Annotated in this window: 96 protein-coding genes and 1 pseudogene (2 of these 97 cut by a window edge); 55 read left to right on the top strand and 42 right to left on the bottom strand. The window is 66.7% G+C overall.

Going from position 1 to position 114,474, the window contains the following annotated elements:
* Both PYV55_RS11570 and PYV55_RS11565 read right to left on the bottom strand, forming a co-directional pair.
* A protein-coding gene (locus PYV55_RS11570) for a homoserine kinase (protein ID WP_275851291.1) crosses the window boundary here: on the bottom strand, positions 1-877 show its 5' portion. 74 nt of this gene lie to the left of the window's left edge; the window shows 877 of its 951 coding nt (coding positions 1-877); the start codon lies at positions 875-877; its stop codon lies beyond the left edge, outside the window.
* 101 nt (positions 878-978) lie between these two features.
* Positions 979-1,386: a hypothetical protein gene (locus PYV55_RS11565; protein WP_275851290.1), complete on the bottom strand. Its 408-nt coding sequence runs from the start codon at positions 1,384-1,386 to the stop codon at positions 979-981.
* Positions 1,387-1,499: 113 nt separating this feature from the next.
* Between PYV55_RS11565 and polA the strand changes: the two genes are divergently transcribed.
* The 13 genes from polA (at position 1,500) to PYV55_RS11500 (ending at position 14,026) form a co-directional block, all read left to right on the top strand.
* Complete coding sequence (polA, locus tag PYV55_RS11560; RefSeq protein ID WP_275851288.1) at positions 1,500-4,307, top strand: DNA polymerase I; 2,808 nt, start codon at positions 1,500-1,502, stop codon at positions 4,305-4,307.
* A gap of 144 nt (positions 4,308-4,451) precedes the next feature.
* The gene (locus PYV55_RS11555; protein WP_275851286.1) at positions 4,452-4,676 is read left to right on the top strand and encodes a hypothetical protein; all 225 of its coding nucleotides are present in this window, start codon (positions 4,452-4,454) and stop codon (positions 4,674-4,676) included.
* Positions 4,677-4,745: 69 nt separating this feature from the next.
* Entirely contained in the window at positions 4,746-5,015 is a 270-nt protein-coding gene (locus PYV55_RS11550) for a BrnT family toxin (protein WP_114484266.1), read from the top strand.
* Complete coding sequence (locus PYV55_RS11545; protein WP_114484267.1) at positions 4,999-5,298, top strand: BrnA antitoxin family protein; 300 nt, start codon at positions 4,999-5,001, stop codon at positions 5,296-5,298. Before PYV55_RS11550 ends, PYV55_RS11545 begins: the two co-directional genes overlap by 17 nt.
* Positions 5,299-5,816: 518 nt before the next feature.
* Positions 5,817-6,308, top strand: coding sequence for a MaoC family dehydratase (locus PYV55_RS11540; RefSeq protein ID WP_275851282.1), 492 nt, complete (start codon positions 5,817-5,819; stop codon positions 6,306-6,308).
* A gap of 49 nt (positions 6,309-6,357) precedes the next feature.
* Positions 6,358-7,509: an acyl-CoA dehydrogenase family protein gene (locus PYV55_RS11535; protein ID WP_275851280.1), complete on the top strand. Its 1,152-nt coding sequence runs from the start codon at positions 6,358-6,360 to the stop codon at positions 7,507-7,509.
* A 92-nt stretch (positions 7,510-7,601) separates the two neighbouring features.
* Positions 7,602-9,011, top strand: a complete 1,410-nt coding sequence (locus PYV55_RS11530; RefSeq protein WP_275851278.1) for an MmgE/PrpD family protein — start codon at positions 7,602-7,604, stop codon at positions 9,009-9,011.
* A gap of 32 nt (positions 9,012-9,043) precedes the next feature.
* Positions 9,044-10,198 carry an acyl-CoA dehydrogenase family protein gene (locus tag PYV55_RS11525; protein ID WP_275851276.1) on the top strand — a complete coding sequence of 385 codons (1,155 nt, stop codon included), beginning with the start codon at positions 9,044-9,046 and terminating at the stop codon, positions 10,196-10,198.
* Positions 10,195-11,385, top strand: coding sequence for a CaiB/BaiF CoA transferase family protein (locus tag PYV55_RS11520; RefSeq protein WP_275851274.1), 1,191 nt, complete (start codon positions 10,195-10,197; stop codon positions 11,383-11,385). The genes PYV55_RS11525 and PYV55_RS11520 overlap by 4 nt, the downstream gene beginning before the upstream one ends.
* Positions 11,386-11,539: 154 nt before the next feature.
* Entirely contained in the window at positions 11,540-12,343 is an 804-nt protein-coding gene (locus tag PYV55_RS11515) for a GntR family transcriptional regulator (RefSeq protein WP_275851272.1), read from the top strand.
* Positions 12,344-12,496: 153 nt separating this feature from the next.
* Positions 12,497-13,339: a ZIP family metal transporter gene (locus tag PYV55_RS11510; protein WP_275851270.1), complete on the top strand. Its 843-nt coding sequence runs from the start codon at positions 12,497-12,499 to the stop codon at positions 13,337-13,339.
* 80 nt (positions 13,340-13,419) lie between these two features.
* On the top strand, positions 13,420-13,755 hold the full coding sequence (locus PYV55_RS11505) for a type II toxin-antitoxin system RelE/ParE family toxin (RefSeq protein ID WP_114482938.1): 336 nt from the start codon (positions 13,420-13,422) through the stop codon (positions 13,753-13,755).
* On the top strand, positions 13,736-14,026 hold the full coding sequence (locus PYV55_RS11500) for a helix-turn-helix domain-containing protein (RefSeq protein ID WP_114482939.1): 291 nt from the start codon (positions 13,736-13,738) through the stop codon (positions 14,024-14,026). Before PYV55_RS11505 ends, PYV55_RS11500 begins: the two co-directional genes overlap by 20 nt.
* Before the next feature lie 27 nt (positions 14,027-14,053).
* Here the strand turns inward: PYV55_RS11500 and PYV55_RS11495 are convergent, their stop codons facing one another.
* Positions 14,054-14,821, bottom strand: a complete 768-nt coding sequence (locus tag PYV55_RS11495) for a LytR/AlgR family response regulator transcription factor (protein WP_275851266.1) — start codon at positions 14,819-14,821, stop codon at positions 14,054-14,056.
* Positions 14,802-15,977, bottom strand: coding sequence for a sensor histidine kinase (locus PYV55_RS11490; protein WP_275851264.1), 1,176 nt, complete (start codon positions 15,975-15,977; stop codon positions 14,802-14,804). Before PYV55_RS11490 ends, PYV55_RS11495 begins: the two co-directional genes overlap by 20 nt.
* A gap of 166 nt (positions 15,978-16,143) precedes the next feature.
* Between PYV55_RS11490 and argH the strand changes: the two genes are divergently transcribed.
* The 5 genes from argH (at position 16,144) to PYV55_RS11465 (ending at position 30,169) form a co-directional block, all read left to right on the top strand.
* Positions 16,144-17,637, top strand: a complete 1,494-nt coding sequence (gene argH / locus PYV55_RS11485; RefSeq protein ID WP_275851263.1) for an argininosuccinate lyase — start codon at positions 16,144-16,146, stop codon at positions 17,635-17,637.
* Positions 17,638-17,646: 9 nt separating this feature from the next.
* Positions 17,647-23,931 (top strand): alpha-2-macroglobulin family protein, encoded by a 6,285-nt coding sequence (locus PYV55_RS11480; protein WP_275851260.1) that lies wholly within the window; start codon positions 17,647-17,649, stop codon positions 23,929-23,931.
* A gap of 10 nt (positions 23,932-23,941) precedes the next feature.
* Positions 23,942-26,356, top strand: coding sequence for a penicillin-binding protein 1C (gene pbpC / locus PYV55_RS11475; protein WP_275851258.1), 2,415 nt, complete (start codon positions 23,942-23,944; stop codon positions 26,354-26,356).
* 186 nt (positions 26,357-26,542) lie between these two features.
* The gene (locus PYV55_RS11470) at positions 26,543-28,846 is read left to right on the top strand and encodes a bifunctional diguanylate cyclase/phosphodiesterase (protein WP_275851256.1); all 2,304 of its coding nucleotides are present in this window, start codon (positions 26,543-26,545) and stop codon (positions 28,844-28,846) included.
* Positions 28,847-29,002: 156 nt separating this feature from the next.
* A complete protein-coding gene (locus tag PYV55_RS11465; protein WP_275851255.1) occupies positions 29,003-30,169 on the top strand; it encodes an alpha-hydroxy acid oxidase in 1,167 nt (388 codons plus the stop codon).
* 6 nt (positions 30,170-30,175) lie between these two features.
* Here the strand turns inward: PYV55_RS11465 and PYV55_RS11460 are convergent, their stop codons facing one another.
* The gene (locus PYV55_RS11460; RefSeq protein ID WP_407066798.1) at positions 30,176-31,540 is read right to left on the bottom strand and encodes a glycerophosphodiester phosphodiesterase family protein; all 1,365 of its coding nucleotides are present in this window, start codon (positions 31,538-31,540) and stop codon (positions 30,176-30,178) included.
* 214 nt (positions 31,541-31,754) lie between these two features.
* On the opposite strand from PYV55_RS11460, the gene dinB reads away from it, so the two are divergent.
* The 6 genes and pseudogenes from dinB to PYV55_RS11430 all read left to right on the top strand — a co-directional run bounded on the left by dinB (position 31,755) and on the right by PYV55_RS11430 (position 37,125).
* On the top strand, positions 31,755-32,897 hold the full coding sequence (gene dinB / locus PYV55_RS11455) for a DNA polymerase IV (RefSeq protein ID WP_472924679.1): 1,143 nt from the start codon (positions 31,755-31,757) through the stop codon (positions 32,895-32,897).
* A gap of 83 nt (positions 32,898-32,980) precedes the next feature.
* Positions 32,981-34,549, top strand: coding sequence for a methyl-accepting chemotaxis protein (locus PYV55_RS11450; protein ID WP_275851248.1), 1,569 nt, complete (start codon positions 32,981-32,983; stop codon positions 34,547-34,549).
* 68 nt (positions 34,550-34,617) lie between these two features.
* Entirely contained in the window at positions 34,618-34,890 is a 273-nt protein-coding gene (locus PYV55_RS11445; RefSeq protein WP_275851246.1) for a BrnT family toxin, read from the top strand.
* Positions 34,850-35,095, top strand: a pseudogene (locus tag PYV55_RS11440) (BrnA antitoxin family protein); the annotation flags it as partial. The gene PYV55_RS11445 and the pseudogene PYV55_RS11440, both read left to right, overlap by 41 nt.
* A gap of 213 nt (positions 35,096-35,308) precedes the next feature.
* A complete protein-coding gene (locus tag PYV55_RS11435; protein WP_407066797.1) occupies positions 35,309-35,452 on the top strand; it encodes a hypothetical protein in 144 nt (47 codons plus the stop codon).
* A gap of 113 nt (positions 35,453-35,565) precedes the next feature.
* Positions 35,566-37,125 (top strand): methyl-accepting chemotaxis protein, encoded by a 1,560-nt coding sequence (locus PYV55_RS11430; RefSeq protein WP_275851244.1) that lies wholly within the window; start codon positions 35,566-35,568, stop codon positions 37,123-37,125.
* Between the two features lie 174 nt (positions 37,126-37,299).
* Here the strand turns inward: PYV55_RS11430 and queF are convergent, their stop codons facing one another.
* The 4 genes from queF to PYV55_RS11410 all read right to left on the bottom strand — a co-directional run bounded on the left by queF (position 37,300) and on the right by PYV55_RS11410 (position 43,486).
* A complete protein-coding gene (gene queF / locus PYV55_RS11425) occupies positions 37,300-38,184 on the bottom strand; it encodes an NADPH-dependent 7-cyano-7-deazaguanine reductase QueF (protein WP_275851242.1) in 885 nt (294 codons plus the stop codon).
* 59 nt (positions 38,185-38,243) lie between these two features.
* Positions 38,244-39,101 (bottom strand): 2OG-Fe(II) oxygenase, encoded by an 858-nt coding sequence (locus PYV55_RS11420; RefSeq protein WP_275851241.1) that lies wholly within the window; start codon positions 39,099-39,101, stop codon positions 38,244-38,246.
* Entirely contained in the window at positions 39,098-39,931 is an 834-nt protein-coding gene (gene yaaA / locus PYV55_RS11415) for a peroxide stress protein YaaA (RefSeq protein ID WP_275851239.1), read from the bottom strand. The genes PYV55_RS11420 and yaaA overlap by 4 nt, the downstream gene beginning before the upstream one ends.
* 402 nt (positions 39,932-40,333) lie before the next feature.
* A complete protein-coding gene (locus PYV55_RS11410) occupies positions 40,334-43,486 on the bottom strand; it encodes an Rne/Rng family ribonuclease (RefSeq protein WP_275851237.1) in 3,153 nt (1,050 codons plus the stop codon).
* A gap of 593 nt (positions 43,487-44,079) precedes the next feature.
* Between PYV55_RS11410 and PYV55_RS11405 the strand changes: the two genes are divergently transcribed.
* The 6 genes from PYV55_RS11405 (at position 44,080) to PYV55_RS11380 (ending at position 47,881) form a co-directional block, all read left to right on the top strand.
* Entirely contained in the window at positions 44,080-45,210 is a 1,131-nt protein-coding gene (locus PYV55_RS11405; RefSeq protein ID WP_275851235.1) for a pseudouridine synthase, read from the top strand.
* A 5-nt stretch (positions 45,211-45,215) separates the two neighbouring features.
* Positions 45,216-45,938 (top strand): HAD-IA family hydrolase, encoded by a 723-nt coding sequence (locus PYV55_RS11400; protein WP_275851232.1) that lies wholly within the window; start codon positions 45,216-45,218, stop codon positions 45,936-45,938.
* A 9-nt stretch (positions 45,939-45,947) separates the two neighbouring features.
* The gene (locus PYV55_RS11395; protein ID WP_275851229.1) at positions 45,948-46,331 is read left to right on the top strand and encodes a Rieske (2Fe-2S) protein; all 384 of its coding nucleotides are present in this window, start codon (positions 45,948-45,950) and stop codon (positions 46,329-46,331) included.
* Between the two features lies 1 nt (position 46,332).
* Entirely contained in the window at positions 46,333-47,412 is a 1,080-nt protein-coding gene (locus PYV55_RS11390; RefSeq protein ID WP_275851227.1) for a S49 family peptidase, read from the top strand.
* Positions 47,413-47,473: 61 nt separating this feature from the next.
* Positions 47,474-47,662 carry a type II toxin-antitoxin system HicA family toxin gene (locus tag PYV55_RS11385; RefSeq protein ID WP_275851226.1) on the top strand — a complete coding sequence of 63 codons (189 nt, stop codon included), beginning with the start codon at positions 47,474-47,476 and terminating at the stop codon, positions 47,660-47,662.
* Positions 47,663-47,665: 3 nt separating this feature from the next.
* Complete coding sequence (locus tag PYV55_RS11380) at positions 47,666-47,881, top strand: type II toxin-antitoxin system HicB family antitoxin (RefSeq protein WP_144734723.1); 216 nt, start codon at positions 47,666-47,668, stop codon at positions 47,879-47,881.
* Positions 47,882-47,914: 33 nt separating this feature from the next.
* Here the strand turns inward: PYV55_RS11380 and PYV55_RS11375 are convergent, their stop codons facing one another.
* The 3 genes from PYV55_RS11375 to fabI all read right to left on the bottom strand — a co-directional run bounded on the left by PYV55_RS11375 (position 47,915) and on the right by fabI (position 50,495).
* Positions 47,915-48,922, bottom strand: coding sequence for a D-2-hydroxyacid dehydrogenase family protein (locus tag PYV55_RS11375; RefSeq protein ID WP_275851223.1), 1,008 nt, complete (start codon positions 48,920-48,922; stop codon positions 47,915-47,917).
* An 83-nt stretch (positions 48,923-49,005) separates the two neighbouring features.
* Entirely contained in the window at positions 49,006-49,599 is a 594-nt protein-coding gene (locus PYV55_RS11370; protein WP_275851221.1) for an IMPACT family protein, read from the bottom strand.
* Positions 49,600-49,703: 104 nt separating this feature from the next.
* Entirely contained in the window at positions 49,704-50,495 is a 792-nt protein-coding gene (gene fabI / locus PYV55_RS11365; RefSeq protein WP_275851219.1) for an enoyl-ACP reductase FabI, read from the bottom strand.
* A gap of 48 nt (positions 50,496-50,543) precedes the next feature.
* Between fabI and PYV55_RS11360 the strand changes: the two genes are divergently transcribed.
* From PYV55_RS11360 to PYV55_RS11345, 4 genes are all read left to right on the top strand, one after another.
* The gene (locus PYV55_RS11360) at positions 50,544-52,340 is read left to right on the top strand and encodes an extracellular solute-binding protein (RefSeq protein WP_275851217.1); all 1,797 of its coding nucleotides are present in this window, start codon (positions 50,544-50,546) and stop codon (positions 52,338-52,340) included.
* Between the two features lie 306 nt (positions 52,341-52,646).
* Positions 52,647-53,831, top strand: a complete 1,185-nt coding sequence (locus PYV55_RS11355; protein ID WP_275851214.1) for an ATP-binding protein — start codon at positions 52,647-52,649, stop codon at positions 53,829-53,831.
* A 69-nt stretch (positions 53,832-53,900) separates the two neighbouring features.
* Complete coding sequence (locus PYV55_RS11350) at positions 53,901-54,629, top strand: glutamine amidotransferase (protein ID WP_275851212.1); 729 nt, start codon at positions 53,901-53,903, stop codon at positions 54,627-54,629.
* A gap of 56 nt (positions 54,630-54,685) precedes the next feature.
* A complete protein-coding gene (locus tag PYV55_RS11345) occupies positions 54,686-56,494 on the top strand; it encodes a ClcB-like voltage-gated chloride channel protein (protein WP_275851210.1) in 1,809 nt (602 codons plus the stop codon).
* Between the two features lie 39 nt (positions 56,495-56,533).
* Here PYV55_RS11345 and PYV55_RS11340 read toward each other — a convergent pair whose 3' ends face one another.
* Complete coding sequence (locus PYV55_RS11340; protein WP_275851208.1) at positions 56,534-57,289, bottom strand: glycosyltransferase family 2 protein; 756 nt, start codon at positions 57,287-57,289, stop codon at positions 56,534-56,536.
* Positions 57,290-57,360: 71 nt separating this feature from the next.
* Here PYV55_RS11340 and PYV55_RS11335 point away from each other — a divergent pair, with 71 nt between their 5' ends.
* Together PYV55_RS11335 and PYV55_RS11330 are read left to right on the top strand one after the other, a co-directional pair.
* Positions 57,361-61,155 carry a methyltransferase domain-containing protein gene (locus tag PYV55_RS11335; protein ID WP_275851206.1) on the top strand — a complete coding sequence of 1,265 codons (3,795 nt, stop codon included), beginning with the start codon at positions 57,361-57,363 and terminating at the stop codon, positions 61,153-61,155.
* A 37-nt stretch (positions 61,156-61,192) separates the two neighbouring features.
* On the top strand, positions 61,193-62,278 hold the full coding sequence (locus PYV55_RS11330) for an acyltransferase family protein (RefSeq protein ID WP_275851204.1): 1,086 nt from the start codon (positions 61,193-61,195) through the stop codon (positions 62,276-62,278).
* Positions 62,279-62,282: 4 nt separating this feature from the next.
* Here the strand turns inward: PYV55_RS11330 and PYV55_RS11325 are convergent, their stop codons facing one another.
* The 18 genes from PYV55_RS11325 to gspE form a co-directional block, all read right to left on the bottom strand.
* On the bottom strand, positions 62,283-63,146 hold the full coding sequence (locus PYV55_RS11325; RefSeq protein ID WP_275851202.1) for an SAM-dependent methyltransferase: 864 nt from the start codon (positions 63,144-63,146) through the stop codon (positions 62,283-62,285).
* Positions 63,147-63,168: 22 nt separating this feature from the next.
* Complete coding sequence (locus tag PYV55_RS11320) at positions 63,169-64,056, bottom strand: class I SAM-dependent methyltransferase (RefSeq protein WP_275851200.1); 888 nt, start codon at positions 64,054-64,056, stop codon at positions 63,169-63,171.
* A gap of 7 nt (positions 64,057-64,063) precedes the next feature.
* The gene (locus PYV55_RS11315) at positions 64,064-65,338 is read right to left on the bottom strand and encodes an ABC transporter ATP-binding protein (RefSeq protein WP_275851198.1); all 1,275 of its coding nucleotides are present in this window, start codon (positions 65,336-65,338) and stop codon (positions 64,064-64,066) included.
* The gene (locus PYV55_RS11310) at positions 65,335-66,189 is read right to left on the bottom strand and encodes an ABC transporter permease (protein ID WP_407066796.1); all 855 of its coding nucleotides are present in this window, start codon (positions 66,187-66,189) and stop codon (positions 65,335-65,337) included. The genes PYV55_RS11315 and PYV55_RS11310 overlap by 4 nt, the downstream gene beginning before the upstream one ends.
* An 8-nt stretch (positions 66,190-66,197) precedes the next feature.
* Complete coding sequence (locus PYV55_RS11305) at positions 66,198-66,995, bottom strand: peptidylprolyl isomerase (RefSeq protein WP_275851196.1); 798 nt, start codon at positions 66,993-66,995, stop codon at positions 66,198-66,200.
* 275 nt (positions 66,996-67,270) lie between these two features.
* Positions 67,271-68,878 carry a cell surface protein gene (locus PYV55_RS11300; protein WP_275851194.1) on the bottom strand — a complete coding sequence of 536 codons (1,608 nt, stop codon included), beginning with the start codon at positions 68,876-68,878 and terminating at the stop codon, positions 67,271-67,273.
* 156 nt (positions 68,879-69,034) lie between these two features.
* Entirely contained in the window at positions 69,035-69,502 is a 468-nt protein-coding gene (locus tag PYV55_RS11295) for a hypothetical protein (protein WP_275851191.1), read from the bottom strand.
* Positions 69,503-69,610: 108 nt separating this feature from the next.
* The gene (gspD, locus tag PYV55_RS11290; RefSeq protein ID WP_275851189.1) at positions 69,611-72,157 is read right to left on the bottom strand and encodes a type II secretion system secretin GspD; all 2,547 of its coding nucleotides are present in this window, start codon (positions 72,155-72,157) and stop codon (positions 69,611-69,613) included.
* A 25-nt stretch (positions 72,158-72,182) separates the two neighbouring features.
* Positions 72,183-72,881 carry a hypothetical protein gene (locus PYV55_RS11285; RefSeq protein WP_275851187.1) on the bottom strand — a complete coding sequence of 233 codons (699 nt, stop codon included), beginning with the start codon at positions 72,879-72,881 and terminating at the stop codon, positions 72,183-72,185.
* Entirely contained in the window at positions 72,878-73,432 is a 555-nt protein-coding gene (gene gspM, locus PYV55_RS11280) for a type II secretion system protein GspM (RefSeq protein WP_275851185.1), read from the bottom strand. The genes PYV55_RS11285 and gspM overlap by 4 nt, the downstream gene beginning before the upstream one ends.
* A complete protein-coding gene (locus tag PYV55_RS11275) occupies positions 73,429-74,760 on the bottom strand; it encodes a PilN domain-containing protein (protein ID WP_275851183.1) in 1,332 nt (443 codons plus the stop codon). The genes gspM and PYV55_RS11275 overlap by 4 nt, the downstream gene beginning before the upstream one ends.
* Positions 74,761-74,763: 3 nt before the next feature.
* Positions 74,764-75,645: a general secretion pathway protein GspK gene (locus PYV55_RS11270; RefSeq protein ID WP_275851181.1), complete on the bottom strand. Its 882-nt coding sequence runs from the start codon at positions 75,643-75,645 to the stop codon at positions 74,764-74,766.
* 1 nt (position 75,646) lies between these two features.
* A complete protein-coding gene (locus PYV55_RS11265) occupies positions 75,647-76,333 on the bottom strand; it encodes a prepilin-type N-terminal cleavage/methylation domain-containing protein (RefSeq protein ID WP_275851179.1) in 687 nt (228 codons plus the stop codon).
* Positions 76,330-76,737: a type II secretion system protein gene (locus PYV55_RS11260; RefSeq protein ID WP_275851177.1), complete on the bottom strand. Its 408-nt coding sequence runs from the start codon at positions 76,735-76,737 to the stop codon at positions 76,330-76,332. Before PYV55_RS11260 ends, PYV55_RS11265 begins: the two co-directional genes overlap by 4 nt.
* Entirely contained in the window at positions 76,734-77,183 is a 450-nt protein-coding gene (locus PYV55_RS11255) for a type II secretion system protein (RefSeq protein WP_275851175.1), read from the bottom strand. Before PYV55_RS11255 ends, PYV55_RS11260 begins: the two co-directional genes overlap by 4 nt.
* 12 nt (positions 77,184-77,195) lie before the next feature.
* Positions 77,196-77,642: a type II secretion system major pseudopilin GspG gene (gspG, locus tag PYV55_RS11250; protein WP_275851173.1), complete on the bottom strand. Its 447-nt coding sequence runs from the start codon at positions 77,640-77,642 to the stop codon at positions 77,196-77,198.
* 28 nt (positions 77,643-77,670) lie between these two features.
* Positions 77,671-78,924 carry a type II secretion system F family protein gene (locus tag PYV55_RS11245; RefSeq protein WP_275851171.1) on the bottom strand — a complete coding sequence of 418 codons (1,254 nt, stop codon included), beginning with the start codon at positions 78,922-78,924 and terminating at the stop codon, positions 77,671-77,673.
* Positions 78,917-80,650: a type II secretion system ATPase GspE gene (gene gspE / locus PYV55_RS11240; RefSeq protein ID WP_275851169.1), complete on the bottom strand. Its 1,734-nt coding sequence runs from the start codon at positions 80,648-80,650 to the stop codon at positions 78,917-78,919. The genes PYV55_RS11245 and gspE overlap by 8 nt, the downstream gene beginning before the upstream one ends.
* 368 nt (positions 80,651-81,018) lie before the next feature.
* Between gspE and PYV55_RS11235 the strand changes: the two genes are divergently transcribed.
* The 6 genes from PYV55_RS11235 (at position 81,019) to PYV55_RS11210 (ending at position 84,501) form a co-directional block, all read left to right on the top strand.
* Positions 81,019-81,756, top strand: a complete 738-nt coding sequence (locus tag PYV55_RS11235; RefSeq protein WP_275851556.1) for a sulfite exporter TauE/SafE family protein — start codon at positions 81,019-81,021, stop codon at positions 81,754-81,756.
* A gap of 95 nt (positions 81,757-81,851) precedes the next feature.
* Positions 81,852-82,751: a hypothetical protein gene (locus tag PYV55_RS11230; protein ID WP_275851167.1), complete on the top strand. Its 900-nt coding sequence runs from the start codon at positions 81,852-81,854 to the stop codon at positions 82,749-82,751.
* 4 nt (positions 82,752-82,755) lie between these two features.
* Positions 82,756-83,370, top strand: a complete 615-nt coding sequence (locus PYV55_RS11225; protein ID WP_275851166.1) for a hypothetical protein — start codon at positions 82,756-82,758, stop codon at positions 83,368-83,370.
* Positions 83,367-83,741, top strand: a complete 375-nt coding sequence (locus PYV55_RS11220) for a hypothetical protein (RefSeq protein ID WP_275851163.1) — start codon at positions 83,367-83,369, stop codon at positions 83,739-83,741. The genes PYV55_RS11225 and PYV55_RS11220 overlap by 4 nt, the downstream gene beginning before the upstream one ends.
* Before the next feature lie 279 nt (positions 83,742-84,020).
* Positions 84,021-84,182, top strand: a complete 162-nt coding sequence (locus PYV55_RS11215) for a type II toxin-antitoxin system RelE/ParE family toxin (RefSeq protein WP_275851161.1) — start codon at positions 84,021-84,023, stop codon at positions 84,180-84,182.
* A 1-nt stretch (position 84,183) separates the two neighbouring features.
* Positions 84,184-84,501: a helix-turn-helix transcriptional regulator gene (locus tag PYV55_RS11210; RefSeq protein WP_275851159.1), complete on the top strand. Its 318-nt coding sequence runs from the start codon at positions 84,184-84,186 to the stop codon at positions 84,499-84,501.
* Between the two features lie 188 nt (positions 84,502-84,689).
* Here the strand turns inward: PYV55_RS11210 and PYV55_RS11205 are convergent, their stop codons facing one another.
* The 3 genes from PYV55_RS11205 to PYV55_RS11195 form a co-directional block, all read right to left on the bottom strand.
* Complete coding sequence (locus tag PYV55_RS11205; RefSeq protein ID WP_275851157.1) at positions 84,690-85,202, bottom strand: pyridoxamine 5'-phosphate oxidase family protein; 513 nt, start codon at positions 85,200-85,202, stop codon at positions 84,690-84,692.
* A gap of 3 nt (positions 85,203-85,205) precedes the next feature.
* Positions 85,206-86,321, bottom strand: coding sequence for a TrpB-like pyridoxal phosphate-dependent enzyme (locus PYV55_RS11200; RefSeq protein ID WP_275851155.1), 1,116 nt, complete (start codon positions 86,319-86,321; stop codon positions 85,206-85,208).
* Between the two features lie 126 nt (positions 86,322-86,447).
* Entirely contained in the window at positions 86,448-86,732 is a 285-nt protein-coding gene (locus tag PYV55_RS11195; RefSeq protein WP_275851152.1) for a PALP domain-containing protein, read from the bottom strand.
* A gap of 144 nt (positions 86,733-86,876) precedes the next feature.
* On the opposite strand from PYV55_RS11195, the gene PYV55_RS11190 reads away from it, so the two are divergent.
* From PYV55_RS11190 to PYV55_RS11140, 11 genes are all read left to right on the top strand, one after another.
* Positions 86,877-87,941 carry a glycosyltransferase family 4 protein gene (locus PYV55_RS11190; RefSeq protein WP_275851150.1) on the top strand — a complete coding sequence of 355 codons (1,065 nt, stop codon included), beginning with the start codon at positions 86,877-86,879 and terminating at the stop codon, positions 87,939-87,941.
* 172 nt (positions 87,942-88,113) lie between these two features.
* Positions 88,114-88,467, top strand: coding sequence for an ArsR/SmtB family transcription factor (locus PYV55_RS11185; RefSeq protein WP_275851149.1), 354 nt, complete (start codon positions 88,114-88,116; stop codon positions 88,465-88,467).
* A gap of 198 nt (positions 88,468-88,665) precedes the next feature.
* Positions 88,666-89,184 carry an arsenate reductase ArsC gene (locus tag PYV55_RS11180; protein ID WP_275851146.1) on the top strand — a complete coding sequence of 173 codons (519 nt, stop codon included), beginning with the start codon at positions 88,666-88,668 and terminating at the stop codon, positions 89,182-89,184.
* Positions 89,181-90,260 (top strand): ACR3 family arsenite efflux transporter, encoded by a 1,080-nt coding sequence (arsB, locus tag PYV55_RS11175; protein WP_275851143.1) that lies wholly within the window; start codon positions 89,181-89,183, stop codon positions 90,258-90,260. The genes PYV55_RS11180 and arsB overlap by 4 nt, the downstream gene beginning before the upstream one ends.
* A gap of 140 nt (positions 90,261-90,400) precedes the next feature.
* Positions 90,401-91,228, top strand: a complete 828-nt coding sequence (locus PYV55_RS11170) for a c-type cytochrome (RefSeq protein WP_275851141.1) — start codon at positions 90,401-90,403, stop codon at positions 91,226-91,228.
* Positions 91,225-92,643 carry a cytochrome c gene (locus PYV55_RS11165; protein ID WP_275851139.1) on the top strand — a complete coding sequence of 473 codons (1,419 nt, stop codon included), beginning with the start codon at positions 91,225-91,227 and terminating at the stop codon, positions 92,641-92,643. The genes PYV55_RS11170 and PYV55_RS11165 overlap by 4 nt, the downstream gene beginning before the upstream one ends.
* A 100-nt stretch (positions 92,644-92,743) precedes the next feature.
* Positions 92,744-93,118, top strand: a complete 375-nt coding sequence (locus PYV55_RS11160; protein WP_275851137.1) for a thioredoxin family protein — start codon at positions 92,744-92,746, stop codon at positions 93,116-93,118.
* 72 nt (positions 93,119-93,190) lie between these two features.
* Positions 93,191-97,090 (top strand): DEAD/DEAH box helicase, encoded by a 3,900-nt coding sequence (locus tag PYV55_RS11155; RefSeq protein ID WP_275851134.1) that lies wholly within the window; start codon positions 93,191-93,193, stop codon positions 97,088-97,090.
* 388 nt (positions 97,091-97,478) lie between these two features.
* Positions 97,479-101,822 (top strand): Eco57I restriction-modification methylase domain-containing protein, encoded by a 4,344-nt coding sequence (locus tag PYV55_RS11150; RefSeq protein WP_275851133.1) that lies wholly within the window; start codon positions 97,479-97,481, stop codon positions 101,820-101,822.
* Between the two features lie 181 nt (positions 101,823-102,003).
* Entirely contained in the window at positions 102,004-103,761 is a 1,758-nt protein-coding gene (locus PYV55_RS11145; RefSeq protein ID WP_275851131.1) for a putative bifunctional diguanylate cyclase/phosphodiesterase, read from the top strand.
* A gap of 59 nt (positions 103,762-103,820) precedes the next feature.
* Positions 103,821-104,441, top strand: coding sequence for a hypothetical protein (locus tag PYV55_RS11140; RefSeq protein ID WP_275851129.1), 621 nt, complete (start codon positions 103,821-103,823; stop codon positions 104,439-104,441).
* Positions 104,442-104,709: 268 nt separating this feature from the next.
* On the opposite strand, the gene PYV55_RS11135 is transcribed toward PYV55_RS11140, so the two are convergent.
* A complete protein-coding gene (locus tag PYV55_RS11135) occupies positions 104,710-105,879 on the bottom strand; it encodes a DUF4382 domain-containing protein (RefSeq protein ID WP_407066795.1) in 1,170 nt (389 codons plus the stop codon).
* 332 nt (positions 105,880-106,211) lie between these two features.
* On the opposite strand from PYV55_RS11135, the gene PYV55_RS11130 reads away from it, so the two are divergent.
* The gene (locus tag PYV55_RS11130; protein ID WP_275851125.1) at positions 106,212-107,426 is read left to right on the top strand and encodes a hypothetical protein; all 1,215 of its coding nucleotides are present in this window, start codon (positions 106,212-106,214) and stop codon (positions 107,424-107,426) included.
* A gap of 192 nt (positions 107,427-107,618) precedes the next feature.
* Here PYV55_RS11130 and PYV55_RS11125 read toward each other — a convergent pair whose 3' ends face one another.
* From PYV55_RS11125 to PYV55_RS11100, 6 genes are all read right to left on the bottom strand, one after another.
* A complete protein-coding gene (locus PYV55_RS11125; protein WP_275851123.1) occupies positions 107,619-109,262 on the bottom strand; it encodes an ABC transporter ATP-binding protein in 1,644 nt (547 codons plus the stop codon).
* Positions 109,259-110,368, bottom strand: coding sequence for an ABC transporter permease (locus PYV55_RS11120; protein WP_275851121.1), 1,110 nt, complete (start codon positions 110,366-110,368; stop codon positions 109,259-109,261). Before PYV55_RS11120 ends, PYV55_RS11125 begins: the two co-directional genes overlap by 4 nt.
* Positions 110,361-110,585 carry a hypothetical protein gene (locus tag PYV55_RS11115; RefSeq protein WP_275851119.1) on the bottom strand — a complete coding sequence of 75 codons (225 nt, stop codon included), beginning with the start codon at positions 110,583-110,585 and terminating at the stop codon, positions 110,361-110,363. Before PYV55_RS11115 ends, PYV55_RS11120 begins: the two co-directional genes overlap by 8 nt.
* 77 nt (positions 110,586-110,662) lie before the next feature.
* Positions 110,663-111,700 (bottom strand): microcin C ABC transporter permease YejB, encoded by a 1,038-nt coding sequence (locus tag PYV55_RS11110; RefSeq protein WP_275851117.1) that lies wholly within the window; start codon positions 111,698-111,700, stop codon positions 110,663-110,665.
* Positions 111,701-111,710: 10 nt separating this feature from the next.
* On the bottom strand, positions 111,711-112,943 hold the full coding sequence (locus PYV55_RS11105; RefSeq protein ID WP_275851115.1) for a multifunctional CCA addition/repair protein: 1,233 nt from the start codon (positions 112,941-112,943) through the stop codon (positions 111,711-111,713).
* Positions 112,944-113,018: 75 nt separating this feature from the next.
* A complete protein-coding gene (locus tag PYV55_RS11100; RefSeq protein ID WP_275851113.1) occupies positions 113,019-113,702 on the bottom strand; it encodes a glutathione S-transferase family protein in 684 nt (227 codons plus the stop codon).
* A 354-nt stretch (positions 113,703-114,056) separates the two neighbouring features.
* Here PYV55_RS11100 and PYV55_RS11095 point away from each other — a divergent pair, with 354 nt between their 5' ends.
* Positions 114,057-114,257: an MGMT family protein gene (locus PYV55_RS11095; protein ID WP_275851110.1), complete on the top strand. Its 201-nt coding sequence runs from the start codon at positions 114,057-114,059 to the stop codon at positions 114,255-114,257.
* 28 nt (positions 114,258-114,285) lie between these two features.
* Here PYV55_RS11095 and PYV55_RS11090 read toward each other — a convergent pair whose 3' ends face one another.
* Positions 114,286-114,474: the final stretch of a bifunctional diguanylate cyclase/phosphodiesterase gene (locus PYV55_RS11090; protein ID WP_275851107.1), read on the bottom strand. 2,409 nt of this gene lie beyond the right edge of the window; only the last 189 of its 2,598 coding nucleotides appear in the window; its start codon lies beyond the right edge, outside the window — the gene reads right to left on this strand; its stop codon occupies positions 114,286-114,288.

The raw sequence follows: 114,474 nt of genomic DNA, 5'->3' as shown, positions 1-114,474 counted from the left end.
GCGCCGCCTCGCGCGGCAGGTGAAAGTCCCACAGGCGCGAGAGCCAAAAGCGCAGCGCACCTGCGCGCAGCAGCGCGGGCAGCAAGGCGCGTTCGGCGGGGGTGAGTGCGCGCTCGGCCTCGTAGGCGCCAAGCAGCGCCTGCGCACGCGCCGCGTGGTGCGCGCCCGTGGCCCAGTCGATGCACCAGTCGTTCAGGCACACGGCCAGGTCGAACAGCCAGGTATCGACGCCCGCAAAGTAAAAGTCGAAGCAGCCGGTGAGCGTCTCGCCCTCGAACAGCACGTTGTCGCGGAACAGGTCGGCGTGCACGGGCCCGCGCGGCAGCGCGGCGTAGTCGGCCGAGGCGGCGACGGCGTTTTGGTAGGCGAGCTCGGAGCGCAGTAGCTCGGCCTGCTGTGGCCCGAGGTAGGGCAGCACCACGGGCACGGTCTCGTTCCACCACGCGAGGCCGCGCAGATTGGGCTGCTGGCGATCAAAGCTGCGCCCCACGAGGTGCAGGCGCGCAAGCGTCTGGCCCATGGCCGCGCAGTGCTGCGGGCCGGGCGCGAGCTGGCTCTTGCCGGGCAGCCTGTTGACGAGGGCCGCGGGTTTGCCGCACACGCTGTGCACGATGTTGCCTTGCGCGTCGGCGCGCGGATCGGGCACGGGCAGGCCGCCTTGTGCGAGGTGCTGCATCAGGTACAGGTAAAACGGCAACTGCTCGGCGCGCAGGCGCTCGAACAGCGTGAGCACGAATTCACCCTCGCTGCACGTGACGAAGTAGTTGGTGTTTTCAATGCCGCCGGCGATGCCTTGCAGCGCCAGCAATTCGCCGAGCTGCAGGCGCTGCAGCAGCGCGCGCGCCTCCTCGGGCGGGACTTCGGTGAAAACGGCCATCGGTGGGAGAAAAACGGTAAAGCGACGGGGCAGGGGGAACGGCGGAACGGCAGGACGGGCGCGGAGGGCGTCACCCCGCCTGCGATTTCAGGCGCAAGGCCTCAGAACTTTTTGATGTTCCACACGGGCGGCGCGGTGTTGCCCTGCGGATCGTGGTCGGTGCCGGCCTGGCCGCGTGTGACGTCGGACGGCTTGACCTCGTACTCGGGCGCGTTGCCCGCTTTCGGCTGCACGGTGATGCGCTTGGTCTGCCCGCCCACGCGCAGTTCCTCGATGCGGCTGCCCTCGTCTTCGACCTTGATGTGCTCTATGCGCTGGTTGGCGCGGCCGGCGGCGCGCTGCTCGGCTTTGCTCGGCTGACCATCCGCTTTGGCCGGCGCAGGCGTGGATGCAGCCTGGGCGGCCGGGGGTGAGGCGGGTGCAGGCGCCGGCTTGGCCTCCTGGGCGAAGACGCTGGTGCCCAGACCCAGCAAGGCGAAAAAGCAGGCGAGGAGGTGTGTGGCGCGCATGATGCGCAAGATTGTAGAGTGTGCCATCGCGCCCGGGCGAATTTTGCTGCCGGCACGCGGGCGCAGCCCTGGCCAAAGGCGCACCGGGCACAATCGCCGCAATGAGTGACACCATGAACACGAGCCACAAAAAAACCCTGGTGCTGGTCGATGGCTCCAGCTATCTGTACCGCGCCTACCACGCCATGCCCGACCTGCGCGCCGTGCCCGGTGATCCGCACAGCGCCGCGACGGGTGCGATACGCGGCATGATCAACATGCTGCAGGCCCTGCGCAAGGAAGTGCCCGCCGATTACGCCGCCTGCGTGTTCGACACCAGCGGCCCGACATTCCGCGAAGCGCTCTATGCCGACTACAAGGCGCACCGCCCGCCCATGCCCGACGACTTGCGCGCGCAGATCGAGCCCATCCACGAGGTCGCGCGCCTGCTGGGCTGGAAGGTGTTCGCCATCCCCGGCGTCGAGGCCGACGACGTGATCGGCACGCTGGCGCGCGCTGCCGCGCGGCAGGGCGTGGAGGTCATCATCTCGAGCGGCGACAAAGACCTCGCGCAGCTCGTCGATGGGCACGTGAGCATCATCGACACCATGAGCGGCAAAAAGCGCGACGTGGCCGGTGTGGTGGCCGAATTCGGCGTGCCGCCGACGCTGATGCTGGATTTTCAGGCGCTGGTGGGCGACGCGGTGGACAACGTGCCCGGTGTGCCCAAGGTCGGCCCCAAGACCGCCGCCAAGTGGCTGCAGCAATACGGCTCGCTCGACGCGCTGATGGCGCACGCGCACGAGATCAAGGGCGTGGTGGGCGACAACCTGCGCGCTAGCCTCGCATGGCTGCCGCAGGCGCTCGAACTGCTGCGCATCAAGACCGATTGCGACCTGAGCGCTTGCATCCCCGGTTTTCCTGCTCTGGATGCGATAGCTATCAGCGCACCAGATACCGAGGCTTTGCGCGAGTTTTATGAAAAATACGGCTTCAAGACGCTCGCGCGTGCACTGGCGCCGGTGGCCCATTCTGCAGCGGCGGGTCAGGGGGCGGATGCGGCAGCGCTGGCACAAGGCGACCCGCCCGTGGCCGAGGGCGTGGCTCTTTCTGGCGCTTCTTCTGCGCCCGCGGTGCCCGCGCGGCATTACGAAGTCGTCCTCACCTGGCCCGACTTCGAGCGCTGGCTGGCCGCGGTGCAGTCGGCCGAACTCGTGGCGCTGGACACCGAAACCACCTCGCTCGACGAGATGCGCGCGCAGATCGTGGGCCTCTCCTTGGCGGTGCGCGGCGGCGAGGCCGCGTATATCCCGCTGCGCCACGACGGGCCCGACGCGCCCGCGCAGCTGCCGCTGGACGAAGTGCTCGCGCGTCTCAAGCCCTGGCTCGAAGACGCGGCGCGGCCCAAGCTCGGCCAGCACGTCAAGTACGACCGGCACGTGTTCGCCAACCACGGTGTGCAGGTGCACGGCTACGCGCACGACACCATGCTGCAAAGCTACGTGCTCGAGGTACACAAGCCGCACAACCTGCGCAGCCTGGCCGAGCGCCACCTCGGGCGCGCGGGCATCAACTACGAAGACCTGTGCGGCAAGGGCGCGCACCAGATTCCGTTCGCGCAGGTCGCGGTCGAGCGCGCCGCCGAATACGCCTGCGAGGACGCCGATGAGTGCCTGGGCGTGCATGAGGCCCTGTGGCCGCTGCTCGAGGCGAGTGCGCCGCTGCGCCGCATCTACGAGCTCGAGATCGCCTGCAGCGAGGTGCTCTGGCGCATGGAGCGCGCCGGCGTGCTGATCGACACGGCAGTGCTGGCCGCGCAAAGCCGCGATCTGGGCCAGCGCATCATGGAAATAGAGGCCGAGGCCTACGCGCTTGCAGGCCAGCCCTTCAATCTGGGCAGCCCCAAGCAGCTCGCGGAGATTTTTTTCGACAAGCTGGGCATGCCGGTCATCAAAAAAACCGCCTCGGGCGCGCGCAGCACCGACGAGGAAGTGCTGGAAAAGCTGGCCGAGGACTACCCCCTGCCCGCCAAGCTGCTCGAACACCGCAGCCTGAGCAAGCTCAAGAGCACCTACACCGACAAGCTGCCGCAGATGGTCGAGCCGCGCACGGGCCGCGTGCACACGCACTACGCGCAGGCCGTGGCCGTGACGGGGCGGCTGTCGAGCAACGAGCCCAACCTGCAAAACATCCCCGTGCGCACGCCCGAGGGCCGGCGCATCCGCGAAGCCTTCATCGCGCCGCCGGGCTGCCTGATCGCGAGCGCCGACTACAGCCAGATCGAGCTGCGCATCATGGCGCACCTGAGCGGCGACCACGCGCTGCTGCACGCCTTCCAGCAAGGCCTGGACGTGCACCGCGCCACGGCGGCCGAGGTGTTCGGCGTCTCGGTGCACCATGTCACGAGCGAGCAGCGTCGCTACGCCAAGGTCATCAACTTCGGCCTGATCTACGGCATGAGCAGCTACGGCCTGGCCAAAAACCTGGGCATAGAGCCCAAGGCCGCCGCCGCATACATAGACCGCTACTTTCAGCGCTACCCCGGCGTCAAGCAATACATGGAGAGCACCAAGGCGCTGGCCAAGCAGCGCGGTTACGTCGAAACCGTGTTCGGCCGGCGCCTGTACCTGCCCGAGATCAACTCACCCAACGGCCCCCGCCGCGCCGCCGCCGAACGCGCCGCGATCAACGCGCCCATGCAAGGCACGGCGGCCGACCTGATCAAGATGGCGATGGTCGCAGTGCAAAAAACGCTGGACGCCGAAAAACCCGCCGTCAAGATGATCCTGCAGGTGCATGACGAACTGGTGTTCGAACTCCCCGCCGCCGAAGAACCCTGGGTGCGCCACGAAATCCCGCGCCTCATGGCCAGCGTGGCCGACCTGCGCGTGCCGCTGCTTGCGGAAATCGGCACGGGGCCGAACTGGGAGCGGGCGCATTGAGCGCAGAAGCCTGATGAGGAAACTGGGGGTGGATTCCAACTCCTCCTTCGCTCCATCACTTCCGCGGATCATCGGAATCTTCGCACAGCGGCTTCATCCAACTGGGCGGGCGAGCCGTCGCCAACACTAGCAGCCTGTCGGACTTTGGGCGTCGAAAGCGAGAAGGTGCCCCAGCGAGTCCAGTTTTTGCCGGATTCGCCGCCCCATAGCGGGACTATGGGGCAAGAAGACGGTAAAAAATGGGCCGCTGCGGCGCATTCGCAGCCGACGATTCCAAAGTCCGACAGGCTGCTAGACATGGCTTCGCCATCTTCGTGGTCAGTGTTCGTGCCCAGCGCACCCGCGGTGCACCGGCGCCGCTTACCTTGAGCGTTCGGCCCCATAGGCAGGAGTCCTCGCGCGTCTTGACAGCCGTATTTTTAGTAGCTACATTAAAACATGCGCATCGAGTTCGACGCCGCCAAGGACATCGCAAACCAATCAAAGCACGGCGTGTCTTTGGCCTTTGCGAGCGAACTCGACTGGGAAGCTGCGTTGGTGTGGGTCGATGAACGGTTTGAGTACGGCGAGACGCGAATGATCGCGCTCGCTCCGGAAACCGGAACCCTCTACTACGTGGCGTTTGTAGATCGTGGCAACGTGCGAAGAATCATCAGTCTTCGCCGCGCCAATCGTCGTGAGGTCAAATACTATGTCCAAAACTTCTGAGCGTCCCGTCGTTCATATGCCAACGGCCGAAGAGGACAAAGCCATTACGGCAGCGGCTCGGAGCGATCCCGATGCGCAACCGCTTACTCCCAAGCAACTCAAGGCCATGGTTCCTCTGGCTTCCGTTCGTGGACGCCCCAAGTCTGCCAACAAGAAGCTGCTCGTGTCGGTGCGTTACAGCCCGGAAGTCATCGCCTATTTCAAGTCCACCGGTGAGGGTTGGCAGTCCTTGATGGACAGCGTTCTGCGCCAGTACGTTGCACGTCATTCTCGTAGTGCGTAGCCGTGTGGTCGAACACGAAAATCGGGGTCAGATTCCAATTGTTTTCTGTCGATCCCCGCATGCCGCAGGCCGAGCGCAGCGATGGCCCGTGTGGTATCCCCGCCCTTCTGCCTGCGCCGAGGAGCGCAGCGCCCGGCGGGAAAAGGCGCGCGATTGTTCGAGCGCAGCGAGTTTCGCGCGCCCCGCCGGGCGCGAGCACCGCAGGTTGCCCTGGGCGCCGCGAGGCGGGCAGGGACGCGGGCAGCAGGGTCGCCTTCTTTTGCCTTCTTTTCTTGGCGAGACAAGAAAAGAAGGTGCGCCGCCGGGCGCACATCCCGGCGCCCTCCCTCTGCCCCGTCACCTGCGCAAATCATTGGAATCTGACGGCAATTGCCGCAGACGCCAGCGCAGCGCATAACCCGCGGCATAAGGGTTATCCCTAGGTTGAGCAGCACAGCCACCGGCGTACCATTCCAACCCTATTTGTCCGGACATTCAAATGTCCGTTTTTTAGCGCACACTCCAGGGAGTCAGGATTCATGCAGGGTACGCGCCACAAGGCCAGTTTGGGCCGTTATTTCGAGGACTTCGCGGTGGGGGACGTGTACGAACACTTTCCGGGTCGCACCATCACCGAGGCCGACAACATCCAGTTCAGCCTGCTGACCATGAACCAGCACCCCATGCACTGCGACCATGCGTTTGCCGCGAAGAGCGAGTTCGGCAAGCCGCTGGTCAACAGCGGGCTCACGCTGGCCATCGTGCTCGGCATGACTGTGGCCGACGTGAGCGGCAAGGCGATTGCCAACCTCGGCTGGAAGGAAATCCAGCTCGTCGCGCCCGTGCACCCCGGCGACACGGTCTATGCCGAGAGCGAGGTGCTCGAAAAGCGCACATCGCAATCGCGCCCCACGCAGGGCATCGTGACCGTGCGCACCACGGGCAAGAAGGCCGACGGCACCGTGTTCATGACCTTCGTGCGCTCGGCGCTGGTCCCCATGCGCGGGCACGGCGTGGAAGACAAATTGTGAGCGCCTCACGCAAGCTGCGCCTTGGTTAACGCCCGATGGAGCCATCAAAATGCATTTTGAACTGAACCCGCAGCAAGTCGAGCTGCGTGACGCCGCGCGCAAGCTCGCGCAAGAGGTGTTCAAGGACAAAGCAGCGCACTGGGACCGCGAGGAAATCTTCCCCGAGGAGAACAAAAAGCTGCTGTGTGAGCTCGGCTACACGGGCCTGAGCGTCGATCCCCAATACGGTGGCGCGGGCCTGGGGCTGGTCGATACCTACCTCGTGATCGAGGAGATCGCCAAGGTTGACTTGGCCACGGCCCTGATCGTGCACGAGCAGAACGTCTCGGCGCGCATCATCGCCACCTACGGCCCCGAAGCCATGCGCGCCAAGCTGGTGCCCAAGTTCGTGAGCGGCGAGCTCGAGTGCAGCATCGCCTGGACCGAGCCGCAGGCCGGCTCGGACGCGGCCTCGGTGGCCACGACGGCGGTGCGCGAGGGCGACGAATACGTCATCAACGGGCAAAAGGTCTTCACCACCTACGGCGACCGTGCGCACCTGCACCTCGTGTATGCGCGTTTTGGCCCTTCCAAGGGCGCGCGCGGCGTGGGCACGATCCTGGTGCCCAAGGACAGCCCGGGCCTCACGGTGCGCAAGCTCCCCTACAAGATGGGCGTGCGCGGCGCGAGCGAGAACGAGCTCTTTTTCGACAACGTGCGCGTGCCGGCCGAGAACGTGGTCACGCTGGGCGATCCGCAAAATTCCAAGGGCTTCGTCGCGCCGCTGACGGTCTATAACGCCACGCGCGTGGGCATGGGCGTGATGGCGCTGGGCGTGGCCGAAGGCGCCTTTGAGCTTGCGCGCGACTACATGAAGGTGCGCAGCCAGTTCGGCCAGCTGCTCAGTGAGATGCAGGGCCTGCGCTGGCTGATGGCCGACATGTGGATAGAGATCGAGGCCGCGCGCTCGCTGTGCTATCGCGCGCTCGCGGCCATAGACGCGGGCAAGCCCGACCCGTGCCTGTCGTCGGTGGCCAAGGTACAGGCCACCGAGATGGCGCTCAAAACCACGCTGCAATGCCAGCAGATGTTCGGCGGCTACGGTTACTTCGGCCTGCTGCCGCTCGAACGCATGGTGCGCGACGTGCGCATGCTGACCATCACGGGCGGCACGAACCAGACGCAGAAGAACGCGATCGCGAACCATATTTTTGGAAGCTAAATCGCCTTCTAGTCATTGATATACCTTCGTAAGCAGCTCCTTTTATGGAAGCATCCGCAGGTCTTTTTCCTGTTTTTGAAAGGCTCCCCGCCATGACGGATTCCTCCTCCACCCCCAGCCCCACCATCGCCGAGCGCCTGGCCGAATTCACCGCGACGCAAGACGGCGCGGCGATTCCGGCGCAGGTGCGCGAGCGCGCCAGGTATTTGATCCTCGACGCCGTGGGCATCGCCTATGCCTCCACGCACTACGAGTTCGCGCAGCGTGCGCTTTCGGCGGTGCGTGATTTGTCCGCGGGGCTCGGCCAGGTGCCGGTGATCGGCCTGCCCGCGCGCCTGCAGCTGCGCGATGCGATGCTGATGAACGGCATCCTGATCCACGGCCTGGACTACGACGACACGCACTCGGCCGGCGTGATCCACGCCACTTCGGCCTGCCTGCCCGCTGCGCTGGGCGCGGGCGCGCAGGCCGGGCGCAGCGGCGCGGACCTGCTCACGGCCTACATCATCGGCATGGAGGCGGGCACGCGCCTGGGTGCCGTGGCCAAGGGCGGTTTTCACCAGGTGGGCTTTCACCCCACGGGGCTGATCGGCGCGTTTGCCACCACGCTGGTGTGCGGGCGCCTGTACGACCTGAGCGCGCCGCAGCTCGCGATGGCGCAGGGCATCACGCTCAGCACGGGCTCGGGCAGCATGGAATTCCTCAACGACGGCGCCTGGACCAAGCGCATGCACCCCGGCTGGGCCGCGGCGGCGGGCTTGACCTCGGTGACGCTCGCGCGCCACGGCTTCGTCGGCCCGCGCGCCACCTACGAGGGGCGCTTTGGCCTGTTCCAGAGCCATCTGGGTCGCTATGCCGAGGGCATGGACCTGGCGCTCGCCACCGCGGGCCTGGGCACGCAGTGGGAGCTCATGAACGTGGCCGTCAAGCCCATTCCGGCCTGCCACTTCACGCACGCCTGCGCCGACGCCGCCGCGCACCTGCGCGCGCAGCACGGGCTCACGGCGCAGCAGATCCGCTCGGTGCGCGCGCTCGTGCCGCAAGAAGTGGTGAAGACGGTGTGCGAGCCCGTGGCGACGAAAAAGCGCCCGCAAAACAGCTACGACGCGCAGTTCAGCATCCCCTACATCGTCGCCACGGCGCTGCTGCGCGGCAGCTTCGGGCTCGAGCACCTGGAGGACGCGGCGCTCGCCGACCCGCAGGTGCTCGACCTGGCGCAGCGCGTCGAATACGAAGTCGATCCGAACTCGCCGTTCCCCAAGTATTACTCGGGCGAAGTCATCGTCACCACCACCGACGGGCGCGAGCTGCGCGAGCGCCAGGAGGTCAACCGCGGCTCGGCCGACCGGCCGCTCGGCGCCGCCGACATCGAACAGAAGTTCATGGAAAACGCGCGCCTCGTCGTCTCGCCGCAGCGCGCCGCGCAGTTGCGCGACTTGGTGCTGGGCATGGAAGCGCTGGACGCGCGGCAGCTCGCCGAAGGCCTGGCCGCGCGCGGCTGAAACCCATTAGATACAACGGAAAGACCACGCAAATGAACGCAGCACAGCAAGAAAGCGAAGCGCTGATCCTCGACAGCCTGGACAAATTCATCGAGGCCGAAGTCAAGCCGCACGCGCACCGGCTCGAGATTGCCGACGAGTATCCACACGAGATCGTCGCAAAGATGAAGCAGTTGGGCCTGTTCGGCTGCATCATCGATGCCGAATACGGCGGCTTCGGCCTTTCGACCTCGACCTACGCGAAGATCGTCGAGCGGCTTGCGACGGCGTGGATGTCGCTGTCGGGCATCGTCAACTCGCACCTCATCATGTCCATGTGCGTGCAGCGCAATGGCACCGAGGCGCAAAAGCGCGCCTTTTTGCCGCGCTTTGCCACCGGCGAGCTGCGCGGCGGCATCGGCCTGACCGAGCCCGACTGCGGCACCGACCTGCAGGCCATACGCACCGTGGCGGTGCGCGATGGCGACCATTACGTGGTCAACGGCAGCAAGACCTGGATCACCAACAGCGGCGAGGGCAACTGCATTGCGCTGCTCGTCAAGACCGACCCCAAGGCCGAGCCGGCGCACAAGGGCATGAGCCTGTTCATCGCCGAAAAAGGCCCGGGCTTCAAGGTCGTGCGCAAGCTCGACAAGCTCGGCTACCGCGGCATAGACACCTGCGAGCTGCTGTTCGAAAACTACCGCATCCCGGCCGACCGGCTGATCGGCGGCGTCGAGGGGCGTGGGCTGCAGCAGATTCTTTCGGGGCTGGAGCTCGGGCGCATCAACGTCGCGGCGCGCGGCGTGGGCGTGGCGCGCGCCGCGCTGCAGGACGCCGTGGCCTATGCGCAGGTGCGCAAGACCTTCGGTAAGCCGATCTGCGAGCACCAGGCGATACAGCTCAAGCTCGGCGAAATGGCCACGCGGCTCGAAGCCGCACGCCTGCTCGTCGAATCCGCGGCGCGCGCCTACGACCGCGGCGAGCGCTGCGACATGGAAGCCGGCATGGCCAAATACTTCGCCACCGAGGCGGCCATGGAAAACGCACTCGAGAGCATGCGCATCCACGGTGCCTATGGCTACTCCAAGGAATACAACGTCGAGCGCTACTTCCGCGACGCGCCGCTGCTGCTGATCGGCGAGGGCACGAACGAGATGCAGCGCATCATCATCGCCAAACAACTGATCGCGAGGAACCCCGCATGAGCCAGCCCCTGCGCGGAGTGCGCATCCTCTCGTTCGAGCAGTACGGCGCGGGCCCGTTCGGCACGCTGCACCTGGCCGACCTTGGCGCCGAGATCATCAAGATCGAAAACCCCAGCGACGGCGGCGACGTGGGCCGTCTGGTCGGGCCGTTTTACTTCGGGCCGGGCGACAGCCACTTCCATGAAGCCTTCAACCGCAACAAGAAAAGTCTCACGCTCAACCTCAAGCAGGACGAGGCGCGCAGCGTGCTCGCCGACCTCGTGCGCAGCGCCGACGCCGTGTTCGACAACCTGCGCGGCGACCTGCCGCAAAAGCTCGGGCTGACCTACGAGCAGCTCGCGCCCTACAACCCGCGCATCGTCTGCGCGCACCTCTCGGCCTACGGGCGCACGGGCTCGCGCACGTCCTGGCCGGGCTACGACTACCTGATGCAGGCCGAAGCCGGCTATCTGTCGCTGACCGGCGAGCCCGAGGGGCCACCCGCGCGCTTTGGTCTCTCGATCATCGACATGATGACGGGCGTGACGGCCGTCACGGGCCTGCTCGCGGGCATCATCGAAGCGCGCAGCACGGGCCGCGGGCGCGACATCGATACGAGCCTGTTCGACGTGGCCATGGGCAACCTGAACTACGTCGCCGCCTGGTATTTGAACGAGGGCCACAAGGTCGGGCGCGCACCGCGCTCGGCCCACCCCTCGCTCACGCCGAGCCAGCTGTACCGCACGCAGGACGGCTGGATTTTCATCATGTGCAACAAAGAGAAGTTCTGGCCCGTGTTGTGCAAAGCCATAGCCCGCCCCGACTGGGCCGCGCACCCCGATTACGCCAACTTCGCGGCGCGGCTCGCGCACCGCGAACAGCTCACCGAGGCGCTCGACGCGGTGCTCGGCACGGCCAGCACCGCCGAATGGCTCGCGCGCTTTGCCGGCAAGGTGCCCGCCGCCCCGGTGTACGACGTGGCGCAGGCGCTGGACAACCCCTTTGCGCACGAGCAGGGCCTGATCCTCGAAGCGCCGCACCCCGCGCGCGGCAGCATACGCACCGTGGCCACGCCGATCCGCTGCCCCGGCGAGGCGCCGCTGGTCGGCATCGCGCCCACGCTGGGCGAGCACACGCAGGCGCTGCTCACCGAGCTCGGCTACGACGCGCAGCGCATCGCGCAGCTCGAAGAAAAAGGCGCGGTGTGAACGCTGCGCGCGGTGGGTGCCGGTGTAGGTGCCGGTGTAGGTGCCGCAGCTGCTCCGGCGCAAGCGGATAGGATTGCGCCCATAAGGCCGCGATGAGGCCGCGATTGTTCGCGAAGCCGCCACGCCCGCCACGCCCGCCACCCCGAAACCGCGCATGACCACCGCCCCACCGCCCGACGCCGCTACCGAAAGCACAGCGCCCGCCGCAGACGCTGCGCCCGCGCCGCTGCTCGCCAGTCCGCCGCAGTACCTGCTGGTGGCGCAGCGCCTGATGGCCGACATCCAATCGGGCCGCTACCCCGTGGGCAGCCATCTGCCCACCGAAATGGAGTTGTGTGCACAGTTCGGCGTGAGCCGCCACACCGTGCGCGAGGCCGTGCGCCAGCTCCAGGAGCGCGGCCTGGTGCTGCGCCAGCGCGGCGTGGGCACGCAGGTCAAGGCCAGCCGCGCCGAAGGCCGCTACGTGCAATCGACGGCCACGCTGGTCGATTTGCAGCAATACGCCGAGGACACGCGCCTCGTGACCACCGAGGCCGAGGACGTGATCGCCGACGCCGCGCTCGCGCAACTGCTGCAATGCGCGCCGGGCCAGCGCTGGCTCAAGGTCACGGGCTACCGCTACGCGGGCGACAACCCGCTGCCCATCGCCTTCACGCAGATCTACATCCACGCCGCCTACAGCGGCATCCGCGCGCTCATAGGCACGCAAAAAGTGCCCGTGCACACGCTGATCGAAAGCCAGTGGGGCGTGCGCATCCACGAGGTTGCGCAGGAGATCGACGCCGTCACGCTCGACGCCGCCGCCGCCGCGCGCCTGCAGGTCGAGCCCGGCTCGGCGGGCCTGCTCGTCACGCGCCGCTATCTCGGGCCCCAGGGCCGCGCGCTCGAGGTCGCGGTCAACCTGCACCCGGCGGATCGCTTTTCATACCGCATGAGCTTGCGGCTGCAGCTGGGGTAGCTGCGCGCGGCGAAGTCGAAGTGGGCAAATGGGCTGGGCCTTTTGCGGCCTGGCTTGGCTTGACATGCTTGCTAACATGGGTTCGGCCAATGGCTGGCGTCCAACTGTTCGCCAAAATCGGTATTAACCCAAATACAGAAAGCACAAGCAGCAATGGTATTGATAGCAACCATCGTCGCCACCCTGGCGGCAGGCATAGGCAGTGTGTGGCTCGCGGCGCTGCTTTTGCGCACGGGGCTGGGCGCGGGGAAGGGCGCGGCGGGGCCGCAGAATTTGCTGAGTCTGGCCGCGGGCGGGCTGCTTGCGACCTCGTTCATGCACCTGCTGCCCGAAGCCTTCGAGAGCCAGGTGGACGCGCACGCGCTGTTTGCCACGCTGCTCGTGGGCGTGGTGTTTTTCTTTTTGCTCGACAAGGCCGAGCTCTGGCACCACGGGCACGAGCACGGCCTTGCGCACGCGCACGGCCAGCCGCAGGCGCATGGCCATGCGCACACGCATGACCCTGCACACACGCATGCGCACGAGGCGGGTCACGGCCAGCGCGCCGCGGGTGGCTGGACGGTGCTCACGGGCGACAGCGTGCATTGCTTTGGCGACGGCATGCTGATCGCCTCGGCCTTCGTGGCCGACCTGCGCCTGGGCGCCGTCGCGGCGCTGTCGGTGCTCGCGCACGAGGTGCCGCACCACATGGGCGACCTGGTGGTGCTGCGCCAGTCGAGCGCGAGCCGCTCCGTGGCGCTGCTCAAGGTGTCGCTCGCGGGCGCCGTGACCGCGCTGGGCGGTGTCGTGGGCTATTTTCTGGTCGATCGCTTGCAGGGTGGCCTGCCGTACTTCTTGGCGGTGGCGTCGAGCAGCTTCATCTATGTCGCGCTTGCCGACCTGATCCCGCAACTGCAAAAACACCTCACGCTGCGCCAGACCGCAGGCCAGGTGTTCTGGCTGCTCGCCGGCATGGCGCTCGTGACGCTGGTGAGCGCGGGGGTGCATGTGCATTGAGCCCGGCGGGCACGGGCTGCGCTCAGTGAGTGGCTTTTATTCTTGTTTGGATAGTGCGCTTCTAGCGGATAATTTGGCGTATGGTCTTCATCGAACTTCCCATCTTCGTGCGTTGTGCGAGTGAGTTGTTCTCCGACGAAGACATGCGCGAGTTGCAATTGATTTTGCTGGAAAACCCTGCAGCAGGGGACATGATCCCCGGTGGACGTGGCCTGCGAAAGCTTCGGGTGCCGCTGCCTGGACGAGGCAAACGCGGTGGTGCGCGGGTCATTTATTACCACTGGGTATCCCATGAGCGCTGCTACATGGTTTATGCCTACGCAAAAAATGTGATGGCGGACTTGAGCAAAGACCAACTGCGTCGGCTGGCCGACATCATTGCCGAAGAGGTGCACGATGAACGAAAAACAATTTGACGAGCTATTGCAAAGTGTCCGCGACATGGGGCGCCACATGCGTGGTCAGGCGGTGGCGGGAGTGCGTGTGCATGACTTTCCTGATCCCGACGTCAAGGCCATACGGGAGCGCACGGGCTTGAGTCAGACCCGTTTCGCCTACCTCATCGGTGTCAAGCCCAAAACCTTGCAGAACTGGGAGCAGCACCGTGTTCGCCCAGCTGGGCCTGCGCGCGCGCTGTTGAAAATCGTCGAGCTCAACCCAGAGGCGCTGTCGGCGCTGCATGGGTGAGCGCACGCGCGGCGTTTCGGCCAGACTCTACCCGCCCTCGAGCTCCGCGCGCACCGCCGCCAGCTGGCGCCGGGACACGGCCAGCGGCTCCACGAGGCCCTGCAGGCGCACGGCCCAGCCTTCGCCTTCCTCGGGGTCGAAATGCTTTTCCAGCGCGCGGATCGCGCGGCGCGCGACCAGGGCGTTGCGGTGGATGCGCAGGAACTGCGCGGGGTATTTGCGCTCGAGCTCGCTCAGGGCGCCGTCGAGTACGTAGCTGCGCGCGCTGGTGCGCACCGTCACGTACTTTTGTTCGGCCTTGAAATACAGCACCTCGGCCAGCGGCAGGCGCTCGGTGCGGCCGCGGTCTTGCAGCAGCAGGGTTTCGCCGGTGCTGGCGGTGGGCGGGGGGGTGATGGACTGGCCTGCGAGCCGCTGCGCCTTGGCGAGCGCCTGTTGCAGGCGTTCGCGCCGCACGGGTTTGGTGAGGTAGTCCACGGCGTCGAGCTCGAAGGCGCTCAGCGCATGGTCGGGGTGCGCGGTCACGAACACCAGCGCGGGCGGGTGCGCCAGCGCCTTGAGGCGCTGCGCGAGCTGCAGGCCGTCCAGCCCCGGCATGTGGATGTCAAGCAGCACCAGGTCGAAGCCGCGCCCGCCCGTGGGCTGCAGCAGGGCCAGCGCCTGCGCGGCGCTCTCGGCCTCGGCCACGGTGTGGGCGCCGTTGCAGTGGCCCGCGCCGCTGCCGCTGCAGTCGGCCAGCAGGGTGCGCAGGCGGCTGCGCGCCAGGGCTTCGTCGTCAACGATCAGGATGTGCATGGGACTGCTCCTTGGGCAGCGACGGGGTGGCTTCGGGCGTGGGCGTGGGCGTGGGCGTTTGCGTCCGGCGCGGTGCTGCCCGTGGCTGCCGTAGCGGTTGGCGTGGCGCGGGCAGGGTGATGCAGACTTCGTACAGGCCGTCCTGCACGCCGGCGCTGAAGCTCGCCTGCAGGTCGTGCAGCAGCGCGAGGCGCGCGCGCACATTGGCCAGGGCCATGCCGTGGCCGCGGCGCTGCGGGGCGGAGGATTGCGCGCTGCCGGGCGCGGGCAGGGTGTTGGTGATGCGCACGCGCACGCGGCTGCCGCGCAGCTCGGTCTGCACGCGCAGCTTGCCGCCGCGTGGGCTGGGCTCCACGCCGTGCTGCACGGCGTTTTCGACCAGAGGCTGCAGCAGCAGCGGCGGCAGCCGCGCTGCATCGGCGCGCGGGTCCAGCTGCCATTGCACCTGCAGGCGCGGGCCGAAGCGCACGGCCTCCACGTCCAGGTAGTGGCGCGCCAGCCGCAATTCCTCGGCCAGCGTGACCGACTCGCCCTGCTCGGCGAGGGCGTGGCGAAACAGTTCGCTCAGGTCTTCGAGCAGCGCCTCGGCTTTGGCGGGCTCGGCGCGCACCAGGGCGATGGCGCTGTTGAGGGTGTTGAACAGAAAGTGCGGGCGGATGCGCGCCTGCAGCTCGGCCAGGCGCGCCGCGGTGGCGGCCGGCGTGCGCCCGCGTGCGCGCAGCACGAGCGCCGCGACGAGCAGCGCCGCAAGCAGCGCGCCGCTGGCGGCGCTCGCAAGCCAGGGCGGCGCGGTGGCCACGCCGGCGAGCGCCAGCATGGCGCAGGCCATCAGGCCCGCGAGCGCGCCCAGCAGCACGCCCGCAGCGTATTGCCGGGCGGTGGACAGGCGCTGCAGCGTTTTCTTGAGGCTGCAGGCCGTGAGCAGCCAGGCCAGCGTGGCGGGCAGCGCGCCGCCGGTGAGCAGCATCAGGCGCAGCAGCCACTCGCGCGCGCTGCCCGCGCCAAACAGCGCGCCCACGCCGAGCACGGCTTCGACGAACAGCACCGCGCGCAGCACCAGGCCGACCTCGCAGGCGTCGAAGACCAGCACGGCTGCATGGGCCGATGTGCCGCGCGTAGTTGCGGGTTTGGGTGTGGCTGCAGAGCTTTCCAGCATTTTCAGGTCTTTTATGGCTTTTATGCTTATGTAGTATGCACAAACAGCTTCCGAAGATATAGCATTTTGCGGCGTCGATAAAATCTGCGGCTCTGGCATTTGCGGCTCTCGCACTTGCGGCATCCGGCGGCGCCGGTTGTGTCTTTCAACGGATTATTGCCTCCCCATGCCCACGTCCCCCAGTCCCCATTCTTCCCCCGCGCCCGCCTCTGCGAACCAGCTCGACACCAAGGCGCAGGCGTGGTCGGCGCTGTTTTCCGAGCCCATGAGCGAGCTGGTGCAGCGCTACACGGCCAGCGTGTTTTTCGACCAGCGCCTGTGGCAGGCCGACATCCAGGGCAGCCTTGCGCACGCCGAAATGCTCGCCGCGCAGGGCATTCTGAGCGCGCAGGACCTGGCCGCCATCGAGCGCGGCATGGCGCAGATCCGCGCCGAGATCGAGGCCGGCAGCTTTGCGTGGAAGCTCGAACTCGAAGACGTGCACCTGAACATCGAGGCGCGCCTCACGCAGCTCGTGGGCGACGCGGGCAAGCGCCTGCACACGGGCCGCAGCCGCAACGACCAGGTGGCCACCGACGTGCGCCTGTGGCTGCGCGGCGAGATCGACCTGATCCTCGGCCTGCTTGCCGAGCTGCAGCGCGCGCTGCTGGCCGTGGCCGAGCCGCATGTGGAAGTGATCCTGCCCGGCTTCACGCACCTGCAGGTGGCCCAGCCCGTGAGCTTTGCGCACCACATGCTCGCCTACGTGGAGATGTTTGCGCGCGACGCCGAGCGCATGCAGGACGTGCGCCGGCGCGTCAACTGCCTGCCGCTGGGCGCGGCGGCGCTCGCGGGCACGAGCTACGCGCTGGACCGCGAGCGCGTGGCACGCACGCTGGGCATGGTGGATGCGCAAGGCCGCCCCTGCGTGTGCCAAAACAGCCTGGACGCCGTGAGCGACCGCGACTTCGCGATCGAATTCAGCGCCGCGGCGAGCCTGTGCATGGTGCACATCAGCCGTCTGAGCGAGGAGCTGATCCTGTGGATGAGCCAGAACTTCGGCTTCATCCAGATCGCCGACCGCTTCACCACGGGCAGCTCCATCATGCCGCAGAAGAAGAACCCCGACGTGCCCGAGCTCGCGCGCGGCAAGACGGGGCGCGTGGTGGGGCACCTGATGGGCCTGGTCACGCTCATGAAGGGCCAGCCGCTGGCCTACAACAAGGACAACCAGGAAGACAAGGAGCCGCTGTTCGACACCGTGGACACGCTCAAGGACACGCTGCGCATCTTTGCCGAGATGGTGGGCGGGCAGACCGACCCGGCCACGGGCGCGCGGCATGGCGGCATCCGCGTCAACGCGCAGGCCATGGAGCAGGCGGCGCTGCGCGGCTACGCCACGGCGACCGACCTGGCCGACTACCTGGTCAAAAAGGGCCTGCCGTTTCGCGACGCGCACGAAACCGTGGCGCACGCGGTCAAGGAGGCCATGGCGCGCGAGCTCGATCTGGCCGCGCTGCCGCTCGAGGTGCTGCAGGGCTTTCACCCCGCGATCGGCCCCGACGTCTATGAGGTGCTGAGCCTGCGCGGCTCGCTGAACGCGCGCAACACGCTGGGCGGCACCGCGCCCGCGCAGGTGCGCGCGCAAGTCGCCCGGCACCGCGCGCGGCTGGGTATGTAAGGGATCGCCATGTTCACCTTCCTGCGCCGCTTTTTCTTTTTCGACAGATCGGCGCAGGCGGGGCATGAAGCCTCGGCGGGCGCTGCGCCGCGCTGGGCGCGCGCCCGCCGCGGGCTTGGGCTGTGCGCACTGGGCTTGCTGGGCGTGCTGGCCGCGTCGGGCGCGCAGGCGCTGCAGGTCAAGAGCTTGGTGCCGCAGGGCGAGGTGGCGCGCGTGCGCCAGGTGGTGCTGCAGTTCGACCGCCCGGCGGTGGCCTTTGGCGATGCGGCCGCGCCGGCTCCGCTGCAATTGAGCTGCAGCGACGCGGCGGCGGCCCAGGGCGCGGGGCGCTGGAACAACGAGCGCGAATGGGTGTTCGACTTTGCACGCGACCTGCCGCCCGGCGTGCGCTGCACGGCCACCTTCAGACCAGGGTTAAAATCGGCCTCTGGCGAAGAACTGACGGGCACAAGAAGCTATCAATTCAATACTGGTGGGCCGTTCGTGCAAAGCATTTTGCCGCGCACTTACCAGGACGTGGACGAGGAGCAGTATTTCGTGCTGCAGCTCAACGGCCCGGCCACGGCGCAGAGTGTGCAGCAGCATGTCTGGTGTGCGCTCGAGGGTGTGGGCGAGCGCGTGGACGTGCAGCCGGTGGGGGGCAGGCCGCGTGCCGAGCTGCTGCACGCGCTCGGGCTGGAAAAGGCCGCGCTGCAACAGCCGCAGCAGTACCTCACGCTGGCCTGCAAGCGCCGCCTGCCTTCGGGCACGCGCATGCAGCTGGTGTACGGCGCCGGGGTGGCCACGCCCAGCGGTGTCGTCAACCGGGTGGAAAAGCGCTTTGACTATCGCGTGCGCGCGCCCTTCGAGGCGGAATTGCGCTGCGAGCGCGAAAACGCGCAGGCGGCGTGTCTGCCGATACGCCCGATCACGCTGGTTTTCAATGCGCCCGTGCCACGCAAGCTCGCGGCGGCCATCACGCTGCGCTCGCCCGCCGAGGTGCGCCGCCCGGACTTCGACGAAGAGGACGATGGCAGCGCGCAGGGCGGCAGCGCAAAGTCACGCGACGAGCTGGTGCAGCGCGTGCAGTTCGCCGCGCCGCTGCCGCCGCAGACGCGCTTCACGCTGGAGCTGCCCAAGGAGTTTCACGACGCCGCGGGCCGCCCTTTGCGCAACGCCGCGAGCTTTCCGCTTGCCGTGGCCACGGGTGCGCTGCCGCCGCTGGCCAAGTTTGCCGCGGCGCCGTTCGGCGTGATCGAGCGCTATGCCGAGGGCACGCCGGCGCGCGGCGACAAGGACAAAGTCCCGGCGCTGCTGCCCGTGACGCTGCGCAACGTCGAGGCGGCGCTGCGCGCGCAAGACCTGCGCGTGCCGCAGCCGGCGCAGGGGCCGGCGCAAAGTCGCGTGCGCACGCTGCAGCCGCGCAGCGACGCCGACATCATCGCCTGGTACCGCAAGGTGCTGCGCTACGACCGGTTCAGCGTGCCGCGCCGCCTGGCGCAGCGCGACGTGCGCGGGCCGCTGCCGCCCGTGCTCGACAAGGACGATGCGCAGGAAGTGCAGACGCGCATGCTCTCGCTGCTCGACGGCCAGAGCGGCGTGCACGAGCTCGAACTGTCGCGCCCCGCGAAGTCCGAACTGCGCCCCTTCGAGGTCGTGGGCATTCCGCTCGCGCCGGGTTTTCATGTGGTGGAGATCGCCTCGCCCGTGCTTGGCGGCGCGCTGCTCGACGCGCGCTACGGCGCGCAGCGGCGCATGGTGGTGCGCACCTCGGCGCTCGTGACCAACCTGGGCGTGCACTTCAAGCTCGGGCGCGACAACGCGCTCGCCTGGGTGACCACGCTGGACAAGGGCCAGGCCGTGGCGGGCGCGCAGGTGCGCGTCTCCGACTGCCAGGGCCGCGTGCTGGCCACGGCGCGCACCGACGCGCAGGGCGCGGCGCGCCTGACGGGCCTCTCGCCCGAGCCGCCTTCTTGCCGGCGCAGGAGTGATGAGGCCGATCCTGACGATGATTCGGATGAATGGGGCATGGGCGGCGCGAGCGGCTACTTCGTGAGCGCGCGCGTGCAGGACGCCGCAGGCGGCGATGAGGACATGGCCTTCGTCTGGAGCGGCTGGCAGCGCGGCATAGAGCCCTGGCGCTTTGGCGTGCCCACGAGCAGCGACGCGCAGCCCGACCTGCGCGCGCACACCGTGTTCGACCGCACCCTGCTGCGCGCGGGCGAGACGGTGTCCATGAAGCACCTGCTGCGCACGCAGACCCGCGCGGGCTTTGGCCTGCCCGCGCGCGACCCGGACACGCTGCGCATCACCCACCTGGGCAGCGGCCAGCAATACCAGCAACCGCTCAGCTGGTACCGCACGGCCACGGGCGGGCGCAGCGCGCTCAGCAGCTTTCAGATACCGCCCGCGGCCAAGCTCGGGCGCTACATCGTGGAGCTGAGCAGCTCGGCGGCCAACGGGCGCACGCTGGAGGCCGGGCAGTTCCGCGTGGAGGAATTCCGCCTGCCGGTGTTCGCGGGCCAGGTCGCGCCCGTGCCCAGCCCGCCGCTGGTGCGCCCGCGCACCCTGCCCGTGGCCGTGCAGCTGCACTACGTGGCGGGCGGCCCGGCGGCGCAGTTGCCGGTGCGCGTGTCGGCGCTGCTGCGCGACAAGGCGGTGCAGTTCGGCGCCTACGAGGCTTTCAGCTTCCGCCCGCCACGTGCGCGTGCGGCGCACCCCGGTGCGGACGCGAACGCGGACCTTGCTGACGAAGACGCGCAAGGCGACGTGGAGGGCATGGACGACGGCGGCAGCAATGCGCCCCAGGCGCGCGTGCTGGCCGACAAGCTGCCGCTCACGCTCGACGCGCAAGGTGCGGGCAAGCTCACGCTCGAAAAGCTCCCCGCACTGCGCGCGCCGCAGGAGCTGCTGCTCGAAGCCAGCTACGCCGACCCCAACGGCGAGCTGCAGACCCTGCGCAGCACGCACACCCTCTGGCCCGCGCGCGTGGTGGCCGGCATCAAGGCCGAAGGCTGGGTGTCGGCGCGGCAGAAAATGCCCTTGCAGGCGCTCGCGCTCGGGCTGGACGGCAAGCCGCAGGCCGGCGTGCCGCTGCAGGTGCAGGCCATCCTGCACACCACCACGAGCACGCGCAAGCGCCTGGTGGGCGGCTTTTACAGCTACGACAACCGGCGCGCCAGCAAAGACCTGGGCACGGTCTGCAGCGGCAAGAGCGACGCGCGCGGCCTGCTGCTGTGCGCGCCGCTGCTGGAGCAGGCCGGCGAGGTCGAACTCGTGGCCACGGCCACCGACCGCGAGGGCAACACCAGCGAATCCGCGACCTCGGTCTGGATCACGCGCCAGGGCGAGCTCTGGTTCGGCGGCACCGACCACGACCGCATGGACGTGCTGCCCGAGAAAAAGAGCTACCAGCCCGGCGAGACGGCGCGCTTTCAGGTGCGCATGCCGTTTCGCGAGGCCACGGCGCTCGTGAGCGTGGAGCGCGAAGGCATCCTCGAAACGCAGGTGCTGCAGCTCAGCGGCAAGGACCCGACCGTGCGCCTGCAGGTGCGCCCCGAGTGGGGCCCCAACGTGTATGTGAGCGTGCTCGCGCTGCGCGGGCGCCTGTACGAAGTGCCCTGGTACAGCTTTTTCACCTGGGGTTACCGCAGCCCGCGCACCTGGTGGCACGCCTTCTGGTCGCAGGGGCGCGAGTACCAGGCGCCCAGCGCGCTGGTGGACCTGAGCAAGCCGTCCTTCCGCCTGGGCATGGCCGAAATCCAGGTCGGCGCGCGTGCGCACCAGCTCCAGGTGCAGGTGCAGGCCGACAAGGCCAGCTACCCGGTGCGCGGCAAGGCGCAGGTGCGCATTGCCGCCACGCTGCCCGACGGCAAGCCCGCCGCGCACGCCGAGGTCGCCGTAGCCGCGGTGGACAAGGCGCTGCTCGAGCTCATGCCCAACAGCAGCTGGAATCTGCTCGACGCCATGCTGCAGCGCCGCAGCTGGGGCGTGCAGACGGCCACCGCGCAGATGGAGATCGTCGGCCGGCGCCACTACGGCAAAAAGGCCGCACCCGCGGGCGGTGACGGCGGCGGGCACAGCAGCACGCGCGAGCTGTTCGACACGCTGCTGCTGTGGCAGCCCGCCGTGCAGCTCGACGCCCAGGGCCAGGCCACGCTCACGGTGCCGCTCAACGACGCGCTCAGCACCTTCGAGGTCGTCGCCGTGGCCGATGCGGGCACGGGCCTGTTCGGCACGGGCCGCACCAGCATCCGCAGCGCGCAGGACTTGCAGATCATCAGCGGCCTGCCGCCGCTCGTGCGCGCGGGCGACCAGTTCCGTGCCCAGCTCACGCTGCGCAACACCACGGCGCGCGCCATGCAGGTCGAAGTGACGCCGCGCGCCACACTGCTCACGCTCGACAGGCAAACCGTCGCCATTCCCGCGGGCGAGGCGCGCGAGATCGCGTGGAACGTCACCGCGCCGGCTGCGCTCGCCTCTTTGCGCGCCGGCGCGCTGCTGTGGGAAGTGGCGGCGCGCGACCGCGTCTCGGGCGCGCAGGACGCGCTCAAGCTGAGCCAGCGCGTGCTGCCCGCGGTGCCGCTGGCCGTGCAGCAGGCCACATTGGTGCAGCTGGGCGGCAACAGGCCGTCTTGGCCGTCTTGGCAGACCGAGGTCGCGCCGCCGGCCGGCGCGCTGGCCGACCCCGCCGACCCGGCAGGCGCCCGGCGTGGCGGCGTGGAGCTCGCGCTCGTGCCGCGCCTGGCCGAAGGGCTGCCCGGCGTGCGCGCCTGGTTTGCCGACTACCCCTTCGTCTGCCTCGAACAAAAAGTGAGCAAGGCCGTGGGGATGCGCGACGGCAAGCTCTGGCAGACCGTGCTCGCGCAGCTGCCCAGCTACCTCGACGACGATGGGCTCGCCAACTACTTTCCGCCGCAAAATGGCAGCGCCAACCGCGGCAGCGACACGCTCACAGCCTACCTGCTCGCGGCCACGCACGAAGCCGCGGGGCTGGACCCCGTGTTCGCGCTGCCCGACGCCGTGCGCGCGCCGCTCGAGCGCGGGCTGATCGCCTTCGTCGAAGGGCGCATAGAGCGCAATTCCTGGAGCCCGCGCAAAGACCTGGACATGCGCAAGCTCGCCGCCATCGAAGCCTTGTCGCGCTACGGCAAGGCGCAGGCACGCATGCTCGAGAGCGTGCGCATCGCCCCCAACGAGTGGCCCACGCACAGCGTGATCGACTGGCTCAATATCCTGCGCCGCATGCCCGAGCTGCCGCAGCGCGCGCAGCGCCTGAGCGAAGCCACGCAAATCCTCAAGGCACGCCTGGCGTACCAGGGCAGCAAGCTCGTCTTCAACTCCGAGCAGGACGACTACTGGTGGTGGCTGATGCAAAACGGCGACGTGAACGCCGCGCGCCTGCTGCTCGCCGTGCTGGACGACCCGGCGTGGAAGGGCGATCTGGGCCGTCTGGCCAACGGCTTCATCGCGCGCCAGCAGGGCGGCGCCTGGCACACCACCACGGCCAACCTCTGGGGTGGGCTCGCGCTTGAAAAATTCAGCGCCAGGTTCGAGTCTGCGCCCGTGGCCGGGCACACGCGCGCCACGCTGGGCCAGCGCACGGCCAGCGTCGATTGGGCCCGTGTAGCGCGTGTGGCGCGCGCCACGCCCGGCGACGCTGCAGGCGCGCCGCACCAGCCCAGCCCGGCAGGCGCGGGGCCGCAGCTCGGCGCGCCGGCCGCGCCCGAGGGGCTGAAGAACAACCGCATGTTCCTGCCCTGGGGCAAGGCCGAAGGCGCGCAGCGCCTGAGCGTGGTGCACCAGGGCACGGGCAAGCCCTGGCTCACGTTGCGCGCGCTCGCCGCCGTGGAGCGCAAGGCGCCGTTCAGCGCCGGCTACACCATCCGCAAGACCGTGACCCCGATCGATCTGGCCCACCAGGCGCTGCCCGCGGGCCGCTACACGCGCGGCGACGTGCTGCGCGTGACGCTGGAGATCACGAGCACGGCCGACATGAGCTGGGTGGCCATCACCGACCCGATCCCGGGCGGCGCCAGCATCCTCGGCAGCGGTCTGGGGCGCGATTCCGAAATGCTGACGCAGGGCGAAAAGCGCACCGGCCCCGGCTGGCCCGCGTTCGAAGAGCGCAGCTTCGAGGCCTTCCGCAGCTACTACGAATACCTGCCCAAGGGCACGGTGAAGCTCGAATACACGCTGCGCCTGCACAACGTGGGCGACTTCGCCCTGCCGCCCACGCGCGCCGAGGCGCTGTACGCGCCCGAAATGTTCGGCGAACTGCCCAACCCCCGCCTGCGCGTGGAGGCGGCGCGCTGAGGTGGCGGTCATGGTGGCCACTGTGCGCAGGAGCGGCTGGCTCCGCGGTGGCAGGCGCGGCGCTGCGGCCGCCGTGCTCGCGTGGGTGTGCGCACAGGCCGCCCACGCCCTGCCCAGCTTCGACGAGGTCAAGGGCAGCTTTCGCCCGTCCGACACCGTGCTGCGCTCGCGCGAGGGCGAGGAGCTGCAGCGCCTGCGCACCGACGCGAGCGTGCGCCGCGGTCAGTGGGTGGCGCTGGCCGACGTGTCGCCCGCGCTGCGCGAGGCGCTGGTGCGCAGCGAGGACCAGCGCTTTTACGCGCACAGCGGCGTCGATTGGCACGCCGTCTCGGCGGCGGCCTGGGCGAACCTGTGGCACCAGCGCACGCGCGGCGCCAGCACCATCACCATGCAGCTCGCGGGCCTGCTCGACGACGACTGGCGCGCCGGGCCCGGCGGGCGCACGCTCGCACAAAAGGTCGGCCAGGGCGTGGCGGCGCAGCGGCTCGAACAAAGCTGGCGCAAGGACCAGATCCTCGAGGCCTACCTGAACCTGGTGCCGTTTCGCGGCGAAATCGTGGGCCTGGATGCGCTCAGCCGCAGCCTGTTCGGCAAGGCCGCGCAGGGGCTGGACGCGCGCGAGGCCGCCATTGCCGCAGCGCTGGTGCGTGCGCCCAATGCGCGTGCCGAACAGGTCGCGCGGCGTGCCTGCACGGTGCTGCAGGCGCTGCAGCCGCAGGGGGCGGGGCAGAGCGGGAGTGCCCGGCAAGGCATGCCCCCAAGCGCCGCCCGCAGCGAGGTTCAGGCCAACCCCCAGAGCGTCTGCGCCGGGCTGGACGCCTACACCGCGGCCATGCTGCAGCGCCGTGCCTGGGACGCGAGCGCGGGCGTGGCGCCGCACTTCATGCGCTACCTGCTGCGCACGCTGCGCGCGCAGCCCGCAGGCCGTGCCGCGGCGCAAGAGCAGGGCACCGCTGTGCCCGTACCCGTGCCCACACCTGCGCCCTTGCCCACCGAGCTGCGCAGCAGTCTGCGCGCCGGGCTGCAGCGCTTTGCCGTGCAGACCCTGACGCAGCAGCTGCGCGAGCTGCAGGGGCGCGGCGTGGAGGATGGTGCGGTGCTGGTGCTCGACAACGCGAGCGGCGAGGTGCTCGCCTGGGTGGGCTCGTCGGGCACGCTGAGCCAGGCGGCCGAAGTCGATGGCGTGCAGGCGCTGCGCCAGCCGGGCTCCACGCTCAAGCCCTTTCTGTACGCACAGGCGCTCGCAGAAAACCGCCTGACCGCGGCCTCGCTGCTCGACGATGCGCCCACGGCCATCGCCACGCCCGGGGGCTTGTACGTGCCGCAGAACTACGACCGGCGCTTTCGCGGCTGGGTGTCGGTGCGCACGGCGCTTGCGGCCTCGCTCAACGTGCCTGCGGTGCGCACGCTGGTGCTCGTGTCGCCCGACGCCTTTCACCAGCAGCTGCGCACGCTGGGGCTGCCGCTGCGCGAGAGCGGCGGCTACTACGGCTACAGCCTCGCGCTGGGCAGCCCCGAGGTGTCGCTGCTGCAGCTGACGCAGGCCTACCGCACGCTGGCGCTGGGCGGGCGCACGGGGCCGCTGCGGCTGCAGCCGGCGGCCAAGGCGCCGCAGGCCGCGAGCCTGCAGCGCGTGCTCGATGGCCGCGCGGCCTTCATCGTGGGCGACATCCTCAGCGACGGCAATGCGCGTGCGCCCACCTTCGGCACCGACAGCGTGCTGGCCACGCGCTTTTGGACGGCGGTCAAGACGGGCACGAGCAAGGACATGCGCGACAACTGGGCGCTGGGCTGGTCGCAGCGCTACACCGTGGGCGTGTGGGTGGGCAACGCGAGCGGCGCCGCCATGCACGAGGTGAGCGGCAGCAGCGGCGCCGCGCCCATCTGGGCGGCGTTGATGGGCTACCTGCACGCGCACGAGCCCAGCCGCGCCCCGGCGCCGCCACCGGGCCTGCGGCGCGTGGCGGTGCGCTTTGCCGGGCCGGGCGAACCGGCGCCCGAACCGGCGCGCGCGGAATGGTTCATTGCCGGCACCGAGCAGGCCGTGTTCGCTATTGATAAAGGAGCTTGTAGTGAAGATGGAGAAAGGACTAGAGGCCAAAAAGGCTTGAAACATTCCACACCCATGCCCTGCGGCCCAGCGGCACAGGCCACGGCGCGCATCACCGCGCCCGCGCCGGGCAGCATCATCGCGCTCGACCCCGACATCCCGCCTGCGCGCCAGCGCCTGCAGCTGCACGCTGCGGGCCCGGGCAGCGCGCGTCTGCAGTGGCGCCTGGACGGCAAACCGCTGGGCCGCGGCGCGCGCCTGTCCTGGCTGCCCTGGCCGGGGCGGCATGTGCTGCAGCTGGCCGACGCGCAGGGCCGCGTGCTCGACGAACTGCGCTTCGAGGTGCGCGGGGCAGGGGTGCGCGCGGGGCCGTGAAAGCGGGGCAGGGAAGGGGCACGCCGTGCACGGATGGCCCGTTGGGGATATAACCCTATGGAGCGTAGGCAAGCACAAATTATTACAATCTACCCTACGGTTTGCGCAAGCCACTTGGGGAGCGTGCGCCGGGCCGGGGCGATTCCTTTTGCACTGCGCCTGAATCTGTCCCGCCCGTTTTTTCGCATGTCTTCCCTGCTGCATTTTCTTTCCCGCCGCCTGGTGTGGCTCGCCGTGCTCGTTTCGCTGGGCATAGGCGGCTTGTTTGCACGTGCCATCTGGACCATGCACGCGGATGCGCTGGCGTATGCCGAACGCACCAACGCGAACCTCGCGCGCGCGCTCGAGATCGGCCTCGTGCGCGGGCTGGACACCATGGACGAGGCGATGCAGAACCTGGTGTTCGATCTGGGGCGCTCCAATGTCATGGCGCTGCCGCCCGACATGCGCCAGCGTGTGCTGTTCGGCAGCGTTTTGCACGCGCAAAACATCGAAGACGTTCTGGTGACCGATGAGCGTGGTCATGTAGTGCTCGATGCCCGCGGCGTGGTGCCGCGCCAGATCGAGCTTGCAGACCGCGAATACTTCCAGGCCCTGCGCACGGGCCTGTACCGCGGGCTCTACGTGGGCCGGCCCGTCGTCGCCCGCACCACGCAGGAATGGAGCCTGCCGCTCGTGCGTGCCTATTACAACCCCGACGGCAGCTTTGCCGGCGTGGTCGTGGGCGTGATTCCGCTGCGCTACTTTCAATCCATCTTCAGGGAAGTCGATGTGGGGTCGGACAGCGGCATCAACCTGATCACGCTCGATGGCACTTTTCTGGCGCGCTTTCCTTACGACGGCACGGGTGTGGGCGCCAACCTGGCAGGCAGCGAAAGCGTGCGCTACGCGCAGTCGCGCCGCAGCGGCACCCTGCTCACGCGCGCCACGCTGGACGGCGTGCGGCGGCTTTATTCATTCCGCCGCGTCGGCGCCTATCCGCTCGTCGTGGGCGTGGCCCAGTCGTACGACACCATCCTGCAGCCCTGGCGCCGCAATGCCTGGATGCTGGGTGCGTTTGCCGTGCTGCTCATGGGTGCCAGCATCGGCCTGGCCTGGCTCTTCACGCGCCAGCTGAGCGCGCGCGAGCGCATCGCCGCGCAACTGCGCGAGGTCGAGCACAACCTGCGCACCATCCTCGACAACGTGCCTTCGCTGGTGGGCTACTGGGACGCCGACTTGCGCAACCGCTTCATCAACCATGTCAGCGAGGACTGGTTTGGCGTGGCGCCCGCGCAGGTGGCGGGCATGCACTTGAACGACTTGCTGGGCAGACGGACGATGGCGCAGGTTCAGCCCTACATCGACCAGGCCTTGCAGGGGCACAAGCAGGTGTTCGATTTTTCCATGGTCGATGCGCGCGACGGCGAGCGCCATTACCTCGTGGCGTACACCCCGGACATGGAGGACGGCCGCTTGCGCGGATTTTTCGTGCAGATGACCGACATCACCGAGCGCAAGCGCATGGAGGACGAGCTGTTCGAGGAGAAGGAACGCATGCGCCTGACGCTGCAGGCCATCGCCGACGCAGTGGTCTGCACCGACGCGCAGGGCCGCGTCACTTACGTCAACCCCGCCGCAGAGCACCTGACGGGCTGGCAGGCCTTTGACGCCGCGCACCATGATGTCGATGAGGTCATAGGGCTGCGCGCGGCCGACGGCGCCACGCCCCAGTCCAGCCCGCTGCACCAGGCGCTAGCACAAAAGCGCCCCATCACCACCACGCGCGGCGTGGTGCTGCAGCGTGGCACGGGCCAGCGCTTCGAGGTGGAAGAATCGGCGAGCCTGATCACCGACCGCAAGGGCCGCGTCACGGGCGCCGTGGCCGTGCTGCGCGACGTGGGCGCGGCGCTGGCGCTGGCCGAGCGCATGGCGCACCTTGCGCAGTACGACGCGCTGACCGACCTGCCCAACCGCCTGCTGCTGCGCGACCGCGCGCAACAGGCGCTCGCGCAGGCGCGGCGCGACGGCAGTCTGGTGGCCGTGCTGTACATGGACCTGGACGGCTTCAAGCAGGTCAACGACCAGCTGGGCCACGACGTGGGCGACGAGCTGCTGGTGCAGTTCGCCAGGCGCCTGAAATCCGCCGTGCGCGCCACCGACACCGTGTGCCGCCTCGGCGGTGATGAATTCTTGCTGCTGCTGCCCGGTCTGGCGCGCGCCGAGCAGCTAGAGCCCTTGGTACGCAAGATCTTGGACGCCTGCAAGGAGCCCGTGCCGCTTGCGGGGCAGACGCTGCCGCTGCGCGTGAGCGGCGGGCTGAGCCTGTATCCAGAGCACGGACAAGACCTGGATGTGCTCGCGCGCCACGCCGACGAAGCCCTGTACGCCGCCAAGCACAGCGGGCGCGAGCGCGTGTGCCTGTACGCCGGCGAAGGCGTGGAGCCCACGCTGCTTTTGCACGTGCCCGCACCCAGGCCGGCGACCATGGCCGTCGCGCCGCTGAAGTAGCTATTGTAAAGATAGCTTCCTGCGCAGGAGTTGCATGCGCCGGTGGCTTTTCCTGCCCGAAAATTTCGGCGTTTTGGCGTGTCTGCGCGCACCGTCCGCTTGCCGTACCATCGGCCCCGACCGATCCCATGGCCCATCCGCGTCAGGAGACCTTGCGTGCCCGACCTGTCCACCATCACCTGCATCGAAGACCTGCGCCGCATCGCACGCCGCCGCGTGCCGCGCATGTTCTACGACTATGCCGACTCCGGCTCCTACACCGAGAGCACCTACCGCGCCAACGAAGCCGACTTCCAGCGCATCCTGCTGCGCCAGCGCGTGGCCGTGAACCTGGAAGGGCGCAGCACGCGCAGCACCATGCTCGGCGAGCCCGTCGCCATGCCCGTGGCGCTCGCGCCCACGGGGCTCACGGGCATGCAGCACGCCGACGGTGAAATCCTCGCGGCGCGCGCGGCCAAGGCGTTTGGCGTGCCCTTCACGCTCTCGACCATGAGCATCTGCTCGCTCGAAGACGTGGCTGAGCACACGGGGCGGCATCCGTTCTGGTTCCAGCTCTACGTGATGCGCGACCGCGACTTCATCGAACGCCTGATCGAGCGCGCCCGCGCCGCCAACTGCTCGGCGCTGGTGCTCACGCTGGACTTGCAAATCCTCGGCCAGCGCCACAAGGACATCAAAAATGGCCTCTCCACGCCGCCCAAACCCACGCTGGCGAACCTGCTCAACCTCGCCACCAAGCCGCGCTGGTGCCTGGGCATGCTGGGCACGCGCCGGCGCAGCTTCGGCAACATCGTGGGCCACGCCAAGGGCGTGGGCGACATGGGTTCGCTCGCCGCATGGACGGCCGAGCAGTTCGACCCGCGCCTGAACTGGGCCGACGTCGAGTGGATCAAAAAGCGCTGGGGCGGCAAGCTCGTGCTCAAGGGCATCATGGACGCCGAGGACGCGCGCCTCGCGGCGCAAAGCGGTGCCGACGCGCTCATCGTGAGCAACCACGGCGGACGCCAGCTCGACGGCGCGCCCTCGAGCATCCAGGCCCTGCCCGCGATCGCGGACGCCGTAGGCCAGCGCATCGAGGTCTGGATGGACGGCGGCATCCGCAGCGGTCAGGACGTGCTCAAAGCCCGCGCCCTGGGCGCACGCGGCACGCTGATCGGGCGCAGCTTTCTCTACGGCCTGGGCGCGTTCGGCGAGGCCGGCGTGCGCCGCGCGCTCGAAATCATCCAGAAAGAGCTCGACATCACCATGGCGTTTTGCGGGCGCACGCAGATCGACCAGGTCGACGGCAGCGTGCTGCTGCCAGGTACTTACCCGCGGCCCTGAATTCAGTCAGCGCCCCATCTCCTTCAGGTACTGCTGGCGCGACTGGATGGCGGTAGGCGTGAAGTCGGTGAACACGCCATCCACGCCGGCGCGGAAGTAAGCCAGGTACTCGGCCACCGGGTCGCCTTTGAACAGGCCGGCAAGGTACTTGGCTTCATTGCGGAAGGTGTAAACGTGCACGAAGAGCCCCGCCTTGTGGGCGTCGGCGATCAGGCTGGTGGGCGTGGCACTGTTCACATCGGCGAGCTTGCCGCTCGGGCCGCTCAGGCGCATCACTTGCGGCTTCCAGGGGCCGATGCCATCGGCGTATTGCTTGATCTGGGCCAGCCCCGCCGGCGAGATCATGTCGCCGAAGGTAGCTGGGTTGCCCGCGACGGTGTAGCTGTAGGGTCGGCCATCCACGAAGGTATACACGTCGGTGCTGTCGCCGGCATAGATCATGTCGCCGGTCTTGTAGTTCACGTCGTCGCCGTCGATCAGTTGCACCGCCTTGGCCTTGAGGCCGGCGCTGCGCAGGTACAGCAGACTGTCGGGGTCGAAGCTCTGGACGAACAAGGGTGCGTCCTTGCTGTTCAGGCCGTTGTCGCTCAGCACCTTGAGCACGATGTCCTCGAACGGATGGCTGGCGCCGGGAGCGCCGCAGCCGTTGGCCTTGGCCTGCGCGTTGTTCCACAGCGGGTTTTTGGTTTCGGGGTAGATGCTGATGCTGCGCCCGGTCGATTTGGCCTTGGCCTTGGCGATGTCGATGACTTCCTGCAGGCTCAGGATAGGCAGCAATCCGTTGTAGGTGGTGGGGCGGGATTCCTTGGCGTCGTAGGTCGTGCCGTTGATGCCGAACTTGCGCAGTTCGGCCAGCGTGAAGTCGGTGATCGACCAGTCGCCCGTGTGGTCTTCGCCATCGACAACGAGCGAGCGCAGCACCGACTTCGGATCGGCGGGGTCGGTCAGGTCGCTCAGGTAGGCCTTGGGGCCGCCGTACTTGGTGGCGTCGTATTTGACGGGCACGAGCACGCCGGGGACGGTGCGCTTGCGTGCCATCACCTCGGGGTATTTGGCCGCGACTTCGGCAATGTTGGTGTTGTCGCTGAGCCACGGGTTGTGGCGCGCGACGGGGATGCAGTCCTTGGTCAGGTGCACGTCGAGTTCGAGCGAGTCGCCCCCCAGATCGGCCGCCGTTTCGTAGGACAGTTGCGTCTCTTCAGGGTAGAGCCCTGGGTAGCCGCGGTGCGAAATGACGAGCGGGACGCTGCCTTCCAGGGTCGGCAGCGAGGCGCCATCGCCACCACCGCCGCAGGCCACCAGCAGCGAAGATGCCGCCATCGCGCCCAGGGCCAGACGCGTCCAGCGCGTGGGTGTCGGGTTCATGTTCATCATGGGTTCCTTCCTCCATCGTTGTCAGGAACGGCGATGATTTCCGTGGCGTGTGAAAGCTTCTTGACACGCGGGCACAATCGTTTGCGCGCATTGCCGTGATCCCAAGTCTCCTATGCCCTCCATTGCACACCGCGACGAGCGGCCACAGTCTGCGCCCCCACAGTCTGCGCTCCACGACCCGGCCCTGCCCCGGCGCATCGCACACCTGGACATGGACGCCTTTTTTGCCAGCGTGGAGCTGTTGCGCTACCCGCAGCTGCGCGGCCTGCCCGTGGTCATCGGCGGGCGGCGGCGCACGCCGCAGGAGGGCGCCAGTGCAGCCGATGCCGCCCTGCCGCTGTCGGCCTTCGAGCGGCTCAGAAACTACCAGGGCCGCGGCGTCATCACCACGGCCACCTACGCGGCGCGCGCCTTCGGTGTGGGCTCGGCCATGGGGCTCATGAAGGCTGCGCGCTTGTGTCCTGATGCCATCTTGCTGCCGGTCGACTTCGACGCCTACCGGCGCTACTCGCGCGCCTTCAAGGACGTGGTGCGCAGCTTCGCGCCGGTCATGGAAGACCGCGGCATCGACGAGGTGTATATCGACTTCACCCACGTGCCCGGCGGCCAGGAGCAGGGCGGGCGCGTGCTCGCGCAGCGCATCCAGCAGGGCATCCTCGCGGCCACGGGGCTGACCTGTTCGATCGGCGTGGCGCCCAACAAGCTGCTGGCCAAGATGGCGAGCGAATTCGACAAGCCCCAGGGCATTTCCATCATTTTCGAGGGCGACCTGGCCACGCGCATCTGGCCCTTGCCCTGCCGCAAGATCAACGGCATAGGCCCCAAGACCGATGCGCGCCTGCAGGCCCTGGGCATACACACCATCGGCGAGCTCGCGCAGCAGGATGCGGGCGCGCTGGTGCGGCACTTCGGCAAGGCTTACGGCGCCTGGCTGCACGACGCCGCCTGGGGGCGCGACGAGCGTGCCGTGGTCACCGAGAGCGAGCCCGTTTCCATGAGCCGCGAGACCACCTTCGAGCGCGACCTGCACGCGGTGCACGACCGCGCCGAGCTCGGGCGCATCTTCACCGCCCTGTGCGAGCGCGTGGCCGCCGACCTGCAACGCCAGGGCTACTGCGGCCGCACCATTGGCATCAAGTTGCGCTACGCCGACTTTCGCAGCGTCACGCGCGAGCAGACCATCGCGCTGCCCACGCAGGACGCCGCCACCATTCGCCGCGCCGCTGGGCAATGCCTGCGCCGCGTGGCTTTGACGCAACGCCTGCGCCTGCTGGGGGTGCGTGTAGGGAATCTGGTGCCGCAGAGTGAAGTCGCCTTGCTGCCCGTGGCCGCAGGAACGCCCGAGCTGTTCTGAATTCAGGAGTTGACCTGCGTCAAACCCCTGCCGGGGGCATGCCGGGAAGCTTGATGTGTTTCTTTACAAAAACCCTTGCAACCATGCGCATCAACCTCCCTGTCACCCAGCGCGAGTACGACTTCCCGGGCGAAGAACTGCTCATGTCCACCACGGACGCCAAAGGCCGCATCACGCACTGCAACGCGGCTTTTGTGCGCGTGAGCGGCTACGACTTTGCCGAGCTCATGGGGCAGCCGCACAACATCGTGCGCCACCCGGACATGCCGCCCGAAGCCTTCGCAGACCTGTGGAACACCATAGGTCACGGCCGCAGCTGGATGGGCATCGTGAAAAACCGGCGCAAGAACGGCGACCATTACTGGGTGCGCGCCTCCGTCACCCCGCTGATGGAGGGCAGCAAACCCAAGGGCTACATGTCGGTGCGTGCCAAGCCCACGCGCGAGGAAGTGCGTCAGGCCGAGGCGCTGTACGAACGCATCAAGGCAGAGCGCGAAGCCGGCCGGCGCACGGTACGCCTGCACGCTGGGCGCGTGCGCCGTGTGGGCTGGCGCGATCTGCCGGGCCGCTTGCACCGCGCCACACCCACGATGCGCATGGAGGCCATGCTGCTCGGCCTGATCGCGCTCACGCTGCTGCCGCTGTGGCTGGGCTGGCAAGATGGCAAACTGGTGCTGTTCCAGTTTTTGGCGCTGCTCTTGGGCGGGGGCTTCATCGTCTGGCGCTTTCACCGCAACGTGACGCAGTCGCTGCAGCAGGCCAACCTGCTCGCGCGCGACATCGCGGGCTGCGACCTCACTACTGCGCTGCAGTGGAATATGGACGCCATTCGCACGCCCATGGTCATGCTGACGGAGCGGCTGCAGCAGATACAGATCAACCTGCGCGCAGTCGTCGGTGATGCGTGCCACGAGATCGCCGGCTTCGGCAGTATCGCGGCCGAGCTCGCACAAGGCGCGCAAGACCTCTCGGCGCGCACCGAGGCGCAGGCCAGCAGCCTCGAAGAAACGGCCGCCGCGATGGAGCAACTGGCCAGCACCGTGCAGCAGTCCGCCGAGACCACGCAGCGCATCCAGCAGCAAAGCGAGCACAGCGCTGCGCTCGCGCGCACGGGCGGCACGGCCGTGCAGGCCGTGGGCGCGGCCATGCAGGAGATAGAAAACTCGGCGCGGCAGATGCAGCAGATCATTGGCGCCATAGAAGGCATCGCGTTCCAGACCAACATCCTCGCGCTCAATGCCGCCGTGGAAGCGGCGCGCGCCGGCGAACAGGGGCGCGGCTTTGCCGTCGTCGCGAGCGAGGTGCGTGCGCTCGCGCAAAACAGCGCCGCCGCGGCGCGCGAAATCCGTGCGCTGATAGGCAGCTCGAACGCGCAGGTCGGCCAGGGCGCGGGCCAGATGCGCGAAGCCGATGCAGCCATCGCGCAGGTGGTGCATTCGGTGGAACAGGTGAATGCGCTGATCGGCCACGTCACCGGCGCCGCGCGCGAGCAGGCGCTGGGCATCGCGCAGGTGAACCAGGCCGTGAGCGACATGGACAGGGTGACGCAGCAAAACGCCGCCCTGGTCGAAGAATCCGCCGCCGCGGCCACGGCCATGAACGGCAACGCCGGCATGCTCGGGCGCACGCTGGCGGTGTTCAGGCTGCACTGATGGCCGCACCTGCGACTGGCGGATGTTCGCCGTAGCCATTGCTGAATTTTTGTAGTTACAATTTGGCGATGGAAATCGAGTTCGACCCCGAGAAGCGAGCCAAGACCATGGTTGAGCGGGGAATCGATTTCGCACGCGCAGCAGAAGTTTTTGCGGGCAGGCACTTCACCGCCCGAGACCTGCGAGAGGACTATGCCGAGCCGCGCTACATCACCGTTGGCAAGCTCGATGAGCGGATGGTCATCATGGTCTGGACACCTCGCGGCGAGGTGCGCCGCATTATCAGCATGAGGAAAGCCAATGAACGAGAACAAGCCAGGTTCGGGCAACGCCTGGATTGACCCGGATGATGCGCCGGAACTGACGGATGCGTTTTTCGAAGCGGCCGACGAGTATGTGGGCGATACGCTCGTGCGCCGTGGTCGCCCGAGTGCTGGCAGGCCCAAGCAGGCATTGACGGTACGCTACGACGCCGAAGTCATCGAGGCCTTCAAGGCTACGGGCAAGGGCTGGCAGACACGCATGAATGCTGCCTTGAAAGACTGGNGGGCGCTGGCGGACGTCTGACGGTCATTTTGGCCGCGGCTTCGTCGTCCATGGCACCGGCCATGCACTCCTCAGCCGCGACCAAACTGCCTCGCCAGCCGCCTCGCCATCATCCCGCGTCCTAATGGGCAATCTGGGTTGAAATTTGGATAAAGCGCAAGATTCTCCATCGCAAAGAGGTTTTGCAAGATACCTGTCGAGTTGCTGGCAAAGGTGCGCAAGGCTGGCGGCGGCATCGAAGCGGCGCATGCCTGCATCGCCGCGGTGGCCGTCGCCAACGGGCTGACCGTGGCCACACGCGACACGGCCCCCTTTCAGGGCGCAGGGCTGAGCGTCATCAACCCTTGGCTGGCGTAAGGCGCTTGCGCTGCCGCAAATGTGCATGCGGGTTTCTCCGCAGAGGGGGTATGTGACCGTTTGTAATAATGCAGCTCCCTCGCGCATGCGCGAGGGATTTTCACGAGACTCGGATGCGCATCAATCTACCCGTCACCACCCAGGAATACGACTTCCCCGCCGATACCATGCTGGTATCGACCACCGACACCAAGGGCGTCATCACGCACTGCAATGCGGCGTTTCGAGAAACCAGCGGGTACAGCTACGATGAGCTCATCGGTCAGCCGCACAACCTGATACGCCACCCCGACATGCCGCCGCAGGCGTTTCGCGACATGTGGCAGACCATTGGGCGCGGCCTGACCTGGACGGGGCTGGTGAAAAACCGGCGCAAGAACGGCGACTTTTACTGGGTGCGCGCCAATATCACGCCCATCATGGAAGGCGGCAAGCCGCGCAGCTATATGTCGGTGCGCACCAAGCCCGGCCGTGAGGAGGTGCGCCAGGCCGAGGCCTTGTATGCGCAACTGCGCCGCGACGCCGAACAGGGGCGCACGGGGCTGCGCTTGCAGCAGGGGCGGGTGATACAGCCAGGTTTGCGCGGCGTCTGGCAGCGCCTGCGCTGGCTGCCGCCTGTCTATGGCCTGGGTGCGCTGCTGCTTGCGGTGACGGTGTTCGCCATGCTGCCTTTCATGTTCGGCGCAAGCGGCGCCTGGGCCGGGGGCGGTGTGCTTGCCTTGCTGCTGGCAGGGAATGCTGCGGTGCTCGCCTGGTTCCAGGCGCGCATCGTGGGCGGTTTGCGGCGCGCCGAAGCATTTGCGCGCGACGTTGCGGCCTGCAATTTGGCGGCACGAATCGACGGCTCCGACTTCGCGCCGGCGCTGCAAGGTTTGCTGCGCAATCTGCAGCAGATTCAGATCAATCTGCGCGCCGTGGTCGGCGACGTGCGCAGCGAAATCCAGGGTTTTTTACAGACCGCCGAAAGCATGGCACAGGCTGGGCAGGACTTGTATGCGCGCACCGAGGCCCAGGCCAGCAACATCGAAGAAACGGCCGCCACCATGCAGCAGCTCTCGGGCACGGTGCACCATGCGGCCGATACGGCCGGCCAGGTGGCGCAGGACGGCGCGCAGAGCGCCGCGCTCGCACAGCGCGGCGGGCAGGCTGTGCAGCAGGTGGGGCAGACCATGCAGGCGATCGAACAATTCTCGCACCGCATCAGCGAGATCGTCGCCGTGATCGAGGGCATCGCCTTCCAGACCAATCTGCTGGCGCTCAACGCCGCCGTCGAAGCGGCGCGTGCCGGCGCGCAGGGGCGCGGCTTTGCCGTCGTGGCCGGCGAGGTGCGCGGGCTCGCACAACGCAGCGCAGAGGCAGCCAAGGACATCCGCACGCTGATTGCTTCTTCGGTGTCGCAGGTCAGCGGTGGCAGCCAGCAAATGGCGCAGGCCGAGCAAATGATCGCTGCCGCAGTGGCCGCGGTCGAGCGCCTGAGCGCACTGGTGCGCCGCATCAGCGAAGCCACGCAAGAGCAGTCGCGCGGCATAGACCAGGTCAACGAGTCCGTCGTGCAGCTCGAAGCCGCGACCCAGCAAAACGCCGCGCTCGCCGAGCAGACCGCCACTTCGGCCGAGGAACTCGAGGCGCACTCGCAAATGCTCGCGCGCTCGGTCGATGTTTTTCGTCTGTAGCCCGGCCTAGTGCAGTGTTTGATGCTTGATGCGACAAATAAAACCGATGGATTTTTGGTCTGGGCAAGGCGCAAACCGCAGCGATACCGGGTGGTATCGCGAGGATTTGCAACGCGGCCCGGGCCGAAAAGACGCGGTTTTATGTCGCAGATAGCGTCGAACACTGCACTAACGCTACTGCCGCGCCGTGCGCACGTTCGCTGGCGGCCGTTGCGGGTGGCTGGTGCGCCAGGGGTTGATGTCGAGCCCGCCGCGGCGCGTGTAGCGCGCATAGACGGTGAGCTGCGTGGGCTGGCAGCGCATCCAGATATCCATGAAGATGCGCTCCACGCAGTGCTCGTGAAAGCCGCTGTGCTGGCGAAAGCTCACGAGGTAGCGCAGCAGGCCCTCCTGGTTGATCGGCGCGCCGCTGTAGCGGACTTGCACGCTGCCCCAGTCGGGCTGGCCCGTGACCGGGCAGTTGCTCTTGAGCAGGCGGCTCGTGAGCACTTCATCGTGCACGGGCGGCGCATCCTGCTGCACGGCGAGCAGCTCGGGCGCGGGCTGGTAGTGCGTGCATTCGACGTCGAGCCGGTCCAGGTTCAGGCCGTCGAGCTCGTGGATGGCCTGCTGGTCGAACTGCTCGGGCAGCAGCAGCTTTACGCCGATACTGCCGGGCGCAGCGGCGCCGCGCCACAGCGCCGCGCTGAGGTCGGCGCGGATGCGCGATTGCACCTCGGCTGCGTCGGCAAAGCGCGTCTGGCTGAAGCTGCCCAGGTAGAGCTTGAGCGACTTGCTTTCGATGATGTGCGGCGTCTCGCACGGAACCGTGAGGTGCGCGAGCGCCACCTGCGGCTTGCCGCGCGGGTTGAGCCACGAGAGCTCGTAGGCCGTCCACAGGTCGGCGCCGAAAAAGGGCGGCGCGGCCGTGATGCCGAGCTCGGCCCGCTGCGCCGCACGCGCTATCGGAAACAGCAGCGCGGGGTCGTACTGGTCGGCGTAGGCGACGGCCTGGCCCAGCGGCGAATGCTGCGGCGCCGGGCAGGGCGAATGGGCGGACGCGGGATTGTTGGGGGACATCAGATTTCTATCGAAAAAGTAGCTGCTTGCGCTTGATGTGCCTTGGCAAAAGGCCGATTTCATTCAAATTTTCCCGCGCGCAGCCACTTGGTTGCGATCCACTTTTCGCCCGCGATCACCGGCGTGCCCGCATGCAGGCTGCCGCTCGAAGGGTGCGCGCGCTCGTAGCTGAAGAACACGGCATTGCCGCGCTGCGCCGCGACCTCGAGGTGGATGCCCGGAAAGCCCGTGGCGCCGCCTTTTTCGGGCGTGTTGAGGTAGAGCACCAGCGTGCCCACGCGCTGGCCGCCGCGCGCGAGCAGCGTGGGTGTGCCGGGTGCGTCGGGGTCGAAGTAGTCGTAATGCGGCTTGTATTCGGCGCCGGGGCGGTAGTGCAGCACCTGCAGGCCCTCGCCGTTTTCCACGGGCCAGCGCAGCAGGCGTGCGATGCGCTGCTCTATGCGCTGCAGCAGCGGGCTTTCGCCGCGCTGAAAGAACATGCCCTCGCTCGTGCGGTCGACGTTGACCTCCTGCCCGCCCGTGGTCGTGGCCACGGTGAGCGAGCGCGCGAGGCGCGGGCGCGCGGCTTCGATGAGCGCGTCGCATTCCTCGGGCGCGAGCAGCTCGCCGAACACCACGATGCGCGGCTTGCCGAGCGCAAGCAGCACGCGCACCTGGCGCTCGCCCAGGTCGATCACCGTGGGCGCGTCGGCCAGATCGGGCTCGGGCACGGGGCTCGCGGGCGGCAGCCCCTGCGCGACGGCAACGGCGTCGAGGTGCGCGCGCAGCGTCTGCTCGAGCGCCTCGGCGGCCAGGGTCGCATCCCAGCCGGCTTGCTGCATGGATTGCTGCAGCGCAAGTGCGCTGCAGCCGGCCTCGGCCTGCGCGACGATCCACTGGCGCAGTTCGGGCGTGATCGTTTGGCTGCGTCGGCTCATGTGTGCGCCCCTGGCTGCGTACGCCGGAACACGAGGCGCTCGGGCACTGAAGCCGCAGGCGCAAAGGCGTAGCCCTCGAGCGCAAAACCCTCGAGGCCCGCGGGCGTGGTGAGGCGCTGCGTGATGGCGTAGCGCGCCATGAGGCCGCGCGCGCGCTTGGCGTAAAAGCTGATGATCTTGTAGCTGCCGCCCTTGAAGTCCTCGAACACGCAGTCGATCACGCGCGCGCGCAGCGCCTTGCGATCCACGGCCTTGAAATACTCCTGCGAGGCCAGGTTGACGACGGTGCGCTCCGCATGTCCTTGAGCTTCCCGCCCTGGTGATGAGAGCGCAGCTGGCTCTTGTTCTTGTAGCGCGGCGTTCAGGTAGTCGGCGATGCGCGTGCCCCAGAACTGGTACAGGTTTGCGCCCGCGGCGGTGGCCAGCGACGTGCCCATTTCGAGGCGGTAGGGCTGCATGCCGTCGAGCGGGCGCAGCACGCCGTACAGGCCGCTCAGGATCACGAGGTGTTGCTGCGCCCAGGCCAGGTCGGCCGCGTCCAGCGAGTGTGCCTGCAGCCCTTCGTACACGTCGCCGTTGAATGCCAGCAGCGCCTGGCGGCACGCAGATTTTGTGCACTGCGGCTGCCAGGCCTGGTAGCGCGCGACGTTGAGCGCCGCGAGCTTGTCGCTCAGGCCCATGAGCGAGGCGATTTCCTGTGGTGGCTTGCGGCGCAGCACCTCGATGAGCTGCGCCGCCTGCGCGGTGAAGGCGGGCTCGGTGCACGGCAGTTGCGCCGGCACGGGGGTGTCGAAGTCCAGGGTTTTGGCGGGCGAGAGCAAAAACAGCATGGCGATGGCACCTCAGGGAAAGTGGCATGGCGCTAGTGTAGTGTTCGACGCTATCTGCGACATAAAACCGCGTCTTTTCGGCCCGGGCCGCGTTGCAAATCCTCGCGATACCACCCGGTATCGCTGCGGTTTACGCCTTGCCCAGACCAAAAATCCATCGGTTTTATTTGTCGCATCAAGCATCAAACACTACACTAGCAGCCTGTCGGACTTTGGACGTCGATAGCGAGAATGGGCCCCAGCGAGGCCAGTTTTTGCCGGATTCGCAGCCCCATAGCGGGACTATGGGGTAAGAAGACGGTAAAAAATGGGCCGCTGCGGCACATTCGCAGCCGACGATTCCAAAGTCCGACAGGCTGCTGGCGGCCGCCTGCAGTGGGGCGGCACGCCAGCGACGCACGATTATGGGCGCGGCTCTTCGAACGGCAGACGCAGCGCGGCCAGATCGCGCCGGGTTTCCACGAGCACCAGCGGGCCTTCATCGGGCAGCACTGCGGCGGGGCGTTCACGCGACACATGGAGGGGCGCGGGCTCGGCGGCGATCGCGGCTTGCACGGCAGCGACCTTGGCCGGGTCGGAATTCACCCATTGCAGGCCGGCCTGGGTGGCTATTTGCTGCAGATCCTGCAGGGGCAGGGCAAAGCGCTGCGCTTGCGCTGGCGAGGCCGGGGCCGCAGCGGTGGCCGCGGGTGCGGTTTCGCGGACGACGCTGGCTTCGCTGGCAGGGGCGGCGGTGGCTGCCTCGGTCACTGCGGCAATGATCGCCGGGGTCGGCGCCGTAGGCTGCGCTGCTGCGGGGGCCTCGGCGGCGGCTTCAGCCACGGCTTCGCTCTGTGGCGCAGCGGCATAAGCCTGGGCGAAGTAGCTGCGGCGCGCGGGCTCCTGTTCGGCGGGCGCTGCAGCCTGCTCGGTGGGCAGGGCGGCTTGCGCGGTGGCCGCCTGTGGCGCCTCGGCCGGGGTGCCGGGCAGGGTGTCGAACTCCAGCAGCACTGGCGCTTCGCCCGCGGGCGTGGTGGGCGCGGCTTCCTCGGCAGCGGTGCTGTCAGCCTCGGCGCGCGGCGTGCGGCTGCGCCGGTCACGGCCGTAGCGGTCGCGCGAGCGGCGTTCGCGGCGCTCTTCGCCGCCTGCGGCTGCGCCGTTTTCTTCTGCCGTGGGCTGCGCAGCGGCAGCGCCGGGCGCGACTGCGCTGCCGCTCAGGTCGAGGTCGGGCAGCAGTTCGAGCGGCATGGTTTCGGCAAAACCGGAGACGGGCACTTCACTCTCGGCACTGCCCTCGGGCGCCTGGGCGGTGCGCAGGGCGCGCTCGCCGCGGTCAGGGCGTTCACCGCGTTCCCGGCGGCCTGCGCCCTCGCGCTCCCGGCGCGGTGCGCGTTCGCCGCGTGGCGCCAATGCCGGGGCTTCGGCGTCGGTGTCGCGGGCTTCGGCGGGGGCTGCGGTGGGGACGGCAGCGCCTTCGCCGGGGGTGCCGGCACGCGCCTCGGAATCGCGGCGGCCGCGGCCACGGCCTCGGCCGGTGGGGGCTTCGCCAGCGGGTTTTCCTGTCTCAGGTTTGTCTATGCCTGGCCTTTCGCTGCCCGCTTCGGCGCGGCGGCTGCGTGCTTCGGCGGCGTTTGGGCTGGCCTGGGCGGTGTCGCGTTGCGCGCCATTGCCCTGGCCATTGCCGGAGCCGCTGCGCTCACCGCGCCGGTTGCGCCCGTCGGCGCGGCCTGCGCGCCGAGGCTCTGCGGCGGGCGTGGCTGCGGCGGGGGGCGCCACGGGGACCGGGGTCGGCGTCGGTGGTGTGGCCGGTGCCAGCGGGGCCAGGCCCAGCAGGCGCTTGATCCAGGCAAAGAAACCGCGTTCCTGGGGCACGGGCGGGGGAGCGACCGGGGCGGCGGGCGCCGGCGGCACCGGTGGCACGGCAGGGGCCGTGCTGCGCGCGGCGGCGGGGCGCGGCGCGGCTGCTGGCGCGGGCATGTCGGGCAGCACGCCCTTGATGACCGGGGTTTGCCGGTTCGTGGGCTCTTGCGAGCGGCGCGTCACGGCCGTGGGGTCTTCGACTTCTTCGGCGAGCTCGTAGCTGGGCTCGATCTGATCGAGGCGCGGGTCGTCGTGCTTGAGGCGTTCGAGCTTGTAGTTCGGCGTCTCCAGTCCTTTGTTGGGCACGATGAGCACGCTCACGCGCTGCTTGAGCTCGATTTTGGTGATTTCGGGGCGCTTTTCGTTGAGCAGGAAGCTCGCCACCTCCACGGGCACCTGGCAGCGCACGGCGGCGGTGTTGTCCTTCATCGATTCTTCTTGAATGATGCGCAGGATCTGCAGCGCCGAGCTCTCGGTGTCGCGCACATGCCCCGAGCCGCCGCAGCGCGGGCAGGGGATGGACACGCCCTCGGAGAGGGCCGGCTTGAGGCGTTGGCGGCTCATTTCCATCAGGCCGAACTTGCTGATGGTGCCGAACTGCACGCGCGCGCGGTCCTGGCGCAAGGCGTCGCGCAGGCGGTTTTCGACTTCGCGCCGGTTCTTGGCCTCGTCCATGTCGATGAAGTCGATCACGATCAGCCCGCCCAGGTCGCGCAGGCGCATCTGGCGCGCCACCTCATCGGCGGCTTCGAGGTTGGTGCGCGTGGCGGTTTCCTCGATGTCGCCGCCCCTGATCGCGCGCGCCGAGTTCACGTCGACGGACACCAGCGCCTCGGTGTGGTCGATCACGATCGCGCCGCCGCTGGGCAGCTGCACGGTGCGTGCGTAGGCGGATTCGATCTGGTGCTCGATCTGGAAGCGCGAAAACAGCGCCGCGTCGTCGCGGTAGCGCTTGACGCGCGCCGCGTACTCGGGCATCACGTGCGCCATGAACTGCTGCGCCTGCTCGTAGATGTCGTCGGTGTCGATGAGGATTTCACCGATGTCGTGGCTGAAGTAGTCGCGGATCGCGCGGATCACCAGGCTCGATTCCTGGTAGATCAGGAACGCGCCCTTGCTGCCCTTGGCGGCGCTTTCGATCGCGCTCCAGAGCTTGAGCAGGTAGTTCAAGTCCCACTGCAGCTCGGCGGCGCTGCGGCCTATGCCGGCGGTGCGCGCGATGATGCTCATGCCCTTGGGGTATTCGAGCTGGTCCATCGCATCTTTGAGCTCGGCGCGGTCTTCGCCCTCGATGCGGCGCGACACGCCGCCGCCGCGCGGGTTGTTGGGCATGAGCACCACGTAGCGCCCGGCCAGGCTGATGAAGGTCGTGAGCGCCGCGCCCTTGTTGCCGCGCTCTTCCTTTTCGACCTGGATCAGCAGCTCCTGCCCTTCCTTGATCACGTCATTGATGCGCGCCTGGCTGACGGACACCCCTTCGGCAAAGTATTGGCGCGAGATTTCCTTGAACGGCAAGAAGCCGTGGCGCTCCTCGCCGTAATCGACGAAGCAGGCTTCGAGCGAGGGCTCGACGCGCGTGACCACGGCCTTGTAGATGTTGCCCTTGCGCTGCTCGCGCCCTTCGATCTCGATTTCGTAGTCGAGCAGTTTCTGGCCATCGACGATCGCCAGGCGGCGCTCTTCGGGCTGCGTGGCGTTGATGAGCATCCGTTTCATGATGCGTGTCCTTCTTGTTGTTGGTGCGGGCAGCGGCTTGGCAGCATGTGCGCTGCGTGGGGCCGCTGCCGGCGGGGGTCCAAATCAATGAATGCTCTGCCCTGCAGAGCTGCAAATGCCTGGACTGACGCATCGAAACGGAGGAAATGGCCAAAGCAGCCGCAAGCCCGCCGGGACCGATTGGTTCCGCTTGCGGCGCGCGCGACAGGGGCGTGGGGATGGGGCGAGCAGGGATTGCCTGGCAGGCTGGTTTGCTGCGTCAGTGATAGCTTCAAGCGCAGGCTGCGCCTTGGCTGGAACCACTTTTTGTGCCAGAAACTGGGGCGTGGGCCAGTGCCAGAGCACGCTCCACAAGGCCATCAGCAACCACATTGCTCGCTTTGATCCGCCGGCACAGGCTGTGAGGAGCTTGTGCCGGCTTGGGGATTCCATTGTTGGGGTTTCGATTCGTCGGTCCGCAGCGTGCTGCGCGGGCCATCGCAGACGGCTGGCCTGCAATGTGCGCACGACGCCCGCTGGCATCGACCTGCCTGCGCGTGCGGGGTTGACAGGGTCGGCTAAACTCGATCCAAATCAACCACTTACACGTACAGGTGAAACGAATTATAGGGGCCAAAGCGAATTCGCCGGCGCCGGCGGCGCGAACGGCCGCAGCGTCCCCGGTGGCGCGCGTGCATGCGCGGCCCGGAGCGCCCGAAGTGCGCACGCTGCAGGTCGATGAAGAATCCACGGGCCAGCGGCTCGACAATTTTTTGCTGCGCCAGCTCAAGGGCGTGCCCAAAACGCATGTCTATCGCATCATCCGCAGCGGCGAGGTGCGCGTGAACAAGGGCCGTGCGCGCGCCGATACGCGCGTGCAGGCGGGCGACGCGGTGCGCCTGCCGCCGGTGCGCGTGGCCGCGCGCGCCGCTGGCCTTGGCACCGGCCCCGAGGCCGACGCGCAGGCCGCGGCGCATGTGCCGCCGCGCCACTTCCCCATTCTTTTCGAAGACGAGCAGCTGATCGCGCTCGACAAGCCCGCGGGCGTGGCCGTGCATGGCGGCAGCGGCGTGAGCTTTGGCGTGATCGAGCAATTGCGCCGCGCGCGGCCCGAGGCGCGCTTTCTGGAGCTCGTGCACCGGCTCGACCGCGAGACCTCGGGCATCCTGCTCGTAGCGAAAAAGCGTTCGGCGCTCACGCGGCTGCAAGACCAGTTCCGCGGCCGCGCCACGGGCAAGACCTACCTCGCGCTGGTCACGGGCGTGTGGCCCGCGAACAAGAGGGTGATCGATCTGCCGCTGCACAAATATCTGTTGCCGGGTGCATCGGGTGCATCGGGCGCGCCGGGCCAGGCTGGGCAAGGCGGCAGCGCGGGCGAGCGGCGCGTGCGCATCGCGCGCGCCGACGATCCGCAGGGCCAGCGCGCGATCACGCTGGTGCAGGTGCGCAGCGTCCTGCCCGCGCGGCCTGACCAGGGCCTGCCCGCGATGACGCTGCTCGAAGTGACCATCAAGACCGGGCGCACGCACCAGATCCGCGTGCACCTCGCCAGCCAGGGCCACCCCATCGCGGGCGACGACAAATACGGCGACTTCGAGCTCAACAAGCGCCTCGCGCGGCTCGGGCTCAAGCGCATGTTCTTGCACGCCTGGCGGTTAGAGTTCAGCCACCCGGCCACGGACGCGCCCGTGCGCCTGCATGCCGAGCTGCCGCCCGAGCTGGCCGGCTTTTTGCCCACCGAGTGAAACCCATGCCTACCTCTGCACCTGCTGCGCCTGCTGCGTCCGCTGCGTCCGCCGCACCTCCCGCCGCCGAGCGCCCGCGCCGCTTCGACCTGATCGCCTTCGACTGGGACGGCACATTGTTCGACTCCACCGCCATCATCGTGCGCTGCCTGCAGGAGGCCGTGCGCGACGTGGGCGGCCCGGTGCCGGCAGACCAGGACGCCGCCTACGTGATCGGCATGGGCCTGCCCGAAGCGCTTGCGCACCTCACGCCCGGCCTGCCGCCTGCGGCCTACCCCGAGCTGAACCGGCGCTACCGCTACCATTACGTGCGCCACCAGAATGACATCAGCCTGTTCGACGGCGTGCTGCCCATGCTCGAGCAGCTGCGCGCGCGCGGGCATTGGCTGGCCGTGGCCACGGGCAAGAGCCGCCGCGGGCTCGACGAGGCGCTGCAGGCCGCCGCGCTGCGCGCGCTGTTCCACGCCACGCGCACCGCCGACGAAACCGCGGGCAAGCCGCACCCGCTGATGCTGCACGAGCTCATGGCCGAGCTCGGCGTCGCACCCGAGCGCGTGCTCATGGTCGGCGACACCACGCATGATTTGCAAATGGCGCAGAACGCGGGCTGCGCCGGCGTGGGCGTGGCCTACGGCGCGCACGATCCGCAAGCCTTCGCCGCGCTGCAGCCGCTCTATGTCGCGCCCTCGGTGGCGCAGCTGCATGGCTGGCTGCTGCAGTCGGCCTGATGCCTGGCCATGAGCAGCGCACCTGCCGCATCCGCCGCGATCCCGCTGTGCCGTAGCAGCGAGCTGCAAGAGCGCGGCCTGGCCGTGCCCTTCGACGTGGTCTATGGCGGCCAGACCTGCCGCGCCTTCGCCATCCGCTTCGAGGGCCAGGTGCATGCCTACCTGAACCGCTGCACGCACATCGCGATGGAGATGGACTACCAGCCCAACCGTTTTTTCGACGCGAGCGGCCAGTGGCTGCTGTGCGCCACGCACGGCGCCGCCTACGCGCCCACGAGCGGCGCCTGCGCCGGCGGGCCCTGCCGCGGCGGGCTGGTGAAAATCGCCGTCACCGAAGCAGACGGCATGGTGCACTGGCATACTGCCCACAATCTTCGCCCCGCCGAGTTCTGACATGACCGACCCCGCCGCCCCACAGCCCCCCGAAGCCCCCCGAGAACCTGAGCAAAATATGCCTCCAACGCCCAATCCATGGGCGCAAGAAGCTCCTAATACAGAAGCAAACGCGGCGCCGCGCCGGGCCTCGTTCGAGACGTCGCCACAAGAGCCCGGCTGGGAGCGCGCCGTGCTCGAAAAACTTGCCTTCGCCACGCTCGAAGAGCAGCGCCGCGCGCGCCGCTGGAAGGTGTTTTTTCGCTTCGCCTGGCTGGCGGTAGTGCTGGTCATAGGCGCAGTCGTGTTCTACGAAAACACGCCCGGCGCAGACGTCATCAAACCCCACACTGCGCTGGTCGAGATCAAGGGCGAAATCGCCGCCGACATGCCCGCCAACGCCGACGACATCGTGGACAGCATGCGCAGCGCCTTCGAGGACGAGGGTGCCAAGGCGCTCGTGCTGCGCATTGATTCGCCCGGCGGCAGCCCCGTGCAGGCCGGCATCATCAACGACGAAATCGTGCGCCTGCGCGCCAAATACCAGAAGCCCGTGTACGTCGTGGTGGGCGAGACCTGCGCCTCGGCCGCGTACTACATCGCCTCAGCCGCCGACGAAATCTACGTTGATAAAGCCAGCATCGTGGGCAGCATAGGCGTGCTCATGGACGGCTTTGGCTTCACGGGCGCTATGGAAAAGCTCGGCGTCGAGCGCCGCCTGCTCACCGCGGGCGAGAACAAGGGTTTTCTCGACCCCTTCAGCCCGCAGACCGAAAAGCAGCGCGAATACGCCCAGGCCATGCTCAACCAGATCCACCAGCAGTTCATCAGCGTGGTCAAGGCGGGGCGCGGCGAGCGCCTCAAGCCCACGCCTGAGACCTTCAGCGGCCTGTTCTGGACCGGCCAGCAGGCCGTGGAAATGGGCCTTGCCGACCACTACGGCAACCTCGACTATGTGGCGCGCGAGGTCGTCAAGGCCGAAGACGTCATCGACTACACGCACCACGAAAACGTGGCCGAGCGCCTGGCCAAGAAGTTCGGCGCCGCCATGGGGCAGGGCACGGTAGCCGCCTTGCGCGCGGGGCTGCCGGCGCTGCGGTGAGGGGGCCTCGCCATATGCAGGAAAGGCGTGCAGGTGCCATCCGCTTCGCCATTCTGGCTCCATGAAGGTCAATGAGGTTTTGGCCTTGCTGAAAAAAGATGGCTGGTATCTCGTTGCCACCCGCGGCAGTCATCGGCAATTCAAGCACCCAGTGAAAAGCGGGCGCGTCACGGTGGCCGGAAAACCGAGCGACGATCTCGCGCCGGGCACTTTGAACAGCATCATCAAGCAAGCTGCTCTGAAGGAGTGATCCATGCGTTACGCCATCGTTGTCGAAAAAACCGAAAACAACTATTCCGCTTATGTGCCCGACCTGCCGGGCTGTGTCGCTACGGGACATACCCTCGAAGAAGCAGAAAATGAAATTCGCGCAGCCATTGCGTTTCATATTCGTGGCCTCATCGAGGACGGCTTGCCCGTCCCGTCGCCGGCAAGCATCGTCGAATATCTCGAGGTCACGGCAGCCTGAGAAGGTCTCAGGTGCCCAATCCCCTGCGGCCCCTCAGCGCCGCACCTGCAGCGCCTCGGGGTTGACGAGGTTGCTGGGCTTGCCCTGGATGAAGTTCACCACGTTGTCGAAGGCGGCGCTGAAGTAGAGCTCGTAACTGTCTTGCTCCACGTAGCCGATGTGCGGCGTGCAGATGCAGTTTTCGAGGCGCAGCAGGGCGTGGCCCTGTAGGGTAGGTTCGCTTTCGAACACGTCGATCGCGGCCATGCCGGGGCGGCCGCGGTTGAGCGCGGCCAGCAGCGCGTCGGGCTCGATCAGCGCCGCATGCGCGGTGTTCACGAGCAGCGCCGTGGGCTTCATGCACGAGAGGTCTTCGAGCGCGAGCAGGCCGCGTGTGGCGTCGGCCAGGCGCAGGTGCAGCGAGAGCACGTCGCACTGCGCGAGGAATTCGGCGCGGCTGCTCGCGGCTTGGTAGCCGTCGGCCAGGGCCTGCGCGCGCTCGGCCTCAGGCCCCCAGATGCTCACGTTCATGCCGAAGGCGCGGCCGTAGCCCGCGACGAGCCGGCCGACCTGGCCGTAGCCCCAGATGCCCAGCATCTTGCCGCGCAGCACCAGCCCCAAGCCGAAATTGGGCGGCATCGAGGTCGTCTTGAGGCCCGATTGCTGCCATGCGCCGTGCTTGAGGTTGGCGATGTATTGCGGCAGCCGGCGCATCGCGGCCATGATGAGTGCCCAGGTGAGCTCGGCCGGCGCCACGGGGGAGCTCACGCCGTCGGCCACGGCGATGCCGCGCTCGGTGCAGGCGGCCACGTCGATGTGTTCGCCCACGCGGCCGGCCTGCGCGATGAGCTTGAGGCGCGGCAGCTTTTCGACGAGCTGGCGCGTGATCTGCGTGCGCTCGTGGATCAGCACGATGATGTCGGCGTCGCGCAGGCGCACGGCCAGCTGCCCTATGCCCTTGACGTTGTTGGTATAGACCTTGGCGGTGTAGGGGTCGAGCACGCTCGCGCAGTGCAGCTTGCGCACGGCGTCCTGGTAATCGTCGAGGATCACGATGTTCATGCTGCCATTGTGCCTTGGCGTGCCCGCATGACGGGCCTCGAAACGTGTCAGACCGTGGCGCGCGCAGGCGGCGCGCCTCCCGTTCAGTCGCGCACTTCCTGCCAGCCTACGCGGCCCTGGCCGAGCTCGCTCAGGTGCGGCACGAAGGCCGTGGCCTGCGCTTCGGGCAGGCGCAGGCGCAGCGTGACCTGCGCGCCGTGCTGCACGGCCAGCAATTCGGCGCCGGCCTGCGCGGCTTCGCGGCGCACCAGGCCTTCGAGCGCGTAGGGCACCTCGCATTGCAAGGTCTGCAGGCGCTGCAGCGGCACCTTGGTGGCCGTGAGCAGCGCCTGCGCCACGGTGTCGGTGTAGGCGCGCACGAGGCCGCCTGCGCCGAGCTTGACGCCACCGAAGTAGCGCACCACGGTGGCGAGCACGCCGTCGAGGTCCTGGTGGCGCAGCACTTCGAGCATGGGCCGGCCCGCGGTACCGCCGGGCTCGCCATCATCGACCGCGGCCGAGTGGCCGCCGGCCAGCAGCGCCCAGCAGATGTGCGCGGCGCCGGGGTGTTCGCGCCACAGCGCATCGACCACGGCCTGCGCGCCGGCGCGGTCGCTCATGGGCTGCACGCAGCCGATGAAGCGGCTTTTTTTGATGAGGAGCTCGCTGTGCGCGGGGGCGGCCAGGGTCAGGGGCATGGCTAAGCCGAAGCACAGCGAAAGACTATTAAAAAAATAGCTGCTTGTGCTTGTCTGTCAAGCGCTAAGGGTCGATTCGGCTTCAAGTTTCGGACGGGGAAGCCTTATTCGACCATGTCGCGGCTCAGGCCCGCGGTCTGGCTGAAGCCGCCATCGACGTAGGTGACTTCGGCCGTGACGCCGCTTGCAAGGTCCGAGAGCAAAAAGGCCGCGACGTTGCCCACGTCGTCGATGGTGACGTTGCGGCGCAGCGGCGCGGCGTTGGCGACCACGGCCAGCAGCTTGCCGAAGTCCTTGATGCCGCTTGCGGCCAGCGTTTTGATGGGGCCGGCGCTGATGGCGTTGGCGCGCATGCCGCGCGGGCCCAGCGATTCGGCCAGGTAGCGCACGCTGGCTTCGAGGCTGGCCTTGGCCAGGCCCATGGTGTTGTAGTTCGGGATGGTGCGCAGCGCGCCCAGGTACGACAGCGTGAGCAGTGCGGCCTTGTCGTTCAGGTAGGGCAGTGCGGCCTTGGCCATGGCCGGGAAGCTGTAGGCGCTGATGTCGTGCGCGGTGTGGAATGCCTCGCGCGAAAGGCCTTCGAGGAAGTCGCCCGCGATCGCCTCGCGCGGCGCAAAGCCAATGCTGTGCACGAAGCCGTCGAACTTGGGCCAGACCTGCGAGAGGTCACGAAACAGGCGCTCGATCTGCTCGTCGCTCGCGACGTCGCAATCGAACACCAGCGTGGAGCCGAATTCCGCGGCAAACTCGGTGATGCGCTCTTTGAAGCGTTCGCCGACGTAGCTGAACGCGAGCTCGGCCCCCTGTGCATGGCAGGCGCGCGCGATGCCGTAGGCGATGGAGCGGTTGGACAGCACGCCCGTGATGAGCAGCTTCTTGCCGGTCAGAAAACCCATGTTTGTTCTCCTTTGTGAGACGGTATTCAAGTCGTGCAGAATTGTCGCATGCGGTTTTGCCTGCTTTTCGTGCTCTGGATGTGCGCCGTGCCGGCGTGGGCGGCGCATGCCTACGCGCTCTGGGGGCAGCCGCGCTACCCCGCGGGCTTTGCGCATTTCGACTACGTGAACCCCGCCGCGCCCAAGGGCGGCGAGCTGCGCCTGGTGAGCAATTCGCGCGCTTCCACGTTCGACAAATACAACCCGTTCACCATCAAGGGCAGCGCGCCCGCCTACCTTTCCGAGCTGATGTTCGACACGCTGCTCGTGGGCGCGCTCGACGAAACCGCCACGGGCTACGGGCTGCTCGCGCAGGACGTGGATGTGGCGCCCGACGGGCTCTCGGCCACCTTTCGCCTGCGGCCCGAGGCGCGCTTTCACAACGGCAAGCCCGTGCTTGCGCAGGACGTCAAATACAGCTTCGACACGCTCGTCGGCCCCCACACCTCGCCTGCCTACAAGACCTTGCTGATCGACGTGGCCGGCGCCGAGGTGCTTGATGAGCGCACGCTGCGCTACCACTTCAAAAAGCCCAACCGCGAGCTGCCCCTCATCGTCGGCGGCCTGCCCGTGTTCAGCCGCGACTGGGGCGCGGGCAAGCCCTTCGACCAGGTGGTGATGGACACGCCCATAGGCAGCGGCCCGTACCGCATCGGCCCGGTGCGCTTTGGCAAGGACATCACCTACGTGCGCGACCCGAACTACTGGGCGCGCGACCTCAACGTGCGCCGCGGCACGGCCAATTTCGACCGCATCCAGGTCAAGATTTACAAAGACAACACCGCGCGGCTCGAGGCGCTCAAGGCGGGCGAGTTCGACCTGATGCGCTTTTTCAGCGCGGGCGACTGGGCGCGGCGCGTCAACGGCAAGCGCTTTGCCACGGGCGAGCTGGTCAAGGGCGAATTCGCGCACAAGCTGCCCTCGGGCTTTCAGAGCTACGTGCTCAACACGCGCCGCCCGCTGCTGCAAGACCGGCGCGTGCGCGAGGCGCTGGGGCTGGCGCTGGACTTCGAGTGGATGAACCGCCAGCTTTTCTACGGCGCCTACCAGCGCGTGCGTGGCCTGTTCGGCAACACCGCGTGCGAGACGCAGGGCCTGCCCAGCGCGCCAGAGCGCGCACTCATGGAGCCCTGGCGCAGCGCCATCCCTGCAGAGGCTTTCGGCCCCATGTACGAGCCGCCGCGCACCGACGACGGCCACTCGCTACGCGCCAACCTGCGGCGTGCGCAGGCGCTGCTGCAAGAGGCCGGCTGGATGGTGCAGGGCGGCGTGCTGCGCAACGCCGCGGGGCAGGCCCTGGAGCTCGAATACCTCGACAGCGGCGAAGGCAGCATGCGCGTGGTCGCGCCCTGGATGCGCAACCTCGAAAAGCTCGGCATCACGCTGCGCTTTCGCGCCGTGGACTTTGCGCTGTACCAGCAGCGCCTGCAGAAGTTCGACTTCGACCTCACCTCGCTCGCCTTCCAGGGCACGCACAACCCCGGCCAGGAGTTTGCCGACCTCTTCGGCAGCAAGGCCGCCGACACCGAAGACTCGGGCAACTTTGCCGGCGTCAAAAACCCCGCCGTCGATGCCATGATCCAGACCATGACCGCCGCCAAAACGCAGGCCGAGCTGCTGCCCGCCTGCCACGCGCTCGACCGCATCATCATGCACAGCCACTACCTGATCCCGCAGTGGAGCGCAAGCACGCACCGCATGGCCTACAACGCCTGGCGCCTCGCGCGCCCCGCGCAGGTGCCGCCGTACTCTCCGGGCGAAACCTGGGTCATGGACACCTGGTGGGCCAGGGAGGCGGGGCGGTGAATTTCTGGCGCCGCGGCATGCCTGCACCGGTGTTGCCAGTCAGCCGCGCGCATCATCTATCGCCCAGGTAAACCGGCGCCGTGGAGCGAAGCGCGGAGGGCGCCGCGGCAGGCCATGGGAATGCCGAAGGCATGGCCTGCCGTGGCGTCCGAGTTGAACCGCCAGTCAGGCTGCGGCGCGAAGCGGAAGCGGAAGCTGAAGCTGAAGCTGAAGCGGCGCCCATTTTCTAGCTTTTTCTACGCATGTATATCTTCCGTGCAATATACTTTATTGGCAATGCATAGAGTTCACGCCACAGGAGATTCCATGGACGCAGTGAGAAATCCATTTGCCCCTGGCGCCGGGAGCAGGCCGCCAGAGCTTGCTGGACGGGAAACCATTCTTCAGGACGCGCAGACAGCCATTCAAAGGGCGCTGTTGGGTAAGTCAAGCCGCTCGCAGATGTTGCTTGGCCTGCGTGGCGTAGGAAAGACGGTGCTACTGAACAAAATCGAAGAGATGGCCGAAGCCGCGGGGCACGTGACATCCTCGATCGAAGCGCCAGAGGGAAAGGCGCTCAGCGAGTTGCTTGTGCCAAAGATCAATCAAACCTTGCGCAAACTCTCGACTTCGGAGAACGCGAAGGCCAAAGCCCATCGGGCCCTTCGGGCACTTCGCTCTTTCGCCTCTGCGTTCAAGCTTTCGTACGGAGAAACTTCAATTTCGGTGGATCCGGAAGTAGGCGTCGCTGACAGCGGGGATATGGAGGCAGACCTGCCTGAATTGTTCGTCCATGTAGGCGAGGCAGCAAAGGCCGCCGGCAAGGCCTGGACGCTTCTCATTGACGAAGTTCAGTACCTGCGCTCTGAAGATTTGGCAGCTCTGATCGTCGCTCTCCACAAGGTTAACCAGAGGGACCTGCCTGTTTTGTTCTTCGGCGCGGGGCTGCCACAGGTTGCGGCTCTTTCGGGCGATGCAAAATCCTACGCTGAACGGCTCTTTCACTACCCTGCGGTTGGTGCGCTTGAAGAGGCGGATGCGGAGACCGCAATCAGGCAGCCAATCGAGGGTGAAGGTGAGAACATTGACGACAACGCGATCAGAGAGATCCTGGCAAAGACCAAAGGCTATCCCTACTTTCTGCAGGAGTGGGGCTATCAGTGTTGGAACATCGCCGAGGGGCCGCGCATCAAGCTGGAGGATGCATCGAAGGCGGCAGGAGAAGCGACAAAACGGCTGGACGAAGGCTTCTTCAAAGTGCGATTTGATCGCTTAACGCCTAAGGAGCGAGAGTACGTTATCGCGATGGCCAAACTTGGTGCCGGGCCGTATAGATCATCGGATGTCGCGGATGCACTGCACGAAACTCTTCAAAGTCTGGGCCCGCGGCGCGCGCAGATCATCAGCAAGGGAATGATCTACAGCCCATCTCACGGCGACATTGCGTTCACCGTTCCCATGTTCAACGAGTACCTCATCCGCAACTACGTGGAGAAACCGAGCAAAGCGTAGCTGCGCGGAGGGCGAATGGGCGGTGTCTGTATGCTGCCCAACTCTGTCTTCCTCCATGAAAGCACACCCATGAAAACCGCCCTGGCCCTGCGCCACGTCCATTTCGAAGACCTCGGCATGCTCGAGCCGCTGCTGCAGGCGCGTGGCTACCAGGTGCGCTACCTCGACCCGGCCGTGGACGCGCTGGTTGCCGATGCCGTGGCCGATGCCAGTGCAGCCGACCTGCTCGTCGTGCTGGGCGGCCCGCTGGGCGCCTGCGATGAAGCGCTGTACCCCTTCCTCGCCGCCGAGCAGCACCTGATTGCGCAGCGCCTGGCGCAAGGCCGGCCGCTGCTGGGCATCTGCCTCGGGGCGCAGCTGATGGCGCGAGCGCTGGGCGCGCGGGTGGCGCCCATGGGTAGCAAGGAGATCGGCTTTGGCGCGCTGACGCTGACCGAGGCCGGCCGTGAATCGGTGCTGGCCCCGCTCGCGGGCGTGCCGGTGCTGCACTGGCATGGCGACCGCTTCGACCTGCCCGCGGGGGCGCAGCTGCTGGCCAGCACCGCGCAGTGCGCGCAGCAGGCCTTTGCGCGCGGCCCGGCGGTCCTTGGTCTGCAGTTTCACCTCGAGCTGGATGGGCGCAATTTCGAGCGCTGGCTCGTGGGCCACTGCTGCGAGCTCGCGCAGGCCGGCATGGACCCGCGCAGTCTGCGCGCCGACGCCCAGCGCTGTGCGCCGGCATTGGCGCAGGCGGCGCAGCAGGTGCTGGGCCGCTGGCTCGACGGGCTCGAGGTCTGCGCCTCGGGCGCGGTGCGCTGAGGCTCTCAGCCTCTGAGCCGGCGCTGGCCCGGTACCGTCAAAGAGATTTTCCTGCGATGAGCACCTCCTTCACGCGCCGCCTCGCCCGGCGCCTGTTCTGGCAGCGGCTGCTGCGTATTTCAGAGTGGCAAAGCACGCTTTTGTGGGCGATGGTGGCCGGTTTTCTGGGTGCGCTGGCGACGCTCGCGTTCCGCGCGCTGCTCGACGGGCTCGACCGCCTGGTGCTGGGCCGCGGCGGCAGCCTGGTGGCCATTGCGCAAAGCCTGCCCTGGTGGGCGCGCCTGCTGAGCCCCGTGGTGGGCGGCCTGCTCGCCGGGCTGCTGCTGGTGCTCGCGCGGCGCCTCGTGCAGCCAAACACGCAAGCAGACGCGCCGCAAAAGGAAACGTCCGACTACATGGAAGCCGTGGTGCTGGGCGACGGGCGCATCCCCGTCGTGCAGACGCTGGTGCGCAGCAGTTCTTCGCTGCTCTCGATCGCCAGTGGCGGCTCGATCGGGCGCGAAGGCTCCATGGTGCAGCTCGCGGCGCTGTGCGCGTCCGTGCTTGGGCAGCGGCTGCGCTTTCCCATCGAACGGCTGCGCCTGCTCGTGGCCTGCGGGGCGGCGGCCGGCGTCACCGCGGCGTACAACGCGCCCATCGCGGCGGCGTTTTTCATCGCCGAAATCGTGCTCGGCTCGATCGCCATGGAAAGCGTGGGGCCGATCTTGATCGCCTCGGTCTGCGCGCACATCACCATGCAGCGCTTCGGCCTGGGCGCGCCGCCCTACACCCTGCCCGCGTTTGCCGAAGTCACCGGGCCCGAGGTGGCGCTGTTCGCGCTGCTGGGCCTCTTCATGGGCGGCGGCGCGGCGCTGTTTTTGCAGGGCATGAACCGCAGCAAGCGCCTGTTCGCGCGCCTGGCGCCGCCGCTGCCGCTGCGGCTCGCGCTCGGGGGGCTGGTGGTAGGGCTGATCTCGATTGGGCTGCCGCAGGTCTGGGGCAACGGCTACAGCGTGGTCAATCAGGTGCTGCAGGCGGGGGGCGGCATGGGCTGGAATTGGCTTTTGCTGCTGCTCGTCGCCAAGATGGTCGCCACCTTTGCCACCGTGGGCTCGGGCGCCGTGGGCGGCGTGTTCACGCCCGCGCTGTTTTGCGGCTGCCTCGTGGGCGAGCTGTTCGGCCTGGGCGTGCACGCCCTGTGGCCCGCGGCCTCGGCCGCGCCCGTGGCCTACGCGGTCACGGGCATGGGCGCCTTTCTCGCCGCGGCCACGCAGGCGCCCCTGATGGCCATCCTCATGATCTTCGAGATGACCTTGCGCTACGAAGTCATGCTGCCGCTGATGGCCTGCAGCGTGGTCGCGTACTTCGTGGCGCGCTCGATCGGCGCGGGCTCGATGTACGAGATCACCATCAAGCGCCGCGAGCACGGCGACGAAAAACTGCGCCTCGCCCAGCTGCAGATGCGCGACCTGGTGCAGCCCACCGAAACCGTGGTGCCCCCCGACGCCGACGTGGAGGCCATGAGCCGCCTGTTTTTGCAGCACCGCGTCAAATACCTCTACGTGGTCGATGCGCAGCAGCATTTCCTCGGTGTGGTGCCGCTGCCCGCGCTGAGTGCGCACACCGCGCGCGCCCAGCCGCCATTGCCTCCATCGTCGGCATCTTCCGCATCGCCGCCACCCGCCCCACGCGCCGCCGACCTCATGACGCAGGAGCTGCGCCCGCTCACGCAAGACATGCAGCTGGGCCAGGCCTTGCAACGCTTCATGGAACACCACGGCGAACGCCTGCCCGTGATCCGCTCCGTGCCAGACCCGGTGCTGCTCGGCGCGGCGGACAAGAGCACGCTGCTGGCGACCTACGTGCGCCTGGCGCAGACGTGGTGAGGTGCGGATTCTGCGACACATCAAAAAGAGGCGTCTTTCCTACCGCAGCCCCAGCTTCCGCGCCTGCGCATACACCGGAGATTGCCAAAGACGCACCAGACTGCGCAAGTGCCAGAAAAAATGCCGCCAGTTGCGATGGCTTGCGCGCTGGCCCGCATGCACGATTTGCGCCGGGGCACGCACCAGTTGCAAACCAGCAAGCCGCAAGCGCAAGCACAAATCCACGTCCTCACAGTACATGAAGTACCGCGCGTCAAAACCGCCCAAGCGCTGCCAAACCGACAGTGGCAAAACCAGACAAGCCGCATTCACCCAATCCACGCGCGCATCTGCCCGCCCCTGTCCATGGCGCCGCCACAAAGCGGCCAGCGTGGGCAGTTCGCGCTCAAAATCCTGCCCACGCCCCGAGGCATCGATTTGGCTCGGAAAGGCGCAACCCACACCTTCCCTGCTTGCCATGCGCAACAAGGCGGCAAAAGGGTCCGCTCCTGCCAATGCGACATCGGGGTTCAAAATGCACACGAAAGGCTCTGTGGCATCAGCCAAAGCCCGGTTGTGGTTGGCGGCAAACCCTGCGGGCATCGTGTTCTTGATGACCTGCAGCACAAAAGGCCATCCTTGCGCGGGTGCCTGCGGCGGCGATTCAGGAATGTTTTGCGTCAAAACCACCCGTTGTATGTGTGCAGCGCTCCAGCGTGCAAGCTCCTCGAGCAAGCGCTGCACGCACGCGCCATGGCCGTGGCTCACGATGGAAACTGCCAATTCCCGGCTGTCAGTGCTTCGTGTGTTTTTCATCGGGCCGCCATTGTCCCTCGTTCACTGCCGTGCGCCGAACTCCGAAATACCCATTGTCATAATCGCGGCCCATGAGTCATCGATCGCAAGACCAGCACGTCTATCTGCGCAGCATCTCCGAGCAAGAACGCACATCCCTGTCCGTGCTGGCCCAGCTCATACCAATGAAAACCACGGTATTGGACATAGGTTGCGGTAGCGGAGCTCTGGGTCAATACCTCAGCCAACACCACACCTGCACCGTGGACGGAATCACCCTCAGCGAAGCCGAAGCCGCCCATGCGCGTCCCTATTACCGCCGCATCGAGGTAGCAGACCTCGAAATCGCCAACTTGCAGCAGCTATTTGCTGGCCAGCGGTACGACGCCATCGTATGTGCCGATGTGCTCGAACACATCCGTCAGCCCGAGAGGATTCTGACCGCCTGCCGTGAGTTGCTTACCGCCGAAGGGCGCTTGCTCCTTTCCATTCCCAACGCAGGCTATTGCGGCTTGCTCGCGGAGCTCCTGCAGGGCGAATTTCGCTACCGCACCGAGGGCCTGCTCGACCGCACCCATTTGCGCTTTTTCACCCGGCGCTCGCTCACGCGCTTTCTGCACGAGCAAGGCTGGGCGCTGCAATCGCTGGACACCATCACGCGCGCCCTGCCCGAGTCCGAGTTTCGCACCCCATTCGACAGCCTGCCGCCAGCTGTCGCGCGCTATCTGCTGGCGCAGGAAGACGCTTTGACCTACCAGTTCATCGGCATCGCGCGCCCCACAGCGGCCAGCGATGGTGCAGGCAGAGAATCCGCCATCAGCGCCACCCCAGGGGCTTTTCAAGCCCCCCCGCCTGCACAGGCAAGCTTCACGGCGCAGCTTTTTGTCGGGCAAGATGGAACATACCGTGAGGATGCCAAGCTCGTCTGCGCCGCCGCCATGGGCGAGCCGCGTCAGACGCTGCGTTTCGTTTTGCCCGCGTCTTCCGCACCGCACCCCACATTGCGCCTGGACCCGGCCGATCGGCCCGGTTTTTTGCACTTGCATGCCATGGCCCTGCAAAACGCCGAAGGAGCGAATGTCTGGCAATGGCACGCGGCCGATTCCGCAGCAGCCCCGCTTTTGGGGGCCCGCAGCCAGCAAATTCTCTGCTGCCCGCCGCTCCCTACCGCACCCGACACCATGCTGCTTCTACTCAGTGGTGACGACCCGTGGTTCGAGCTCCCCATCCCCCATCAAGTATTGGCGCAGTGCCTGAGCCAACCAGGCAGCGCCCTCGAAGTCACTCTGGGCTGGCCGCTCTCTGCGGACTATCTGGCGCTGGCAGCAGCCACCCAACCCTTACAGCATCGCATCGCCCAGTTGGAAGAAAGCGTCGCACAAAAAAACGCCGAGCTGCTGCAAATGCAGAACACCGCCCAGCAGGTTCAGGACGCATTCGCGCTTGTCTCCCAAAAAAATGAGCATTTCCACGCAGAACGGCAAGAACTCCAATTACAGCGCAACGAGTTACAAACACGCTTCGACCAGCTCGCCGCCTACCTGCACAGCATCGAAACCTCCACCGTTTTTCGTGCCACGCGCCCCCTCGTGCACGCCAAAATGTGGCTCGATCGGCAACTGGGGCGCTCCCCGGTCAAAGCCAGCGCAAGCCAGAAACATCATCCCAGCCCCATGCCTGACCATCCTGTGGACGTGATCGTGCCGGTCTATCGCGGGCTCGAAGACACCCAGACCTGCATAGACTCCGTACTCGCAAGCACTTGCACGACGCGCTACAGGCTCATCGTCATCAACGACTCCAGCCCCGAACCCGAGGTCACCACCTGGCTGCGCATGCGCGCCGCGCAAGACCCGCGCATCCTCTTGCTCGAAAACCCTGAAAACCTCGGTTTCGTGGGCACCGTCAACCGGGGCATGGCGCTGAGCGCCGAAAACGACGTGCTGCTGCTCAACAGCGACACCGAAGTCGCCAACGACTGGCTGGATCGCCTGCGCCGTGCCGCCTACAGCGACCGCCGCATCGCCTCCGTCACGCCGTTCTCGAACAACGCCACCATCTGCAGCTATCCGCGCTTTTGCGAGGACAACGAGCTTCCGCCAGGCCACACCACGGCCAGCCTGGACGCGCTCTGCGCACAAACCCACCCCGGCGCCACGGTGGACATCCCCACGGGTATAGGCTTTTGCATGTATATCCGGCGTGACTGCCTCCGGCAGGTGGGGCTTTTCGACGTCGAAAACTTTGGCAAAGGCTACGGCGAGGAAAACGACTTCTGCCTGCGCGCCGCACGTGCCGGCTGGCGCAACCTGCACGCGCTCGACACCTTCGTGCTGCACACCGGCGGCGTGAGCTTTGGCGCCAGCAAAAGCCCGCGCGAGCAAGCCGCCATGGAAACCATGCGCCGCCTGCACCCCGGCTATGAAAGCACCGTGCATGCCTTCGTGCAGGCAGACCCTGCCCAGCCCTACCGCCTTGCGCTGGACATTGCGCGCCTCAAGGCGCCCGACCTTCCTGCCGTGCTGTTCGTGTTGCATGACCGGGCAGGTGGCACCTTGCGCCACACCCACGAGCTGGCACAGCAGCTGCAAAACCAGGCCGTGTTTCTGACCCTGGTGCCCGCGCCTGACGACAGCGTGCAGCTCAAACTGCCGTCAGAAAACGAGGCCTTCGCGCTGCAATTTCGCCTGCGTGACCAATACGAAGAGCTGCTGCAAATGCTGCGCCACCTGGGCGTGCGCCTCGTGCATTTCCACCATCTGCTGGGCCATGCGCCGCAAGTCAAAGACCTGCCCAAGCAGCTGGGCGTGCCCTACGACTTCACGGTGCACGACTACTACGCCATCTGCCCCCAGATTTCGCTCACCGACCACACCAACGGCTACTGCGGCGAACAGGGCCCCAGCCAATGCCATGCCTGCCTGCGCCGCTCCCCTGCGTCGGGGGGTGCCAGCATAGAGGCTTGGCGTGCGGTGCACGCCGAATTTACCCGCAATGCCCGCCACGTACTCGCTCCCAGCCTCGACGCCGCGCGCCGCATCGTGCGCTACGTCCCCACCGCGGACATGCGCCTGGCTCCGCATACCGATCTGTCGCCGCAGGCCGCCCTGCCAGAACCCCGCCCCCTGCGCAAACTTGCCCCCGAGGCACCGCTGAAAATCGTCGTGCTCGGGGCGCTCAGCATCATCAAAGGCGCTGACGTGCTCGAAGCAGTCGCTCTGGAAGCCGCGCGCCGCAACGCACCCATCGAATTTCATCTGTTGGGCTACGCCTACCGCCACCTGCGCACCCAACCGCGCGCGCGGCTCAGCGTGCATGGCGAATACGCCGACAAAGACTTGCCGGCCCTGCTCGAATGGCTGCAGCCAGACCTCGTGTGGTTTCCTGCCCTGTGGCCAGAGACCTACAGCTACACCCTCAGCGCCTGTCTGCAAACCGGCCTGCCGGTCGCCACGCCGAACCTGGGCGCCTTTCCTGAACGGCTCGCTGGTCGCGCCTGGAGCTGGGTGCATGCCTGGAACGCCACCACATCCGAATGGTTGGACTGGTTTCTCACGCTGCGCACCCACCACTTTTGCACTGGCGAGCCGCCGCAGCCTCCCACAGTCGAGCACCTGCTAGGCGATACCGCACTGATCCGCTGTTGGAATTACGCGCCCGATTATTTACAGGGCCTGCCGACACAGCCCAGTCCGCAAACGCCAGGGTTCCAAGCCGACCTGGAATTCATCACGATGCACCTGCCGCAATTGAATAACGCAGCAATAGCCAAGTCATTCCTGCTCGCCGGTCTGGTACGCCTGCGCTCCACCCCCGCCTTGCGCGCCGTGGCGCATCGCATTCCTTTGCGCTGGCAAACCAGAGTCAAAACCTGGCTGCAAAAATGACCACCGCATATTCGGTGCTGCAATTTGGGGCCATGCCATGAAATCGGCCTCCATAGCGCCCAGGCTGCAAAACCTTGACGCCGTGCGCGGTATAGCCGTGCTCATGGTATTTGCTTATCACGTTGCCATGGACGCAGTCACGTCCGCAGCACTTTCGGGAGTTTTCTGGAGGCTCGCTTCCATTGGTGGTTTTGGCGTCGATTTGTTTTACGTGCTGAGTGGGTTTTTTATCACCAAAATCATTGTCTCAGCCGCTGATTTGAACCCCATTCCCTTCATCAAGGCACGTTGCAGAAGGATTTATCCGGCCTATATCGCCTGCTTGGTCGTCACTTTTTTTATTTATGTTGAACAGCATGAAGTTTCCCGGCAGGTTATGCTGGCAGCGGCCTTGCACATTGTCATGCTGCACAATATTTTTCCCGGCACTGGCGGGATATTCAATGGGGTATTCTGGACCCTCGGGGTCGAATTTCCATACTATCTGCTGATTCTCATTGCAGCACCTTTTTTGCGCCAAAAAAACTATTTTTGGCCTACGACCATTTTTCTCGTCCTGCTCGCCATATTGTTTCGCGCAGCAGTTTTCATCTTTATCCCTTTGGATGCCATGGCTGGTCTCGGGCGGTTTTTCGTATCCACCCAGGTGCTGGGTGCGCTGGACGCCTTTGCGATCGGCGGCGCCGCTTACACCCTGAGCCAATACGCCCGTCGCTGGTCGTTCGGCCGCAAAGCTGCCTTGTGGCTCGTCAGCATGGGCATCACTTTGACGGCATATACCCACCTCTGGCATCACGCTGGAAATTACTGGAGCGAACCGCTCACTGCCATCGCGTGGCGCACCTGGCTCGCAACGGGTTTTGGCTGCGTCATTGCGGCCTCGGCCTGTTCTGCCAGCCCTCGGTGGCTGCGTTTTACGGGGCTGCCGTGGGTGGGAAAAGTCAGCTTCAGCTTTTATCTTTGGCACTACCCATTGCTCAAAAGCCTTGCGCATGGGCACCTGGCGACTCCACTGCTGGCACAAGTGCTCGTGCTGGTGCTTGTCGTGTGCGTGACAAGCTGGCTGAGCTGGCGCTTCATTGAGATACGTTTTCACCCATTAAGGCACGCTGCTTCTGCGTAAGAAGCTACTTTTGTAGTAGCAAAAGAAGTTCGTTGTTCAACAGCACCTCGGGTGGATAGCGGCCCTGCAAGGCTGCAGGAATGGGTAAGTCCACCATGCGCCTTTCTTCGCGCAGCACGCTGAAACCTGCTTGCGTGGCCAGATCCAGCAATTCGTCAGCGGTCAGGCGGTTCAAGGCCAGGTATTCGTCGAAAACGAATTTTTTATAGCCTTGCGCGCCAAAATCGGCAAACCCAAAGTCCACCTCCGCCGCGTCCAGCGTTCCCTGGTGCGCCTGGATCGCTTGCCACAGCGCATCTTCATCGACCAGTAAATGCTGCCAGGGCGTTTCGATGTAGCGCCGCAGGTGCGATCCAAAAGGCGAATAAAACAAGGGCTCGATCTGCATGAAAAACACCCCACCCGGCCGCAAACAAGCGTGCAAGTCGCGCAAGATGGGCAAAAGCTGCGCCCGCTGCACATGCTCGAAGGTGGACCAGCTCAGCACCGCGTCCAGATCTTTGTGCCGGCCCGCCAGCGGTGCGCCGGGCGCAATCGTTTCAAAGCTCAAAGCACAGGGCAGACGCGCCAGGCCCAGTTGCTCGCGCGCAATGCGCGGCAGCTTGGCATATTCGCGCCGAATATCCACGCCGTGAATGGCGGTGGCGCCGTAGCGCAATACCAGCGCCAGGTCGGTAATACCATCGCCACAACCAAAATTCAGCAAACGCGCGCTGCGCAAATCCACGCCGGGGTGCAGCCACGCATGCACCAGGTCTGCCGCATACGTGAAATGCGCGCGAAACCACTCGTCGCTGATGCGTGCGGCATTCCACGGCGCCACGCCGCGCAGCCGCTCCAGAATGCGCTGCCGCCAATTTGGTTTCAACTGTGCAAGGGGCATGGACAAATTACCGCGCCAGGACATAAGCGTCCTGATGGTTCCAGAAATGTACGGGTGCGAAATGCAGCAATTTTTCCAGCCCCACCGTCTCGGCAATCTGGGCCTGCACGAACTGCGGGGCGGTAAATGTCGTCCCATATTCCTGCGCTGCAATGGCACGGGATTCACTGCTGGGGGCAAAAAAATATCCGTCTTCGTCCAAAATCACCTGGTCAAACGCCGCTGCCTTCATGCCGTGCACGGTAAACACCAGCACGCCACCCGGCGCAAGCAGGCCGTGGAGTGCGCGTAGCCACCGGCCCCACGTAGTCCGCGGCAAGTGGCTGAAGAGCGACAGCACGAACACCAGGTCGAACTGCCCAGGCCAGCGCACCTGCTCGGGCACGCTCGCAGACACAAAGCCCTGCACGCCAAACGTGGCCTTGGAAAACTCCACCGCGTCCGCCACCACGTCCGAGACCGTCACGCGCTCGGCCCCCAGCGCCTTGGTCAAATGCCGCGTGAAGCGGCCATGCCCGCTGGCAAATTCGAGCACGTTTTGCATCTGCAACAAGGGCTTGCCCAGGCGCTCCAGCAGTACCATCAACTCCGCCAGGGTGCGCCAGCCATCGGCAAAATAATCGCGCAGCGGGTTCAGGCTGGACGGGTGCCTCGCAAAAAAACGAAAAATGTCGTCCTCGGGCGAAATGCGGCAATCGACACCCGTCAGATTCGAGAAGGACCCCGGTAAATCGTGCCCTTCTATCAAGGCATGCGCCTGCAGCATCGTGGCCAGGTCGGCACGCTTCGCGCGCGCCAGCGCCAAAACCTGCGCCGCGCCCTGCCGGTCGCCCTGCGCCAGCAAGAGCTGCCCGGCGCGCACCAGTGCACTCCCCGCGCCAGTTTCGTCGGTCATTGTTCTTTCAACTCCAGTAGTGGGGCAGGCGTACCAGCCCCGGCAAGGGTTTGGGGTAGATAAACGTAAAGTGCATGAACTGGAACCACTGGTCGTACACCGCCAAACCCGTTTCGTCGAACAAAAAGGCGCTGATCACATAGTCGCCGCTGTGCAAGGGCAGATCCGGAAAGGTCAGCACCGCGCGCCAGCTGCCGTCGGGCTGGCGTTGCGGTGCGGCGCCGTCCTCATGCGTGGCCAGCGAGGTAATGCCCACCCCCTGCGATTGCTCGATCATGAAGCCGATGTGCGGGCGTTCTTCGCCCCGCCCGCGCGCCGTGATCGTCACGACCAGATCCTGCCCCTGCAACACGGCCGGGCGGCCATCGACCGGTGCTGCCAGATTCGCCACCTCTACCGACAAAATGCACGCCTCGCCCACTTGCGCAGCCGCGGCGGGCGCGGCTTGCACTGGGGCAGCAGTGGCGGCTGGCGCGGCGTTGACCGGTGCCGCAGCGGCTGGCTGCGTCTGCTGCGCTAGCGCCAGCTCGCGCGCGCGGGTGTGCAGGTCGTAGGCGGCAAGCACGGCCTCGGTGGTGCCGAACTGTGCAATGCGCCCGCCGTCGAGCCACATCGCCGCGTCGCACAAATGCCGGATGTGGTAGGGGCTGTGCGAGCAAAACAAAATCGTGCAGCCCTGGCGGCGAAACTCCAAAATGCGCTCCACGCATTTTTTCTGAAAGTGCTGGTCGCCCACGGCCAGCGCCTCATCGACGATCAGCACGTCGGGCTGCACCGCCGTGACCAGGGCAAACGCCAGCCGCACCACCATGCCCGACGAATAGGTTTTCACAGGTCTGTCCAGCGCATCGCCCAGCTCGCAAAACTGCGCGATCGACGGCTCCAGCCGCGCCATCTCGGCGCGGTCGATGCCGATCAGGCTGCCGCCAAAATACAAATTGTCGCGCCCCGAAAAATCGGGGTGAAAGCCCGCGCCCAGCTCCAAAATGGCCGTGACACGGCCCTGGCGCTCCAGGCTGCCGGCGCTGGGTTGCAATGTCCCGGCCAGCAGCTTGAGCAGCGTGCTCTTGCCCGCGCCGTTGTCGCCAATCACGCCGATGCACTGGCCACGCTCCAGGGTGAAAGACACGTCGCGCAAGGCCCAGTGGCTGCGGTGCAGGGGCCGCCCTGTGAGCAAAGCCTTGAGGCGCTGGCGCGGCGAGTCGTACAGGCGGTATTCCTTGCCCAGCGCGTGCGCGCGCAGCACGGGCCCGTCGGGCAAAGCACGCAAAGCCGGGCTCATAGCCAGTCCACCAGCTGGTCGCGGCTGCGGCGCAAGGCCACGCTTAAGGCACCTGCCAGCACAGCCACCCACACGGCGCACGCCAACCATTGCGGCCAGGCGGGCCAGGCGCCCTGCAGCAGCACACTCTGGTAGCCCAGCACCAATCCCGTGGCGGGGTTCAGCCACAGCAGCCAGCGCCAGCCCTGCGGAAACATGGCCCAGGGGAACAACACCGGCGTCAGGTAAATGCCCACCGAGAGCAAAAAGCCCACGAGCTGCGCCGTGTCGCGCAGCGCCGCCGTGAAAATGGCCAGCAAAAACCCAAGCAAGGCACTCAACAAAAGTTGCATGAGCAGCAACAGCGGCAGCGCGACGAAAAACGCCAGCCCGAAGCGGTGCAGCGGCGCATACAGCAGCGCCACCAGGCACAGCAGCGGGCCATAGACCAGCGCGCTGGCCAGCACGCTGCGCGCCACGATGAGCACGGGCGGCAGCGGGTTTTTTTGCAGCAGGCCACCGGCTTCGACCAGGCTGTTCATGCCGCGCGTGACCGCGTCGCAAAACGCCATCCAGGGCAGTGCGCCCACGATCAGAAAAGTGCCGACGGCATGCGTGGCCCCGTTGCCGGCGCTGGCAGCGCCCACGCGCATGCCGAACACCACGTCGAACACGAGGTAATACGCCGCCACGCTCAAAAGCGGCTGCAGGTAAGCCCACAGCACGCCCGCTGCGGTGCCCGCGTAGCGGGCGGCCACCTCGCGCCGCACCAGCTCGCGCAGCAGCGCGCGGGCGCGCCACAGCGTGGCGGCCTCGCGGCCGAGGGTGCACTCCGTGGTGCGCACGGCGCTTGAAAGACCAGGGGCAGGCAAGCCGGGCTTCAGGGTTTGGCCTGGCTTGCGGCGAAGGCAGCGATCGCGTCGGCGTTGACCTGCATGCCGCGCTGAATCTGCTCGGCGGCATCGCTGCGGGCTTTTTGCTGCAGATTGGCGCGTTCTTGCTCGCGCAGCGACTCGCGCACCTCGTCAAAAGACTGCTTGCCTGCGGGTTTGCGCTCTTCGAGCTGCAAGATGTGGAAGCCGAACTTGGTTTCCACCACGCCGCTCAGGTCGCCAGGGTTTTTGAGGGCGAAGGCCGCCTCTTCGAACTCAGGCACCATGCGCCCGCGTGTGAAAAAGCCCAGGTCGCCGCCCTTGGCCGCGCTGCCGGAGTCGGCGGAGCGCTCTTTGGCCAGGGTGGCAAAGTCTGCGCCGTCTTTGAGCTGCTGCAGCAACTGCTCGGCCTGCGCGCGTGCGTCGGGCTCCTTGGCGGCAATCAAAATATGGCGCACGCGCACCTGCTCTGGCTGCTGGAAGCGCTCGGGGTGCGCGCGGTAGGTGGCCAGGGCCAGCGCGTCGAGCGCGGCGTCGTCGGGCTTGGCCTGGCTGCTGATGCGCTCGAGCCAGGCGTCGGAAAGTACGCGTTCCCGCGCCAGGCGCAGGGCGGCCTGCACCTGCGGGTCTTGCGCGAGGCCCGCCTGCTCGGCTTGCTGGGCCATGGCGCGGCGCACGAACAGGTTGCTGGCCATCTGCTGCACCGTGTGCGGCTGCGCCAGCAATTGCCCGCGCGCCTCGGGCGGTATGCGCTGCGCGTCGGCCAGCAGGTCGGCCGTGGTGATGCTGATGCCATTGCCTGACACCAGCACTTGCTGCGACGGCTCTGCGGCCAGCACCCGGCCCGCGCCCAAGGCGGCGCATAGGCACAAACCGAGTGAAGAGGCCCAACGCCTCCAAGAAAAAGCATGCTGCATGGATTTTCCATCTCCTTCATGAACGCGCGGCACAGACGGCCTATGCTTGCAGCCCACCGGATGACCATGGAACTGCTGACTGTGCAAACCCTTTTGCGCTTTGCAACAACACCAGGAATGAAAAAAGGCGGGTTGCCCCGCCTTTGTGCCCAATCTCAAGCAATTTACTTGGTATAGCGGTGCGGGAAGCTGATCCCGTAGGTGCCGGAAACGCCAGGCTGTGCAGCGCCATTCACGAGCTTGATGAACGAAGCGCCGATGATGGGAAGGCCTTGTTTGCCAGGTCCGTTTTGGGTGTTCATGATCCCCCAGCCATTGAGGAATCCAGGCGTCACGCTGGAGGCGGCAACTTGCGCACCCAGCACTTTGCCCGTGCCAAAACTCAGCACGCTGGTCTCGCCGCAGAAGCTGTAAGACTGCAACTGGCTCGGAGAGAACACCGCGCTGTTTGTTTTGCCGGTTTCTTCGCGATCGAAGAACGACTGGCCGTCGGCATTGACGCACACTTCATAAGGCACCACGTTGCTCATGAACGTGTTGCTGGAAGTGAAACGAGCTACGCTAAGACTCGACGGGGCCGGGCTAAAGACACGCTGATTGCCGCTGTAATTGACAGCCACTTCATAACGGCGGGTCGGCATCGAGAACACCCAGTCGGTTTGCGCGCTGATACCAGGTTCGACGGCATACTGGTTATAGATCGACGTCACTGCAATTGCATTAGTCAAAGCGGCAGCTTGATCTACTGGCGCAGGAACGCTATTAGTATCACCAATAGCAATGGTACCTGGCGCGACAACATAAGGCGTGCTCAGGTCCGGCAAATCATAAAAGCCTGCGCGGATTGCCGGCGTAACGGCAGCAAATGTAGTAGCAGGAGCTACCCCCTGGACAGCATCAGCCATCAACGGATCTGCCGTGTAATTCACGGCAAGAGTCGTATTGGAACCATCATTGACCGCCGCGGCCGATTGCGGGAACACTACGAAATTGGCGTTAGCAGATGTACCATTGTTGTCCGTTGCCTTCACCGTAGTAGTTACGCCAGAGAAAGTCGTGGTTTTCGGAACGTTGATGATATACCAATCGCCAGCCAAGCCACCCGAAGGCGTGTCAAAGCCAGCAGCTGCAGCAGCTGACTCGGTGGTGTAATTGTTATTCAGGAAATTGGCATCCAGAACGCTTTGCGTGCAGGGCGGGACGCCATTCACGTGCTTGGTTGCGGTATATAGGGCCGTGGCAGTTCCAGTAACGGAAGGGCCAGGAATATCGGCGGTATTCAAAATCTCGATATAGCCTTCACGGGTATTGGAGGCCACATCCATGTTCGCAGCTGTGAGGCGCGAAGTCACGAAACTTACGCCGCCAGAAGGAATGGCCGGATAGGTGCACGACTTGTCTGCTGTGGCCAGTTGCGCCACGCCGTCTGCACCTGCGGTGACTGCGCCCGTCCAGACATCGCCCGGGGAGAGCAGCAAGGTGAAGTCCAGAATGTCGTCGGAGTTTGCAGCGCCACGGAAGCGCACTTTCACGACCTTGCCGTTAGTTTGATCCGTGTTCGTGATGTGGATCACGGACATGTTGCCATCTTGTGCAGTGAAGTAAGGGACCAAAAGAATATGCCCAACGCCACCTTCCGAGACGGAAAACTTGCTAGCATTAGATGGGGTCATCTTGGTGGCGCCTGGAATTACGTCGGCCGACGCACCCCCTGCCAAACCAAGGCCACCAATCATGGCAGCGATGCTCAGAGCCAGAACATTTTTCTTCATACAAAACTCCAGTTAAAAAAGTTGGTAAGCGCAACTACCACAATCGATTACGCGCCGAAATGGTAGCACAGCTTTGGCACAGCTTTGCGCTCGCACACTACGCCAAAACCCTATGTTGATGAAACGCAACAGTCCTTGGCAATGCGGCGCCCCCTCTCAGGGCTCCAGGTAGCGCCACCATGTGCCACCGTCTGGCAGCCACGTCTCATCGACATAAGTGCTGATCTTATCCATGTTCAGCATGGGCAGGGGCACTTTTGTGGTGAGTTTGACACGCGCGGTGCATTTTTCGGGCTCACATTGCACGCTCGCGACCTCGGCTGCGGTGATGCCGCCGGGGCTGCCGTATTGCAGCGTGTATTGCTCCAGCGTGCGCACGCTGCGGTACGCGGGGGAGAGCAGCGCGTAGGCTTGCGCGGGCTTGCCGGCAATGCGTGCCTGCCAGTACTGCGTGGCGCGCTCTTGCACGGCCTGCTCGGGTGTGGCGGGCGTGGTGGCGCAGCCGGCGAGCGCCAGCGCAAGGCAGGCGGCAAGCGCCGCCGCTATGCCAGATTTGCCTTTGCGGCCTGCGGCTGCGTCTGGTGGGCGGCGGCGCCGCCTGGTGTGGTGGTGAAGGTGCAGCATGGTCGTTTGTAGCTCCTTTGCTGTGGTGGGTGGAATGGGTGATAGATAAAAACTATTTTTGCACACCGGGGCGCCCGCCAGGGCTCCATCGATCACTCGATGGAGCACTCAATTGAGGATGGCGGGCGGCGGTGTGGGCGGGGGCTCGACGGGTTCGTAGCCTACGTCCTGGATGCGGGTTTTTTGCAGACCCTGCAGGCGCTCGCGCATTTCTTTGCCCACGTCGCGCAGCTCCTGGTCGGAGCGCACCACGCGCGGGGTGATGATGACGACGAGTTCGGTGCGGTCGGTGGTCTTGGAGTTGGTGCTGAACAGGTTGCCGACGACAGGGATGTCTTGCAGCACGGGGATGCCGCTTTTGGTGACGGTGGTGTTGTCGCGGATGAGGCCGCCGAGCACGAGCGATTCGCCCGAGCGCACGGCCACCTGGCTGCCGATCTGGCGCTGCAAAAAGGCGCGCTGGCCGGTGGCCGAATCGACCTGGCCGACGTCGGTGACGGTTTGATCGACCTGCAGGTTGACGATGTTGCCCGCGTTGATCGATGGGGTGACGACCAGGTTCACGCCGGTGTCTTTGTATTGGATGTTGGTGGTGCGCAAATTGCCGTCCGGGCTGAGGGTTGAACCCGATTGCACGGGCTGCTGGGTGCCGACGTTGATGGTGGCGGTGTGGTTGTCGAGCACCATGAGCGTGGGGCTGGAGAGGACTTTGATGAGCGATTTGTCGGCCAGCAGGTTGAGCACGGCGCGCACCTGGCCCAGCGAGTTGGTGAGGGTGTACGAAAAGCCCTTGTTTTGCCCGCCGAGCGTGCCGCCGGACTGGCTGCTGAGCACGCCTGTGTTTTTGCCGTGGTCGTTGGTGAAGGCCCATTCGAGGCCGTATTGCAGGTCGTTGGTGAGGGTGACTTCGACGATGTTGGCCTCGATCTGCACCTGCGCGGCGGGCACGTCCAGGCGCTTGAGGGTGGATTCGATTTTGGTGTATTCGTCGCGCGTGCCCCACACGAGCACGGCGTTGTTGACTTCGTCGGCCATGACGCGCACGTTGCCCAGTGTGGCGGCGGTGGGCGGGTTGCCGAGGGGGTCGCTGCCGGGTTGCTGCTGGCTGCGCGTGGTGAATGGGTTGGAGCCAAAGCCGCCGGTGCCCAGCCCGCTGGTGCCATACGCGCTGCCGCCGTAGCCCATGCTGCCGGCGCCGGCGCTACCGCCGTAGAAGTTGCTCGACGTGGTGACGGGTTTGAGGCCGGGGGCCACGCTGGGGGTGCGGTCGGCGCTTTGTTTGGCGTCGCCAAAGATGCCTTTGAGCACGTCGGCCAGGTGGCGCGCGCTGCCGTTTTGCACAGGGTAGACGAAGAGCTGCGGGCCGGAGCCGGTGTCGCTGGGGCGGTCGAACTTTTCGATCCAGCGGCGTGCCTCGTCGAGGTAGGCGGCGCGCGGCGTAACGACGAGGATGCTGTTGAGCCGCTCTATGGGCAGGATGCGCAGCGCGCCGAACAGGGGGTAGTTGCTTTCACCTGCCGCTGCGCCGGCCGCACCGGCACCAGCGCTGGCGCCGCCCGAGGCGGTGCCAGCGGCGGGGCGATTGCCGGCAGCGGCGCCGGCACCGGGGCTCATGAGCTGCAGGGCGGCCTCGACTTCCTTGACGCTGGCGTACTTGAGCGGGAACAGGCCGACCGACATGCCTTTGAGCAGGTCCACGTCGAAGGTGTTGACGAGGTCGAGCCAGCCTTCGGCCTGCGTGCGGGTGCCGGCCAGCACGAGCAGGTTGCGCACGTTGTCCACGCGCACGAGGGCGTCTGGCGTGAGCAGCGGGCGCAGGATGGTGGCCATTTCGCTCGCGCCTATGTATTGCAGCGGCACCACGACGACGCCGTAGCCGGGCGGCAGCGGGTCTTTGCCGCTTTGACGCACGGCAGGGGCAATGCCTTTGAGGGCGTCGGGGCGGCCTACGTGGTAGCTGCCGCGCGCATCGCGCACGAGCGCAAGGCCGCTGGCCTGCAGCGCGCTTTCGAGCAAAAAGGCGGCCTGGTCGGGCGTGATGGGCGCGCGCGTGGCCAGCGTGACGGTACCGCTGATGGGCGGATGCAGGGCGTAGTCCACCTTGAGGATGTCGCCCAGGATGGTGCGCACGACTTCGGCCACGGGGGCGTCTTCAAAGTTGAAGGTGATGTTGCCGCCTGACAAGGGCGCCGCGGCCTTGGGCGCGGCGATGACCTGGTCGTTGCCACGGATGATGCGCGGCTCGGGGGGGGCTTCTTTGGCGTCTTTGGCGTCTTTGGCGTCTTTGGCATTGCTGCCGTCCTGGGCGCCAGCGGTCTTGGGTTTGGAGGGCGCAGACACGACGGGCGCCGAGACCGGGGCTGAAGGTGCAGGGGCTGCAGGGGTGGCAGCGGCTGGTGGTGCTGCATGGGGTGCTATGGCAGGCGTAGCAGCAGAGGCCGCGGCAGGCGCAGGGCCGGTTGCCGGGGTGGAGGGGGGAGCAGCAGGCGCTGTGGGCGCTGGCTGCGTCGCTGGCGCGACGACGGCTGGTGCAGCGGCGGCAGCTTCTTGCGCCTGTGGGGCGGCGGCATCTGCAGCCGGCGCATTTTGCGCAGCGGCCCAGGGGCTGAACGCCAGGGCGAGCGAGGTCAGGAGGTAGCGGCGGGATGGAGTCATGGGTTTCCAGTCTGGCCTGGCGGGCTTAGCGAACGACGGTGCCGCCGAAGGTCGGGCGGAGGCGGGTAGAAGCAGGTTTGGCGTCAGGGGCCGGCTTGTCTCTTGCGGCGGGCGGGGTTGGCGAGGCGGGTGCAGGGGCTGGGGCCGATGCTGCGGGTGCGTCGGCAGGAGCGGGCGCAGGGGCAGGGGCGGGGGCGGGGCTGACCACGGATGGCGCCGGCGGTTGCGGCATGGGGGCGCCAGTGTTGGCATCGAGTTTGGAACGCTGCAGTTGGAGCTGGCGCTGGGCACCGTTTCGGCTGAAGCTGGCCACGCGCCCCTGGATGGATTGCAAAGTCCAGCCTTCGATGGATTCGTGCAGGCGCAGGCGACGGTTTTTGCCCGCGATCTGCAGGATGACGCCGCCGCTGCCTTCGCCGACGTAGATGCCGTAGAGCTTGGCGCTGCTGAGGTTGTCTTGCACTTCGACGGGGGGCGGGGGCGGCGGAGGGCGGCGCGTGACGGAAAAGACAGGCCGGTCGAGCATGGCGATGAATTGGCTGGTGTCGGTGTGGCCGATGGGTGGCAGTGGGGGCACCATGGCGGCAAAGTCGATTTTTTGCGCGGGCGGCGGTTGCCAGTGGGTGTTGCGCAAGCCGCCTTTGGGGTCGAGCCAGAGCCACGCCAGCGCTGCGGCGAGCGCGGCGTTGAGCAGGATCAGCAGCAGCAGGGTGTGGCGTTTCATGAGGCGCCCCGCAACACGCTGAGAGAGAAGTTGGTGCTCAGCCGCGGTGGCGCGGTGGGGGTGGCGCCGGCGTTGGTGAGCTGGATGTCGAGGTCGTTGACGACGATGATCGGCGTTTGGCTGGAGAGCACGGCGAGCGCGGTTTGCAGCGCCAGGATTTCGCCCTCGGCGCGCACCGACAGGGGAATGCGCTCGAAGCCTTTTTCAGTCTTGGGTGCGAGCACCTGGATGCTGAGGATCTGCAGGCCCGCCGCGGTGAAGATGTCGCGCACTTTTTGCTGGGCGGCGTTGCCGGCCTGGGTGGCGTCTTGTTCGGGCGCGAAGATGTATTGGCTGCGCAGGGCGCGCGCGCGTTCGAGCGCAGCGTCGAGATCGGCCTTGTGTTCTTCCAGACCTTTCAGGCGTGCGTAGCGTGGCTCCAGTTCGGCCAGGCGGTCTTGCGCCCAGTGGTGTTTGTGGACGATGTAGTAGCCGAGCAGCGCCAGCGGCAGCAACAGCAGCGCCGCCGTTGCGAGCAGGAGCAAGGTTTCCTGAAGTTTGGGGTTTTTCATGGGGCGCTGGCGGGCTTGGATGGCGATGGCGCGGGTTTTGGCACGACCACCGTGCCGCCGAATACGGGCCCTTTACGGGCAGGATTGGGCGCCGGCGCGGCAGCGGCTGGCTTGGCGGGCGCGGTGCCACTTGCCGCTGCAGGCGGCGGCGTGGTTGGCGACGCTGCCACTGGCGGGGTGGACGCTATAGGTGCGGTAGCTGCTGGCGCTTGTGGTACGGGCGCTGGAGCGGGAATTGACCCTGAACCCTGGGCGAAGGAGGGCATGTTTTTGGCCGCGCCGTAGAGTTTGGGGTCGAGCGTGAATTCGATGGTGAAGGATTCCTTGGGCGAGCCGGGCAGGCGCGTGGCCGGGGACGGCGCCTTGACGTCGCGCAGCCCTTCTTGCGTGCTCAGGGTCTGCATGAGCTGGGTGGCGTTGGAGGTGACGCCGCCTATGGTGACCTTGGCACCTTGCAGGCGAAAGGATTGCAGGTAGGTGTCGTCGGGCAGGACTTGGGTGAGCTTGTTGAGGATGTAGAGCGGTTCGATGCGTCCGGCGAGCAGTTCTGCCAGGCTTTTGAGCTGCTCGGCGGTTTGCACCAGGGCCTCGCGCTTGGCCATGAGGGGTTGGGTTTGTTGGTAAATCCCATCGTAGGCGTACACGGCCTCGATGGCGCGCAGGCGCAATTGCGCCGTGGGGGCGATGGCGATGGCACCGGCCAAGGCGGCCGCAAGCACTAGCAGGCCGTAGACGATGTTGCGCTGCCGCGCCGCGTAGGCTTTGCGGCGCTGCTCGCCGTAGCCCTGGATGACGATGGGTACGACCGGAGCGGGGCCTTGGCTGCGCACCCAGATTTCGGGCTGCGCATGGGGGGGCAGGCGGTTTGTTTGGGTTTCGAGGTATTTGGCGACCTGCTTGCGGGAGGTCAATGCGGCCTGGATGCGGCGTGCGCCCGAGGGTTCGGTGCGCAGGCTGTGGCCCCAGGCCAGATCGGCCTCGGGAAAGGGGCTGATGCTGCGCAGTTCGAGCTGCACGGCGTTGGCGGTATCGGCCTCGCCCATGGGCGGGATGGCGAGCGTGCGCTGCAAGACGATGTCTTGCGGCAGCTCTACGGCGATGAAAGGTGTTTTGCCCAGCCTGGATGTGGCGTCGGCATGGGGCTGGAGCTGTGCGCCGAGCCACAGGGATTCGTCGCCGTCGGCTTGCAGCAAACGCACAGGCACGGGCGGAGTGAGCCAGGCCAGGAAGGGCTTTTGCGGCAGTTGTCGCCAAGCCTGGCGCGTTGCCAGCCAGAGGGCGCGCAGGTCGACGCCGAAAAAACGGGCATCTGCAGAGAGGAGTGGCATGGTTCAGCGCTGGGTACTCTGGGTACTGGGCAAGGGGTCGTAGCTGAGTTCGGACTGGTAGGTGTACCAGGGAAGGCCCGTGCGGCCCCGGCCCGAGAGTTCCACATACCGGGTCACATACAAAAAGGCCCCCGTGGCAAGGGGCACCCTGGCACGCAGGCGCAAACGCCGCCCGCTCGTGTTGTTGTCGATGAAGGCCGCATCCAGGCCGGTGGTGTCTATGCCTTCCTGGCCTGCCAGGCGGGCGTCTGCAATGCGCGCCGCGACGTCTGCCCTGCCTGCGGCGAGCACGGCCAGCACTTCGGGCGGGGCTGCCATGGGGTTGACCTTGCCTGCGCCGCGCAGGTCAGCCGTCACGAGGGGCGCGAGTCTAGCATAGAGGGGGTAGCCGATTCCGGGCACGCGCAGCAGGTCTTCATTGGCTTCGAAACGCTCGGCAACGCCTTTTGCATCTTTGCGTTCGCGCGCCTGCACGGTGGCCTGCGCGAGCGCCTGCGCGGTGTTGGGGGGCAGGCCCGCGGCGATGGTGTAGAGCCGGGTCAAAAGGGCTTCGGGGGCGTTGTTGATGTCTATGAGCCCATTCAGGGGCATGACCTCGACGCGCACCGGCACGCTGCGGTACGTGGTATCGATGTAGCCGAGCCGGTTGGGCGTGGCCGGGCGCGCGGCGAGGTCTTGCAGCACGAGCTGGAGCGCAGCGTCGCCCTGGGCCTGGGCGACGACGCTGGCACGCGCTTGCGCGAGCACGCGGGCCTCCTGGCGCACGGAGCGTGTGAGCCCGGTCACGATGATGCTGAGCGCGGCAACGATCCACAGCACGGCAATGAGCACCATGCCGGATTGCACTGCAGAGGCGGGAGAGGGTTTTTTCGGGATTGCGCTCATGTCAGCCGCTCCCGCCAAAGACCGGGCCACTGCGCTGCGGATCGGTGGCGGGCAGGATGCGCAGGGCGATGATGATGGCCGGCCAGTCGCCCGCAGGGGTTTGCAGCGTGATGAGGATGTGCTCTGGAAGGCGTTTGGGGTTGTTCCACGCGGGGAGCCATTGAGGCGGGTCGGTGTTGGCGTCTTCGTATTGCACGGTAAAGGCGCTGACCTGCTCCAGCAGCGTGTGGGCCTGGGTCTGGCCCCAGTCCGGCACGGTGGCAGCATCCGTCCACGGCGCGAAGCGGATGACGAGCGCGGACGGCTGCCCTGGGCGCGGCTCTACCCCAAGGCGGAAGTGGTAGCGTCCGCCCGCACCGAATTGCGCAGGCATGACGCCTACCCAGCTGATGCCGTCCGGCGCGCCGGTAAAGAAGTAGGGGCTGGCGCCTTCGGGCACGGGAGCACTGGTCTTGCGCGCCGAGATGCGCCCCAGAACGGTGTGCAAAAAGCGGTTGACGGTGCGCATTTCGTCGGTGCGCTGCAGGCGCTCGTCCGCACGCTCTTCGAGTTGCCCGGTGGAGCGCAGGGCCGAGGCCATGGCGAGCATGATGAGCGAGAGCAGGGCCAGCACGACGAGCATTTCGACGAGCGTGAAGCCTGCGCGGCGCATCCAAGGGCGGCGGAGGGGGGCTTTCGGCGCGCTCATGGTTGTCGCCCTTCGGGTGGCGGTGGTTTGCGCTCGGGCCGCAGGGTGTAGAGGTCGATCTGGCGCGGCTGATCGGCGTCGCCCCAGTGGACGCTGAGGTGCACTTCGTGCAGGGGCGGGATGTCCGGTCCCTGTCCTTGTGCGGGTGTGGCGTAGGGTGTGCTGTTTGCCTGCCAGACGTAGCCGCCTGATTCGCCCGACTGGTTCCAGCCCTGCGGGGGTACCGAGTCATTGAGGGCGAGCAGGGATTCGGCCAGCAGCACGGCTTTTTGGTAGCGTTCGAGGTCGGCGACGTTGCGTGCGTCCTGGCCGCTGGCGCGGTACAGCATGCCCAGCGACAAGGCCATGATGGCAAAGGCGACGAGCAGTTCGAGCAGGGTGAACCCTTGCTGCGCGGGCTTCATGGCTGCAGGGGCTCTTGAACGATGCGGCCGGTGAGCCAGTCGACGCGCAGGCGCGTGCCGCCACCATGGGGGCGTTGGATGTCTATGCTGCCGCCGGTGCTGCCGCCGCTGGGCAAAAAGCGGATGGCGGCCTGCCCCGCGCTGCTGAGATCCGTTGCGGCCACCGTGGCGCTGATTTGCAGGGTGTCGGGGTAGGCGGTGCCGTTTGCGTCGTCGAGCCCGTAGAGGTGCTGGTTCAGATCGACGAAGAAGCGCGTCTCGCGCCCTTGTGTCTGGGCGTCGTATCGGGCGGTGCGCAGCAGGCTGAGCATGGTGCGCACGGTGTTGCGGTATTGCGATGCCTCTTGCATGCGCTCGTACATGACGGGCATGACGCCAATGAGCAGCGCCATGATGGCAAACACCACCAAGAGTTCGACCAGCGTAAAGCCGCGCTCACGCTGCATGGCGCCCGTGCGTCAGGGGGTGTTGTGAATGTCGGCGTTTTCACCCTCGCCACCGGGCGCGCCATCGGCGCCTAGAGACAGGATTTCCAGGCCGCCATTGGGCCCTGGATTGGCGTAGCGGTAGGGGTGCCCCCAGGGGTCGGTGGGCACGCCGCCTTTGAGGTAGGGGCCGTTCCAGCCGACGACGCCGGCGGGTTGCTTGGCGAGCGCGTCAAGCCCTTCTTCAGTGGTGGGGTAGCGGCCTACGTCGAGCTTGAAAAGCTCCAGGGCTTTGTCAAGGTCTGCGATTTGCACGCTTGCGGTTTTGGATTTGGCGCCGCCAAGCTGGTTGAGCACGCGCGGCCCGACCAGCCCGGCAAGCAAGGTGAGGATGGCCAGGACGACCAGTAGTTCGATCAGGGTGAAGCCGAGGGACTTTTTGCGGTTGATCCGAGCGCAATCGGGCGGGATTCTCTCCATGGAGATGCTTCCTTTAGCAAACAGAAAATTATACGGCGAGGTCATTGATGGACAGGATGCCCAGCAGGATGGAAACGATGATGGCGGCGATCAGCACCCCCAGCACGAGGATGAGCACAGGCTCCACCAGCGTGAGCAGGCGTTTGATCCCGGTTTCAACCTCGCGGTTCAGTATGTGTGCCAGTTCGAGCATCATGGGGCCGATGCGGCCGGTTTCCTCGCCGACGCGGATGAGGTTGATCGCAAGGGGCTCGAAAATGGCCGTGGCGCTGATGGCCTGGATGATTTTGCCGCCCTCTTTGACGATGGGAGCCACCTGTTCGAGCGCCTGTCGCACGACGACGTTGCCTACGGTTTCGGTGGCGATGTGCAGTGCGGTGAGCATGGGCACACCATTGCCCAGCAGGGTGCCCAGCGAGCGCGCAAAGAGCGTGAGCTGGTATTTGAGGGCCAGCGGCCCCATGAGCGGCAGGTGCAGCAGCCGCGACTGCCACCACAGGCGCCCGGCCGGCGAGCGCAGCCAGCGCAGCAAGGATGCGCCGCCCGCTGCAGCCACGATGGCCATGAGCCAGCCGTAGCGCTTGAAAGCGTGGCCCAGGCCCATCACGATCCGCGTGGGCATGGGCAGGGCGTCGCCCATGTCGGTGAACAGTTTTTCAAACTGGGGCACCACGAAGCCCAGCATGGCGACGAGGGAGAGTACGGCCACCCCGAGCAGGATGGCGGGGTAGATGGTGGCAGAGATGATGCTCTCGCGCAGGGCACGCTGGCGCTCCATGTGCTCCACCAGCCGGTCGAGGACGGCGGACATTTGCCCGCTGACTTCGCCGGAGCGCACCATGTTGATGTAGAAGTCGCCAAACAGCTCGCGGCGTTTGGCCAGTGCGCGGCTGAGCGGGGTGCCACCCTTGACGTCGTCGAGAATGGCCTGCATGAGTTCAGCGATGCTGGGCTTGTAGGCCATGTCCACGAGCACCCGCAGCGCGTTGTCGAGCGCCAGGCCGGCGCGCAGCATGATGGCCAGCTCCGAGGTGAGTGCCAGTACGTCTTGCGCTGTGACCGGGCCTTTGCGCGCTCTGGGCTTGGTGGCCCCAATGCCACTGGAGGTTGTAAGCGCTTCGGTTTTGCCTGCCGGGCCGGCCTGCGCCGCATCTTCGATGCGCAGGGGCGTGAGGCCCTGCTCGCGCAACTGCCGCAGGACTGCGGCGGTGTTGGCGGCGCTCAGCCGCCCCTCTTGCACTTGGCCGGATGCGGCGGCGGCGCGCCAGACGAATTCAGGCATCGGACTGGTCTTGTGTGACGCGCGCGACTTCGTCGAGGGTGGTGAGGCCTGCGGCCACTTTGCGCAGGCCATCTTCGTACAGGCTCAGCATGCCGCCACTGGTGGCGATGGTGTTGAGGGTGTTGGCGTCGCGGCCTTCGATGATGGCGCGGCGCAGCGGCTCATCGAGCACGAGGAGTTCGTGGATGCCTGTGCGCCCGAGGTAGCCCGTGTCGCGGCATTGCGCGCAGCCTACGGCCTGGTAGATGGGATGGCCGGGTGGCGAGAAGCGCGCCAGCCCGGTGCGTTCGCGTATTTCGGCTTCCGGGTCGTAAGCCTGTTTGCAATGCGGACACAGCGTGCGCACCAGGCGCTGGGCCAACACACCATTGACTGCGGAGGTGATGAGATAGGGCTCGACCCCCATGTCCTGCATGCGGATCACGGCGCCGGCAGCGGTATTGGTGTGCAGCGTGGAGAGCACCAGGTGGCCCGTCAAGGCGGACTGGACGGCGATCTGGGCCGTTTCGCCATCGCGCATTTCACCGATCATGATGATGTCGGGGTCCTGGCGCAGGATGGAGCGCAAGGCGTTGGCGAAGGTGAGGTTGATCTGGGGGTGTACCTGGATCTGGTTGATGCCTTCGAGCTGGTATTCGACGGGATCTTCCACGGTGATGATTTTTTGCTCGCTGGCGTCGATCTTGGCGAGCGCCGCGTACAAAGTGGTGGTTTTGCCCGAGCCAGTGGGTCCGGTAACGAGCAAGATACCGTGCGGGCGCGCCAGCAGGGTATTGAAGCGCGCCAGGGTGTCTTGTTCGAACCCCATCTTGTCGAGGTCGAGCCGCACGCTTGCACGGTCGAGCACGCGCATGACCACGCTTTCACCGTGCACGGTGGGCACGGTGGAGACGCGCAGATCGAGTTCGCGTCCTTTGACGCGCGTCTTGATGCGCCCGTCCTGGGGCAGGCGGCGCTCTGCAATGTCCAGATGCGCCAGGAGCTTGACGCGCGAGCTGACGGCGGCGCTCAGCCGCGGGGGCACGACCTCGTTCGGGTGGATCACGCCATCGACCCGGTAGCGCACATGCAGGCCATCGTCGAACGGCTCGAGGTGGATATCGGACGCGCGAAGGTCTATCACTCGGCCGATGATGGTGTTGACGAGGCGGATGACGGGCGCCTCGCTGGCGAGGTCCTTGAGGTGTTCGACAAAGTCACCGCCATCGAACAACTCTTCGAAACCATCGTCTTGCGATTCCTCGGCCACTTCCTCGACCGGCTCGGCCAGGGCTTTTTCGATGTCGAGTTCGCTGGCCAAATACGGGCGGATGGTGCAGCCGGTGGCGAGATGCAGGGCCTTGATGATGAATTCATCCTGCGGCACCGCCATGGCGACGTCGAGCTGATTGCCCTCCAGCCGCAAGGGATAGACGGCATTGGCATGGAGAAATTCCGGCAGAAGACCTTCGACCTCCGGCATGAGGTCGGGGAAGTCGGCTGCCGTTGCCACGGGTATGCCCATTTGGGCCGACAGGGCTTGGATGACGTCCTGCTCGGACACGAGGCCCAGGCGCACCAGCACGCGCCCCAGCATGCCGCCCATTTCTTGCTGCGCCGCCAGGGCGCGATCGAGGTCGCGCGCACTGAGCTTGCCGCTGCGCACGAGCAATTCCCCGAATCGAATGGGTGTTGGCGTATCGGTAGAAGCGAGTTCTGGCTCTGGCCAGGCGGTGGAAGTCGTCATTTGTTCGTCGCGAACCGGCTGGGGGGCGATGCCGGCAAAGTGCGAAGTGTAGGGGCAACGAGTCTGCGCGCCTGGGTTGCCGCAGAGTGTTTTCCGGGGGGGAGCGCCGAAGTCTGGATGCCATCAGTGTTGGCTGACGCGGCATGATCGATCTTGGCATGAACCGGACATTGCTATGAATATGGATGCGAAAAATTGGTTTCTAAATCGCCATGTGTCGCTTGTGCATCAAGCTCCGGTAACTTCTCTAAAAATAGCGAAATTCCAGATCCCTTGTTCGATGCAAATCCTCTGTCCGTATGGTAATTTGCGCGCTTTGCAGCAGACGCCATGCGGCGCGCGCTGCGCCGTGGCGGAGCATTTTTGTGTTGTTGACCCTGATCTTTCTGGCCGGCCTGTGGGCCGGTGTGCAAAACGCCCTCGCGGGCGGCGGCTCCTTCATCACCTTGCCGGCGCTCATGCTTGCGGGCATGTCGCCGCTCGCGGCCAACATCACTTCGACGGTGGCGCTGTTTCCGGGGCAGATCACCTCGGGGCTGGCGGGGCGGCGGCTCGTGACGGGGGCGGGGCGGCTGCCGTTCTGGGCGCTGTTCGTGATCAGCATCGCGGGCGGGGCGGCGGGTGGGCTGTTGCTGCTGCACACGCCTTCTTCGGTGTTCGCGCGCCTCGTGCCCTGGCTGGTGCTGTTTGCGACAGTCGTTTTTGCCTGGGGGAATTTCTTGCGCAAGCCCGGCGATCAGACCACGCACATCGGCCCGGAGGCCGCGGGCATTGCGCAGTTCTTCATCGCCATCTATGGCGGCTACTTTGGTGGCGGCATCGGCTTTTTGATGATCGCCGCGCTCACCATGGCGGGCCTGCCCACGCGCAACGCCGGCGCCACCAAGAACGCGCTGGCCGGCGTCATGAACGCCTCGGCCGTGGCGTTGTTCGTGACTTCGCCGGACTTGCATTGGCGCGAGGCGCTGGTGCTGAGCGCGGGCGCGATCGGCGGCGGGCTGATCGGCTCGTGGGCGCTGCAGCGCGTGAACGAGCGCGCGCTGCGCGTGGCCATCGTGTGCATCGGGCTGGCGCTCACGGTGGGGTTGTTTTTGAAGCCGGTGTGAGGCGCGAGCATGTAATTGGGGTCAGGGAATTGGGGGCAGATTACAATTATCTTTTTTATTTGATTAAAACGTCGCTCAAAAGCCAAGGAGGCCTCATGAAAAACGTGCAAGAACTCTGGATCATGTACAACCAGTGCGCCAATCTGCTGGCAGAGCAGTTGGGCGGAACGAGCGGCATTGTGGGCGAGTATGGCGAATATCTGGCCCTTAAAAATTATGGCGGCAAGCGTCTTCCGGCCTCGAACAAAAGCGCGGACATTGAAGGGCCGGACGGCAAACTATACCAGGTGAAATCTAGAAAATTGAACTTGAACGGCAGCCTTACAACGCAACTTGGAATCATCCGATCTTGGGATTTCGATGTGTTGGTGGCGATGCTGTTCGATGCAAAAGGACACTTGCTGAAGGCGCTGGAAATGCCCAAGGACGTCGCCCGGGCATTGGCAAAGCTCAACAAGCATCAAAACGGCGATGTGATCACCACGGATCAGACATTTTTCAATCACCCGCAAAGCAAAGATATCACGAGCGATATTGCAAAATTTACGCCTCTCGCAGAAGACATCCCTAGCAAGAAGCCAGATGTTATCCCCGCAGCTCCAAATCATCATGCCCCAATGATAAAAATGCAAAAAGCTGCTGCCCTAGAAATTGTCAATGTGAAATCGAGGAAAGGCATTCACTTCTCGAATGTCAACGAGGCCACTCCGGTCTGGTGGCTCGATATCCCGTCATGGGAAATTGAATCCGGGAAATTGGAATTCATCACCTTTGTGTTACATGCTCCTGATGAGCGCCAGCTGCACGTACTTGAAATCCCAACTGCGTTCCTTCGAGAAAACGTCAAAAGTTTATGCTTTTGGCCTAAGAAGACCGGAGATTTCTATAGCTTTGTGCTTTCCACTGATCCGAAGAATAAATTCACCAACATCAAGCCTATTGATTCCAGATTGGATTTTTCAAAATTTCTGAAAAAATCCGTCCCCACACCATAACCCCATGAATCCCAATTGCCCAATGAATGCCAAACGCCACGCATTCACCATCGTTGCAGCAGTGTCGCGGCTGCATGGTGCGGGCTACGGGCGCCTGCGCATTCTGTGCTATGTGAAGGACGGTATCAGCGCTTGGCGCCACAGGCTTTTTGCTTCTGACGGCTTCAACCCTGACGACGCGCCTGGCACGTTCTTGTATTCGCTACCGGGGCAGAGCATTGCCACCGGCAAGAACTCCAGGGTCGTTGCGACCAAGTTGCTCAAGGCATTCCCGGAACTGATGCAGGAAGCGCAAGGCCCTTCGGATAGTTATGCCGTCTGGCTTCGTAGCCTCTTGGTTCAGCACCCGGGCGCCGTCTTCGAGATGGAAGAGCCGGAACATGCGCTGGTCAATGGGTGGCGCGTGAAGTCGCCGTTTTTCGGTCAGCGCCCAGACGACACCTTTGCCGTCCATTTTTCCAAATTGCTGCTCGATCGCCAGAATTCTTCCTTTGGTGGCGGCCTGGATGCCGAAGGGGAAAGGGCAGTGACAAAGCGTGCGGCAGCCTATGACGCGGGCAAAGTGTCCTCCTGCCCCGCAGACGAGGTGTTTGCCTTGGCCAGGAGGATTGCCCAATGAGCAGCAGGCTGCAGTTCATCCCTGAAGCCCGCCGAGAATTTTTGTCGGCGGTGGCTTTGTACGAGGAGGCAAGGCCCGGCCTTGGGGCCAAGTTCGCTCATGCAGTGGAGCAGGCTGCGGGAAGAGTGCTCGCCTTCCCACGGTCCGGCGAGCCCTCGGTCGCGGATACGCGCCGCGTCCAGGTCGCGGGGTTTCCGTTCTCGCTATCGTATCGATCGCAGAGCGACGGCACGCTGCTCATCCTGGCTGTTGCGCGCCCCAGCAGATGGAATTACTGGGGCGGCATCACCCGCGCGGGTGAAGGGGCCTTGCGCGCATTTGAACTGCCCGAGATAAGGGCGATAACGCGGTGGCATCGCACGCGCGGGTGAAAGACAAGCGTCGTCTGAGTGCCGCGACGCAGCACAGTTGTGCACTTTCTCTCCAGTCATTGCGCGCGGCCGTGCTGGGGCAGCGCTCATGGCAGGAAGTTTGCATATTTGCTAACATTGGCGCATGCCCTACGAGATCGAGTACTTCCACGAGCGCGTGCTCCATGAGATCGAGTCGTGGCCCGTCGATGTCCTTGCTGACTATGCGCGCCTGGTCGAACTTCTCATTGAACACGGGCCAAGTCTCCGCCTCCCGCACTCGCGGCCTTCGGAGATGGCTTGTTCGAGCTTCGGCCGAAAGGCCGCTCGGGCATCGGTCGAGCGTTCTACTGCTTTCTCGTTGGCAAACGGGTCGTCGTGCTTCATGCCTTCAACAAGAAGTCACGGCAAACACCCGACCGAGAACTGAAACTGGCGCGCAAGCGCATGAAGGAGGTATGAAATGCCTGAATTGAAATTCAAGCCTGTCAGGCACAATCACAAGGAATTCCTTGCCAAGGCTGCAAAGCGCCAGGGTTTTGTCGAAGAGTACGACGCTCTTGCCGTTGAGTATCAAGTCGCAAATCAAATGCTCACGGCTCGCGCCCGTGCGGGTCTAACGCAAGATGCCGTCGCCGAGCGTATGGGTACGACCAAGAGCGCCATATCGCGCCTTGAGTCGGCCGGAAAGCATGCGCCCTCGCTCGCAACGCTAAAAAAATATGCGCAGGCTGTGGGGTGTGAGCTTCAAGTGCGCTTGGTCCCGCACAAGTCCGCCTGATGCCCAACCCATCGGTTAACTGGACCGTCGGCACGCTGCGTTTGCGGATTCCTTCCGCTCTCCGCCCTTCGGGCTCCGGCGGTCGCTTACCTTAACCCCGTGTTCATTGGGCGTTGCTTCGCACCTACGCGGGCACTGGCGGACGGCTGACGGTCATTCTGGCCGCTGCTTCGGCGTCCATGGTACCGTCATGGACTTCTTCGCAGCGGCCAAACTGCCTCGTCAGGCGCCACGCCATAGGTACGCAAAGCAGCTTCAATTTGCGACTGCTTTGTCGTTGTATCCGGATACAGCCGATAGCTGGGTGCGACTATCGGCTCCACCGTCTGGGCCTTCACCACGATGACGCTGTGTATCGGAAACCGCGGGCCCGCCTTTATCTGTAGGGATTGCGCCCATTCTGCATATGCCGGTTCGTTGCGAGGGATGTTGCGCGCGGTGCCCATCACCTTGAACCCCTTTTGCGCGAAGACATCGATGAAGCTCACGCACACGAGGGCATTCACGCTGATGTTGCGCACACTCGTGGGCGAAGCGATGTTTGCGATGACCAGGTGCAAGCCGTCAGAAATCGCGAAAATTTCCTTGGGCGAAACATTGGGTTGCCCAGAAGCATCCACCGTTGCGAGCCAGCACAGGACGCTGTGGCTTGCCGACTCGACGACTTCTGGCGTGAGCAGTGGGGCAGGCGATGTGATCATTTCCTATGCCCCCACCGCCGGCAGCCCCGACAGCGCCTGCGCGAGCTCGCGCTCGTCGTAGGCTTCGTCCTTGAGTTGGCCGGCGAAGTAGGCCTGGTAGGCCGCCATGTCGAAGTGGCCGTGGCCGCTGAGGTTGAAGAGGATGGTTTCGGCCTTGCCCTCGCGCTTGCAACGCAGCGCCTCTTCGATCGCGCCCTTGACGGCGTGGTTGGCTTCGGGGGCGGGCACGATGCCTTCGGCGCGCGCAAACTGCACGCCCGCGGCAAAGCAGTCCACCTGGGTGTAGGCCACGGCTTCCATCAGGCCCAGCTCCTTGACGTGGCTCACGAGCGGCGCCATGCCGTGGTAGCGCAGGCCGCCGGCGTGAAAGCCTGGCGGCGTGAAGGTGCTGCCCAGCGTGTGCATCTTGGTCAAGGGCGTGAGGCGCGCGGTGTCGCCGTAGTCGTAGGCGTATTTGCCGCGCGTGAGGCTGGGGCAGGCGGCGGGCTCGACGGCCACGATGCGCGGCTTGGGGCCGCCGCGCAGACCGTGGCCTATGAACGGGAAGGCAATGCCGGCAAAATTGCTGCCGCCGCCGGTGCAGGCCACGACCACGTCGGGCCAGGTGTCGGCCATTTGCATCTGTTCCATGGCTTCGAGGCCGATGATGGTCTGGTGCAGCAGCACGTGGTTGAGCACCGAGCCCAGTGCGTATTTGGTGTCGTCGCGCTGGGCGGCGATTTCCACGGCCTCGCTGATGGCGATGCCGAGGCTGCCCGGATGGTCGGGCCGCTCGGCCAGGATGCGGCGGCCGTATGCGGTTTCCGTGCTGGGTGAGGCGATGCAGCGCGCGCCGTAGGTTTCCATGACGGCGCGGCGGTAGGGTTTTTGGTCGTAGCTCACGCGCACCTGGAACACCTGCACGTCGAGCCCGAAGAGCTGCCCCGCAAACGCGAGCGAGGTGCCCCATTGGCCCGCGCCGGTTTCGGTGGTGAGGCGGCGCACGCCGGCCTGCGCGTTGTACCAGGCTTGCGGGATCGCGGTGTTGGGTTTGTGGCTGCCAGCGGGGCTCACGCCCTCGTATTTGTAGAAAATTTTGGCGGGCGTGCCTAGTGTAGTGTTCGACGCTATCTGCGACATAAAACCGCGTCTTTTCGGCCCGGGCCGCGTTGCAAATCCTCGCGATACCACCCGGTATCGCTGCGGTTTGCGCCTTGCCCAGACCAAAAATCCATCGGTTTTATTTGTCGCATCAAGCATCGAACACTACACTAGCGCTTTTTCGAGCCGGTGCGCGCGGTACAGCGGCGCGGGGCGCCACAGGCGAAACACCTCGCGCACGGGCTCGGGGATTTCGACCTCGCGCGCGGTGCTCACCTCCTGCTCGATCAGGCTCATGGGGAAGAGCGGCGCCAGGTCGTCGGGCGCGATGGGCTGCATGGTCACGGGGTGCAGCACCAGCGGCAGCGGCGCTGGCAGATCGGCCTGGATGTTGTACCAGAACTTGGGCATCTGGCTTTCCTGCAGCAGGTATTTGGTGTCGGAACTCATGCGCGTGTCTCCTGGAAGGTCAAGGTAGGAGCCCCGGATTTTGCCTGCGGGCGCCGCCCATCCGCCGAAAAAACTGACTTTGCCTTGTCATGCTGCGTGCGCAAAGTGCCGCCCCTGAGACCGGCTCTTCCTACCCCCATTCCCATGCAAATCGTGCTCGTGACCGACGCCTGGCATCCGCAAGTCAATGGCGTGGTGCATACCTGGACCTACATGGTGCGCGAGCTGAGCGCGCTCGGCCATCAGGTGCGGGTGATCGAACCCTCGGGGGCGCGCACGGTGCCGGCGCCGTCCGAGCCGGAGTTGCGCCTGGCGCTGAATGCGCGCGCCGTCGTGGCACGTGCCCTCGGCGAGTCGCCGCCCGACGCGCTGCACATCGCCACCGAGGGGCCGCTGGGCTGGGCCGCGCGCCGGCATGCGCTCGCGCGCGGCTGGCGCTTCACGACCTCGTACCACACGCGCTTTCCCGAGTATCTGGCCGAGCGCATGCGCATCCCCGCTGCGCTCACCTACGCGGTGCTGCGCTACTTCCACAAGCCCTCGCAGCGCATCCTGGTGCCTACGCAGGCCATGGCAGACGAGCTCGCCGCGGCGGGGTTTGCGCGCCTGCAGGTGTGGGCGCGCGGCGTCGATGACGAGCGCTTTCACCCCGGCCGGCGCGACGCTCTGCACTTCCCGCGCCCGATCTGGCTCAACGTGGGCCGCGTCGCCCCCGAAAAGAATCTGGCGGCTTTTCTGGAGCTGGACCTGCCGGGCACCAAGGTGGTGGCCGGCGACGGCCCGGCGCTGGGTCGGCTACGCGCGCGCTTTCCCGACGTGGTCTGGCTCGGCGGCATTGCGCACGAGGCGCTCGCGCCGTATTACGACGCGGCCGACGTGTTCGTGTTTCCGAGCCGCACCGACACCTTCGGCCTGGTGTTGCTCGAAGCCAACGCCTGCGGCACGCCGGTGGCAGCCTTTCCGGTTACGGGCCCGGTCAACGTCGTGCAGCCGGGCGTGACCGGCGTGCTGTCGGAGGACTTGCGCGCAGCCTGCCTGGCCGCCTTGCAGCTGGACCGCCGCAAGGTGCGCGCCGCCGTCGAATCCCACACCTGGCGCGGCATTGCCGAGCAGCTGCTCGACGTGTTGGTGCCCGCCGCGCCGGACGCCTTGCCGGCCGCTGCGCAGGGCAGGGCGGTGCGTGGCGTGGAGGGCAAGCCGCAGGTTTGAGATTTTTTGCTCTCTTTTTGATTGCAAAAATAGAGTGCTGAAAATGGCATCCAGTGCTTGCTTGGAAAGCGTAAATAGCTAACTTCATGATAGCAAAATGCCAGTAAACCGGCTTGCATGGCTGCAAGGGCATGTCATTGCAATGATTCAATAATCGTTGAATAATTGCGGCATGGAAAAGACCACTGCCATCACCGTGTTCGAATCGCTCGCCTCGGGCGTGCGCCTGGACGTGTTCCGCTTGCTCGTGCGCCAGGGCCCGGCGGGGCTCGTGGCGGGCGAGATCGCCGTCGCGCTCGAATTGCCCGCGACCAATCTGTCCTTCCACCTCAAGGCGCTCATGCAGGCCGGGCTGCTGACCGTCGCGCAGGAGGGGCGCTTTCAGCGCTACCGCGCCAACATTGCACTGATGCAGGAGCTGATCCATTACCTCACGGCCGAATGCTGCGCGGGCCAGCCCGCGCAGTGCGCAGAGCTGGACGCCGCCGCGGACTGCATCGACTGCGCGCAGGCGTCCGGCAGCTGAGAGGCTGAGAGTCTTTCGTCCACGGTCGAAAAACTCTCAGCCTCTGAGCCCATCTGCAGGCAGCAGGGCGAAGAAATACAAGCAAAATCGGGCTCAAGCGCTGATGGAACCTGCGCTGGCAGCTCTTTTTTTGGAAGTTCTCGGCGTGGCGCTCTTTTCCCCGTTCTGTTCCCTTTCCCCCCACCCAAGGAGTTTGCAATGAGCGACAAGGTCTATCACGTGCTGTTTCTCTGCACGGGCAATTCGGCGCGCAGCATCATGGCCGAGGCCATCCTGAACCACATGGGCCAGGGGCGCTTTCGTGCCTACAGCGCGGGCAGCCACCCTGCGGGCCAAGTCAACCCCTATGCGCTCGAGCTGCTCGAGCGCCAGCGCCTGCCGGTGCAGGGCCTGCGCAGCAAGAGCTGGGATGAGTTTGCGCAACCCGGCGCCCCGCAGCTGGACTTCGTCTTCACCGTGTGCGACAACGCCGCGGGCGAGGTCTGTCCGCTCTGGCCGGGCCAGCCCGTGTCGGCGCACTGGGGCATCCCCGACCCGGCGGCGGTGGAGGGCAGCGCAGAAGACAAGCGCCGCGCCTTCGCCGAGGCTTTTCGCCTGCTGCACCGGCGCATCGCGCTGTTTTTGAGCCTGCCGCTCGACAAGCTCGACGCGCTCTCGCTGCAGCGCGAGCTTGACCGCATCGGGCACACCGGCGCCGCGCCGCAGGCCGCAGCATGAGCCAGCCCTGCGCAACGAGCGCGGCCGCGCCGCCCGCCGCCATGGGCGTGTTCGAGCGCTACCTCACGCTCTGGGTGCTGGTGTGCATTGCCGTGGGCATCGCGCTCGGGCAGTGGCAGCCCGGCGCGTTCCAGGCGCTCGCGCGCCTCGAGGTGGCGCAGGTCAACCTGCCCGTGGGCCTGCTGATCTGGGTGATGATCGTGCCCATGCTCATGAAGGTGGACTTTGCCGCGCTGAGCGAGTTGCGCCAGCACCTGCGCGGCATAGGGGTGACGCTGTTCGTCAACTGGCTGGTCAAGCCCTTCAGCATGGCTTTTCTGGGCTGGCTGTTTTTGCGCCACCTGTTCGCGCCCATGCTGCCCGCAGAGCAGATCGACAGCTACATCGCCGGCCTGATCCTGCTTGCCGCGGCGCCGTGCACGGCCATGGTGTTCGTCTGGAGCCGGCTCAGCGGCGGCGACCCGCTGTTCACGCTCTCGCAGGTGGCGCTCAACGACGGCATCATGGTGCTGGCCTTTGCGCCGCTGGTGGCTTTGTTGCTGGGCGTGTCGGCCATCGCCGTGCCCTGGAGCACGCTGCTGGTGTCGGTGCTGCTCTATATCGTGCTGCCGCTCGCCATCGCGCAGGCCGCGCGCCGCGCGCTGCTGGCGCGTGGCCTGCTGGACGCGGCGCTGGCGCGCACAGGGCCTGGGTCCATGGCCGCGCTGCTGCTCACGCTGGTGCTGCTGTTCGCCTTTCAGGGCCAGGCCATTTTGCGCCAGCCGCTCGTGATCGCGCTGCTGGCCGTGCCCATTTTGATCCAGGTGTTCTTCAATTCCGCGCTGGCCTACCTGCTCAACCGCGCCGTGGGCGAGCGGCACAGCATCGCGTGTCCGTCGGCGCTGATCGGCGCATCCAACTTCTTCGAGCTCGCCGTGGCCACGGCCATCAGCCTGTTCGGCTTCGACTCGGGCGCGGCCTTGGCCACCGTGGTGGGCGTGCTGATCGAAGTGCCGGTGATGCTGCTCGTGGTGCGTGTGGTGAACCGCAGCCGCGGCTGGTACGAGGCCCGGGCCAGCGCGCCGCATGCTGGATGAACCCTTGACCGACTCGATGTTGCTTGGCTCCGCGCCCAGGACGTGGGCGCTGGATAAATGCAGCGGGCGCGTGGCAGGGCCGCGCCGGGCGCAACCCGGATGCACGGGCGGCGCCCTGCCGATGGCCGAAAATCGCGCCCATGACCGTCTCACCAAAACTGCGTTTGCTGAAACATTGGGCTGGCGCTGCGATCTTTGGCGTGGTGCCAGTGCTCGCGCTGGCGCAAAGTTCAACCCTGCCGCCTGCGCCGGCTGTGGCCGCAGCACCGGCAACCACGCTGGCCGTCGCAGCCGCGAGCGCGGCGCCCGCGCCGATTGCCGCCGCTGACATGGCGCCGCGCGTGCGCGCCTGCACGCTGTGCCACGGCAAGGAAGGGCGCGCGACGCCCGAGGGCTACTTTCCGCGCATCGCGGGCAAGCCGGCGGGGTATCTGGCGAACCAGCTGTTCAACTTTCGCGACGGGCGGCGCAATTACGCGCCCATGAGCCACCTGCTCGAAACGCTCAGCGACGCCTACCTGCACGAGATCGCGGCCTACTTTGCGGCGCTGGAGCTGCCCTATCCGCCGCCGCCCGCGCCGCAGGCCGCCCCCGCACAACTCGCGCAGGGGCAGCGCCTCGTGCAGCACGGCGACGCGGCGCGCCGCCTGCCCGCGTGCGTGCAGTGCCACGGCAGCGCCATGACGGGCGTGGCGCCGGCCATTCCCGGCCTGCTCGGGCTGCCGCGCGACTACCTCAACAGCCAGCTCGGCGCCTGGCAGACCGGCCAGCGCCATGCGCAGGCGCCCGACTGCATGGCCGAAGTGGCGCGCAAACTCGCGCCCGACGAGGTCAGCGCGATCTCCGCCTGGCTCGCCGCGCAGCCCGTGCCTGCGGGTGGCAAACCCGCGGCGCAACTGCCCGCGCCGCTGCCGCTGCGCTGTGGCGGCGTCGCGCTGCCCGTGGCTGAAGAACGGGGGCGCACATGAAGCGCGTGCTCTGGACGCTGGCCCTGGTGCTGCTGGTGCTCGCCGGCGCGGTGGGCGCATTGCTGCTGCGCGAGCTGCGCGGCGCTGGGGACGGGGCGGGCGACGGGCCGAGTGTGGCCCAGGCGGCGGACGCTGCGCCGATCGCGGCTTCTGCAGCCTCGGCACCCGCCCCAGTGGCTGCCACAGTGGCTGCCCCAGTTGGCGCAGCCGCGGCCGACTTGCGCGCACGCGGCGCCTACCTGGCGCGCGTGGGCAACTGCATGGGTTGCCACACCGCGCGCGGCGGCGCGCCCTACGCGGGCGGGCGGCCCATCGAAACACCCTTCGGCACGCTGTACGGCCCCAACCTCACGCCCGACGCGCAAACGGGCCTGGGCCGCTGGACGGCCCAGGACTTCTGGCGCGCGCTGCACTACGGCCGCGCGCGCGACGGGCGCCTGCTGTACCCGGCCTTCCCGTACCCCGACTACACCCACGTCACGCGCGCCGACGCCGACGCGATCTACGCCTATCTGCAAAGCCTGCCGCCCGTGGCGCAGCCCAACCGCGCGCATGCGCTGCGCTTTCCCTACGACACGCAGCTTGCGCTCGCGGCCTGGCGCGTGCTGTTTTTCACGCCCGGACGCGGCGACGGCGCAGCCGCAGACCCCGCGCGCGGCGCGCAATGGAACCGCGGCGCCTACCTCGTGAACGGCCTGGCGCACTGCGGCGCCTGCCACACGCCGCGCAACGCGCTGGGCGCGAGCCAGGCCAGCCGGGCGCTCGGCGGCGGCCTGATTCCGGGGCAGAACTGGTACGCGCCCGCGCTCGACGCGGCGAGCGAAACCGGCGTCGCGCACTGGCCGCTCGACGACGTGGTCGCGCTGCTGCGCACGGGCGTCACGCGCGCAGCGTCGGCCCCGCCTGTGGCATCGACTGCAGCGCAAGCCAGCGTGAGCGGCCCCATGGCCGAGGTGGTGTTTCACAGCACGCAGTACCTGAGCGACGCCGACGCGCACGCCATCGCCGCGTACCTGCAAGCGCTGCCCGAGCGCGCCGCGCCGCCCGCGCCGCCCGCGCCGCCCATTGCCGCGCCGCCGCGCAGGCTGATGCAGCGCGGCGCGGAGATTTACCACGACCACTGCGCACAGTGCCACGGCACGCAGGGGCAGGGCGAGCGCGGCGCCTTTCCCGCGCTGGCGGGCAACCGTGCCGTGTTGCTGGCCGAGCCGACCAACCTCGTGCGCATGATCCTGCAGGGCGGCTACGCGCCCGCCACCGCAGGCAACCCGCGCCCCTATGGCATGCCGCCCTACCACCAGCTGCTGGGCGACGAGGACGTGGCCGCGGTCGCGACCTTCGTGCGCAATGCCTGGGGCAACCATGCCGCGGCGCTCGATACCATAGACGTTTATCACGTGCGCGAGCGGCGCTGAGCTTCGGTATCCGCACTGCCTCGCAACGCTGCGTTTTGACGCCTGCGCGAGCCTTGTCCGCCCCCCTTTTTTGATGGGCTCTCATCTATCTGCCACTGCCATGTCCGCCACCGCCATCCCTGCCACCACCGACCCCGCGCGCGGCTGGTGGGCCATTTGCCTGTGCGCCGCCTGGTGCGGCACCTGCGGCAGCTACCGCAGCGTGTTCGATGCGCTCGCGGCTGCGCACCCGCAGGTGCGCTTCGAGTGGGTGGACATCGAGGACGAGGCCGATCTCGTCGATGAGCTGGACGTGGAGACCTTTCCCACGCTGCTGCTGGCCGACGGGCACACGGCGCGCTTTTTGGGCCCGCTGCTGCCGCAGGCCGGGGCGCTCGCGCAGCTGCTCGCGCGCCTGCCGCGCGAGCCTGGCGCCAGCGCCGGCCCCGAGGCGCAGGCCGTGTTCGAGCGCGTGCGCGCTGCGCGCGGGAAGTGAGATTGCTCTTGTGTCAATAGCATCTTGTGCTTGCCATACCTGAACAAAATACCATTTTTATCCTGAATTTTCATGACGACGAACACCTGGTTCAACCCCGATTCGCTGCGCGCGCTGTGCGCGTATGGCAGTTGGGATCGCGGCGCGGCGCTGTACCGTGGGCAGCGTGTGCTCAGCATGCGCATCGAAGCGCTTGCAGACCGCTGGCAGGTCAGCGGCGAGGTGCAGGGCACGCAGCGCGAGCCCTACGAAGTGGTCGTGCAGCTGGCCTTTCGGCACAAGGGCGTGCTGCAGTCCTGGCAGGGGCTTTGCACCTGCCCGGTGGGCGTGCAATGCAAGCACGCGGTCGCGCTCTCGCTCAAGGCCGCCTACCAGGGGCAGCGCTGGCTGGAGACGCACGGCATTGCGCCCGCCGAGATGGCCGCGGCGCCAGAGCCCAGCCCCGAGGAGCGCGAGCGCCAGCAGGCGCAGCGCGCCCAGCAGGAGCGCCTGCAGGCCGAGGCCAGGCTGCTCGACTGGCTGATAGCGCTCGACAGCGCGGATCTGCAGCCGTCCCAGCTTGGGCCGCGCGCTGCGCAGGGCGAGCGCCGCGCGCCGCGCATCGACCAATACCTGTACCTGCTTTCGGTGCAGGGCCGTGCCTCGCGCCGGCCGCTGCTGCGGCTCGAGGCCGTGCTGTCCACGCCCAAAGTCGCGGGCGGCTGGACCAAGCCGCGCAACATCCGCACCCCGCCCGGGCCCGGCAACCAGGCCTACGACCACGCGAGCGAGGCCGATCGCCAGATACTGCAGCTGCTCGCGAGCGTGCCGCAAGCGTCCTCGTATGGCTACTACCACCACTATGGCGGCAGCCTGCCGAGCGCCGTGCTCGAGGGCCGGCTGAGCGTGATGGCGCTGGAGCTGGCCGCGGGCACGGGGCGTCTGTTTGCCGCCAACGAGGCCCACGAGCCCGACATGCTGCTGCGCTGGGGGCCGCCGCGCGCGCTCGAATGGACGTGGCAGGAGGTGGCGCAAGACCCGGCGCGCGCACCCGGCAAGGCGGCCAAGCCCGCGGCAGCCGCCAAACCCGGTGCTCAGGCGGGTGCGCCTGCCCAGGCGCAAGCACCTAGCCTCTGGCAGCTCTGCGCCCGGCTCGCCGCGCCGATGCAAGAGGGGGCGGCGCAAGAGGTGCCGCCGCCCGAGCTGCCGCAGGCACCGAGCGCCGCCACAGCAGCACAAGCCGCAGCCGACATGGCCGCCGCATCCAGCGTACCTGTGTCCGCACCCGCCTTGCCCGCACCCGCCCTCCCGGCACCCGCCGCTGCGACGCCGAGCCCCTTCGCAACGCCCACCCCAGCCGCCAGCGCCGCCACCACCGGCACCGCCGCGCCGCGCGTCTGGCTGTGCCTCAACGAGCCACCGCTGTACCTCGACCTGGATCTGGGCCAGACCGGTGTGCTGCAGACCGACGGCTTCACGCCCGCGCAGCTCGAGCTGCTGCTGCACGCCCCGGCCCTGGACGAGCGCGCGCTGCGCCAGCAGCAGAACCACCTCGTGCAGCGCCTGGGCCGGCTGCCGCTGCCGCCGGTGCTGCCGGAAATAGAGCGCGTCGAAGGCGGCGCGCCGCAAGCCTGGCTCACGCTGGCGCCCACGCCGCCCGCCGAGCGCCCCATGCAGGGCCTGATCACCGCGCAACTGCAGTTCGACTACCAGGGCCACCGCGGCTGGTGGGGGCTGGACGGCGCGCCGGCGCTGCTCGATGCGCCTGCGGCCGATGGTGTGGGCGAAGGCGCGGGCCAAGGCGCGGACGGCCCGGTCACGGCAGATGCTGCAGATGCGGCCGCCGAGGCCAAGACCCGGCGCATCCTGCTCGTGCGCCAGCCCGAGGCCGAGCGCGCAGCCTTTGCGCGATTGCAGGCGCTGGGCTTGCTGGGCACGGACGCGGGGCGTTTTTACCTGCCCGGCCCGGCGCTGCAAAGCACCTGGCTCGAATGGTTCGAGCAGGACTTTGCGCCGCTGCGCGCCGAAGGCTTTGCACTCACGCTCGCGCCCGAGCTCGCAGGCTGGGTGCGCCATGCCGACGTGCTCGACGTGCGCATGCACCCTGAAGGCGGCGGTGCGGGTGCAGGCGGGGCCGAGGACGCGGGCCTGCACGAAGGCGACGACAGCACCTCGCCCTGGTTCACGCTCTCGCTGGGCATGGAAATCGACGGTCAGCGCCACAACATCCTGCCCTGGCTGCCCGACCTCATCGCCGCGGCGGCCGCGCACCCGCCCAACCCCGCCACGGGCGAGCCCACGCTGCCGCCCTACGTGTTTCTGTCCATGCCCGGCGGCGACGGCTTCGTGCGCCTGCCCACCGAGCCGCTCAAGCCCTGGATGGCCGCGCTGCTCGAACTCGTGGGCGAGCGCGGGCACGACTTTGCGGGCGACGGCCTGCGCCTGTCGCGCCTGGAGGCGCTGCGCGCGAGCGCTGCGCTCGGTGAGGGCGCGCAGTGGCAGGGCGCCGAGGCGCTGCGTGCGCTGCTGCAGCAGCTGCGCGGCCAGGCTGCCTTGCCCGAAGTGGCCGTGCCTGCGAGCGTGCAGGCCAGCCTGCGCCCCTACCAGCAGCAGGGCTTGAACTGGCTGCAGTTTTTGCGCGCGCACGGGCTCGCGGGCATCCTGGCCGACGACATGGGCCTGGGCAAAACCTTGCAGACCCTCGCGCACATCCAGGCGGAAAAAGACGCGGGCCGGCTCGACCGCCCCGCGCTCATCGTCGCCCCCGTGAGCCTGCTGGGCAACTGGCAGCGCGAGGCCGCGCGCTTTTGCCCGCAGCTGCGCAGCCTGGTGCTGCACGGCAAGGAGCGGCACGAGGTGGCGCAAACGCTCGCCGAATACGACCTGGTGATCGCGCCGTATTCGATCCTGCAGCGCGACCGCGAGCGCTGGCTGCAAAGCCCCTGGCATATCGTGGTGCTCGACGAGGCGCACCACATCAAAAACGCCAGCACGCACGCCGCGCAGGTGGTGTACGCGCTCGACACGCGCCACCGCCTGTGCCTCACCGGCACGCCCATGGAAAACCACCTGGGCGAAATCTGGAGCCTGTTCCACTTTCTGATGCCGGGCTTTCTGGGCAGCCAGAAGCGCTTCACCGAGCTGTACCGCACGCCCATCGAAAAGCACGGCGACGCCGAGCGCCTGGCGCAGCTGCGCGCGCGCATCACGCCCTTCATGCTGCGCCGCACCAAGGCACTGGTGGCGCACGAGCTGCCGCCCAAGGTCGAAACCGTGCTGCGCGTGCAACTCGCGGGCGCGCAGGCCAATCTGTACGAAACCATACGCCTGGGCATGGAAAAAACCGTGCGCGATGCGCTCGCGGCCAAGGGCCTGGCCAAGTCGCAGATCACCATCCTCGACGCGCTGCTCAAGCTGCGCCAGGTGTGCTGCGACCCGCGCCTGGTGCCGCTCGATGCCGCAAAAAAGGTCAAGACCTCGGCCAAGCTCGACCAGCTCATGGAGCTCTTGCCCGAAATGCTTGCCGAAGGGCGGCGCATTTTGCTGTTTTCGCAGTTCACGAGCATGCTCACCCTGATCGAGCAGGAGCTGCACAAGCACAAGCTGCAGTGGGCCAAGCTCACGGGGCAGACGCGCAAGCGCGACGAGGTCATAGAGCGCTTCACGAGCGGCGAAGTGCCGCTTTTTCTCATCAGCCTCAAGGCCGGCGGCGTGGGGCTGAACCTGCCGCAGGCCGACACCGTGATCCACTACGACCCGTGGTGGAACCCCGCCGTCGAAGCCCAGGCCACCGACCGCGCGCACCGCATCGGCCAGACGCAAAGCGTGTGGGTGCTCAAGCTCGTCGCGCAGGGCACCATCGAGGAACGCATCCTCGCGCTGCAGGAGCGCAAGGCCGAGCTCGCCAGCAGCATGTACAGCGGCGCCAGCGCGCGCAAGGAGCCGCTCTTTACCGAGGACGATCTGGCCGAGCTGCTGCGGCCGCTGGAGTAGGCGCCGGGCGCGTGGGACGGTGCGAGGGCGGCCATCGGGTCAACCCAGATTGCCCATTAGGCAGTGCTTCGCACCTACGCGGGCGCTGGCGGACGGCTGACGGTCATTGGGGTGCTGCAAAGAGCCCCGTCATTGCGAGCCCCGCAGGGGCGCGGCAATCCAGACCCACCCTTGGCGGCGTGCGCAGGCGCTGTTGCCAAGGCCCCATGGATTGCCGCGGGCCTTCGGCCCTCGCAATGACGGGAAACCATCGTCCCGCGTCCTCGTGGACAATCCGGGTATCAATGCGCATTTCCCGCATTTCTCACCGCCACACCTGCCTGAGCAGCTTCGTAAACCATAGTGTGCAGGGCCGCCGCCGCGCGCAGGGCGCACCATTACACTTACCGTGCCCAGCCTCCGCATCCACCTGCCTTCAACCGCACCCACCTGCACCCACCCCACGCCCATGCAAGGCCAGTTGTTCACCCAGGATTTTTTGCTGCGCGGCTGCGTCGAGACGCCCGCGTGGCAGGCGCTGGACGAAAGTGGCTGGCCGGACTTGCGCGCCGCGCTGCAGGGCATTTACGCGGGGCTGGACGCCGGCTCCACGCTCAACGAGGCGCAGACCGAGCAGGAGCTGATCCACAAGGTGCTGGTGGCGCTGGGCTGGGGCGACGGCTTTTTGCCGCAGGTCAACCTCTCGGGCAAGCGGCGCGAGGACGTGCCCGACAGCCTGCTGTTTGCCGACCCCGCGCACAAGGCCGCCGCGCTGGCCGAGGCGCGCGACGAGCGCCGCTACCGCCACGGCATCGCCGTGCTCGAAGCCAAGCGCTGGCTGCGCCCGCTCGACCGCGGCGACCTGCTGCTGGAGCCCGACGCGCCCTCGTCGCAAATGCTGCGCTACCTGAGCCGTGCCGACGTGGTCAGCGAGCGCGCGGTGCAGTGGGGCATCCTCACCAACGGCGCCGTGTGGCGCCTGTATTGGCAGAACGCGCGCTCGCGCTCGGAGGAGTTTTTCGAGGTCAACCTCGCCGCCGCTCTGGGCGTGCCCGGCGTGCCGCCGCACCCCGACGACCCCGCGCCCGAGCACGCGCTGCGGCTTTTCGTGCTGTTTTTCCAGCGCAGCGCCTTTTTGCCCCAGCCCTGGGACGACGCGCGCCGCAGCCTGCACGCCTACGCGCTCGACGAGGCGCGCCTGTACGAAGAAAAAGTCTCGCAAGACCTGGGCGCGCGCGTGTTCCACGACATCTTTGCGCAGCTCGCCGACGCGCTCACGCGCGCCGACCTGCATGCGCAGACGCGGCCCGTGGGCTATGGCCAGTTCGCGCGCCGGCAGTTCACGCCCGCCTACCTCGACGAAGTGCGCGAGGCCACGCTGGTGCTGCTGTACCGGCTGCTGTTTCTGTTCTACGCCGAAGACCGCCACCTGCTGCCCGTGCGCGATGCGCGCTACCACGACTACAGCGTGCGCCGCATCCGCGAAGAGGTGCGCGACCGCGTGGACGCGGGCGCGGCCTTCTCGGGCACCGTGTGCCAGATCTGGCTGCGCCTGCAGGGTGTGTTCGAGCTCATCGACCAGGGCGACGACCTCATCGGCATGCCCGCGTACAACGGCGGCCTGTTCCACCGCGCGCGTGCACCGCTGCTCGAGCGCACCAAGGTGCCCGACAAGGTCATGGCGCCCATCATCGACGCGCTCTCGCGCCGCACCGAAGAAGTGCTCAAGGGCTGGATCAACTACCGCGACCTGTCGGTGGCGCACCTGGGCGGCATCTACGAGCGCCTGCTCGAATACACCCTGGTGCACGAGGTGCAGGCGCGCGACAGCTACAAGGACAAGCCCGAACTCGACCGCCTCGTGGCGCTGCCCGCGAGCTTTGCGCGCAAGGTCTCGGGCAGCTACTACACGCACGACGAACTGGTGCACCTGGTGCTGCGCGAATCCGTGGGCCTTTTGGCCGCCGAGCGCATGCAGGCGCTCGAGGAGCAGTTGCAAAAGTGGAGCAAAAAAAGCGCCCTCAACCCCGCCGAATGGGAGCTGCTCGACCAGCTCGACCCGGCCAGCGCGCTGCTCGAATGCAAGATTTGTGACCCGGCCATGGGCAGCGGGCACTTTCTGGTGGCGCTCGTCGATGACCTGGCCGACCGCGTGCTCGAAGCCAGCGCCGCCGCAAGCCTGCGCATTGCCGCGCAGCCCTGGTCGGCGCACCTGGTGGAGCAGGGCCGCCCGTGGCAAAGCCCCGTGCTCGCGCGGCTGGCGCACATCCGCCGCGGCATCCGCACCAACGCCGGCGCGCACGGCTGGGCACTCGACGAGGCGCAGCTCGACGACCGGCACATCGTGCGCCGCATGATCCTCAAGAAGTGCATCTTCGGCGTGGACAAGAACCCCATGGCCGTGGAGCTGGCCAAGACCGCGCTGTGGCTGCACACCTTCACCGTGGGCGCGCCGCTGTCCTTCCTCGACCACCACCTGCAAACCGGCGACAGCCTGCACGGCGAGCGCTTCGACGCCGTCGAGCGCGGCCTGCAGCAGCTGGGCACGCTGTTCCAGCAGGGCGAGCTGCAGCGCCTCAAGCTCGCCGCGCAGGCGCTCGCGCAGGTGGCCGACCTGACCGACGCCGACATCGGCGAAGTGCACCAGTCGCAGCGCCTGGCCGAGGAGGCGCAGGCGCAGCTCGCGCCCATCCACGCCGTGCTCGACTTCTGGCGCGCGCTGCGCTGGCTCATCCCCGGCTGGCCGGTGGACAAACCCGCGCAGCTCGCGCGCCTGCTCAAAGACCAGCCCGAGCGCCTGGCCGCGCTGCGCCGCCTGCTCGCGCCGCAGGTCAACCTGCCCGCCACGCTGCTGCGCGGCGAAATCGAGGGCGCCGACCCTGCCGACCCCGACACCCAGGCCGCCAACGCGCTCATGCGCGAGGCGCGGGCGCTGGCCGCGCGCGAGACCTTCTTCCACTGGTGGACGAGCTTTCCCACCGTGTTCGGGCCGGGCGCGCGCGGCGGCTTCGACGTGGTGCTGGGCAACCCGCCGTGGGACCGCATCAAGCTGCAGGAGGTCGAATGGTTTGCCGAGCGCGACCGCGCCATCGCCGCGCAGCCGCGCGCCGCCGACCGCCGCCGCATGATTGACGCGCTCAAGCACGCGCCGCTGTCGCAGACCGCAAGCGGCGCGCATGCCCACACGGACTTGTGGCAGCAGTACCAGGAGGCCAGCGCCCGCGCCGAAACGCAGGCGCGCGTGCTGGGCAACGGCAAGCTCGGCAGCGGCGACTACCCGCTGCTGGGCGGCGGCGATCTGAACCTTTACAGCCTGTTCGTCGAGCGCGCGCAAACCCTGGCCGCGCCGGGCGGCATGGTGGCGCTGGTCACGCCCAGCGGCATCGCCGCCGACAAAGGCGCCGCGCCCTTTTTCAGCGGCCTGAGCAGCAGCGGGCGGCTGGGCGCGCTGTTCGACTTTGAAAACCGCAAAGTCTTTTTCCCCGACGTGCACGCGAGCTTCAAGTTCTGCGTGCTGCTGTTCGGCGGGCCGCAGCGGCGCTTTGCGCACACACGCTGCGCGTTTTATCTGCACAGCCTGCACGAGCTCGACACCGAGCCCGAGCGCACGCTGCAACTCAGCGCCGAAGACTTTGCGCGCGTCAACCCCAACACCGGCGCGGCCCCGATCTTCCGCCACCGGCGCGACGCCGACATCACCCTGCGCCTGTACGCCCAGCACCCCGTGCTGGTGCGCCACGCGCACGGCGCGCAGCCCGAGCAGCGCGCCTGGCCGGTGCGCTACATGCGCATGTTCGACATGACCAACGACTCCGGCAAGTTCCTCAAACCCGAGGAACTGCGCGCCGCCGGCTGGCAAATCGGGCCGCTGAACCGCTGGCGCAAGGGGGATGAATGGGCGCTGCCGCTGTACGAAGGCAAGATGGTGCAAATGTTCGACCACCGCGCGGCGGACGTGGTGGTGAATCTGGACAATTTGCACCGCGCGGCGCAGCAGCGGCCTATCGAACTGCACGAGAAAGTCGATCCTGAGCGTTTTCCGCATCCGCAATTCTTCGTGCGTGCAGAAGAAACCAAAGTCAATCCTTGGGATTGGGCGCTGGGTTACAAGGAAATTACCGCGCCCACCAATGTCCGCAGCATGATCGCCGCGATTCTGCCCGGCGTAGGTTTTGGCAATAAAGTGCCGTTGCTGATTCCGCAGGCACAAACCCCACAGTCAGCGGCGCGCGTTGCCAGCCTGCTGGCAGCCAATTTCAATGCGTTTGCCTTAGATTTCGTGTTGCGTCAGAAGCTGCAAGGGCAGACCATCAACCTGTTCATCCTCGAACAACTCCCCGTCATCGCCCCCGAGCGCTTCGACGCCCCGCTGCCGGCCGCGTTCGCCACCGCGATGCGCGCCGCGGGGCTCATGAACGGCCACCACGCGCAGCCCACGGTGGCCGACTTCGTCGTGCCGCAGGTGCTGGCCCTCAGCTACACCGCGCACGATCTGGCCCCGTTCGCGCGCGACCTCGGCTACGTGGACGCCGCCGGCCAGCCGCTCGCGCCCATCGCCTGGGACGATGCGCAGCGCCGCGCGCGCCTGACGGCGCTCGACGCGCTCTTTTTCCACCTCTACGGCCTGGGCGCCGACGACGCGGCCCACATCCTCGACGCCTTCCCCATCGTGCGCGAGCAGGACGAACGCGCCTGCGGCCACTACCGCACGCGGCAAGACATCCTGGCGCTTTTGCCGCTGCTGCAGGGGTGAAAATGGCCTTTTGCGCCTTGTCTGTAAGCGTAAGAAGCTATCGTTATGAGAGTTTTTTCTCGGTGCAGGAAAGCAGGCAAAGCAGGGTGTGTCGCATAGGAGCCATGCGGGCTGCGTGCTGCAGCTTTTGCAGGGTATGCTCTGTTTCCACTCTCCAGCACTCCCACGACCGAGCCTTGCCATGACCGACAAAGCAGCCGCTGCGACCAGCTTTTTCGCAGGCCCGCAGGATGGACTGTTGGAGCGCACCCTCCTGGAGGCCGCACCCGATGGCGTGTTGCTGGTCGATCGCGCTGGCCACATTCAGCTGGTGAACGCGGCGCTGGAAAAAATCGCGGGCCGCACGCGCGCGCAGTTGCTGGGCCGGCCGTTGGACGTGCTGCTGCCCGCCAGCGTGCGCCATTTGCATGCGAAGTGGCTGGCAAGATTTTTTGCCAGACCCTCGGCCCGCCCCGTGGGCTGGCTGCGCAATCTGCATGTTCCGCGCCCCGGGGGCTCCAAGCTGCCCGTCGAAGTCACCCTGGGGCATTGCGTACTGAATGGCCAGCCGTTTGCCCTGGCCTTCGTGCGCGACGCCTCGGGCATGCGGCACATGCAGGCGCAGGTGCATTTCATGGCAAGGCATGACGCGCTGACCGGCCTGGTCAACCGCTGGCAGTTCGAGCAGTCGTTGCAGCTGGCCATGGTCACAGCGCCTGAACGGCACATGGCCGTGGTGCTGGTGGACTTGAACGACTTCCAGCGCGTGAACGACGGCCATGGGCTCGAGGCGGGCGACCAGGTCTTGCTCGAGACGGCCTACAGAATGCGCAGCATCCTGAGTGTCGGGGGGATGCTGGGGCACTTCGGCGGCAATACATTTGCCATCTTTTTGCCGGACGTGCAGCACGACGCCGCGCTCGAGCGCACGCTGCAGGGCATCCAGGCGAGCCTGGCAGAGCCGTTTCAGGTGCAAGGCGACACCCTCATCGAAATCAGTGGTGCGCTGGGCGCAGCGCGCTTTCCGCAGGACGCCAGGGACGACGCCAGATCGCTGGTGCGTTGCGCGTTCATGGCGCTGGCCCATGCCAAAACGAACCAGGGCGGCAATTACGCCCTGTACCGGCCCGAGATGGGGCAACGCATCGAGGAGCGCGCCGCCTTGCAGGACAGGCTGCGGCTCGCGCTCAAGGAAAAGAGCCTGCAGCTGCACTACCAGCCGCAGATGGACTTGCGCAGCGGACGCATCACGTCGGTGGAGGCGCTGCTGCGCTGGGACGATGCGGTGCTGGGCAGCGTGGGGCCCGACCGCTTCGTCCCCGTCGCCGAAGCCTCGGGCCTGATTCTGACGCTGGGCGACTGGGTGCTCGAAACCGCCCTGGCGCAACAGGCGCAATGGGCCGCGCAAGGTGTGTCGCTGCAAATGGGCATCAACCTTTCGGCGCACCAGCTGCGCGAGTCCAACCTGGCGACGCGCTTGTCCGAACTCCTGAAGGCCAAAGGCCTCGGGCCTTCGGCCATAGAGCTCGAAATCACCGAGTCGCAGGCAATGACCGATCCGCAAAATGCCGTCGAGTTGCTGAGCCAGCTGGCAACGCAGGACATCGGCCTGGCGCTGGACGACTTCGGCACCGGGCATTCGTCTCTTGCGTACCTGCAGATGTTGCCCGTGCGCCGGCTCAAGATCGATCGCAGCTTTGTGCATCGCCTGCCGCACCAGACCAAGGATGTCCTGCTCGTGCAAAGCATCATTGCGCTTGCGCACGAGCTGGGCCTGGAGGTGGTGGCCGAGGGGGTGGAAACGCAGGAGCAGCTCGATTTTCTGCAAGCTGCAGGTTGCGACCATTACCAGGGCTGGCTGCTTGCCAAGGCCATGCCGCCTGAACAACTGCTTGCATGGATGCAAGACACTGGAGGGGCAGAATCACCCTCGTGCTCTGGCGCAGGCGCCTTTCTTTGAGGCAAGCCTGTGCGCCGCTTTCCTTTCTCAACTCGCTTTTCCACTGCAAGGAGCAAATGATGAAGACGCAAACCCGCACATTCCCGCTCGCGTCGGCGCTGGCCCTGGCGGCCGCGCTCGGCGTGGCCGCGCCTGCGGCGCTGGCGCAAAAGCCCCATGCGGCGTACCGGCACCACCAGGTCGAGGACAGTGCCCTGAACAGCGTCACCGTCAGCGGCACCGGTCTGGTGGTCGATGTCGATGCCGACGCGCGCCAGGTCGTGATCAAGCGGCCCAACGGCGGGTATTCGATCTACCAGGTCGGCCCCGAGGTGCAAAACCTTGAAAAAATCCAGCGCGGCGACATGGTGCACGTGCGCTACCACGTGAGCATCGCGCTGGAGCTGGCCAAGAGCGGCTCGGGCGTGCGCGAGCGCGTCGAGCGCGTGGGCGAGCGTCCCTTGGCCGAAGGCCAGCCCGGCGGCCTCGCACGCCAGAGCATCAACGTGGTCGCCAACGTCGAGGCCGTGGACCGCGCGCGCAGCGTCGTCACCTTGCACGACGCCAACGACCGCCTGTACGACGTGCATGTGCGCGACCCCAAGCGCCTGGACAGCGTCAAGGTCGGCGACCAGGTCAAGGCGCGCATCACGCGCTCGGTGGCCATCGTCGTCGAGCCTGGTGAGCTGCCCGGCAAATAAGCGCACACGAAATCGCGCGAATCCATCGATTTCATTGCGTGCGGCAATTTGCAGTGCAGCACACTAGTGTAGTGTTCGACGCTATCTGCGACATAAAACCGCGTCTTTTCGGCCCGGGCCGCGTTGCAAATCCTCGCGATACCACCCGGTATCGCTGCAGTTTGCGCCTTGCCCAGACCAAAAATCCATCGGTTTTATTTGTCGCATCAAGCATCAAACACTACACTAGCGCAGAGTCGCATTGAGCCAGGGCGTCGCCAAGCGCGGTTCAAGGAAACACGAAATTCGTGGTGCTGCTGCTGCCCGCCGTGAGCGCTGGCAGTGTCACCACCTTGTCCGCGTAGCCGCTCAGGCTGGCCCGCAGCGTGTAGTGCGCAGCCGCGCCGTTGTCGGGGCTGAAGACCAGCGCTGTGGGGGCCGGCGCATAGGCGGCGACCCAGGGCGCGGCCACGGGCAGCAGGAAGGAGTAGCCGCCCGTCACACCGTCCACGAGCTGCCCGGCGACTTCCACGGTGCCCCCTATCGTGAGAGGCTGCATGGCGCGCACCAGAGTGTCGGGAGGTGCCGTGACGGTGGCAGTTGCCGTGCCCGAAGGTGGTGGCAAGGCAATCGGGGCGATGGGTGTTACGGTCTGCGCCGTGACCGGAACGCCGGTGACTACCGCAGTAGTGCGTCCTGGCGCCGTCATGACGAGGGTGTAACTACCCGGCGCCACGGGTTGCAGCAGGAACTTGCCATTGGCATCGGGCGTGGTGGCCTTGACGATGGTGCCGTCGCTTTGCTGCAGCGAGACGCCGGCAACCCCGCCGCCCACGGCGGGATCGACATAACCCAGCACGCCCGAGATATAGCGCGGAATCACCGCTACCACGGGTTTGAGCAGGTACTGCCCCGAGGCGCCGGCCGAAACGATGGACTTGCAGGCGTCGAAGTCGAGCACGAAGTCGGCCATCTGGTTGGGGCCGATGTCGATGTTGATGTTGGCCTTGACCCCCGACTGCTGCCCGCTCGGCGTCTTGAGCGCGACCTCTTTGCCGTCCGTGGGCCAGACGGAGTTGGCCAGTGGCTGCGCCCCGCCGTTGGCGGCCAGCACCAGCCGCATCTGCGTGTATTTGCCCGTGGGCAAGGGCAGCTGGCCCAGTTCGTACAGCACGCCGTTGGTCAGGCCGAGCAGGTCCAGGCGCACGGCGGGGTTGAGCGTGAGCTCCGACCAGCCGGGGTCGGTCTCGCCGGCGCTGATGCTCTGGTGTACGCGGACTTTCTGGATCGTCACGTTGACGGCGTCGTAGCCGCACGCAGGGGCATCGGTCACCGCGAGGCGCAGGGTGCCCGTGCCGGCACTGCCCCCGTCACCCCCGCCGCCCCCGCAGGCGGCCAGCCCGGCGATGAGGATGCCGCCCACAGCGAGCTTCAGATTTCGGAGCAATTTCATGGTCATGGTGTCCCTCTTTGGTGGATGATTTGCCGCGGCCATTGAACCATCGGGCTGCCGCGGAGCATGCCCTGTGCTCTGCCATCGGGAGCACGGGGCAGCGCAGTTTAGGGGGATGGCGGCAACTCTGCGTGAGCGCATGTTACGCAGGCAACCAGGGGGTTTGCCGGGTGTTTTCTGTGCGTATGGCGAAACACTGGCGATCCAATAGGGACGACCTATCGGCAAGACCCCCCGGTTCATGCCGCTGTCATGAACGGCTTGCACCATCAAAAACGCAGCAGGCACGCTCCACGGCGTGCCTGCTGCGTTTCATTCATCCACCCCAGGCTAAAACCATGACACGCAAAAGCCCGAAACCCTTCCTGAAACTTGCCACCCCGCTGGCCTGTGCTGCCGCACTGGCCCTTACCGCATGCGGCGGTGGCGGCGGCGGCAACGACCCTTTCACCATGGCCGTGATCGGCGACGTGCCTTACGGCACCAGCCCGACGGACACCGCGCAATCCACCGCCTTGCCCGCCTATCTGAAGGCGCTGGACACCGACGCAGATGTGTCCATGGCCCTGCACGTGGGTGACATCCACTCGGGCAGCCAATACTGCACGCAGGATTACGACAAGTCCATCTTCACGGCGTTTTCTGCCCTCAAGCATCCGCTGGTGTACGCGCCGGGCGACAACGAGTGGACGGACTGCCACAAAGCCAAGGAAGGCGGCGGCAGCTACAACAGCGCGACGGGCGCCATCGACTACAAGCTCGACGCCAACGGCAACCCTATCGACTACGCCAGCGGTGACCCGCTCAAAAACCTGGACCTGGTGCGCTCGATCTTCTTCGCGCAGCCGGGCAAGACGCTGGGCGGCAGCATGAGCGTGCACACCCAGGCCGCCGAGTTCGACCCGCAGTACCCGACGGACAAAAACTACGTCGAAAACGTCTGGTTCGAAAACTCCGGCGTGCTGGTCTTCACGCTGAACATGCCGGGCGGCTCGAACAACGACACCGACCCTTGGTACGGCGCGCCCGCCATGAGCGATGCCCAAAAGCAGGAGGTGGCCAACCGCACGGCGGCAGACCTGCGCTGGATCGACACCGCCTTCAACCGTGCGGTCGCCAACCAGAACTACGCCGTGGTCATCCAGCTGCAGGCCGACATGTGGGACCTGGACGGCAAAACGGCGAGCCACATCGCCCAGTACCAGCAGTTCATCGACAAAATCGCCCAGCGTGCCAAGGACTACGGCAAGCCGGTGCTGTTGTTCAACGGCGACTCGCACATCTACCGCTCCGACAATCCGCTCGTCCAGGGCGCGCCCTGCATCGCCGAGCCCAGCTCGGGCGCTGCGGCCGTGGCCTGCAGCGATGACGCTTACGCCAACCAGCCCCACGGCTACAACGTGCCCAACTTCCACCGTATTACGGTGCACGGCAGCACCATGCCGCTGGAGTGGCTCAAGCTGAAGGTGGACCCCAACTACAGCACCAGCGCCCCCGCCACGGCCACGAGCTTTGGCCCGTTCTCGTGGCAGCGCATGCAGCCCAAGCTGTAGCCAGCCGGTAGCGCAGGTCTGCCGCCGATGCGCGGCAGGCTGCCAAAATTTTGGTTTTTAACGCAAAAAAGAGAGCGCCTTGTGCTTGATGGTGAAGCACAAGGCGCTTTTTTCGTCACTCATTTTTGCTTCAGAAAAAAGAGCGAATCAAAAGAGCAAATCGCCAGTGCAGCCGCACGCCCGCGCCGTGGCTCAATCCGTCAGCCCCGCCGCCTCGACCAGCCCCCGGGTGTACGGATGCTGCGGCGCCCGCAGCACTTGCAGCGCGGGGCCGGATTCGAGCACGGCGCCGTCTTTCATCACGAGCACCTCGTGCGCCATGGCGCGCACCACTTCCACGTCGTGCGTGATGAGCAGGTAGCTCAGGCCCTTTTCGCGCTGCAGGCGCTGCAGCAGGCTCAGCACCTGCTGCTGGATGGTGACGTCGAGCGCGCTCGTGGGCTCGTCGAGCACGAGGATGTGCGGCTGCACGATCAACGCGCGCGCAATCGCGATGCGCTGGCGCTGGCCACCCGAGAATTCGTGCGGGTAGCGCGCGAGCAGGCCGGGGTATTGCGCCGCCGTCAGGCCCACTTCGGCGAGCGCGGTCTGCACACGCTGGCGCCGCGCGGGCGCGTCGAGCTCGGGCGCGTGCACGCGCAGCCCTTCGCCGACGATCTCCTCCACCGTGAGGCGCGGCGAGAGCGACGAGAACGGGTCCTGGAACACCACCTGCACGCGCCGGCGCAGCGCCTGGTTGACGGGCAGGTTGCGCGTGGCCGGCTGCTGCCAGCGCTGGCCGGCAAGCTGCAAGTCGCCCGTGTGCGGCAGCAGCCCGAGGATGGCCTGCGCGAGCGTGGATTTGCCCGAGCCCGATTCGCCCACCACGCCCAGCGTGCGCCCCGGCAGCAGCTGCAGCGTGGCGCCGCGCACGGCCTCGAAGCGCCCCTGGCGAAACCAGCCGCGCCAGCCCGGCAGCGGCACGGGGTAGCTCACGCCCAGGTCTTGCGTCTGCAGCACCGGCGCCGTGCCGGGCGATGGGGAATCTTCCACCACCTGCCGCTGCGGGCGGCTTGCGAGCAGGCGGCGCGTGTAGGGGTGCTGCGGCGCGCGAAAGAGCTCGGCCACGGGGCCTTGCTCGACTAGCACGCCGTGCTCGAGCACGGCCACGCGGTCGGCAAAGCGGCGCACGAGGTTCAGGTCGTGCGTGATGAGCAGCACGGCCATGCCGGTCTGGCGCTGCAGGTCGGCGAGCAGGTCGAGGATTTGCCGGCGCAGTGTCACGTCGAGCGCCGTGGTGGGCTCGTCGGCGAGCAGCAGCGCGGGCTCGCTCGCGAGCGCCATGGCGATCATGGCGCGCTGGCGCTGGCCGCCGCTGAGCTGGTGCGGGTAGGCGCCGGCGCGCCGCGCGGGCTCGGGGATGCCCGTTTTTGCTAACAATTCGATAGCTTCTTGCGAAGACTGTGCGGGCGTGAGCGCCTTTTTGAGCTGTAAAACCTCGGCGATCTGCCGGCCCACGGTCATGAGCGGGTTGAGCGCCGTCATCGGCTCCTGGAACACCATGGCGACTTCGCCGCCGCGCACGGCGCACAGTTCGCGCTCGCTCAGCGCAAGCAGGTCGCGCCCGCGCAGCCTGGACTGGCCGCTGATGTGGGCCTCGCCCGCAAGGCGCAGCAGGCTCAGCGCCGTGAGCGTCTTGCCCGAGCCCGATTCGCCCACGAGCGCGAGCTTTTCGCCCGGCGCGATGGCAAAGCTCACGTGGCGCACCACCTCTTTGCTGCCAAAGCGCACGCACAAGTCCTGCACTTCGAGCAGGGGGGGGGCCGGCGTGGCCGGGGTGCTCAAGGCGCCGCTCATCGTTCGGCCTTGCGCGGGTCGAGCGCGTCGCGCAGCGCGTCGCCCATGAAGGTCAAGAGCAGCAGCGTGAGCACGAGCACGCCGAAGGTGAAGAGCGAGATCCACCACGCATCGATGTTGTTCTTGCCCTGGCTCAGCAGCTCGCCCAGGCTGGGCGTGCCCGGCGGCACGCCGAGGCCGAGGAAGTCGAGCGAGGTCAGCGACAGGATCGCCGCGCTCATGCGAAAGGGCAGAAAGGTCACCACGGGCGTGAGGCTGTTGGGCAGGATGTGGCGCCAGATGATGTGCCAGTTGCCCACGCCGAGCGCACGCGCGGCCTTCACGTAGTCAAGCTGGCGATTGCGCAAGAATTCGGCGCGCACGTAGTCCGACAGCCCCATCCAGCCGAACAGAGACAGCAGCACGAGCAGCAGCGCCACGCTGGGCGCAAACACGGCGCTGAAGATGATCAGCAGGTACAGCTCGGGCATGGAGCTCCAGATTTCGATGAAGCGCTGAAAGGCCAAGTCCACCCTGCCGCCGAAAAAGCCTTGCATGGCCCCCGTGAGCACGCCCAGCAGCACGCCCGTGAAGGTGAGCACGAGCGCGAACAGCACGTTCACGCGAAAGCCGTAGATCAGCTGCGCGAGCAGGTCGCGCCCGCGGTCGTCGGTGCCCAGCCAGTTGTCGCGCGTGGGCGGCGCGGGGTTGGGGTACTTGGCAAAGTAGTTGATGGTGTTCGCGCCGTAGGGGTTGAGCGTGTAGATCGCCCAGTTGCCACCTTGCGCGAGGCGCGCGCGGATGAAGGGGTCGAGGTAGTCGGTGGGGGTTTCGAAGTCGCCGCCGAAGACCTTTTCGGGGTAGTCGCGCAACATGGGAACGTAAAGCTGCCCTTCGTAGCGCACGAGCAGCGGCCGGTCGTTGCTGATGAGCTCGGCCGCCAGGCTCAGCAGCACCAGCGCGCAAAAGACGATCAGGCTGCCGTAGCCGAGCCGGTTGCGCTGAAAGCGCCGCCACGCGCGGTACGCGGGCGACCAGCCCGGCGTGGGGTCGATCGCGGGGGGGATGCCCGAATCGGCGGCGCCGGGGTCGGCCGCGGTGGGGGCGCTGCTTGCAAATTCAGCCATGGGTGCCCGGGGCCAACCGTGTCTTGTAGCTACCGGCGATGTCGCTGCGCCCGCTGCGCCTGCGCCCGATGAAGGTCGAAAAATGCGCGCGGCCGCTGCGCTGCGCGCGCACTTGCTCGTCATAGCGCAACACCTCGCTCACGCCCGGGCCCGTGGCCTCGGCAAGGAGGTTGAGCTGCTGCTTGGCTTCGCCTTCGAAACGTGCATTCACTGGCATGGTTGTGTTCCTGAGGGATCGTTGTCTTGGATTGTGTAACAGCGCGTCACCCGCGCGAATCCTGCCGAATCCTGCCGTCACTGCGCCCCATCGAATTTCACGCGCGGGTCCACCCACACGTAGCACAAGTCGCTCACGAGCTTGGTGAACAGCCCGATCAGCGTGAACAGATACAGCGTGCCCAGCACCACGGGGTAGTCGCGCCGGATCACGCTCTCATAGCTCAGCAGGCCCAGCCCGTCGAGTGAAAACAGCGTTTCGATGAGCAGCGAGCCGGTGAAAAACGCGCCGATGAAGGCCGCCGGAAAGCCCGTGACGATGGGAATCAAGGCGTTGCGAAACACGTGCCGCCACAGCACCTGGCGCTCGCTCAGGCCCTTGGCGCGCGCGGTGAGCACGTATTGTTTGCGGATTTCTTCGAGAAAGGCGTTTTTCGTGAGCATGGTCGTCACCGCAAAGCTGCCCAGCACCATGGCCGTGACGGGCAGCGCGATGTGCCAGAGGTAGTCGACGATGCGCGCGCCCCAAGAGAGCTCGTCCCAGTTCGGCGAGGTCAGCCCGCGCAGCGGAAACCACTGCAGCTGACCGCCAAAGATCACCAGCAGCGCCACGCCGAGCACGAAGCCGGGAATCGCATAGCCCACGAGCACGAGCAGCGTGGTCAGCAGGTCGAAGCGCGAGCCCGCACGCACCGCCTTGGCCACGCCCAGCGGCACGGCCACGAGGTAGCTGATGAAAAACGTCCACAGCCCCAGGCTGACCGAGACGGGCAGCTTTTCGACGATGAGCTGCCACACGTCCTTGTTCTGGAAAAAGCTGCGCCCCAGGTCGAAGCGCGCAAACTGCTGCAGCATCTGCCAAAAGCGCACGTGCGCGGGCTTGTCGAAGCCGTACAAAGCCTTGATCTGCGCGATGCGCTGCGGATCCACCCCTTGCGCGCCGCGGTAGCTGAGGCCCGCGCCCTCGCCGCCGTGCCCCAGCCCGGCCTTGGCCTCGGCCAGGTACTGCTCCACCGGCCCACCGGGCACGAACTGGATCACCACGAAGGTCAGCAGCAGCACGCCCAGCAGCGTGGGCAGCATCAAGAGCAGGCGTTTGAGGATGTAAGTGGTCATGAACAGGTTCTCAGAGCGCCTTTGCTACGGCATCTACGCGCGCAGCGTGGATCAATTCGCCTATTTTTTCGCCGCAGAGGCCCTTGCTCTGGGCGTGGGCAGCTATTTCACTGGTAGCAACCGAAAGCACCGCCGCGAGCGCCGCTCGCAGCCGCGCGGCCTGCGGGTAGGGCGCATCTTCGCAGCCCAGGCGGCCGCGCACGTCGCATTCGCAGGCGAGCAATATCTCTTCGAAGCGCTGGGGCTTGCGGATCGCGTCGCAGCGCTCGAGCAGGCGCACCAGCGCCGCCGCGCCCAGGTCGCCGCTGCGGTGGATGTTGCCGTGCTCGCGCGCCACGACTTCGGCGAGTTCACGGCAGTCGTTGGGCACACGCCAGCGCGCGCACAGGCCTTTGAGCAGCTGCACGCTGCGCTGCTCGTGGCCGATGTGGCGCGGCAGAATGTCGGGCGGCGTGCTGCCCTTGCCCAGGTCGTGCGTGAGGCAGGCAAAGCGCACCGTGAGCGGCGCTTGCAGGCGCGCGGCCATGTCCAGCACCAGCAGCAGGTGCACGCCGGTGTCCACCTCGGGGTGGTGCTGCGGCGGCTGCGGCACACCCCAGAGCCGGTCCACCTCTGGCAGCAGCACGCGCAGCGCGCCGCATTCGCGCAGCACCTCGAACATGCGCGAGGGCTTGTCCTCCATGAGCCCGCGCGCGAGCTCCTGCCACACGCGCTCTGGCACGAGGTGGTCGGCCTCGCCGTGCGCGACCATCTCGCGCATCAGCTGCATGGTCTCGGGCGCCACGCTGAAGTCGGTAAAGCGCGCCGCAAAGCGCGCCACGCGCAGGATGCGCACCGGGTCTTCGTGAAAGGCCTCGCTCACGTGGCGCAGCACGCGGCGTTGCAAGTCTTGTACCCCGCCATAAGGGTCAATAATGGCTCCAGCGCTTGCTGGATCAGCGCTTATAGCTATCGCATTGATAGTCAAGTCACGCCGCGCGAGGTCTTGCTCCAGCGTCACATCGGGCGAAGCCTGCACCACGAAGCCACGGTAGCCGCGCCCGCTCTTGCGCTCGGTGCGCGCCAGTGCGTATTCCTCGCGCGTCTGCGGGTGCAAAAACACCGGAAAGTCGCGCCCCACGGGCAGGTAGCCCAGCGCCGTCATCTGCTCGGGCGTTGCGCCCACCACCACCCAGTCGTGGTCGTTCACGGGCCGGCCCAGCAACTGATCGCGCACCGCGCCGCCCACCATGTAGATTTGCATGGGGCAAGTGTAGTGGCGGCGCGGCCGGGTGGCGCGGGTGGCACGGGTGGTGCGGGGCGCCGGGCGGCGCAGTTTTCAGCGCTGCAGCCGATAGGGCTCCTCGAACGCGCGGAAGTCCTGCTCGGCCAGCGCGCCGGCAATCCAGTCCTGCACGCCGGGCAGGGCACGCACGCGCTCGACGTAGGCGGCGATGTGCGGCGGCACGGGCAGGCCGTAGGTGATGAGGCGCATGCACACCGGCGCGAAATACGCGTCCGCGATGCTGAAGCGGCCCAGCAGCAGCGGGCCGCCCGACGCCTGCAGCAAGGCGCCCCAAAGCTCCACCAGACGCTGCACGTCAGCGCGCACGCCGGCCTGGTCGCGCCAGACGAGGGTGCCGATGTCGGGCAGGCGGGCTTCGATGTTCATCGGGCAGTGGCTGCGCAGCGCGGTAAAGCCGCTGTGCATCTCGGCGCAGGCGCTGCGGCCCTGCGCGCGGGCGGCGGGGTCTTGCGGCCAGAGTTGCTGGTCCGGGTACTGTTCGGCCAAGGTCTCGGCAATGGCCAGAGAGTCCCACACGACGAGCGGGCCATCGACCAGCACGGGCACCTTCCCCGTAGGACTGATGCCTTGCAGGCTGCGCTTGAATTGCGAGTCGGGTGCGAAGCTGTCAAAACGTACCTTCACCTCATCGAAGGCAATGCCCGCCTGGCGCATCAGCACCCAGGGGCGCATGGACCACGAGGAGTAGTTTTTGTTGCCGATGTAGAGCTTGGGCATGGTGGGTTCCTTGGTGGAGGGCGTTGCAAAAACAACGCCGATTCTGCATGGGGCGTTCAGCCGATGGCAGAGCGGCCTGCGCTTTCAACCCAGATTGTTCATTAGGACGCGGGAGGATGGCGAGGCGGCTGGCGAGGCGGTTTGGTCGCGGGTGAGAAGTCCATGGCTGATGCCATGGACGCCGAAGCCGCGGCCAAAATGACCGTCAGACGTCCGCCAGCACCCGCGTAGGTGCGTAGCACCGCCTAATGAACAATCTGGGTTCAAGTGCGCAAGAATCGGATGGATGCAAGGGGCTTGCATCCGCTATCGTGGCGCCGGCTTCATTCCCCACGGATGCCATGAATACTCCACGTGGCGCACGCCGTCGAGGGCCATGCGCAAGAAGTCAACCCGATTGGTTTTTTGATTCCATGCCGCGTGATCCGCGCAAACGGCGCGGCAGGCAACCGCCGCTGGGGCGCCGATCGCAAGCTGGCGATGCTGGCGATGCTGGCGATGCTGGCGTGGGCGGGCAAGAGGGGGAGCGATCTGCGTTGCAGACGCCGTAGCTGATGACGCAGCGAGGAGTGGCGTGCGTCAACTACAGCGTGCGCCCAAGCAACTCATAAAGATCATTGGCCGGAATGGGGCGGGAAAATAAAAAACCTTGACCATAATCGCAACCGATGCTTCGAAGCATATTGCATTGCTCTTCGGTTTCTATACCCTCTGCAATCACCTTGAGCCCGAGTTTGTGCGCCATCACTATCATGGCTTCGCAAAGAGAAAG

Origin of the sequence: Extensimonas soli, assembly GCF_029211265.1 — a bacterium.
GTDB classification, from domain to species: domain Bacteria; phylum Pseudomonadota; class Gammaproteobacteria; order Burkholderiales; family Burkholderiaceae_C; genus Extensimonas; species Extensimonas soli.
This window is presented reverse-complemented; position numbering and strand designations above follow the sequence as displayed.

Bases quoted from the DNA above. Each gene is read 5' to 3' on its own strand.
- PYV55_RS11380 (WP_144734723.1), top strand. From the start codon at position 47,666: ATGCGTTACGCCATCGTTGTCGAAAAAACCGAAAACAACTATTCCGCT.
- gspE (WP_275851169.1), bottom strand. From the start codon at position 80,650: ATGACGACTTCCACCGCCTGGCCAGAGCCAGAACTCGCTTCTACCGAT.
- PYV55_RS11410 (WP_275851237.1), bottom strand. From the start codon at position 43,486: ATGAAACGGATGCTCATCAACGCCACGCAGCCCGAAGAGCGCCGCCTG.
- PYV55_RS11275 (WP_275851183.1), bottom strand. From the start codon at position 74,760: ATGCCACTCCTCTCTGCAGATGCCCGTTTTTTCGGCGTCGACCTGCGC.
- PYV55_RS11210 (WP_275851159.1), top strand. From the start codon at position 84,184: ATGCCTGAATTGAAATTCAAGCCTGTCAGGCACAATCACAAGGAATTC.
- PYV55_RS11165 (WP_275851139.1), top strand. From the start codon at position 91,225: ATGAAGCGCGTGCTCTGGACGCTGGCCCTGGTGCTGCTGGTGCTCGCC.
- PYV55_RS11385 (WP_275851226.1), top strand. From the start codon at position 47,474: ATGAAGGTCAATGAGGTTTTGGCCTTGCTGAAAAAAGATGGCTGGTAT.
- PYV55_RS11100 (WP_275851113.1), bottom strand. From the start codon at position 113,702: ATGCCCAAGCTCTACATCGGCAACAAAAACTACTCCTCGTGGTCCATG.
- PYV55_RS11495 (WP_275851266.1), bottom strand. From the start codon at position 14,821: ATGCACATCCTGATCGTTGACGACGAAGCCCTGGCGCGCAGCCGCCTG.
- PYV55_RS11540 (WP_275851282.1), top strand. From the start codon at position 5,817: ATGCAGGGTACGCGCCACAAGGCCAGTTTGGGCCGTTATTTCGAGGAC.
- PYV55_RS11515 (WP_275851272.1), top strand. From the start codon at position 11,540: ATGACCACCGCCCCACCGCCCGACGCCGCTACCGAAAGCACAGCGCCC.
- PYV55_RS11160 (WP_275851137.1), top strand. From the start codon at position 92,744: ATGTCCGCCACCGCCATCCCTGCCACCACCGACCCCGCGCGCGGCTGG.
- PYV55_RS11115 (WP_275851119.1), bottom strand. From the start codon at position 110,585: ATGCCAGTGAATGCACGTTTCGAAGGCGAAGCCAAGCAGCAGCTCAAC.
- PYV55_RS11315 (WP_275851198.1), bottom strand. From the start codon at position 65,338: ATGAGCCCGGCTTTGCGTGCTTTGCCCGACGGGCCCGTGCTGCGCGCG.
- PYV55_RS11470 (WP_275851256.1), top strand. From the start codon at position 26,543: ATGTCTTCCCTGCTGCATTTTCTTTCCCGCCGCCTGGTGTGGCTCGCC.
- PYV55_RS11195 (WP_275851152.1), bottom strand. From the start codon at position 86,732: ATGAGTTCCGACACCAAATACCTGCTGCAGGAAAGCCAGATGCCCAAG.
- PYV55_RS11105 (WP_275851115.1), bottom strand. From the start codon at position 112,943: ATGCAAATCTACATGGTGGGCGGCGCGGTGCGCGATCAGTTGCTGGGC.
- PYV55_RS11120 (WP_275851121.1), bottom strand. From the start codon at position 110,368: ATGGCTGAATTTGCAAGCAGCGCCCCCACCGCGGCCGACCCCGGCGCC.
- PYV55_RS11155 (WP_275851134.1), top strand. From the start codon at position 93,191: ATGACGACGAACACCTGGTTCAACCCCGATTCGCTGCGCGCGCTGTGC.
- PYV55_RS11140 (WP_275851129.1), top strand. From the start codon at position 103,821: ATGAAGACGCAAACCCGCACATTCCCGCTCGCGTCGGCGCTGGCCCTG.
- PYV55_RS11430 (WP_275851244.1), top strand. From the start codon at position 35,566: ATGCGCATCAATCTACCCGTCACCACCCAGGAATACGACTTCCCCGCC.
- PYV55_RS11535 (WP_275851280.1), top strand. From the start codon at position 6,358: ATGCATTTTGAACTGAACCCGCAGCAAGTCGAGCTGCGTGACGCCGCG.
- PYV55_RS11200 (WP_275851155.1), bottom strand. From the start codon at position 86,321: ATGTCGCAGATAGCGTCGAACACTACACTAGGCACGCCCGCCAAAATT.
- PYV55_RS11330 (WP_275851204.1), top strand. From the start codon at position 61,193: ATGAAATCGGCCTCCATAGCGCCCAGGCTGCAAAACCTTGACGCCGTG.
- dinB (WP_472924679.1), top strand. From the start codon at position 31,755: ATGGACGCCTTTTTTGCCAGCGTGGAGCTGTTGCGCTACCCGCAGCTG.
- PYV55_RS11300 (WP_275851194.1), bottom strand. From the start codon at position 68,878: ATGAAGAAAAATGTTCTGGCTCTGAGCATCGCTGCCATGATTGGTGGC.
- PYV55_RS11185 (WP_275851149.1), top strand. From the start codon at position 88,114: ATGGAAAAGACCACTGCCATCACCGTGTTCGAATCGCTCGCCTCGGGC.
- PYV55_RS11395 (WP_275851229.1), top strand. From the start codon at position 45,948: ATGAGCAGCGCACCTGCCGCATCCGCCGCGATCCCGCTGTGCCGTAGC.
- polA (WP_275851288.1), top strand. From the start codon at position 1,500: ATGAACACGAGCCACAAAAAAACCCTGGTGCTGGTCGATGGCTCCAGC.
- PYV55_RS11350 (WP_275851212.1), top strand. From the start codon at position 53,901: ATGAAAACCGCCCTGGCCCTGCGCCACGTCCATTTCGAAGACCTCGGC.
- argH (WP_275851263.1), top strand. From the start codon at position 16,144: ATGCCCACGTCCCCCAGTCCCCATTCTTCCCCCGCGCCCGCCTCTGCG.
- PYV55_RS11145 (WP_275851131.1), top strand. From the start codon at position 102,004: ATGACCGACAAAGCAGCCGCTGCGACCAGCTTTTTCGCAGGCCCGCAG.
- PYV55_RS11360 (WP_275851217.1), top strand. From the start codon at position 50,544: ATGCGGTTTTGCCTGCTTTTCGTGCTCTGGATGTGCGCCGTGCCGGCG.
- PYV55_RS11335 (WP_275851206.1), top strand. From the start codon at position 57,361: ATGAGTCATCGATCGCAAGACCAGCACGTCTATCTGCGCAGCATCTCC.
- PYV55_RS11545 (WP_114484267.1), top strand. From the start codon at position 4,999: ATGTCCAAAACTTCTGAGCGTCCCGTCGTTCATATGCCAACGGCCGAA.
- PYV55_RS11225 (WP_275851166.1), top strand. From the start codon at position 82,756: ATGAATCCCAATTGCCCAATGAATGCCAAACGCCACGCATTCACCATC.
- PYV55_RS11520 (WP_275851274.1), top strand. From the start codon at position 10,195: ATGAGCCAGCCCCTGCGCGGAGTGCGCATCCTCTCGTTCGAGCAGTAC.
- PYV55_RS11135 (WP_407066795.1), bottom strand. From the start codon at position 105,879: ATGACCATGAAATTGCTCCGAAATCTGAAGCTCGCTGTGGGCGGCATC.
- PYV55_RS11205 (WP_275851157.1), bottom strand. From the start codon at position 85,202: ATGATCACATCGCCTGCCCCACTGCTCACGCCAGAAGTCGTCGAGTCG.
- PYV55_RS11255 (WP_275851175.1), bottom strand. From the start codon at position 77,183: ATGCAGCGTGAGCGCGGCTTTACGCTGGTCGAACTCTTGGTGGTGTTT.
- PYV55_RS11220 (WP_275851163.1), top strand. From the start codon at position 83,367: ATGAGCAGCAGGCTGCAGTTCATCCCTGAAGCCCGCCGAGAATTTTTG.
- gspM (WP_275851185.1), bottom strand. From the start codon at position 73,432: ATGAAAAACCCCAAACTTCAGGAAACCTTGCTCCTGCTCGCAACGGCG.
- gspG (WP_275851173.1), bottom strand. From the start codon at position 77,642: ATGGAGAGAATCCCGCCCGATTGCGCTCGGATCAACCGCAAAAAGTCC.
- PYV55_RS11355 (WP_275851214.1), top strand. From the start codon at position 52,647: ATGGACGCAGTGAGAAATCCATTTGCCCCTGGCGCCGGGAGCAGGCCG.
- PYV55_RS11285 (WP_275851187.1), bottom strand. From the start codon at position 72,881: ATGAAACGCCACACCCTGCTGCTGCTGATCCTGCTCAACGCCGCGCTC.
- yaaA (WP_275851239.1), bottom strand. From the start codon at position 39,931: ATGCTGTTTTTGCTCTCGCCCGCCAAAACCCTGGACTTCGACACCCCC.
- fabI (WP_275851219.1), bottom strand. From the start codon at position 50,495: ATGGGTTTTCTGACCGGCAAGAAGCTGCTCATCACGGGCGTGCTGTCC.
- PYV55_RS11400 (WP_275851232.1), top strand. From the start codon at position 45,216: ATGCCTACCTCTGCACCTGCTGCGCCTGCTGCGTCCGCTGCGTCCGCC.
- PYV55_RS11525 (WP_275851276.1), top strand. From the start codon at position 9,044: ATGAACGCAGCACAGCAAGAAAGCGAAGCGCTGATCCTCGACAGCCTG.
- PYV55_RS11500 (WP_114482939.1), top strand. From the start codon at position 13,736: ATGAACGAAAAACAATTTGACGAGCTATTGCAAAGTGTCCGCGACATG.
- PYV55_RS11190 (WP_275851150.1), top strand. From the start codon at position 86,877: ATGCAAATCGTGCTCGTGACCGACGCCTGGCATCCGCAAGTCAATGGC.
- PYV55_RS11230 (WP_275851167.1), top strand. From the start codon at position 81,852: ATGAAAAACGTGCAAGAACTCTGGATCATGTACAACCAGTGCGCCAAT.
- pbpC (WP_275851258.1), top strand. From the start codon at position 23,942: ATGGTGGCCACTGTGCGCAGGAGCGGCTGGCTCCGCGGTGGCAGGCGC.
- PYV55_RS11565 (WP_275851290.1), bottom strand. From the start codon at position 1,386: ATGCGCGCCACACACCTCCTCGCCTGCTTTTTCGCCTTGCTGGGTCTG.
- PYV55_RS11450 (WP_275851248.1), top strand. From the start codon at position 32,981: ATGCGCATCAACCTCCCTGTCACCCAGCGCGAGTACGACTTCCCGGGC.
- PYV55_RS11505 (WP_114482938.1), top strand. From the start codon at position 13,420: ATGGTCTTCATCGAACTTCCCATCTTCGTGCGTTGTGCGAGTGAGTTG.
- PYV55_RS11180 (WP_275851146.1), top strand. From the start codon at position 88,666: ATGAGCGACAAGGTCTATCACGTGCTGTTTCTCTGCACGGGCAATTCG.
- PYV55_RS11110 (WP_275851117.1), bottom strand. From the start codon at position 111,700: ATGACCACTTACATCCTCAAACGCCTGCTCTTGATGCTGCCCACGCTG.
- PYV55_RS11340 (WP_275851208.1), bottom strand. From the start codon at position 57,289: ATGAAAAACACACGAAGCACTGACAGCCGGGAATTGGCAGTTTCCATC.
- PYV55_RS11170 (WP_275851141.1), top strand. From the start codon at position 90,401: ATGACCGTCTCACCAAAACTGCGTTTGCTGAAACATTGGGCTGGCGCT.
- PYV55_RS11390 (WP_275851227.1), top strand. From the start codon at position 46,333: ATGACCGACCCCGCCGCCCCACAGCCCCCCGAAGCCCCCCGAGAACCT.
- PYV55_RS11510 (WP_275851270.1), top strand. From the start codon at position 12,497: ATGGTATTGATAGCAACCATCGTCGCCACCCTGGCGGCAGGCATAGGC.
- PYV55_RS11125 (WP_275851123.1), bottom strand. From the start codon at position 109,262: ATGAGCGGCGCCTTGAGCACCCCGGCCACGCCGGCCCCCCCCCTGCTC.
- PYV55_RS11530 (WP_275851278.1), top strand. From the start codon at position 7,602: ATGACGGATTCCTCCTCCACCCCCAGCCCCACCATCGCCGAGCGCCTG.
- PYV55_RS11480 (WP_275851260.1), top strand. From the start codon at position 17,647: ATGTTCACCTTCCTGCGCCGCTTTTTCTTTTTCGACAGATCGGCGCAG.
- PYV55_RS11345 (WP_275851210.1), top strand. From the start codon at position 54,686: ATGAGCACCTCCTTCACGCGCCGCCTCGCCCGGCGCCTGTTCTGGCAG.
- PYV55_RS11320 (WP_275851200.1), bottom strand. From the start codon at position 64,056: ATGACCGACGAAACTGGCGCGGGGAGTGCACTGGTGCGCGCCGGGCAG.
- PYV55_RS11245 (WP_275851171.1), bottom strand. From the start codon at position 78,924: ATGCCTGAATTCGTCTGGCGCGCCGCCGCCGCATCCGGCCAAGTGCAA.
- PYV55_RS11260 (WP_275851177.1), bottom strand. From the start codon at position 76,737: ATGAAGCCCGCGCAGCAAGGGTTCACCCTGCTCGAACTGCTCGTCGCC.
- arsB (WP_275851143.1), top strand. From the start codon at position 89,181: ATGAGCCAGCCCTGCGCAACGAGCGCGGCCGCGCCGCCCGCCGCCATG.
- PYV55_RS11130 (WP_275851125.1), top strand. From the start codon at position 106,212: ATGACACGCAAAAGCCCGAAACCCTTCCTGAAACTTGCCACCCCGCTG.
- PYV55_RS11270 (WP_275851181.1), bottom strand. From the start codon at position 75,645: ATGAGCGCAATCCCGAAAAAACCCTCTCCCGCCTCTGCAGTGCAATCC.
- PYV55_RS11445 (WP_275851246.1), top strand. From the start codon at position 34,618: ATGGAAATCGAGTTCGACCCCGAGAAGCGAGCCAAGACCATGGTTGAG.
- PYV55_RS11460 (WP_407066798.1), bottom strand. From the start codon at position 31,540: ATGAACATGAACCCGACACCCACGCGCTGGACGCGTCTGGCCCTGGGC.
- PYV55_RS11265 (WP_275851179.1), bottom strand. From the start codon at position 76,333: ATGAGCGCGCCGAAAGCCCCCCTCCGCCGCCCTTGGATGCGCCGCGCA.
- PYV55_RS11295 (WP_275851191.1), bottom strand. From the start codon at position 69,502: ATGCTGCACCTTCACCACCACACCAGGCGGCGCCGCCGCCCACCAGAC.
- queF (WP_275851242.1), bottom strand. From the start codon at position 38,184: ATGTCCCCCAACAATCCCGCGTCCGCCCATTCGCCCTGCCCGGCGCCG.
- gspD (WP_275851189.1), bottom strand. From the start codon at position 72,157: ATGACTCCATCCCGCCGCTACCTCCTGACCTCGCTCGCCCTGGCGTTC.
- PYV55_RS11550 (WP_114484266.1), top strand. From the start codon at position 4,746: ATGCGCATCGAGTTCGACGCCGCCAAGGACATCGCAAACCAATCAAAG.
- PYV55_RS11370 (WP_275851221.1), bottom strand. From the start codon at position 49,599: ATGCCCCTGACCCTGGCCGCCCCCGCGCACAGCGAGCTCCTCATCAAA.
- PYV55_RS11420 (WP_275851241.1), bottom strand. From the start codon at position 39,101: ATGAGCCGACGCAGCCAAACGATCACGCCCGAACTGCGCCAGTGGATC.
- PYV55_RS11490 (WP_275851264.1), bottom strand. From the start codon at position 15,977: ATGCTGGAAAGCTCTGCAGCCACACCCAAACCCGCAACTACGCGCGGC.
- PYV55_RS11375 (WP_275851223.1), bottom strand. From the start codon at position 48,922: ATGAACATCGTGATCCTCGACGATTACCAGGACGCCGTGCGCAAGCTG.